At 42.8% G+C, this 89,387-nt stretch carries 97 protein-coding genes, 1 riboswitch and 3 other annotated features; of the genes, 30 read left to right on the top strand and 67 right to left on the bottom strand.

The window, feature by feature from the left end:
• Nucleotides 1-80: 80 nt before the first annotated feature.
• A complete protein-coding gene (locus CN378_RS00005; RefSeq protein WP_098349889.1) occupies nucleotides 81-431 on the bottom strand; it encodes a DUF1033 family protein in 351 nt (116 codons plus the stop codon).
• Between the two features lie 168 nt (nucleotides 432-599).
• Between CN378_RS00005 and CN378_RS00010 the strand changes: the two genes are divergently transcribed.
• The 3 genes from CN378_RS00010 (at nucleotide 600) to yidC (ending at nucleotide 2,349) form a co-directional block, all read left to right on the top strand.
• Nucleotides 600-1,055 (top strand): cupredoxin domain-containing protein, encoded by a 456-nt coding sequence (locus tag CN378_RS00010; RefSeq protein WP_098349890.1) that lies wholly within the window; start codon nucleotides 600-602, stop codon nucleotides 1,053-1,055.
• A gap of 218 nt (nucleotides 1,056-1,273) precedes the next feature.
• A complete protein-coding gene (locus tag CN378_RS00015) occupies nucleotides 1,274-1,555 on the top strand; it encodes a hypothetical protein (RefSeq protein WP_098349891.1) in 282 nt (93 codons plus the stop codon).
• A 32-nt stretch (nucleotides 1,556-1,587) separates the two neighbouring features.
• Nucleotides 1,588-2,349, top strand: a complete 762-nt coding sequence (gene yidC / locus CN378_RS00020; RefSeq protein WP_098349892.1) for a membrane protein insertase YidC — start codon at nucleotides 1,588-1,590, stop codon at nucleotides 2,347-2,349.
• Between the two features lie 46 nt (nucleotides 2,350-2,395).
• On the opposite strand, the gene CN378_RS00025 is transcribed toward yidC, so the two are convergent.
• Nucleotides 2,396-3,568 (bottom strand): D-alanyl-D-alanine carboxypeptidase family protein, encoded by a 1,173-nt coding sequence (locus CN378_RS00025; RefSeq protein ID WP_098349893.1) that lies wholly within the window; start codon nucleotides 3,566-3,568, stop codon nucleotides 2,396-2,398.
• A gap of 261 nt (nucleotides 3,569-3,829) precedes the next feature.
• Here CN378_RS00025 and CN378_RS00030 point away from each other — a divergent pair, with 261 nt between their 5' ends.
• The 3 genes from CN378_RS00030 to CN378_RS00040 all read left to right on the top strand — a co-directional run bounded on the left by CN378_RS00030 (nucleotide 3,830) and on the right by CN378_RS00040 (nucleotide 7,203).
• Nucleotides 3,830-4,462 carry a 5-bromo-4-chloroindolyl phosphate hydrolysis family protein gene (locus CN378_RS00030; RefSeq protein WP_098349894.1) on the top strand — a complete coding sequence of 211 codons (633 nt, stop codon included), beginning with the start codon at nucleotides 3,830-3,832 and terminating at the stop codon, nucleotides 4,460-4,462.
• A gap of 17 nt (nucleotides 4,463-4,479) precedes the next feature.
• The gene (locus CN378_RS00035; protein ID WP_098349895.1) at nucleotides 4,480-5,619 is read left to right on the top strand and encodes a toxic anion resistance protein; all 1,140 of its coding nucleotides are present in this window, start codon (nucleotides 4,480-4,482) and stop codon (nucleotides 5,617-5,619) included.
• Nucleotides 5,620-5,895: 276 nt separating this feature from the next.
• Nucleotides 5,896-7,203 (top strand): aldehyde dehydrogenase, encoded by a 1,308-nt coding sequence (locus tag CN378_RS00040; protein WP_098349896.1) that lies wholly within the window; start codon nucleotides 5,896-5,898, stop codon nucleotides 7,201-7,203.
• 124 nt (nucleotides 7,204-7,327) lie between these two features.
• On the opposite strand, the gene CN378_RS00045 is transcribed toward CN378_RS00040, so the two are convergent.
• From CN378_RS00045 to CN378_RS00065, 5 genes are all read right to left on the bottom strand, one after another.
• Nucleotides 7,328-8,905 carry a cation:proton antiporter gene (locus CN378_RS00045; protein ID WP_098349897.1) on the bottom strand — a complete coding sequence of 526 codons (1,578 nt, stop codon included), beginning with the start codon at nucleotides 8,903-8,905 and terminating at the stop codon, nucleotides 7,328-7,330.
• Nucleotides 8,906-9,389: 484 nt separating this feature from the next.
• A complete protein-coding gene (locus CN378_RS00050; RefSeq protein WP_098349898.1) occupies nucleotides 9,390-11,309 on the bottom strand; it encodes a vWA domain-containing protein in 1,920 nt (639 codons plus the stop codon).
• A 10-nt stretch (nucleotides 11,310-11,319) separates the two neighbouring features.
• Nucleotides 11,320-12,201 carry an ATP-binding protein gene (locus CN378_RS00055; RefSeq protein ID WP_098349899.1) on the bottom strand — a complete coding sequence of 294 codons (882 nt, stop codon included), beginning with the start codon at nucleotides 12,199-12,201 and terminating at the stop codon, nucleotides 11,320-11,322.
• Between the two features lie 161 nt (nucleotides 12,202-12,362).
• Nucleotides 12,363-13,268 (bottom strand): GNAT family N-acetyltransferase, encoded by a 906-nt coding sequence (locus CN378_RS00060; RefSeq protein WP_179884739.1) that lies wholly within the window; start codon nucleotides 13,266-13,268, stop codon nucleotides 12,363-12,365.
• A 167-nt stretch (nucleotides 13,269-13,435) separates the two neighbouring features.
• Entirely contained in the window at nucleotides 13,436-13,639 is a 204-nt protein-coding gene (locus CN378_RS00065; RefSeq protein ID WP_098349901.1) for a DUF6501 family protein, read from the bottom strand.
• A gap of 234 nt (nucleotides 13,640-13,873) precedes the next feature.
• Between CN378_RS00065 and CN378_RS00070 the strand changes: the two genes are divergently transcribed.
• Complete coding sequence (locus tag CN378_RS00070) at nucleotides 13,874-14,203, top strand: hypothetical protein (protein WP_098349902.1); 330 nt, start codon at nucleotides 13,874-13,876, stop codon at nucleotides 14,201-14,203.
• A 31-nt stretch (nucleotides 14,204-14,234) separates the two neighbouring features.
• Here the strand turns inward: CN378_RS00070 and CN378_RS00075 are convergent, their stop codons facing one another.
• From CN378_RS00075 to CN378_RS00085, 3 genes are all read right to left on the bottom strand, one after another.
• The gene (locus tag CN378_RS00075; RefSeq protein WP_098349903.1) at nucleotides 14,235-14,861 is read right to left on the bottom strand and encodes a DedA family protein; all 627 of its coding nucleotides are present in this window, start codon (nucleotides 14,859-14,861) and stop codon (nucleotides 14,235-14,237) included.
• 118 nt (nucleotides 14,862-14,979) lie between these two features.
• Nucleotides 14,980-15,849, bottom strand: a complete 870-nt coding sequence (locus CN378_RS00080) for a gamma-glutamylcyclotransferase family protein (RefSeq protein ID WP_098349904.1) — start codon at nucleotides 15,847-15,849, stop codon at nucleotides 14,980-14,982.
• Nucleotides 15,850-16,040: 191 nt separating this feature from the next.
• Nucleotides 16,041-17,672 carry an AMP-binding protein gene (locus CN378_RS00085; protein WP_098349971.1) on the bottom strand — a complete coding sequence of 544 codons (1,632 nt, stop codon included), beginning with the start codon at nucleotides 17,670-17,672 and terminating at the stop codon, nucleotides 16,041-16,043.
• Between the two features lie 387 nt (nucleotides 17,673-18,059).
• On the opposite strand from CN378_RS00085, the gene sda reads away from it, so the two are divergent.
• Complete coding sequence (gene sda / locus CN378_RS00090; RefSeq protein ID WP_034758885.1) at nucleotides 18,060-18,194, top strand: sporulation histidine kinase inhibitor Sda; 135 nt, start codon at nucleotides 18,060-18,062, stop codon at nucleotides 18,192-18,194.
• A 75-nt stretch (nucleotides 18,195-18,269) separates the two neighbouring features.
• Here sda and CN378_RS22395 read toward each other — a convergent pair whose 3' ends face one another.
• The 3 genes from CN378_RS22395 to CN378_RS00100 all read right to left on the bottom strand — a co-directional run bounded on the left by CN378_RS22395 (nucleotide 18,270) and on the right by CN378_RS00100 (nucleotide 22,696).
• The gene (locus CN378_RS22395) at nucleotides 18,270-18,407 is read right to left on the bottom strand and encodes a hypothetical protein (RefSeq protein ID WP_179884740.1); all 138 of its coding nucleotides are present in this window, start codon (nucleotides 18,405-18,407) and stop codon (nucleotides 18,270-18,272) included.
• A 169-nt stretch (nucleotides 18,408-18,576) separates the two neighbouring features.
• Complete coding sequence (gene odhB / locus CN378_RS00095) at nucleotides 18,577-19,830, bottom strand: 2-oxoglutarate dehydrogenase complex dihydrolipoyllysine-residue succinyltransferase (RefSeq protein WP_098349905.1); 1,254 nt, start codon at nucleotides 19,828-19,830, stop codon at nucleotides 18,577-18,579.
• Between the two features lie 19 nt (nucleotides 19,831-19,849).
• Nucleotides 19,850-22,696, bottom strand: coding sequence for a 2-oxoglutarate dehydrogenase E1 component (locus tag CN378_RS00100; protein WP_098349906.1), 2,847 nt, complete (start codon nucleotides 22,694-22,696; stop codon nucleotides 19,850-19,852).
• A gap of 551 nt (nucleotides 22,697-23,247) precedes the next feature.
• Here CN378_RS00100 and CN378_RS00105 point away from each other — a divergent pair.
• Complete coding sequence (locus tag CN378_RS00105) at nucleotides 23,248-23,760, top strand: spore coat protein (RefSeq protein WP_098349907.1); 513 nt, start codon at nucleotides 23,248-23,250, stop codon at nucleotides 23,758-23,760.
• Nucleotides 23,761-23,773: 13 nt separating this feature from the next.
• Here CN378_RS00105 and CN378_RS00110 read toward each other — a convergent pair whose 3' ends face one another.
• Nucleotides 23,774-25,183, bottom strand: a complete 1,410-nt coding sequence (locus CN378_RS00110) for a HAMP domain-containing sensor histidine kinase (protein WP_098349908.1) — start codon at nucleotides 25,181-25,183, stop codon at nucleotides 23,774-23,776.
• Complete coding sequence (locus CN378_RS00115; protein ID WP_098349909.1) at nucleotides 25,180-25,860, bottom strand: response regulator transcription factor; 681 nt, start codon at nucleotides 25,858-25,860, stop codon at nucleotides 25,180-25,182. Before CN378_RS00115 ends, CN378_RS00110 begins: the two co-directional genes overlap by 4 nt.
• A 345-nt stretch (nucleotides 25,861-26,205) precedes the next feature.
• Between CN378_RS00115 and CN378_RS00120 the strand changes: the two genes are divergently transcribed.
• From CN378_RS00120 to CN378_RS00140, 5 genes are all read left to right on the top strand, one after another.
• A complete protein-coding gene (locus CN378_RS00120) occupies nucleotides 26,206-27,426 on the top strand; it encodes an MFS transporter (RefSeq protein WP_098349910.1) in 1,221 nt (406 codons plus the stop codon).
• A 139-nt stretch (nucleotides 27,427-27,565) separates the two neighbouring features.
• On the top strand, nucleotides 27,566-27,742 hold the full coding sequence (locus CN378_RS22400; RefSeq protein WP_179884741.1) for a hypothetical protein: 177 nt from the start codon (nucleotides 27,566-27,568) through the stop codon (nucleotides 27,740-27,742).
• A 408-nt stretch (nucleotides 27,743-28,150) separates the two neighbouring features.
• Nucleotides 28,151-28,876: a LamB/YcsF family protein gene (locus CN378_RS00130; protein WP_098349912.1), complete on the top strand. Its 726-nt coding sequence runs from the start codon at nucleotides 28,151-28,153 to the stop codon at nucleotides 28,874-28,876.
• A gap of 85 nt (nucleotides 28,877-28,961) precedes the next feature.
• A complete protein-coding gene (locus CN378_RS00135; RefSeq protein WP_142323556.1) occupies nucleotides 28,962-29,255 on the top strand; it encodes a hypothetical protein in 294 nt (97 codons plus the stop codon).
• A 249-nt stretch (nucleotides 29,256-29,504) separates the two neighbouring features.
• Entirely contained in the window at nucleotides 29,505-29,912 is a 408-nt protein-coding gene (locus CN378_RS00140) for a secondary thiamine-phosphate synthase enzyme YjbQ (protein ID WP_098349914.1), read from the top strand.
• Nucleotides 29,913-30,051: 139 nt separating this feature from the next.
• Here the strand turns inward: CN378_RS00140 and CN378_RS00145 are convergent, their stop codons facing one another.
• Together CN378_RS00145 and CN378_RS00150 are read right to left on the bottom strand one after the other, a co-directional pair.
• Nucleotides 30,052-30,441, bottom strand: coding sequence for a thiol-disulfide oxidoreductase DCC family protein (locus CN378_RS00145; RefSeq protein ID WP_257140948.1), 390 nt, complete (start codon nucleotides 30,439-30,441; stop codon nucleotides 30,052-30,054).
• Between the two features lie 105 nt (nucleotides 30,442-30,546).
• Nucleotides 30,547-31,125 (bottom strand): histidine phosphatase family protein, encoded by a 579-nt coding sequence (locus CN378_RS00150; RefSeq protein WP_098349916.1) that lies wholly within the window; start codon nucleotides 31,123-31,125, stop codon nucleotides 30,547-30,549.
• 175 nt (nucleotides 31,126-31,300) lie between these two features.
• On the opposite strand from CN378_RS00150, the gene CN378_RS00155 reads away from it, so the two are divergent.
• Complete coding sequence (locus CN378_RS00155) at nucleotides 31,301-32,155, top strand: STAS domain-containing protein (protein WP_179884742.1); 855 nt, start codon at nucleotides 31,301-31,303, stop codon at nucleotides 32,153-32,155.
• 38 nt (nucleotides 32,156-32,193) lie between these two features.
• Here the strand turns inward: CN378_RS00155 and CN378_RS00160 are convergent, their stop codons facing one another.
• Nucleotides 32,194-32,688 (bottom strand): hypothetical protein, encoded by a 495-nt coding sequence (locus CN378_RS00160; RefSeq protein ID WP_098349918.1) that lies wholly within the window; start codon nucleotides 32,686-32,688, stop codon nucleotides 32,194-32,196.
• Nucleotides 32,672-33,157 carry a hypothetical protein gene (locus CN378_RS00165; protein WP_098349919.1) on the bottom strand — a complete coding sequence of 162 codons (486 nt, stop codon included), beginning with the start codon at nucleotides 33,155-33,157 and terminating at the stop codon, nucleotides 32,672-32,674. Before CN378_RS00165 ends, CN378_RS00160 begins: the two co-directional genes overlap by 17 nt.
• 127 nt (nucleotides 33,158-33,284) lie before the next feature.
• Between CN378_RS00165 and CN378_RS00170 the strand changes: the two genes are divergently transcribed.
• Together CN378_RS00170 and CN378_RS00175 are read left to right on the top strand one after the other, a co-directional pair.
• Nucleotides 33,285-33,482, top strand: coding sequence for a hypothetical protein (locus CN378_RS00170; protein ID WP_098349920.1), 198 nt, complete (start codon nucleotides 33,285-33,287; stop codon nucleotides 33,480-33,482).
• 458 nt (nucleotides 33,483-33,940) lie between these two features.
• Nucleotides 33,941-34,132 carry a hypothetical protein gene (locus tag CN378_RS00175; RefSeq protein WP_098349921.1) on the top strand — a complete coding sequence of 64 codons (192 nt, stop codon included), beginning with the start codon at nucleotides 33,941-33,943 and terminating at the stop codon, nucleotides 34,130-34,132.
• A gap of 69 nt (nucleotides 34,133-34,201) precedes the next feature.
• Here CN378_RS00175 and CN378_RS00180 read toward each other — a convergent pair whose 3' ends face one another.
• From CN378_RS00180 to CN378_RS00190, 3 genes are all read right to left on the bottom strand, one after another.
• On the bottom strand, nucleotides 34,202-34,546 hold the full coding sequence (locus CN378_RS00180; RefSeq protein ID WP_098349922.1) for a VOC family protein: 345 nt from the start codon (nucleotides 34,544-34,546) through the stop codon (nucleotides 34,202-34,204).
• Nucleotides 34,547-34,569: 23 nt separating this feature from the next.
• Entirely contained in the window at nucleotides 34,570-34,935 is a 366-nt protein-coding gene (locus CN378_RS00185) for an aminoacyl-tRNA hydrolase (protein ID WP_098349923.1), read from the bottom strand.
• A gap of 66 nt (nucleotides 34,936-35,001) precedes the next feature.
• Nucleotides 35,002-35,331, bottom strand: a complete 330-nt coding sequence (locus CN378_RS00190) for a hypothetical protein (RefSeq protein ID WP_098349924.1) — start codon at nucleotides 35,329-35,331, stop codon at nucleotides 35,002-35,004.
• Nucleotides 35,332-35,496: 165 nt separating this feature from the next.
• Here CN378_RS00190 and CN378_RS00195 point away from each other — a divergent pair, with 165 nt between their 5' ends.
• The 3 genes from CN378_RS00195 to CN378_RS00205 are packed head-to-tail and all read left to right on the top strand — an operon-like array spanning nucleotide 35,497 to nucleotide 36,756.
• Nucleotides 35,497-36,093 (top strand): TetR/AcrR family transcriptional regulator, encoded by a 597-nt coding sequence (locus CN378_RS00195; protein WP_179884743.1) that lies wholly within the window; start codon nucleotides 35,497-35,499, stop codon nucleotides 36,091-36,093.
• A gap of 4 nt (nucleotides 36,094-36,097) precedes the next feature.
• Nucleotides 36,098-36,442, top strand: a complete 345-nt coding sequence (locus CN378_RS00200; RefSeq protein ID WP_098349926.1) for a DMT family transporter — start codon at nucleotides 36,098-36,100, stop codon at nucleotides 36,440-36,442.
• Complete coding sequence (locus CN378_RS00205) at nucleotides 36,439-36,756, top strand: DMT family transporter (protein WP_483295035.1); 318 nt, start codon at nucleotides 36,439-36,441, stop codon at nucleotides 36,754-36,756. The genes CN378_RS00200 and CN378_RS00205 overlap by 4 nt, the downstream gene beginning before the upstream one ends.
• A 43-nt stretch (nucleotides 36,757-36,799) precedes the next feature.
• Here the strand turns inward: CN378_RS00205 and CN378_RS00210 are convergent, their stop codons facing one another.
• The 3 genes from CN378_RS00210 to CN378_RS00220 are packed head-to-tail and all read right to left on the bottom strand — an operon-like array spanning nucleotide 36,800 to nucleotide 40,519.
• The gene (locus CN378_RS00210) at nucleotides 36,800-37,906 is read right to left on the bottom strand and encodes a Ger(x)C family spore germination protein (RefSeq protein ID WP_098349927.1); all 1,107 of its coding nucleotides are present in this window, start codon (nucleotides 37,904-37,906) and stop codon (nucleotides 36,800-36,802) included.
• On the bottom strand, nucleotides 37,903-39,012 hold the full coding sequence (locus CN378_RS00215; RefSeq protein ID WP_098349928.1) for a GerAB/ArcD/ProY family transporter: 1,110 nt from the start codon (nucleotides 39,010-39,012) through the stop codon (nucleotides 37,903-37,905). The genes CN378_RS00210 and CN378_RS00215 overlap by 4 nt, the downstream gene beginning before the upstream one ends.
• Nucleotides 38,996-40,519 carry a spore germination protein gene (locus tag CN378_RS00220; RefSeq protein ID WP_179884744.1) on the bottom strand — a complete coding sequence of 508 codons (1,524 nt, stop codon included), beginning with the start codon at nucleotides 40,517-40,519 and terminating at the stop codon, nucleotides 38,996-38,998. Before CN378_RS00220 ends, CN378_RS00215 begins: the two co-directional genes overlap by 17 nt.
• 235 nt (nucleotides 40,520-40,754) lie before the next feature.
• Between CN378_RS00220 and CN378_RS00225 the strand changes: the two genes are divergently transcribed.
• A complete protein-coding gene (locus tag CN378_RS00225; RefSeq protein WP_098349930.1) occupies nucleotides 40,755-41,846 on the top strand; it encodes an AI-2E family transporter in 1,092 nt (363 codons plus the stop codon).
• A 127-nt stretch (nucleotides 41,847-41,973) separates the two neighbouring features.
• Here CN378_RS00225 and CN378_RS00230 read toward each other — a convergent pair whose 3' ends face one another.
• The gene (locus CN378_RS00230; RefSeq protein ID WP_098349931.1) at nucleotides 41,974-42,678 is read right to left on the bottom strand and encodes a Type 1 glutamine amidotransferase-like domain-containing protein; all 705 of its coding nucleotides are present in this window, start codon (nucleotides 42,676-42,678) and stop codon (nucleotides 41,974-41,976) included.
• A 130-nt stretch (nucleotides 42,679-42,808) separates the two neighbouring features.
• Nucleotides 42,809-44,320, bottom strand: coding sequence for a glycine betaine uptake BCCT transporter (locus CN378_RS00235; protein WP_179884745.1), 1,512 nt, complete (start codon nucleotides 44,318-44,320; stop codon nucleotides 42,809-42,811).
• A 229-nt stretch (nucleotides 44,321-44,549) separates the two neighbouring features.
• Between CN378_RS00235 and CN378_RS22810 the strand changes: the two genes are divergently transcribed.
• Nucleotides 44,550-44,672 carry a hypothetical protein gene (locus CN378_RS22810; protein WP_257140949.1) on the top strand — a complete coding sequence of 41 codons (123 nt, stop codon included), beginning with the start codon at nucleotides 44,550-44,552 and terminating at the stop codon, nucleotides 44,670-44,672.
• Nucleotides 44,673-44,712: 40 nt separating this feature from the next.
• Here CN378_RS22810 and CN378_RS22405 read toward each other — a convergent pair whose 3' ends face one another.
• From CN378_RS22405 to mscL, 5 genes are all read right to left on the bottom strand, one after another.
• On the bottom strand, nucleotides 44,713-44,877 hold the full coding sequence (locus tag CN378_RS22405) for a hypothetical protein (RefSeq protein WP_179884746.1): 165 nt from the start codon (nucleotides 44,875-44,877) through the stop codon (nucleotides 44,713-44,715).
• A gap of 150 nt (nucleotides 44,878-45,027) precedes the next feature.
• Entirely contained in the window at nucleotides 45,028-46,548 is a 1,521-nt protein-coding gene (locus CN378_RS00245) for an MDR family MFS transporter (RefSeq protein ID WP_098349933.1), read from the bottom strand.
• A gap of 152 nt (nucleotides 46,549-46,700) precedes the next feature.
• Nucleotides 46,701-46,898 carry a cold-shock protein CspD gene (gene cspD, locus CN378_RS00250; protein ID WP_032088076.1) on the bottom strand — a complete coding sequence of 66 codons (198 nt, stop codon included), beginning with the start codon at nucleotides 46,896-46,898 and terminating at the stop codon, nucleotides 46,701-46,703.
• Nucleotides 46,899-47,083: 185 nt separating this feature from the next.
• Nucleotides 47,084-47,632 (bottom strand): DinB family protein, encoded by a 549-nt coding sequence (locus CN378_RS00255; RefSeq protein ID WP_098349974.1) that lies wholly within the window; start codon nucleotides 47,630-47,632, stop codon nucleotides 47,084-47,086.
• 104 nt (nucleotides 47,633-47,736) lie between these two features.
• Complete coding sequence (gene mscL / locus CN378_RS00260) at nucleotides 47,737-48,123, bottom strand: large conductance mechanosensitive channel protein MscL (protein ID WP_098349934.1); 387 nt, start codon at nucleotides 48,121-48,123, stop codon at nucleotides 47,737-47,739.
• Between the two features lie 255 nt (nucleotides 48,124-48,378).
• On the opposite strand from mscL, the gene CN378_RS00265 reads away from it, so the two are divergent.
• Together CN378_RS00265 and CN378_RS00270 are read left to right on the top strand one after the other, a co-directional pair.
• Nucleotides 48,379-48,963, top strand: a complete 585-nt coding sequence (locus CN378_RS00265) for a hypothetical protein (protein ID WP_098349935.1) — start codon at nucleotides 48,379-48,381, stop codon at nucleotides 48,961-48,963.
• Between the two features lie 16 nt (nucleotides 48,964-48,979).
• Complete coding sequence (locus CN378_RS00270) at nucleotides 48,980-49,231, top strand: DUF2164 domain-containing protein (protein ID WP_098349936.1); 252 nt, start codon at nucleotides 48,980-48,982, stop codon at nucleotides 49,229-49,231.
• A gap of 36 nt (nucleotides 49,232-49,267) precedes the next feature.
• On the opposite strand, the gene CN378_RS00275 is transcribed toward CN378_RS00270, so the two are convergent.
• Together CN378_RS00275 and CN378_RS00280 are read right to left on the bottom strand one after the other, a co-directional pair.
• Nucleotides 49,268-49,717 carry a hypothetical protein gene (locus CN378_RS00275; RefSeq protein ID WP_098349937.1) on the bottom strand — a complete coding sequence of 150 codons (450 nt, stop codon included), beginning with the start codon at nucleotides 49,715-49,717 and terminating at the stop codon, nucleotides 49,268-49,270.
• A gap of 992 nt (nucleotides 49,718-50,709) precedes the next feature.
• Nucleotides 50,710-51,324 (bottom strand): NUDIX hydrolase, encoded by a 615-nt coding sequence (locus tag CN378_RS00280; protein WP_098349938.1) that lies wholly within the window; start codon nucleotides 51,322-51,324, stop codon nucleotides 50,710-50,712.
• A gap of 193 nt (nucleotides 51,325-51,517) precedes the next feature.
• On the opposite strand from CN378_RS00280, the gene CN378_RS00285 reads away from it, so the two are divergent.
• Entirely contained in the window at nucleotides 51,518-52,132 is a 615-nt protein-coding gene (locus CN378_RS00285; RefSeq protein WP_098349939.1) for a PH domain-containing protein, read from the top strand.
• Between the two features lie 35 nt (nucleotides 52,133-52,167).
• Here CN378_RS00285 and CN378_RS00290 read toward each other — a convergent pair whose 3' ends face one another.
• Nucleotides 52,168-53,151 carry a cation diffusion facilitator family transporter gene (locus CN378_RS00290; protein ID WP_257140950.1) on the bottom strand — a complete coding sequence of 328 codons (984 nt, stop codon included), beginning with the start codon at nucleotides 53,149-53,151 and terminating at the stop codon, nucleotides 52,168-52,170.
• A gap of 158 nt (nucleotides 53,152-53,309) precedes the next feature.
• Between CN378_RS00290 and CN378_RS00295 the strand changes: the two genes are divergently transcribed.
• Both CN378_RS00295 and CN378_RS00300 read left to right on the top strand, forming a co-directional pair.
• A complete protein-coding gene (locus CN378_RS00295; protein WP_098349940.1) occupies nucleotides 53,310-54,371 on the top strand; it encodes a DUF3900 domain-containing protein in 1,062 nt (353 codons plus the stop codon).
• A gap of 157 nt (nucleotides 54,372-54,528) precedes the next feature.
• Nucleotides 54,529-55,356: a GNAT family N-acetyltransferase gene (locus tag CN378_RS00300; protein ID WP_098349941.1), complete on the top strand. Its 828-nt coding sequence runs from the start codon at nucleotides 54,529-54,531 to the stop codon at nucleotides 55,354-55,356.
• Between the two features lie 39 nt (nucleotides 55,357-55,395).
• Here CN378_RS00300 and CN378_RS00305 read toward each other — a convergent pair whose 3' ends face one another.
• Together CN378_RS00305 and metG are read right to left on the bottom strand one after the other, a co-directional pair.
• Complete coding sequence (locus CN378_RS00305; RefSeq protein ID WP_098349942.1) at nucleotides 55,396-55,884, bottom strand: metallophosphoesterase family protein; 489 nt, start codon at nucleotides 55,882-55,884, stop codon at nucleotides 55,396-55,398.
• Nucleotide 55,885: 1 nt separating this feature from the next.
• Entirely contained in the window at nucleotides 55,886-57,538 is a 1,653-nt protein-coding gene (gene metG / locus CN378_RS00310) for a methionine--tRNA ligase (RefSeq protein ID WP_098349943.1), read from the bottom strand.
• A gap of 59 nt (nucleotides 57,539-57,597) precedes the next feature.
• Nucleotides 57,598-57,859: a binding site (T-box leader), on the bottom strand.
• A 145-nt stretch (nucleotides 57,860-58,004) separates the two neighbouring features.
• Between metG and CN378_RS00315 the strand changes: the two genes are divergently transcribed.
• A complete protein-coding gene (locus CN378_RS00315) occupies nucleotides 58,005-58,592 on the top strand; it encodes a class I SAM-dependent methyltransferase (protein WP_257140953.1) in 588 nt (195 codons plus the stop codon).
• A 91-nt stretch (nucleotides 58,593-58,683) separates the two neighbouring features.
• On the opposite strand, the gene CN378_RS22410 is transcribed toward CN378_RS00315, so the two are convergent.
• From CN378_RS22410 to ku, 14 genes are all read right to left on the bottom strand, one after another.
• Nucleotides 58,684-58,839: a hypothetical protein gene (locus CN378_RS22410; protein WP_179884747.1), complete on the bottom strand. Its 156-nt coding sequence runs from the start codon at nucleotides 58,837-58,839 to the stop codon at nucleotides 58,684-58,686.
• 151 nt (nucleotides 58,840-58,990) lie between these two features.
• Nucleotides 58,991-59,782 carry a tryptophan synthase subunit alpha gene (gene trpA / locus CN378_RS00320; RefSeq protein WP_098349945.1) on the bottom strand — a complete coding sequence of 264 codons (792 nt, stop codon included), beginning with the start codon at nucleotides 59,780-59,782 and terminating at the stop codon, nucleotides 58,991-58,993.
• Nucleotides 59,775-60,977 (bottom strand): tryptophan synthase subunit beta, encoded by a 1,203-nt coding sequence (gene trpB / locus CN378_RS00325; RefSeq protein WP_098349946.1) that lies wholly within the window; start codon nucleotides 60,975-60,977, stop codon nucleotides 59,775-59,777. The genes trpA and trpB overlap by 8 nt, the downstream gene beginning before the upstream one ends.
• A gap of 29 nt (nucleotides 60,978-61,006) precedes the next feature.
• Complete coding sequence (locus tag CN378_RS22415; RefSeq protein ID WP_179884748.1) at nucleotides 61,007-61,612, bottom strand: phosphoribosylanthranilate isomerase; 606 nt, start codon at nucleotides 61,610-61,612, stop codon at nucleotides 61,007-61,009.
• Nucleotides 61,613-61,614: 2 nt separating this feature from the next.
• Nucleotides 61,615-62,397, bottom strand: a complete 783-nt coding sequence (gene trpC / locus CN378_RS22420; protein WP_179884749.1) for an indole-3-glycerol phosphate synthase TrpC — start codon at nucleotides 62,395-62,397, stop codon at nucleotides 61,615-61,617.
• Nucleotides 62,398-63,423 carry an anthranilate phosphoribosyltransferase gene (trpD, locus tag CN378_RS00335; protein ID WP_098349947.1) on the bottom strand — a complete coding sequence of 342 codons (1,026 nt, stop codon included), beginning with the start codon at nucleotides 63,421-63,423 and terminating at the stop codon, nucleotides 62,398-62,400.
• Nucleotides 63,395-64,006 carry an anthranilate synthase component II gene (locus CN378_RS00340; RefSeq protein WP_098349948.1) on the bottom strand — a complete coding sequence of 204 codons (612 nt, stop codon included), beginning with the start codon at nucleotides 64,004-64,006 and terminating at the stop codon, nucleotides 63,395-63,397. Before CN378_RS00340 ends, trpD begins: the two co-directional genes overlap by 29 nt.
• Complete coding sequence (trpE, locus tag CN378_RS00345; RefSeq protein ID WP_257140951.1) at nucleotides 64,003-65,400, bottom strand: anthranilate synthase component I; 1,398 nt, start codon at nucleotides 65,398-65,400, stop codon at nucleotides 64,003-64,005. Before trpE ends, CN378_RS00340 begins: the two co-directional genes overlap by 4 nt.
• 69 nt (nucleotides 65,401-65,469) lie before the next feature.
• Nucleotides 65,470-65,717: a binding site (T-box leader), on the bottom strand.
• A 46-nt stretch (nucleotides 65,718-65,763) separates the two neighbouring features.
• Nucleotides 65,764-66,010, bottom strand: a binding site (T-box leader).
• A 92-nt stretch (nucleotides 66,011-66,102) separates the two neighbouring features.
• A complete protein-coding gene (locus CN378_RS00350) occupies nucleotides 66,103-66,960 on the bottom strand; it encodes a GNAT family N-acetyltransferase (protein WP_098349949.1) in 858 nt (285 codons plus the stop codon).
• Between the two features lie 48 nt (nucleotides 66,961-67,008).
• Nucleotides 67,009-68,505: an FAD-dependent oxidoreductase gene (locus CN378_RS00355; RefSeq protein WP_098349950.1), complete on the bottom strand. Its 1,497-nt coding sequence runs from the start codon at nucleotides 68,503-68,505 to the stop codon at nucleotides 67,009-67,011.
• 74 nt (nucleotides 68,506-68,579) lie between these two features.
• On the bottom strand, nucleotides 68,580-70,022 hold the full coding sequence (panF, locus tag CN378_RS00360) for a sodium/pantothenate symporter (protein WP_098349951.1): 1,443 nt from the start codon (nucleotides 70,020-70,022) through the stop codon (nucleotides 68,580-68,582).
• Nucleotides 70,015-70,290 (bottom strand): YhdT family protein, encoded by a 276-nt coding sequence (locus CN378_RS00365; protein ID WP_098349952.1) that lies wholly within the window; start codon nucleotides 70,288-70,290, stop codon nucleotides 70,015-70,017. Before CN378_RS00365 ends, panF begins: the two co-directional genes overlap by 8 nt.
• Nucleotides 70,291-70,563: 273 nt before the next feature.
• A complete protein-coding gene (locus CN378_RS00370) occupies nucleotides 70,564-71,217 on the bottom strand; it encodes a phosphatase PAP2 family protein (protein ID WP_098349953.1) in 654 nt (217 codons plus the stop codon).
• A 45-nt stretch (nucleotides 71,218-71,262) separates the two neighbouring features.
• The gene (ku, locus tag CN378_RS00375; protein ID WP_098349954.1) at nucleotides 71,263-72,093 is read right to left on the bottom strand and encodes a non-homologous end joining protein Ku; all 831 of its coding nucleotides are present in this window, start codon (nucleotides 72,091-72,093) and stop codon (nucleotides 71,263-71,265) included.
• A gap of 140 nt (nucleotides 72,094-72,233) precedes the next feature.
• Between ku and CN378_RS00380 the strand changes: the two genes are divergently transcribed.
• On the top strand, nucleotides 72,234-74,096 hold the full coding sequence (locus CN378_RS00380; protein ID WP_098349955.1) for a DNA ligase D: 1,863 nt from the start codon (nucleotides 72,234-72,236) through the stop codon (nucleotides 74,094-74,096).
• Nucleotides 74,097-74,126: 30 nt separating this feature from the next.
• Here CN378_RS00380 and dapF read toward each other — a convergent pair whose 3' ends face one another.
• Entirely contained in the window at nucleotides 74,127-75,122 is a 996-nt protein-coding gene (gene dapF, locus CN378_RS00385; RefSeq protein ID WP_098349956.1) for a diaminopimelate epimerase, read from the bottom strand.
• Between the two features lie 118 nt (nucleotides 75,123-75,240).
• On the opposite strand from dapF, the gene CN378_RS00390 reads away from it, so the two are divergent.
• Entirely contained in the window at nucleotides 75,241-75,582 is a 342-nt protein-coding gene (locus CN378_RS00390) for a hypothetical protein (protein WP_098349957.1), read from the top strand.
• Nucleotides 75,583-75,586: 4 nt separating this feature from the next.
• Here CN378_RS00390 and CN378_RS00395 read toward each other — a convergent pair whose 3' ends face one another.
• The 15 genes from CN378_RS00395 to CN378_RS00470 form a co-directional block, all read right to left on the bottom strand.
• Nucleotides 75,587-76,834, bottom strand: coding sequence for an EAL and HDOD domain-containing protein (locus CN378_RS00395; RefSeq protein ID WP_098349958.1), 1,248 nt, complete (start codon nucleotides 76,832-76,834; stop codon nucleotides 75,587-75,589).
• A 268-nt stretch (nucleotides 76,835-77,102) separates the two neighbouring features.
• Nucleotides 77,103-78,392 carry an NCS2 family permease gene (locus CN378_RS00400; RefSeq protein ID WP_098349959.1) on the bottom strand — a complete coding sequence of 430 codons (1,290 nt, stop codon included), beginning with the start codon at nucleotides 78,390-78,392 and terminating at the stop codon, nucleotides 77,103-77,105.
• 451 nt (nucleotides 78,393-78,843) lie between these two features.
• Nucleotides 78,844-79,314, bottom strand: coding sequence for a 6,7-dimethyl-8-ribityllumazine synthase (gene ribH / locus CN378_RS00410; protein WP_034758721.1), 471 nt, complete (start codon nucleotides 79,312-79,314; stop codon nucleotides 78,844-78,846).
• Nucleotides 79,315-79,330: 16 nt separating this feature from the next.
• The gene (locus CN378_RS00415; protein WP_098349961.1) at nucleotides 79,331-80,524 is read right to left on the bottom strand and encodes a bifunctional 3,4-dihydroxy-2-butanone-4-phosphate synthase/GTP cyclohydrolase II; all 1,194 of its coding nucleotides are present in this window, start codon (nucleotides 80,522-80,524) and stop codon (nucleotides 79,331-79,333) included.
• Nucleotides 80,525-80,541: 17 nt separating this feature from the next.
• Complete coding sequence (gene ribE / locus CN378_RS00420; protein WP_098349962.1) at nucleotides 80,542-81,198, bottom strand: riboflavin synthase; 657 nt, start codon at nucleotides 81,196-81,198, stop codon at nucleotides 80,542-80,544.
• 13 nt (nucleotides 81,199-81,211) lie between these two features.
• A complete protein-coding gene (gene ribD / locus CN378_RS00425; RefSeq protein ID WP_098349977.1) occupies nucleotides 81,212-82,288 on the bottom strand; it encodes a bifunctional diaminohydroxyphosphoribosylaminopyrimidine deaminase/5-amino-6-(5-phosphoribosylamino)uracil reductase RibD in 1,077 nt (358 codons plus the stop codon).
• 190 nt (nucleotides 82,289-82,478) lie between these two features.
• Nucleotides 82,479-82,623: riboswitch (FMN riboswitch) on the bottom strand.
• 167 nt (nucleotides 82,624-82,790) lie between these two features.
• A complete protein-coding gene (locus CN378_RS00430; protein ID WP_098349963.1) occupies nucleotides 82,791-83,111 on the bottom strand; it encodes a four-helix bundle copper-binding protein in 321 nt (106 codons plus the stop codon).
• Nucleotides 83,112-83,161: 50 nt separating this feature from the next.
• Nucleotides 83,162-83,857: a hypothetical protein gene (locus CN378_RS00435; protein ID WP_098349964.1), complete on the bottom strand. Its 696-nt coding sequence runs from the start codon at nucleotides 83,855-83,857 to the stop codon at nucleotides 83,162-83,164.
• 135 nt (nucleotides 83,858-83,992) lie between these two features.
• Nucleotides 83,993-84,865 (bottom strand): patatin-like phospholipase family protein, encoded by an 873-nt coding sequence (locus CN378_RS00440; RefSeq protein ID WP_098349978.1) that lies wholly within the window; start codon nucleotides 84,863-84,865, stop codon nucleotides 83,993-83,995.
• Nucleotides 84,837-85,271, bottom strand: a complete 435-nt coding sequence (locus tag CN378_RS00445; protein WP_098349965.1) for an NUDIX domain-containing protein — start codon at nucleotides 85,269-85,271, stop codon at nucleotides 84,837-84,839. The genes CN378_RS00440 and CN378_RS00445 overlap by 29 nt, the downstream gene beginning before the upstream one ends.
• The gene (locus CN378_RS00450; RefSeq protein WP_179884750.1) at nucleotides 85,268-86,146 is read right to left on the bottom strand and encodes a GNAT family N-acetyltransferase; all 879 of its coding nucleotides are present in this window, start codon (nucleotides 86,144-86,146) and stop codon (nucleotides 85,268-85,270) included. Before CN378_RS00450 ends, CN378_RS00445 begins: the two co-directional genes overlap by 4 nt.
• Before the next feature lie 104 nt (nucleotides 86,147-86,250).
• Nucleotides 86,251-87,027, bottom strand: a complete 777-nt coding sequence (locus CN378_RS00455; protein WP_098349967.1) for an ABC transporter permease — start codon at nucleotides 87,025-87,027, stop codon at nucleotides 86,251-86,253.
• The gene (locus CN378_RS00460) at nucleotides 87,024-87,926 is read right to left on the bottom strand and encodes an ABC transporter ATP-binding protein (RefSeq protein WP_098349968.1); all 903 of its coding nucleotides are present in this window, start codon (nucleotides 87,924-87,926) and stop codon (nucleotides 87,024-87,026) included. The genes CN378_RS00455 and CN378_RS00460 overlap by 4 nt, the downstream gene beginning before the upstream one ends.
• Nucleotides 87,923-88,138 (bottom strand): PLD nuclease N-terminal domain-containing protein, encoded by a 216-nt coding sequence (locus CN378_RS00465; protein ID WP_098349969.1) that lies wholly within the window; start codon nucleotides 88,136-88,138, stop codon nucleotides 87,923-87,925. Before CN378_RS00465 ends, CN378_RS00460 begins: the two co-directional genes overlap by 4 nt.
• A gap of 121 nt (nucleotides 88,139-88,259) precedes the next feature.
• The gene (locus tag CN378_RS00470; protein ID WP_098349970.1) at nucleotides 88,260-89,258 is read right to left on the bottom strand and encodes a helix-turn-helix transcriptional regulator; all 999 of its coding nucleotides are present in this window, start codon (nucleotides 89,256-89,258) and stop codon (nucleotides 88,260-88,262) included.
• Nucleotides 89,259-89,387: the final 129 nt, after the last annotated feature.

The raw sequence follows: 89,387 nt of genomic DNA on the forward strand, positions 1-89,387 counted from the left end.
TCCGAACGAGTTAGATTTTTTATCAAATCACTCGTTCGGATTTTTCTTTAGCTGAAACCCTTTTGTCCCAGCCTCTTTGTTCATGTCTGCTCCATATAGTTAGTGATTTCAGTGATGACCGCCTCATCCTTCAATTCCATCGGCTGATCATTTTCAAATATGACCAACCCGTAGTAGACCTGCAGATCATCATCACATGCTTCACAGAAGTACACTTCCTCAGGATCCCAAAACGCCGCGGAATGAAATTTTTTACTCTTTGATTGTGGGAAGCTCCTCTTAAGTCTTCTCCATTCTGTGAGAAATGCATGAACTGCTTCATCCTTCTTGTCAAAAGTCCAATCCTTTACTATATCCTTCTCCCAGCCTTCAAAAAACCACCATGGCTCTGCATCACTTTTTGTCGTTATAACTCTCCAAGTGTTTTCCAATGCTTCACCCTCCTTGCATCCATGTCCAAATTGTACATAAAATACGGACGAAAGAAAAACATTTAAACTATCCTCCTATAAATTATTGACAAGTTCTCTTCCGAACAAGCATAGGTTTATAAAAAAGGTCCATGCTTTCTTGGTCAATCAAGTAAGGAGTGAAATGATATGAATTTCATTGTATTAAAGAAAGGTTCGATCATTGCCATTTTGGTGACGATCATGGTCATTACGGTCGGTACGATTTGGTCCTTATCCTCAAAAAACTCATACCCCACGGTGTCCCTGTCAGAGAAAAACGGTGAAAAACAGGTCATTCAGCTTGTTACAGGCGAGTTCAAGTCGGAAACGGCCGACGGTAAGGAAATTGAAGCATACCGGTGGGACCCGGGCACCATTGTAGTTGAAAAAGGCAAAGAGGTTGAACTCCGCATTTACGGAGTAAATGGAATGGAACACCCCTTTTACATCGAGGGGACAGATATTACGGGTACCGTAAAAAAAGGGAAAGAAACGGTAGTGAACGTAACCTTTTCAAAGGAAGGTACGTATAGACTTATTTGCGAAACGCATGAAACCATTGAAAATAATGGTCCGATGATTGCTTATATCGTCGTGGATTAGCTCTTTCTACTTTAAAACATAAGGTCTCTAAGGCGGTATGCTGCTGCATAGAGGCTTTTTTTCATGAAGCGAAATTTAATTCTCTTTTCTGAAACCATTTGTTCACAAAATCGTATAAACAATTACCATGGATTCTATTTCTATTTAGCAGTATACTTTATATGTATTATAGGATTCTTACTGGATGCAACTAGAATTTTTAAAAGGAGTCTTCTCCATTGACATTTATTATTGTACAAGACTTATTGGATTTTTATTTAAGTCCTTTGCATGTTAGTATCGTATTTTTATTTATATTGGCATTGATTTGGGATCGTTGCCCTTCCCCATTTCATCTTTACACCCAATATTATGATAAAAGACTTGAAGGAAATAATCTCATTCTCAAGCAGATTGCCGAAAATGAGGTCATGCCTGTCAGGGTCTGGTTTACCACTTGCATGAAATTTCAATTTTATCATACTGATAATGATGAAGAATCCTCTTCTGTATATGTTTAAAAGAGAAGCATAGCTACAGAGGAGGAAAAACATTGAAAAAAATTTCATTCATTTTCGTTTTACTATTATTCACACTGACTGGATGCCAAAGCGCCACCACTGAAGGAGCATTCTTTCATGATTATCTTGTGAATCCATTTTCATTTCTCATCCATGAAATAGGAACCTTCATGGGTGGTAACTTTGGAGTCGCCATTATCGTGATCACACTCCTGATTCGTTTGATTCTTTTACCTTTTATGCTTAAAACGTATAAAAACCAACAGAACATGAAAGGGAAAATGGCATTAATCAAGCCTGAAATGAATGCGATCCAAAAAAAGATCAAAGAAACGAAGGACAAAGAAAAACAGAAGCAACTTCAGCAGGAATTGATGATGCTTTATCAAAAGAACGGTGTAAATCCTCTCAACATGGGGTGTTTGCCGTTATTGATCCAGACACCGATCCTGATCGGATTGTATTATGCCATCCGGTCATCTTCAGAAATTGCCAGTCACTCTTTCTTATGGTTCAATTTAGGACAGCCTGACCATATCATGGCGATTATTGCAGGGGTCGTGTATTTAGCTCAATCACGTGTATCCCTGATGAACATTCCTGCAGAACAGCAGGCACAGATGAAAATCATGGGTCTTCTTTCACCCGTTATGATCTTTATCTTTTCACTGAACGCACCAGCTGCCCTTCCCCTTTACTGGGCTGTCGGAGGAGCGTTCCTCATCCTGCAAACCATGATCGGGAAAATGCTTTATCATCCACAACCTTCCATAGGAAAACAGGAAAGCCAATGAAAAAAGGGAGCCAACCGGCTCCCTTTTTTGTATATAAGCAATCGTATTATTTATTATAAGATTCCATCCGAAATATAGACATCCCTGCAATGAGGAGAAGTGCCATGTAAATAAAAAATGGATAAAACAGTAGTTTCTCCCTCCATTCCTTGCCGAAAAACATCCCCTTATGTTTACTCGAAGCGACTGCTTCTGAATGGGTTACGGGTGTTTCTTTTACCGGCGTCAAGTGAGTAGAGAGCATTTTTTGATGATCCCGGTCATACAGGGTCAACACACCATCAGGGTCAAGCTCCTGAGTCACCCCACCGCCTACAGGTTGTGTGAATGAAATGTCCCTTCTGAGATCATAGGAAGTACCGTCCAACTGAAAGACAGTCTCCTTTGGGATATAATTCCTTTCAAACCCATTCAACCCGTAATCAAGCAGTTTCTTCGTATCCGAATAGATGGCCCTTTTGGACTGTGCCTTCATTGTAACAACCACAATCGACAGCTGATCATTTTCCGCTGACGTCACAAGGGTGTGTCCCGATTCGTTTATAAATCCATTCTTACCGCCCGTCACTTCAGTGTAAGGGATTTCTCCCTTTACCATCTTGTGATGATTATAAAGTGTGGTATTCCAGCCTTCAGCCTTCCAGTCCACGGACTCTAAATCAAATAGCGTTTGAAACTGTTCATTCTTCAATGCATAACTCGTGATTTTGGCCATGTCGTAAGCGGTTGTATAGTGATTTTCCCCATATAGTCCATGGGGATTCTCAAAATGGGTATCCTCCACCCCCACTTCTTCTTTAAGGAAAACATTCAATTTATCGACAAACTGTTTCACAGAACCGTCCGTATGTTCAGCGATGGCAACGGCGGCATCATTCCCTGAGTTCACCATCAATCCTTGAAGGAGCTGCTCTAAAGTCAATGTTTCCCCGGCCGTTAAATAAACAGTGGAGCCTCCGGTATTACTTGCCTTCTTACTGATCTTCACCCGATCCGTGAGATTGGCATGCTCAATCGCGTAAATCGCGGTGGCAATTTTCGTAATACTTGCAGGGTTCATTCGTTTATTCCCATTTTTGGAGTACAGAATACTCCCTGTTTTGGAATCTATCATGATCGCGGAATTGCTGTATATATTTCTTGGTTTGTTTACATCTTGTGCTGATGAGATAGATGCAGAAGAGAAAAAGAAGATCAGCACAATGAATAGTTTTTTCATATATATCCACACACCTGTCTTGTCATTGAACTCACTAACCCATTCTACCAAAAATGGATTTCTTATAATCATCCAATTGAAAAATGTTAAGAAAATGAAAGAATGATGTCATTTCCTTACATATCCCCCCGATTTTTCTTTTTACTTTGAGACTATATTTCCATTATCATGTCATTTACACTAAAATAAGAGTATAGATTTGAAACCTTTTACACTGTTAATCGTATGTATGGTAAGCATCTTTATTAAGGGGTAGATGAAATGAACACATTTCTGCAATTTTTATTAAGGACGGTCATCTCTTTCAGTATAGGGACCAGCAGTTTTATCGCATACTTACTCCTATTGGACCTGGGATTCCCTCTTACACTCTTATCAGGGGTCGGTACCGGGATACTCTTTTTCATCATCGTGAAGCTGCTTCAAAAAAGATGGTGGCTGAATAAAAATGGACTTTCCGGACAGGAATTTCGATATATAAACAGAAATTTAAAAGAAGCAAAAGAAAAAGTAAAGCGTCTCCAAAGGCAGCAGTTAAAGGTAAGATCACTCGGAGCCTTCAAGCAAATCCTTGAAATCAACCGCTTGAGCAGAAGAATCTATCAGCTTGTAAGAAAAGAACCTAAGAGATTTTTTTCAGCAGAGTCCTTTTTTTTCTACCATTTAGACTCGGTTGTAGAAATCACCGAGAAGTACACTTTCCTTGCTTCCCAGCCCGGGAAGAATAAAGAGACGTTTCTGTCCCTCCAACAAACCCGTACGACCCTGGATGACTTGACCGGGTCATTGGAGAATGATTTACAAAAAGTGTTGGCAAACGACATGGATACCTTACAATTTGAACTGAATTTCGCGAATCAGCATTTATCGCAAAACAATAAAGATCTCAAATAAATGTCGGAGGTTTTATAATGGAGCAACGAAATGAACAATCAGAACTGGATTTATTGCTTTCAAACCCGTTTGGAGAGGAAACGCCTGCTGTCAACGAGCAAACAAAGTCCCCTCTGTTACTCGACCGTCTACCTAAAGAACAGCAGGAAAAAGCGAAACAACTAGCCGCTCAAATCGACTATAAAGATTATGAAGCCATTTTGAAATATGGAACAGCCGCCCAATCCCAGCTGTCAACTTTCTCCCACTCGATGTTGGATCACGTGCAAAAACGTGATATCGGACCGATTGGAGACGTATTAAGTGATTTAATGAAAAAGCTTGAGCAGATGAATCCCGATGAGCTGAATACGAAGCAAAAAGGCGTATTCAAAAAGCTGTTCCGTAAAGTGTCTTCCTCCCTGCAGGAGGTTCTTTCAAAATACCAGAAAATCGGTTCACAAATTGATCGGATTTCAGTGAGACTGGAGCATTCAAAAAAGACCCTTCTTGATGATAATCGACTATTGGAAACATTATATGATAAAAATAAAGACTACTTTCAAGCACTTAATATGTACATTGCGGCAGCTGAAATCAAACGTGAAGAAATTCAGCATAACCTTCTCCCTTCATTACGGAAAAAAGCGGAGGAAACCGATGACGAACTGACATATCAGGAAGTCAATGACACCATGCAGTTTCTTGATCGGTTGGATAAGCGCATACACGATTTGAAATTAAGCAGACAGATGACCATTCAGTCCGCCCCTCAAATACGCTTGATTCAAAATACGAATCAGGCATTGGCAGAGAAGATCCAAGCTTCTGTCCTGACAGCGATCCCCCTTTGGAAGAATCAAATCGCCATTGCCCTTACCCTTCTGAACCAACAGAAGGCCGTAGCAGCTCAAAAGCAGGTTTCACGTACGACCAATGAGCTGCTCTTAAAAAATTCCGAGATGCTTAAAACGAATAGCATCGAAACGGCAAGGGAAAACGAACGGGGAATCATAGATATCGACACCCTTAAGAAAACCCAGGAAAACCTCATTTCAACGATTGAAGAAACATTGGCCATCCAGGCAGAAGGCAGACAAAAACGACAGCAAGCCGAACAGGAAATGGTCACAATGGAAAACGACCTGAAACAAAAACTAATTGAAATTAGAAAATAAGAGAACCACAAAGGCCTTCCCTTCGAATCTTTGCGAAGGAAGGGCCTTTGCTTTTGTACCGGCATGTACACCTTCTCCCTCACTGATTTATGAGTCATATGTCTTGCATAACCGATTTGATTATACTATCATTTTTCACATGCAAACAATTGACACCTCAATAAATTGCGCGCAATTATATTGGGAATCATGAAATATATACCAAGAGTATATCCGCAACGAAGCGGGAAAAGCGTAAGGGGTACCCGCTATTTAGAAGAGGAGGAATGTTTAATTATGGAAAACTATCAAGAACTTATAAATAAGCAGCAATCATTTTTTCGGACTGGCAAAACAAAGGATACCAGCTTCCGTTTCGAAAACCTGACTAAATTAAAGGAACTTATTCAATCACATGAACAGGACATCATAAAAGCTGTTAAGGAGGATTTGAATAAACCGGAAATAGAAGCTAAGCGGGCAGAAATCGGCCTTGTCCTTGGTGAAATAGACTTCACCATGGAGAACCTTGCTGGATGGGCATCATCGAAGGAAGTTAGAACACCGGTTACACACGAAGGTGCAAAGAGCTTCATTCATCCAGAGCCATATGGCTCTGTACTTGTCATCGCCCCATGGAATTATCCATTCCAACTCGCCGTTGCTCCACTTGTGGGAGCGATCGCTGCCGGAAACACAGCTGTCCTGAAGCCATCCGAATTGACCCCGCACACTTCAAGACTGCTTGCAAAAATGATCAATGACCACTTCCCGGAAGAATATCTTCGAGTAGTCGAAGGAGAAGTCGAAACAAGCACAGCCCTGCTTAAACAAAATTTCGATTATATCTTCTTCACAGGCAGCACTGGTGTCGGGAAGATCGTAGCAGAAGCTGCAGCCAAGCATTTAACACCTGTCACACTTGAACTAGGTGGTAAAAGCCCAACGATTGTAAATTCGGACGCGGACATTGCTGAAGCGGCTAAGCGCATTGTAAGAGGTAAATTCGCAAATGCGGGTCAAACATGTGTCGCCCCGGATTATGTTCTCGTCCATCGTGAAGTAAAGGATGAGCTGTTGGCAAAAATGAAAGAAGCCATCAAAGCGAGTTACGGAGATAATATCGTTCACAACCCAGACTTTGGCCATATTGTTAGCGAAAGACACTTTGACCGCCTGATAAGCTTCCTGGACAATGGGCGAATCGTGACGGGGGGCGGGTCGGACCGCAGTCATCTCGTCATTGAACCGACGATTCTGGATTCGATTTCATGGGACGACCCCATCATGAAGGATGAAATATTCGGACCGATTCTTCCGGTCATCGAGTATGAAGACACATCTGAAGTGATTGATGAAATAGTGAAGCGGCCAAAGCCTTTGGCACTTTATCTGTTCTCTGAAAATGAAACTTTTCAGGATGATATATTGACAAACATCTCATTTGGAGGTGGCGCTATCAATGATACAATCAATCATATGACCTCTCACTATCTTCCATTCGGTGGTGTGGGCGATAGCGGCATGGGAGCGTATCACGGCAAAGCAAGCTTCGATACATTCTCTCATTTCAAGAGCATCCTGAAACGCTCGAATGTAAAATAACCATTTTGTCGATAACTTCAAAGCACCAAATAAGGGACCATGAACGAAAGAAGATTTTCTTTCGTTCATGGTCCTTTTATAACTGATGCCGGAAATGTGGAATATTTATCCATATTAAGCTATATTAACTATTTCTCTCATTATGAACGATGCTGTCCGTAATGCTGTCGTATTCCTTCTCCGCAATGGAGCTGCTGATGATTTCTTCCTTTTCAAGTTTGGCAATCGCCTCATACTCTGCATAAAGGGCATGTTTTTTCAACGTAGAGAGCTGATTTGCTTTCAATACAGGGTTTCTGACAAATAAGTCATCCAATTGTGCTTTGAGCATATCGATCCTTTTCTTATACGTATCAATGAGTTCATCTGATATAGGATCCGTGATATAAAGTTTTTGCTTCACGCGATGAATCTCTGAAATCGCTGTTTCATATCGATGGAGCTGACTAAGTAATTTCTCAAATTCCTCGTGACCTTCCTCTTTTGGCTTAATGCCCAAAACATTGATTAGCGGTTTGATGGTCAGTCCCTGGACGACCAGACTGAATAACACCACGCTGAATCCGAGTATCAACACATCTTCCCTGCCCGGGAAGTCACGAGGCAGACTAAGGACAAGGGCGATGGAAAGTGATCCTTTCAATCCCCCCCAATTGAGTATGTGTTTCCACATATGCGGGAAATTCCCGATAAGGGACAAGCTTGTATAGACGGCAATACTCCTAGCAACTAATACGACAAGTATGGCTGCGAATATGTACGGCCATTTATCCAGTAAATCGATCCTCGTTATTTCCAGGCCGACCATTAAGAAAACCAAGGAGTTCGCAAGTAAAGCGGCAACATCCCAGAAACTGCTGATATTCAACTTGGTCGTGGGGCTCATTCCAATCTTCCCGCCAAAATTCCCGAAGATGAGTGCTGCAATGACCACAGCGATGACCCCTGATGCATGAACACTTTCTGCCAGAAGGAAGGAACCATAAAATAAGATGACACTAAAGATGATTTCAAGGGGATAATCATCGTAATACTTCGTTAAAATCGAAAAGGCATAGCCCAGGGACCCACCTATGATCACACCCAAGGAGACCACCCTGATGAACTCCCAAATTCCGCTTCCAAGCCCGGCCCATCCCGCATCAATGTATGAAACAAGATAAAAGGCAGAAATATTGAACAATACCACGGCCAAGCCATCATTGAATAAGCTTTCTCCTTCGATAACAACGGCCAACCTTTTCTTTACCCCTACGCTCTTGAAAATGCTCAATACACTGACTGGATCTGTTGCACTCATTAGCGCTCCGAATACAAAAGCAGCCGGAATGGAGAAATCAAAGAAATAATACGCTGAAAATCCGACGATTAAAAATGAAATAAATGTTCCTCCGAAAGCCAGGGCGATGATCGGTTCCTTGTTAGCCCTCAGATGGGAAAAAGGCAGCTTCAGCGCCGCTTCCCCGAGGAGTGCCGGTAAAAAAAGCGTAATGATGACGAAATTAAAGACCTCTCCTTCTGTAATGAAATCTTTAAGCGGTTCCAATACAGGTATATTGAATAATCCGATCAGGGCTCCTACTATGACGAGAGCAATCGGATAGGGCTGCTTGAATTTCTTCGCAACCGCCGTGATCCCGGCTGCTATCATCACTAATATAAGACCCAATTCAAAAATATGGTGCATATCCAACTCATGCATAATCGTCATATCCTCCCTTGTACAATACAATCCTCTTCCCGATTGTTTCTATTACTAACCTTCCCTGTTGTCAAAAAATGACTCATCCCTCCGACACACTAAAACAAAATAATAAAGATGACAATGCTGTTTTCATTAAGCTCTTTTCTTAAAGTTTGTTGCTATCTTAGAGAAGAAAGTGCTGGTTGATTTCCGCTCCAGGATGCTCGCTCCGTTCGTCCGCGGAAAGCGAAGCAATTCCCCTCACCATCCCTGCACACACTGATTGACAAAGCCTAGGCACAACATATGTTAAAAGCAACAATCTTTGCGAAAAGAGCCTTCCATAAGAAAAATCACCCTTCTTAAGTATACAGATATTTCCTACGTGTTTAAAACCCGAATCGTCCCTATTTCAAATCTTGAATAGGAGAGCATGTTTTTTCGAGGAAGTAAAGTAGAAAAAGACGACTACAGCAACAGCGTAGTCGTCTTCTGAAATGAATCATATACTTTTGTACAACAGTTTTCGGAGTAAAGGGAATAACACTTCGGGGAGTTCTTCCACATTGGAAACAAGGATGCTGTAATTCCCATAGATGTTTTGAATGGTCTTTCTTTGGTTCTCATCGATTTCACCGTTGGATAAAAAGACGTTAATGACTTCGATCCCTTGTTTTCTTGCATCCAAAACGGCTTCATGAGTATCGACGATTCCATTCTGCTCATACTCCATAGCTGCAGGCTCTCCATCGGAAAAGACAAGGAGGAATTTTTGTTTTTCATTCCGCCTAAGAATTCTCTCCGTCATTAAACGGATGGCAAAACCATCCCGATTATCCTCTTCTGGTTGAAGCTGCATGATTTCTGAACCGCTGCCCGGCTTCAGGGATGACTGGAAATTCAATACGGGATTCATATAATTCGGCTGGCTGGTCTTGGTGGCACGATTGGTATCTTCCCAAAATCCGACTACTTCGTGTGGTACCCGGACGGATTTTAACGATTCATGAAATAGTGTAATACCGAGCTTCGTTTGATCCATTTTGTCATACATGGATCCTGAACAATCGACAAGTAGAGAAAACACGGCATCTATTTCGGAGGAAGGATTCTGCTTTTTATAAAATAGTCTCGGATTGTCATCCGTGATGAACCTCAATAACTTTTTGTTCAGTCTTCCAAAGTGCAAATCGCTTCGAGGCTGGATGCGTTTATGTTCCAATGTCTTCTCGATCATTTTCTGCAGTTTTTTCTGAAACGGGGCAACCAGCCCTTTATTGTGATGATAATCAAGTCTTTCTTCAGAGGTAGGGACACTTGGGGTTATAAAGTGAGGGACGGCAAAGCGATTGTCTTTTCCATACTCACTTTCGCCACCTCCCGGCTCATCCCTCTCCTGTTCCTGAGCTTTCATATTTTGGTACTGCTCCCTCTCTGTCTCTTTGGAGGATCCTTGTACCATCGCTAACGCCTGGTCCCCGTCATCCCCTTCACGGACCCCTTCACCCATCAGGTCGGACTGTGAACCTTGATCTACATCAAACTGCAGGAAGGATTCGCCCTTGTCACTTGTTTCCCTGTGCCAGGTACGGAATTCCTCATCGATCACTTCTTCGTCTCCGGTGCTTTCCTCTTCCAACACATCCTGATTCAAAAGAGGGTCTTTTCTTTTTAAATCGTCAAATGTTTCGTTGAACATTTCAGGAGAATCATACACGTCTTCAGGTAAATGGAAATATTCATTCAACATATCCTTTCGAACGATTTCATCCACCACTTCCACGATTTCCAAAGCGATTCCCGCTACATCCTTAGTCGAACGGGTTTCAAAGAAACGGGTGATCTGTCCATGAATAAATGGCATGGCTAAGTCAATATCCTCGTTGAGCTTAACCGGCTGTTCCAAAGGAGATTGAGCATGTAGCAGAAGGAAGATGGTATTGAACAGGGCATCAGTAAACACACTTTTCGTCAAATTCACTTTAAGCTGGGCTTCAAAGTGCTGACGATATAATTTCCTTCTTGTTTCAAAGGCTCTCTTTGTCCCTGGCCGTTTGGATTTACAAATTTCCTCCAGTCTTATTTCTTCCCCGATGACAAACAATTGCTTGGCAAATCGGGGAACTGAAGTGGATTTTACCTTTTCAATATAGTTGACCACTTCATCATTTTCTGTTTCATGAAGATTGCCAATCGTCCTCAGGTATATGTCACTTTTCAATCCAAGAACTTCTTCATCCCTTAATCGATGATCCCAAAAATGACTGACGTAGACAGTTTCCTCTTTATAATCCAAATACGAGAATGGACCATACTTCAAGTTCATATCCGCATTTTTAGAGAGGGTCTTGGTGAGATCCGCCATTTCCATCACTAAAAAAGAATCGATGCCTTCATCATTAAATTGTATAAATCGGTGCATTACAAATCCCTCATTCAAATAAGGTTTCTGCTATATTCATAATAGCTGCTTTTTCACGTTCATCTTCCAGTTTATCAACGATCCCCCTCTGTATAGCGCGCTTGGCGGGGAGGTACATTGCCAAGTCACAGGCATCGAGGAGAGCGCGTATGGAAGCCGCTTCTTCTGAAATTTGTCCATTCTTCACTTGGATCAATAGATCTGATGACAGGTTGACAAATTGGCTGATGAGCTTCGGATCAGTCAGCTTACTTTGACTTTCGATGACAGCCTTTAACGTTTTCCCTTCAATATAAGGGACATCTATGACAACAAAACGATTTTTCAGTGCCTCATTTAAAGGAACCGTTCCCACGTATCCTTCATTTATGGCCGCTACAACACCAAATGAAGGTGCAGCTTTCACGATTTCACCTGTAAATGGATTCGTTATACTTCTTCTGTAATCCAACACACCATTTAGAATCGGTAATGTTTCAGGCTTGGCCATATTAATTTCATCGATATAGAGAAGGTGACCATTTTTCATTGCTTGAATCACTGGCCCTTCGATAAATTCAATGGTATTCTTTCCATCCCTTTCACTGATCGTTTTGTACCCCAGTAGTGCTTCCGCGTCTAAATCAACCGAGCAGTTAATACTGTGCATCGGTTGGGAGAATATAGATGATAATGTATCGGAGAGCTTTGTTTTCCCTGACCCAGTCGGTCCTTTAAGAAGGAGATTTTTGCCTATGGAGAGAGAAATGATACTGTCCTCGATGATATAATCTTCACTGGCCGTATACCCGCCCTCCCCAATCAATGAATGATGCTCAGTAGAAGCGAATGCTTGCTTTCTTTCATTTATGATATGGGTGACCGATTCCGGTAATTTTCTTTCCGTATTCATGCTTTGACATCCTTTCCAATTCACATACTAGTCATTCTACATGTAATAGCGCTTACACTGCAAAGGGTCTGTCTATATTTTTTCCTGATTCTCAAGATCTATCAAATGAAGAGTCACCTTGTCATCAGAAAAAAACACCCTGATTGGGTGTTTTTCGAGCTTTATACTTTCAAATCATATCGGGTGAATCCCCTAAACACATACATACCCGCTTTTTGATAAACAATCGTGGCATCTGTGTAGCTGTCGCTGTCGACGGAAAGGGCTGCTGTTTTCATTCCACGCCCCTCAAGCTCCCAAAATGCATAGTAGAGTAAGAGGTGGGCCAGTCCATTACGGCGCAAATTTCTTTTGATCCCCAGATGAGTGACTTCGCCCATTTTGGTGTCATGATTGACAGAACAAAGGATAAATCCCACCAATTGGTCTCCATCCTTCAGAAGGTACCAGAGAGTCGGATCAAAGGAAGGGCGTAGAAACCGCTGCTTGAATTCTTCCAATTCTGTCGGATGGTAATCAAAATGGTCTGAAAATACTTCTTCGAATAGTTCATGAAGATCATGGGTTTCGGTTGCGGGATTGAAGCTCGAAATCGTATAAGGAGAAGGGGTGGCCGGAATCGTCAAGTTTTCAAGATCCTTTTTCATCTGAAACCAATAACGGGTTGGAATAAAGCCGCATTCTTCAAATGCCCTCTTCTCTACTTCAAGGTTTGCAGATAAGATAAGCGTTTTCGTTTCATTACCCGTTTTTTTTCCGGATTTAGCGGAAGACACTAATTCATTAACCATTTCCACAATATATCGATTCATTTGATCAGTAGGATTAGCCATAACCAAAGAGGGAAGACGATGATCCTTTTCTGTCAAAATGGAGATGGCTGCTAATTCGCCGTCATGCCATAGTCCCCGACGGTCACTTTCAGGGATCGACTTAAGCATCTCCTCTATTTCTTCTTCACTGGTTTGGATTTCTCCATACACATTTGATTCGTAGTCCATAAACAGTTCAATCAGTGATGATCGGTCCTTTAACGTAAGCACTCGTATACTAAAAGATTCTTGCATTTTCCCTCTCCCCATCCATTCCAACTTTTCAAACCCTCTTAAACCGTGCGATAAATAACTAAAACTAAAAGACAAAGAATTAAAACCATAGAAAGGACTCCTGAACGGATATTAAAAAAAGCTGATTCCTTCCCCCGTTTAGAGAAGAAATCAGCTGGGTGGATGGGTTAGACTTCTTCAAAGTATTCTTTGTAGAAGCCACCCATTTTGCCACTTTCATCAATGACGAAATAATATTCTTCGGATTCGTTTTTCACTTCGTATTCTTTTCCAACCGTCAGAACATTTGCCACTGTATATTTCTTTGCGTCCGTATGTACACACTTTACCTTTTTATTCGTATGATGCTCCGTCCAAGTTTTATGGATCACGCCAATATCCTCCTTTTAATTAGAACTATGCTACTAGTATATTCTTACATAACCATTAGTTCAACTACTATCTAATGTGGAAAGTCGGTGGAACTCAAACATTTCATTTTCTACATATCCTGTTGATGAAACCACAAAACACCGTTTTCTGTCGATATACTTAGAAATCTGTCACTTCCAGCACTATCTATGGTATATTATAGGAGATCATCAGTTTGGAGAGGTTCGATACCAATGAAAAAAGGATTAACCAAAATGGGAATAGTCTTTTCGGTTATTATGGTCTTTTATATGACTACACACCGGCCAAATGAAGAACAGTTTTACTCATGGCTCTTGAATGAACATCATATCGAATGTCATAAGTCGATTACCTGTACAAAGACATTGGATGGGAACTCTTACACGACCCTGATCGAAACCGGCTCAAATATTAAGAATGAATATTTGCTATTTAATACGATCGGCAAGATCTATGAAGATGAGGATGGCTCAAGGATAACCGTTAAAGCGATGGGTGTGTTCGGGAAGTATATTACGATCATGATAGAAGAACAAGGCTGATGGAAAAGGGGAAATGTCCATCAGTCTTTTATTATTTACGATACCGCACTTTTTTCCATTTTGGTGAAGGAGTGCCTTTTTTCATGGTGATAACGAGCCCATATAGAATCATTGCCATCAATAGTATAGCGAAGAAGATCCCTGCTTTCACGCTCACGTCCTCTAATATCCGCTGAAAACTCTTAGGGAAATATCGTCCGATCTGAAAGTAGATCGTTCCCCAGACGAAAGCGGAAGGAAGGGCAAAAAGGAGGAATTTCATAAGGGAGATCCCTTTTGAGGCACCTGCAATATATGGCATAAATAATCGAACCCCGGGAATAAAGTAGCTGAACGAGATCGCCAGAGGACCGTATTTATTTAGCCAAAGCTCCCCATTTTGAATCAATTTTTTGGATTTATCCCCATTTAACATTCTAGCCGTAACCCTTGTGCCAAAATACCTTCCATTCAAAAATGCAAGGATTCCGTAAGAGATCAATCCACTATACATAAAGAAAAAAGAGGTGTACGGGTTAAAGTGTCTCCATTCAGAAAGATACCCCGCTAAAGCTGCAGCAAGTTCGTTCGGTACGGGTAAACCCAAAAAAACTACCCAACTAAAAAGGAACATGGCTATATAGCCAAATTGATCTACCAATTGAAGTAAAACGTCCATCACACACCTCTTTTCACCTTGTGAATGTTGGGTCCTGAAACCTTGGTAAGAGTTAATAAAATACCCTGATCGCGTAAAGTGAAAACCACTCGGAATCCCGCGTCTAAAGCCTTTTCTTTTAACTAAGCAGGTTCTGTACCTGATCTTTCGTCATACCGATATCCAATAATTGTTTCTGCAGCTTTTCATGGTAGGACCTGCTTACATGTGGACGGCTGCCGCGAAGGATTTCCCTTGCATAATGATCGGGAGGGCACGTTTCATCATATTTCCCCTTCACAATAAACGTCAATACATCTTTATACGGCTTACCCCCTATGACAACGTCAATGAAAGCTGCCCTATACCACCCCGGGGTTACCCCCTCCCTCGTAAACAGGTATTCTACTGCCTCCTTGGGGATATCATATACGACACCCTCCATGGTCCCCCCATCTTCCATGATGTCACCGCGACCTCCATCATGTACCTGGAAAAGATACTTCATCGTGTAACCCTTTAATACACCTGCACCCAGGCATTTCTTGAAATGCTGATCTACACCGGCTTTTATAAAACGATCGTCATCCATGCAGGAGCCGTATGCAAAATAAAGGGTTCTTTCAGGATTACTCTTTAGATATTGATGCACTTTCCAATCTCCCGAAGGAATTTCTTCTTGTAATAAGGCTTCGTTTTCAGAATAATAAACAAACGCTTCTTGAACACCGGTATCCGTTGTCACTTGTTTGAGCTTCCGGATATAAAGGTTGTCTTCCCGACCCTCCAGAAAATCCTCGAGTTCATCAACTCTCGCTAAAATGTCAGGGTTAATCTTATATAATTCTCCATAGACTTTACCATTGCCTTCTTTAAGGGCGGGAAAACCTCTATTGGTTTCATATAGAACCCCATCTGCCCACGCTTGTTCCCGGACTAATGAAGCTTCCTTTAACAACGTGTGATTGCTTTCATGTCTTCTTAACGTGCCATAAACAAAAACGTACATGATGTAACCCCTTCCGATTGTTAACATAACATTATTACAGTTAATCTAGCACACTGTCTTTTTTTTATTTTATCAAATGATCTATGAAATTCCAGTTATTCTGCTCTTATTATACGAATATTCTTAAACAAAAAGGACATTCCTCTTTGTATGGGAATGTCCTTTTTCAGGAAGCGCTTTCAATTATTTAATTATTTTTCTATTGCTGTTTGCTTCGCCTGCTCTCGTAATCTGAACTTTTGGATTTTCCCCGATGCAGTCATTGGGTAGGAATCTGTAAATTCAATATACCTGGGAATCTTATGTCGGGAGATCTTACCGGTACAATACTCTCTGAATTCTTCAGAAGTCGCGGTTTGGCCTTCCTTCAAAATGATCCAGGCCATGACCTCTTCCCCGTACACCTCATCAGGAATACCAATGACCTGGACATCCAGAACCTTTGGATGGGAATAAAGGAATTCTTCAATTTCTCTCGGATAAATATTCTCACCGCCTCGAATGATCATATCTTTTAATCTTCCGGTAATCCTGCAATATCCGTGTTCATCCATTACCGCCAAATCACCGGTATGAAGCCAGCCTTCTTCATCAATGGCAAGCCTCGTAGCCTCTTCATTCTTATAGTACCCTTTCATGACATGATACCCACGGGTACACAATTCTCCCTGGACCCCATGCGGTACTTCCCGGTCCGACCCGGGTTCTACAATTTTCACTTCGACGTTTGGCAGTGATTTCCCTACCGTTTCGACCTTTAATTCAATCGGATCGTGAGTACGTGTCTGGGTGATCACAGGTGAAGACTCCGTCTGGCCATAGGCAATCGTAATTTCATCTGCTCCCATTTTGTCCATGACTCCTTTCATCACTTCAATGGGGCAATTACTTCCTGCCATGATACCGGTGCGAAGATGAGAAAGATCGTATTGATCGAAGTCCGGAAGATTCAATTCGGAAATGAACATGGTCGGTACCCCATGGAGGGCCGTGCACTTTTCATCCTGTACGGTCTTGAGGACCTCCCTTGGATCGAATTCCTGTAACGGAACCATTGTAGCTCCTACGGACACGCATGCAAGAACGCCTAACACACATCCGAAGCAATGAAAAAAAGGAACCGGGATACACAAACGGTCTTCTTGACCAAGTCTCATACACCCGGCAATATTATACCCGTTGTTGACGATATTCGAGTGTGTGAGCATGACACCCTTCGGAAAGCCCGTTGTCCCTGATGTATACTGCATATTGATGACGTCTAGGGGAGATAGGCTCGAAAGTCTTTTATCGAGCTCCTGTTCATCCATTTCTTTCCCTCTGTCCATAATATCCTGCCAGCCATATGTACCCGGATAGGAATTCTCCCCTAAAACAATGACATTCTTTAAGAAAGGAAGTTTTGAACTCTTTAAATTCCCTGGCTCGGAAGATTTCAATTCCGGGCAGATTTCATAGAGCATATCTATATAAGAAGCTCCTCTGAATCCTTCCATCAAAATAATCGTCTGACTGTCAGATTGCTTTAATAAATACTCTAATTCCGCCGTCCGGTAATTAGTGTTCACGGTTACCAGGACTGCCCCCATTTTCCCTGTCGCGAACTGGCTCACTAACCACTCAGGTGTGTTGGATGCCCATATGGCAATATGGTCCCCTTTATTGATACCCAGGTTCATAAGTCCCTTTGCCGCCTGTCTGCACAGTTGATTAAACCTGTGATAAGACCATCTTAACCCCCTGTCTGCATATACAACCGCTTCAACGTCAGGTTGAATCCTTGCTTTTTCTTCGAGAAGATCTCCTACTGTAGTGTGTAAAATCTCCGACAAATGAATATCCCCCTTTAACTGAACCATATTAAGCTAGGAACCTTTCATGCCTTTGCAACCGAAGAGGTAGAATTTCAGTCCCTTATTCGTGTATATTATCATAAAAATGGAAATATTCAAACTAGTTTACCCCTTTTGTTTAATGGGGTTCCACTTCCACTATTGGGGACCCCTGCAGCATGTGGCAGGATTGAAAATATCCAAACTATATTGTATAGACAATAATCGCCTATCTTAAACCAATTTCAACAAAATAACTAAAAATACAACTTTAGACGTAATTTATGAAAAAACTCTTTTCAAATGTGTGGTTTCTATGTAAAATAAATAGAAAATATAGAAAATTCTATATTTTATACATTTCCTGGGAGGTTGGTCATGAAAATCTTAAGTAATGAACAGTTGGTGGCAGCTTATCGTGATGCTGAGAAACAAGGGAATGATCAGGACTGGATTTCGCTTCTTAAGAAAGAAATTCGTAACCGTGGATTGAAACCTTTTAGGAAATCTTGACAAAAGTTAAAACAACTCATAATTCTGGCTTTTATCTCACCCCCCTGAGATAGCAATGTTTTGCGACAGACTCAATTAATTGAGTCTGTCTTTTTTCATTTCCTTGGATTCATGATAATCCTTGATCAGCTTGTATTGCACAGGATCAAGTAATCCCAACTTATGAAATATATAAGAATACTGAATCATCTTTTTAGAATGATATCCTCTCATTATTTCCACCCCCTTTTAAATGTCCGAAACTTTCCTGAAGGAAACTTTATTTGTCTTATCCATATTTTATGTATTTGGTGAAAAAACGTGAAAAAAAAGCTGATTCATCACCCGAAGCGGATGTATGAACCAGCCAAACATTCATCTATTATTATTCAATCAGGACTTCTTATCCTTCAAGGAGCAAATCTTCAGGGTTTTCAAGTAAATCTTTCACCATCGCGAGGAATCCAACTGCTTCTTTCCCGTCAATGATTCTATGATCATATGATAAAGCAATGTACATCATCGGTCGATTTTCCATCGTATCCTTATCGATGGCCACTGGACGGAGTTGAATCTTATGCATTCCCAGAATACCCACTTGTGGACCATTTAAGATTGGAGTAGATAGTAATGAACCGAATACCCCGCCGTTTGTGATAGTGAATGAACCACCCTGCAGATCCCCAAGAGATAATTTGTTGTTTCTGGCCTTAGTAGCCAGTTCCATGATCTCCCCTTCGATTTCCGCAAAGTTTTTCCGTTCACAATCGCGTACGACTGGTACAACCAATCCATCATCCGTAGAAACGGCTACACCGACATCATAAAATTTCTTTAATACGATTTCATCCCCATCAATCTCAGCGTTCACATATGGGAATTTCTTAAGTGCCGCTACAACCGCTTTTGTAAAGAAGCTCATGAAACCAAGTCTCACATCATGGTCATCGAAGAACTTATCCTTTTTACGTTTGCGTAACTCCATCACTTTACTCATATCGATTTCGTTAAATGTCGTTAACATGGCAGCTGTTTGCTGAACCTCGACCAAGCGTTTGGCAATCGTTTGGCGACGGCGGGACATTTTCTCACGTACCACTGGCTTTCCATCATCTTTCTTAGCAGGTGCCTTTTTCTCTTCGGCAGAAGGTTTGGCAGGAGCTGCAGCTGGTTTGTTGCTATAAGCTTCAATGTCCTGCTTACGCACCCGGCCCAGAGGATCTGTTGGAACATCCGAGAGGTCGATGCCTTTTTCACGCGCTAATTTACGTGCTGCAGGAGACGCGATCGGACGATTCTTTTTGTCCTCTTTGACTGGTGCTTCCTGCGTTTTGCTTTCTTCCTTCTCTTCTTGCTTAGATGCTTCTTCCTTTGGTTCAGAGGTAGCTTCTTTCTTTTCTTCTGAAGTGGCCGGTGCTTCTCCGCCTGCACCAACAATGGCGATCACTTGACCCACTTCTACCGTATCGCCCTCTTCTGCCTTCAGCTCCTGGATCGTACCCGCTTCTTCAGAAATGACTTCAACATTTACTTTATCTGTTTCAAGCTCTACGATATACTCGCCTTTTTCAACATAATCCCCCGGCTGTTTAAGCCATTGAGCAATCGTACCTTCTGTAATTGATTCTGCTAATTCTGGAACTTTAATTTCTGCCACTGTGATGTCCTCCTCTTTCTTATCGGGTTAACGCTTCGTTAATAATCCGTGATTGTTCTTTTTTGTGTACAGTTGGTTCACCTTCTGAAGGACTGGAGCGTCTGCGACGGCCGACATAGTGTACCTCCACACCCTCAGGCGCGATGTCACGGAGTCTTGATTCTGCAAATGTCCATGCCCCCATATTCTTAGGTTCTTCCTGGATCCAGACCAATTCCTTAAGGTTTGGATACCTTTTTAGGATGGCTGTGATATCGCCTTTAGGGAAAGGATAGATTTCTTCTACCCTAAGAATGTGCAACCAATCTTTATCATCGATATCCTGAAGCTTCTCTTCTAAATCGATTGCAATTTTACCGCTGCATAGAACAACCCTTTCAACTGCATCCTGGATCTCGCCAAGACCCTGTTGCTCAAGGACTGAATGAAATTCCCCATGGGCCAGTTCTTCAGCTGTAACCGCTGCAAACTGATTCCGTAATAAGCTTTTCGGCGTCATAATAACGAGCGGCCTGACTTCTTCTTTTTGCAGGATGGCTGCTTGACGTCTTAGGATATGGAAGTATTGACCCGCTGTAGAACAATTGGCGACGGTCCAGTTATATTCCCCGCCAAGCTGTAAGAATCGTTCCAGACGGGCGCTTGAGTGTTCAGGACCCTGTCCTTCATATCCATGCGGCAGAAGCATGACAAGACCTGTTTTTTGTCCCCATTTCGCCCGGCCGGCCGATATGAATTGATCGAACATCACTTGTGCCATATTCGAGAAATCTCCAAATTGCGCTTCCCACAGAACTAGGGTTTCAGGGGCAAATACATTATATCCATACTCATATCCGACAACCGCGGTCTCAGTAAGCGGACTGTTGTGAACGACAAATGATGCATGGCTATCCTTAAGATTGTGTAAAGGAATATACTCTTCCCCGGATTTCTCATCATGGAGTACCAGATGGCGCTGAGCAAATGTCCCACGTTCTGAATCCTGCCCCGTCAATCTGATAGGTGTGCCATCCTTTAAGATGGATGCAAACGCAAGCGTCTCCGCGTGAGCCCAATCAATTTTTCCCTTTCCTTCGAATACCTGGCTGCGTCTCTTCAGGATACGTTCCAATTTCTTGAACACATTGAAGCCTTCAGGCCATTGAAGTAATTCACTGTTTAAACCTTCTAGCTTATCGAAATCGACGCTGGTGTTGATTTCCGGCAGCCCGTTCGCCACATCCTCAGGCGGAGCAAGCACAGTATCGGGATCTTCGTCCTTCGCTGGTACCTTATCATAAGCTGCTTTTAATTCTTCCTCGATTTCATGATCCATCTTCTCGACGTCTGCTTCCGTTACAATCCCTTCGGAAACGAGTTTGTCCGCATACATCTTCTTCACATTGGGATGGTTCTGGATGACAGAATACATTAATGGATTTGTCACCATAGGTTCGTCCATTTCATTATGACCGAAACGACGGTAGCCGATTAAATCAATGACGAAGTCTTTTCCGAATGTTTTACGATATTCATAGGCAAGGACCGCTGCAGCAAGACACGCTTCGGGATCGTCCGCATTGACATGCACAATCGGTACCTCGAAGCCCTTGGCAGTGTCAGATGCATATTTCGTAGAACGTGAATCACGGCTTTCAGTCGTGAATCCGATCATATTATTGGCAATGAGGTGAATCGATCCACCTGTATTATAACCGCGAAGTTGGCTCATATTTAATGTTTCAGCCACGACACCTTGTCCCGGGAATGCAGCATCACCATGGATCATCACCGCATAGGAAGCTTCCGGTGACTGCTCCGGGTAACCCCTGTCTTCACGGACTTCTTGAGCCGCACGTGTATATCCGGCCACAATCGGGCTCACGACTTCCAAATGACTCGGGTTGTTGGCAAGCGTCACACGCGCACGTGCTGTCGGCGACTGCTGTGGAGCGATTTCACGATCAGCCCCAAGGTGATACTTGACGTCACCCGTCCATCCAAAGGTAATTCCGATCGACCCTTCGGAAGGAATTAAATCCTTGCTCGGTGCGTGTTGAAATTCTGCAAAAATCATTTCATATGGTTTTCCGATGACATGGGCCAATACGTTTAGACGCCCTCGGTGAGCCATACCTATATTTACGGTCTTAGCTCCGGATTCCACTGAATAACGAACCATCTCGTCAAGAAGAGGAACCATGGTATCCAATCCTTCAATCGAGAAGCGTTTTTGACCAACAAAGGTGCGGTGAACATACTTTTCAAATCCATCCACTTGTGCAAGACGCCTTAATAATGCGACTTTCTTGTCCTTTGAAAGTGGAGTGAAATAAGATTCAGATTCAATCTTTTCCCTTAGCCAGTTTTTCTCTTCCAGTTCATGTACATGAGCATATTCGAATGCTAATTTGTTCGTGTAAACCTGTCTCAGATGCTGAATCGCCTGCAGACCATCCTTAATGTGGGATGGTGCATTCGGGCATAGGAAATCGACAGGGATCTGCTTTAGATCCTCTTCAGTGAGATTAAATTCAGAAAGCTCTATTCTTCTTGTGTCTTTATTCCGGTCATTCAGGGGATTAATATCCGCAGCCAAGTGACCATATGTACGAATATTATCTGCTAATTTAACCGCTGCCACCATTTTACTCAGGGCAGTGGGCTGCTCGGGTAATGTAAACGATGAATCCCCGTGCTGGGCACTTGCGATGACCTTGACATCCTCAACGGTAGGTGGCCCCCATTGTTCGAATAACTCCTTCAATTCAGGATCTACTTCTGATGGATCCTCAAGGAATTGTTCGTAAACCTCCATTACATAACCCAGGTTTGGTCCGTAAAACGATTGCCACGGTTCTCCCTTTGCAGATTGCTTTTTCATTGTGAAAAACCTCCAACTATTTTGCCAGTTAGTATAATTTGGGTATCATGTATTCTTACAATCCAATCATTGTTTTTCATTATGCAAGAATAGTAATTTTTACTACATTAAAACGCTTACAAGGACATTTTATCACTGTGCAGTAGTAAGATAAAGTCTTTATGACAAATTTCTCAAAATTTTGTTTTCCGCCTTTTTGATATGGTCATTACTTATATTCCCATAATAAATTCCAGGAAAACCTCTGTGTATATCGACTATTCTGAAATAATTTTTTATTAAGCGCTTTCTCTTTCACCTTCTTGTATCCCCATGGCGCGGGTACTTTTTTCATAAACCATCTTACTACTGTTACCTGAAAAAACCAAATATTTTTTGTTATTTTCTGCGTTTTTTTATTTAGTAAGATGTTTATAAAGTAATAGATAAAGATTTTTCAGTTCAGTCCCCCCTCCTTCTCTTACTGAGAATGAACTCATCGCCCACCCATTGCATAGGATGTAACCAGAAGGAAACAACTGGCCAATTATGTTTAAAGTGAGGTGGTTCACATGTTCCCATGGAGTTTATTTCCTTTCAATAAAGGTATGAAAGATCAAATGAACCAAATGAACCCGAAAGAAATGGATTCCTATATTCAAGGAATGATGAAGAATATGTTCCCGGGCGGATGGGAAAGCATGATGAATCCGAATGATATGATGAATGGTGCACAATCCTTTATGAATCCGATGGGAAACCAGGGGCAGAAGGCCAAACGCGGGAAAGACCAGGAGACCCCTTCTTCCATTCCTACCAATGTCTTTGAAACCTTTGAAGATATCTATATCCGATTTCATGTTCCCAATGAGGAATGGATGAAACATTTAAAGATTTTTCACACCTCCAATCAGGCGATCATTGAGAACATCCCCGGCAGTGAAGAAAGGCAAGTCATCACCCTCCCTTGCCTGGTGAAGAAAAAAGGGGCAGTGGCTCAATACAAGGATGGAATATTAGAGCTGAAAATTCCTAAAAGCATTGATATGCAGTACACAGAAATAGACGTCTCAGAAAAATACTGAGACGTCTGTAAGGTTACTGGACATATTTAAGGGATAATCGGATGATGGTTCCATCAGGATGATTCCTCAAGGCCATGATGTCACCGTCGTAGTTGTGGATAAGCTTTGAAGCGATGGCCAACCCCAGTCCATATCCACCTTTCTCCCTGCTTCTGGCCTTGTCGACCCGATAAAAACGGTCGAATATCTTTGGAAGATCTTCTTCCGGTATACCGATACCTTCATCCTTGACCTCTATGATCACTTCATCTTTTCTGTCCATAAGCTTCACTTCAATGGTAGAGTGCTCATCAGAATACTTCACGGCATTATCCAGCAGGATGATCATGATCTGCTCCAGATGCCTGGGCATGATGGTGACCAGAGCTTCATGGTTTAATTCATCAAAGCATGAAAAGGTATGTTCCCGATGAAGGAATTTAAAATCCCTCATCACTTTATCGACTACTTTCTGAACATGTGCCCGAGCGTTTTCCAAATCGAAGTTTTCCCGGTCCGCCCTGGAAAGCTCCAGCAGCTCTCCTACCAGCCGCTTCACCCTCTCCAGTTCTTCTAATGATACTTGTAACGATTCTTCCAGGATGGTTGGGTCCTTTTTACCCCACCGGTTCAATAATGCAAGATGTCCTTCGAGTACTTGGATGGGTGTTCGCAATTCATGGGAAGCATCTTCTACGAATTGCTGTTGTTGCTGGAACGACTTTTCGATCTGACTCATCATTTTATTGAAAATCTGAGATAAATCACTGATTTCATCATGAGCCTTCACAATTTCAACTCTTTCGTGAAACCCTTTCCTTTCAATCGATCTCATCGTTTCAGAAAGTTTATTCAATGGCCGGACAAAGCTTTTCGCCATAAAATAACCAACGACGGCACTGATCAAAAGCGCCAGAATCCCCGTAATGGTCATCATCCAAAAAAGGTTTTTCATGATGTTTTCATACCGGTTCAAAGGCTGTATGATTTCTACAAATCCGTTAAATTGGTTTGACTTGATGGGTGAGCGTCCTATGAGCATTTTCTTCCCTTCAGATTCTATAAGTGCCACTGATTTATTTCTGACAGGTTGAAAAGGTACATAAAATGACGATTCATTCTCTCCCCTGATTTCCAATACTTGATTCCCTTGTTCATCCAGTATCCGTATGGTCTGGTCTTTCTCGGCTATTTGCTTCATCAAATCGCGGCTATCATAGATGTCCTGAAGTTCAATATTTTGCCCTCTCTGTTTAAAGAAAACGGAGATTTCATCCAGGACCCGGCCAAAATTGTTTTCTTCCTCATCCAGCATCCATTTATTAATGGCGTGATATTGAAAAAAACTAAACAAGAAAAAGGCAAGGAATATGGCTGAACCAGCGGCAAAGGCCCACTTCACTTTAAGGGAAGAAGGCTTCAAACGATTGATGAATATATTCATGTCCTCATCACATAACCAGTTCCGCGTACGGTTTGTATATAGCTCTCTTCGCCTGGCGAATCAATTTTATTCCTTAAGTACCTTACGTAAACATCCACCACGTTCGTTTCTACTTCCGTATCGTAGCCCCAAACCTTATTCAGGAGCACTTCCCGGGTCAGCACGATATTCTTGTTCTCCAAAAAGGCGAGTAAGAGGTCGTATTCCCTCTTAGTCACTTCAATCTCTTCTTCCAGCTTAAATACCTGCCTGGACTCCTTGTGCACGATGATATCACGGTAATGGAATGTGGTCTTCAGAGAACCGGCTTCCTCTTTTACGGCACGCCGGAACACAGCCCTTAGTCTTGCCAATAACTCTTCAATTGCGAAAGGCTTGACGATATAATCATCCGCCCCGCTGTCAAGACCGGAGACCCGGTCCATTACGCTGTCCCTCGCCGTAATCATAAGGATCGGTACCGCTTTGACCTGTCGTATTCTTCTGCACACTTCCAGCCCATTCAAGCCAGGCAACATAAGATCCAACAGGATGATGTCCCAATCCACTTCCAGGGCTTGTTCCAGACCATCCCTTCCGTCATAGGCAAGGCCGACCTCGTATCCTTCATATTTAAGTTCCAATTCGATGAATCGGGATAGATTTTTTTCATCTTCAATGACTAAGATTCTTTTCACATCATCACCTGCTCAAGCTTAATACCTCTTATTTTAATTTACTTTTATTAAAAATAAAATCATTGAGGGCATGAAATATTTCAATGCCTTGATACGTCATTAAAGTAATGGCAGTAAAACTGAAAAATAAAATAGGAATAATTCGAATCCACATGGTTCTAACCTCCCTTTTATCATTACCGTCATTTTCCTCCTTCATCATTAAAATAAAATGAGAAGAGGGTGAGTTTTCATTAAGAGATTTTCTAGTTTACATAAAATAATTACGGTTAAATGAAATTGTTGTATGAAAACACTTCTGTTGAGGAAAATTAGCTTTGTAGAAACAAGAATGAGGTGCACGAAATGGAAAGCAAGAAAAAGTTGGATTTATTAGCGTTATCATCTATTCCTTTAGTTATGACCCTTGGGAATTCCATGTTAATTCCTGTTCTCCCTCAATTGGAGAAAGAATTGGACATTTCAGGCTTTCAATCCAGCCTGATCATCACTGTCTATTCCATCATTGCGATTCTCTGCATCCCTGTTGCCGGGTTCCTGTCAGACCGCTTCGGCAGGAAAAAGATACTGATCCCAAGCTTGATCATCGCGGGAATCGGTGGCCTTATTTGCGGATTTGCTTCGATTTACGGATCGAATGCTTATTTATTTGTCATTGTCGGAAGGGTCGTTCAAGGAATTGGGGCTGCAGGAGCCTTCCCGGTCGTCATTCCCACTGTGGGCGACTTGTATGAGGATGATGATCAAATAACCAAGGGATTGGGATTGATTGAAACCTCCAATACGTTCGGGAAGGTGTTAAGCCCGATATTGGGAGCATTATTTGCGGCATGGATCTGGTTCATCCCCTTTTTCTCCATTCCCGTCTTTTCCATCCTATCGATTGTCCTGATTATGATCTTTGTGAAGGTCCCCAAAAAAAATGGAGAAGAAGCTAAACAGACCATCAAGGAGTTCTTCCATGAAGTGAAAGTGGTCCTTATAAAAGAAAAGAGATGGATTTTCGGTATTTTCATCATTGGAATCATTTCCATGTTTATTTTATTCGGATTCCTGTACTATTTATCGACCCGCTTGGAACAGGCGTTCAGCATCGTCGGAGTGATGAAAGGATTGTATCTTGCCATACCCCTTCTTTTTTTATGCCTGACCTCGTATATCACAGGAAAATTAATAGGAAAAAGCAAGGGTAAAATGAAGTGGGTCATTGTGTTGGGTTCCTTAATGAGCTCAGTTGCCTTCATCCCTTTATTGTTCACTGAAGGAAAATGGGTGGTAGTGAGCACATTCTCCATTGCAAGTATCGGGATGGGGGCAGCTCTGCCCTGTCTCGATGCCTTGATCACGGAAGGAATCGAAAAGGAACATCGAGGTACGATCACGTCCATATACAGCTCCATGAGGTTCACTGGTGTTGCACTCGGCCCTCCTATAGTGGCCTTGATTGAACCGATGACCACATTTATATTATTTATCATCTTGAGCATACTTTCCAGCCTTGTCGGAATGCTCTTCATTAAAATCCCGGCTTCCGGGCCACAATCACTTTCAGCCAAGAAAGCCTGATAAAACGGAGCCGCTCTGGTTCCGTTTTTTTACCACTCATACTTCATCCCTTATACTTATCACCTTTTATGTTTATTTCTCTTCATATTGTGGTAGATATATCCATAAATATGAATAGGAAGCTAAAAGGGGGATATGTATGACTTGGATCATTGTCTTTGTTTCATTCTTCATTTTGCTCATCTTTGCGGAAGAAATCGTTTATTATTATTTACGGACGAAAGTCATGGAGAATCCACCTAAGAGGGAAAGACATGGATGGAAAATAAAAGCTTGGGTTTATAAAATGAAGCTGAAACTCAATCATAGTGAATAAGTGAATACATACACACAACGGGCAGAGACTCATTCTCTGCCTTTTTTTATTAAGCAGGCAGAAAGATTCTCTCAAGAGCAAAAAAAAGAAGACAAAAGCTTCAGCAAGGCTTTTGTCTTCAAAGGAAAGAAATTAGAATGGGTCTTACATAATAAAGATTTAAACAGAAAAGAAAGCTACCCCACTTTCTTTTTTGTTTAGGGAGTGGTAAATCCTTATTCATAAGCAAGATTCATTGTAACGCGTGAAAAAGTGAAATCTATTAAAACAAGATTAAAATTTGATGAGAAAATATCCGTTTCTGCCAAAGAGTGTATCGGGATAAAATACTACTCTATCAATTTTATGATATTATGAAGGAGAATTCAGAATGTTACAATACATTCTCACGCATGAAAGGATGAAAACATGAAGATCGATCTGAATTGTGATTTAGGGGAAAGTTTCGGCGCATATACAATTGGAAAAGATGATGAAATGATGAACTATGTGACGTCCGTCAATATCGCTTGCGGGTTTCATGCAGGGGATCCCCTTGTCATGAAACAAACCGTTACAAATGCAATGAAGCACGGCTTGAAAATGGGTGCCCACCCGGGATTACCCGACATTCAGGGATTCGGAAGAAGAATGATGGATATTTCACCTGATGAAGCCTATGCTTTCATTCAATATCAAATCGGTGCCCTTTATGCTTTCGTAAAAGCCCAGGGCGGAAACCTGTCACATGTAAAGCCACATGGGGCCCTGTACAATATGGCTGCAAAGGATTATAAACTAGCTAAATCGATTGCTGAAGCCGTGTACGATCTCGATCCTACCCTGACTCTATTCGGTCTATCCCAAAGCCAACTCACAAAGGCCGGCGATGAAATCGGCTTACATGTCGCACACGAAGTATTTGCAGACCGGTCCTATCAATCCGATGGATCATTGACTCCGCGTTCCCTGCCGAATGCAGTGCTCCATGATGCGGACGAAGTGGAAAAGCAGGTTCTCCGAATGGTAGAAAAACAAGAAGTGATGTCAATCGAAGGCAAGATCGTACCCATCAAGGCAGACACAGTTTGTCTTCACGGAGATAATGAAGCGGCTCTATCCCTCGCTAAACGCTTATTTGAAAAGGTAAGGTAACAGGACAGGGCAAGCCCTGTTCCTATCGCTTTGCCATGTTTTTAGTTGAACTTGATATGTATTCGCGTGAGAGGGGGGTTGATACGTGAACAAGACCATACTGTTAAAGGGGTTAAGGTGGATGTTCCTCTTTCTTGTGGCATTCGTCATTGTCGTATACGTGTACAAACGGAGTCTGCTGTATTCAGGTATTGAATCTTCCATACAGTCATTTGCTCCTGATTCGACGATTGTCGGGATCATACAGACCCATACGAACAAAAACAGTGAAAAAATGTATAAGGCCCTTTATAAAACAACAGAGGGTAAGTGTTACAAGGCATCATTCGAACGCCATTCCTACAGTCTCATTGAAACGATGGAATCCCCCTGCCGGTAAAGGAGCATAGTGAATGTAAGTGGCAATATCCTTCCTGCATTCCATACTGCTAAAAACCCGGAAAACCGAAATCTCTATGAGCCTTGTCGGATTCATTCCCTCCTCCTTCACACCGTTCTCCCTTACGAATCGTGCATTCCGCAGAAGTGAAATGATTGATCATGCCTCTCCTCTTCATGAGGAAAGGTTTTAACCACGACTATAGGTGGAATGTAAACGAATAGGACTCACATGAAAAGAGGAGCGAATATGAGAAAAACATTGACCATCGATACAAAAAAACGTGATGAAATGATCGACATCACCCATTATGTACAGGACATCATTAACCGGTCAGGACTGAAAGAAGGTCTGGTGGTGGTACAGTCACTTCACACCACTGCAGGTATCACGGTAAATGAAAATGCCGACCCTGATGTGAAAACAGACTTCCTGCGCAGATTGGACGAAATCTACCCATGGCACCACACTTCGGATCTCCATGGTGAAGGGAATACAGCGGCACATATGAAAACCAGCACCGTCGGCCATGCTCAAACCATCATCGTGACAAACGGTGAACTAGTGCTTGGAACCTGGCAGGGAATATACCTTTGTGAATTCGATGGACCGCGTTCAAGGAGAAAAGTATCTGTTAAAACGATTCACGGTGAATAATCCTGCAAGGAGGAATCAATGCTCTTCCCCTGACATTTTTTCACGTGTATCATCCATGAACAGACCCTGGCAGTCAGCCTGTGGTCTGTTCATCATGGTCGGGCTTGAGATCTTGATATGTTTCCTCCTTAAAAAAACCCTATTCCAAGAATCGATCCCGAATATGCACCGAAGGCATCATGCACGATTCTTGTTTCCCAAACCATCTATATCGATTTTTGGCTACAATTCTATATAAACTGTCCCTTAAAGGCTTCGGAATGATGAGAAACAGACCGAATATCTTCCAAGGCCATACCAGTTTAGTGCATACCTTCAAAGCAGCCGTTGATTCAATGGATGCATGATGATCCCCGACCAATACGAAGCTGTCCGTATTTTCTGGTATGTTATGTTTCTTTAATAATTCCCGGCCTATCCCGCTCTGCAGCGAGGCAAACCGAAAAAACCCTTTCGGATCCCGCTCAATGATAAACCTGACGCTATTATTGCAAAGATTACATACCCCATCGAACAAAATGATGTTCAAAGTCATTCACACCTTTCGTAAACATTTACTCCATGCTATCACGATAAGACTATCCGATAGAGTGATGAAGAATAAGCATTCCCCTCTACCAGTGGCTGTACCCTGCTATCTATGTTCTGATAGATGCCCCACTTGATTATAGGAGCGGACGACCCATTTCTCCTTTTCAAAGTGAAGGTCTGTAAGGCAGCCGTTGAATAGTTTGACATGCCCGAGGTCTTCCCAGCCTTCATGAAATTCCCGAATAATCGCACTGATGACGGCACCATGAGCGACTACCAGTACCTTTTGATCAGGAAAACGTTCATGAATCTTCTGGAGGCCTTTGTGCACTCTCTCCACTAACTCTTCATAGGTTTCCATATTGGGAAATATAAAGTCGGGGTATTGCTTTACTCTTTCATCACGAAGCATCCCTTCTCCTTCGCCGAAATACCTCTCTTTGAAATGATCCATTTCAACCATGTCCAAGTGAAGTGAGTCATTGATGATTTCTGCGGTTTTCTTTGCTCTCGTCAACGAAGTGGTGATCAGAACGTCCCACCGGGAGGTTCTCAAAGCCTCCCTGCATTCTTCTGCTTGTTGCCTTCCTGTTTCATTTAACGGAATATCTGTTTGACCTTGTAACTTTCCGTACAGGTTCCAATCCGTTTGACCGTGACGGACGAAGCGTATATGGGTCATGTGCCTTCTCCCCCTACTTTGTCGATTCATTTAACAAACCCAACCGGGTTCATATGAGCGTACCATAAGATAAGTATAATTTTACTAGATTTTATGATATACTATATTACCATTAATAGAGATAATGTCGAAATTATTTAAATTAACATGCAGTATAAGGAGTTGGCTGAAGAAAATGAGAGATGAATTAGTCTATTTGGGTCAAGAAATTGTTTCCCATAAATCAGTGATTGCACAAGGTGTCTTACACTACCAGGAACAAAGATATTCTGATCAGCTCAGGATATCGGGAGTGAACATGGAACAAGTCACAGAATGGCGTATGCAATTAATCGAAATGCTTGGAGAATCTTTGTATGAAGACGAAGGAGAATCATTCCAAAAAATCAGGGAATGGACAGGGAAAGTAGGGAAAGTGGCTCTTGAGAAGGGACTTCCCCTCAATGAATCTCTAAAAACATTATCCGTATTCCGTACGGCCATTTGGGACATTTTCACTGAGCAATTGCATGATAACCAAATCTCAGCCACCCTTATGCTTCAAGTAAATAAAGGAATCAACCCCTTACTTGATGAGATTGCGTATTTGTTGAACGAAATATTCCGCACACAACAAAAGGATCAGCTTGCCCTTATCCATACGGCCATGGATGAGCTATCTGCACCGATTGTACCGGTTGCAGAGAAGATTGCGATTCTTCCCCTTATCGGGGACATCGATACACACCGAGCGAGCTCGGTGATGGAAACAGCCTTAAAGAAAAGCTCTGAGCTGCAATTAGACTATTTATTTATTGATATTTCCGGTGTGGCCATCATGGACACGATGGTTTCACATAATATTTATCAAATCGTCAATGCCCTCAAAATGATGGGTGTCCAATCCGTCTTAACCGGGATTCGACCTGAAGTGGCGCACACATTAGGCAATCTCGGAATCACATTCGAGGATCTGAAAACAAGCGCAAGCTTAAAGAAAGCACTTGAAGACATCGGCTTCACCCATTACGAAGTGGTCCTTCCCGTCTAATAAAAACCAGAACCCTATCCAATAGTGGTTCTGGTTTTTTACGTTCTGTAGTCTTTCTTGACTTTATGATGAAGGAGCAGCTGGATGCTCTGAACCGTCATATAGATAGGGATGGACCAATACATCTTGTATCCCTTATCAAAATGGAAGATCCCGATTTTCACTGTAAACCACTCCATCAAAAGAGAGAAAGCTGTCCAGATCAGGATATATGCAAGATTCATGACTCCGTCAATCCCCAGTTTCCGATAAATGTAAATGAAAAAATAACTATAAGGACCATACATGATATAGCTGATAAAATCAATCCCTTGATAGGCAGAGCTGTCGTTCACATCGTAATAATCCCAGGGGGGAATGCTGATGGTGTGATCATAGAACATGCCCACCGATATGCCATAGACAAAATAACATAACCCCTCAAGAAAGGAGAAAATTTTCGGAGTGACCCAGATCAACAATAGAAGAGCGATCAAACTAATGATGATGAACCATTCATTCCAATCAAATGACCTCTCATATATTCTGGCCATGCCTTCTTTCCCCCTTACTCTGTAAATAATATAACCCCTTCCCCATCCATATACAGAATGCCAGATAAATACCATTGACCATGACTGTATTCAATAAGCTCCATTCCGGATACGAAAGAGAATGAAAATGTACATGAAGGATATCCAAAACACTGATAAAAAATAATAGACTTAAGAAACATATCACTTTATCTTTTCTCTTCTCATAATTCAAATAACCGTTCACCATGATGACTCCCACCAATGGTAAAATACATTCCCTGTTAATAAGCAGACTGATGAATTGAGTGACGTCCTCAGAAGCCTTCATCCACTCCAATTTATTCGTCATGATCGTAATATAATTAGTGGAAATGATGGATAGCACCATAAATTGAATGGAGTTAGAAGTAAACGAAAGTTCCTTCTTCATGAAGAGGACAATATAAATCAATATGATCAAAATGGTAATAAAAAAAGGAAGTGACATAAAAAACTCCTATACTTTTTTCTTCATTCTTCCCTTAATGCTGCCATCACATAACACTGAAAGCACTTAGATGTTTGAAATACATGTCAACGGGAAAATAAGGAAGAAGAATCAAGGAGGGAAACTGATGAGACATGAATCTATGAACCCCAAAAATGCAAGGGATGAAATCAAAGAAATTTTTGTTGACGGCTTGCAACGGGACCTTTCACCTGAAGAGGAAACCCTGATTTCAGGCTGGACCCAAACATTTAATAAGAGTGAAAGAGCAACCATCATCAATATGTTAAAGGAATTATTAAACAAACATAAAAGACATGACTAACGTATGCAGGGTGACAGGGATTTCAATCGTTTGAAATGAGAAAAGGCAAGCCCGTGTAAGGGGCTTGCCTTTTCTCATTCTATATGGAATTCCTCTTATATATCACTTGTTAAATCCAGAAGTTTATCGATGTCTACGCGATAGATTGGGCGATTGATATCCTCTTGTCCAAGTTCTACGGTATCTTCCAGTACTTCATCAATGTTCATACTTATAAATACCTCCCAGGTTGTAAATATCAGAATGTCATGAACGAATATTTTTCATCCTCACTAAAGAATACGAGTACATTCTTTCATTTTTGGGGGTGCTTTTCAAATTTTTTTATGATTTAAATTGTATACAGTAATCAGAAAGTTGAATCAAATGATGCTGTATGTTATCGTTAAACAACAATTGATTCTACTTAAATAATAATAGATGGGTAGAATGGCTCTCTCCTTGAAGGAGGCATACCAATGAAAAGATTTTCCATGCTTCACGTACCTAAGGATTTCAGGCATAGAGGGCGACCAGCTGTTACCGTTCATGTGCTGCCTGTTCATAAGGAATACTTTGCAATAGGTAAATCATTAAAAGGAAACGGCAAAGCTGCAAACAACAATGAAAAACTAGCCGCATATTATGCGTATCTAGATACATTAAAATAAACGCTTATCTATATAAAAAGCTGATCAGAATTTAATCTGATCAGCTTTTTTGCGGGTTTTGGCCATCGTTTATAACGGAATGTATTGGCACACCTCAAAATCATTCCCATCCAAGTCACGAAATACAAAGTACGTTACATCCTCATCTTCTTCGATATGACCGACCTCTACATTTTTCTCCAGAAGCTTCAGCCTGGTTTCTTCCAGGGCATCAGAAAATAAAATAGGCTTTATGGATGAGGGACGGACCTTCCCTTCCTGAATCGTAATGGTAGATTCCCCTATCCCCACTTTATATACCATATATTTCCCTGAGTCAAAGACCCGTTCTAACTCCAATACCTCTTCATACCATTGTTTAGCTTTCTTCAAATTGCTCACTTGTATATGTATCGTATCCACTTTCGAAAACAATGTAATCCCCTCCTTCTGTCGATTTAATCTTTCAATAGACTCAAATGACCGACCATTTCCTTGGCTTCATATTTTTCCATAGGGGGAAGTGCCGCCACGGTCAATGATCCTTCTTTTATTTCAGTCAAGCCGCTGTCATGAATACTGAAATAACCTTTCTTCTCTAACTTCTCCAATTCTGTGGATTTTCCCTTCAAAACCACTTTCTTCATTCCCGTTTGCACCCATTCGATAAAGTCTGCCTGCCTGTCCTGAAAGGGGGAGTCATTCGACATCATCGAAAGCGTACTGAGAGTCGCAGCATGTGCCACTTGTGCGGCCGTTTTCCCTTTCGACATCGATAGATCTTTATTAACGATAAAATATTGAACGAGATCCTTTTTGGTCATTTGTATGATCATTCCTAACATAAATAGATTGAAGTACTTATGGTTCTATCCTACCATATGCAAGTATCACTTCCTTCTTAGTTTCACCGTATTCTTTTCGATTGAGACGATTTTGACTTTTTCCCCGATGGTGAAGTCCAGATATTCATCACAATCCACCTTATATGTACGACCATTATCAAACTTCATGGCGCATGATGGATCACCACTTTGGATTTCAAGCCTTTCCCCTGAGCTGATTCCCAATGGGTCGCTTCCATCACTCGCAGGGAAATATTTTTCCTCGATCTTCACCCAATCTTCTTGTGTCTTTACCACTATTTTCACGGTCATTAAACCAACCAGAACGAAAATCAACATGCCAAGGATTGCCGTCTTCACCCAAAAGGCTTTCATACAGATCCCCTTTCCCCTTGTTTAAAATCAACAAAGGATTATATGTGGGGGACAGATAAAACATTCGACTTTCTTTCTATTATCGCCCTCTTGCGTTTTGGCGAAATGGGGTTTACAATATAACTAACGACCGTTAGTTAGTTTGTGCACGGGGGAGGGTTATTCGTGAAACATGATAATAAGCAAGTGATTAAGAATGTAGCCTTAGGATTATTCGGACAAAAAGGATATGAAGATACTTCTTTAGCAGAGATCGCCAAGGAGGTCGGAATAAAAAAACCTTCTATCTATAATCATTTCCGCAGTAAAGAAGATCTTTTCGCCGAAGTGATAGAGGATCTGATTGTGTCTGAAGTGAAAGCATACAGAATGACAGAGGAAAAAATGAACCAAATGGAACCCCTCAAGAATATCAGGATCCTGTTCGATTTATTTTGTCAACGATTGATGACAACAAAAGAAGCTCTACTGTGGAAGAGGGTCACATTCTTTCCTCCAGAACCGTTTAAGGATCTCATCCAAGAACAATTTATCCATTTCGAAGAGGTTACCACCTCCATATTGGTGTCCGTATACAGGGCGGGGGCTGATCAAGGTCTGTTTCAATGTATCTCAGAGGATGAATTTGTGGCATCGTTTTTATGTTTGGTTGACGGTGTCTTCTTAGAGCATCACTATTACACGGAGGAAATATTTCAACAACGCATCGAATCAGCTTGGAAGGTTTATGCGCTGGCAATATCAAGTCGTAAAGGAGAGTAGCATCATGGGTTGGCTTTATGTAATGATCGGAGGAATCCTTGAGATTGGCTGGGCAACCGGATTATCTCTTTCAGAAGGCTTTACTAAACCGGTACCGAGTATCATTACGGCATTCCTCATATTAGTGAGTTTTTATTTTTTCTCTCAATCAATGAGACGATTGCCGATAGGAACAGCTTATGCCGTGTTTACAGGCATTGGTGCAGCAGGAACAGCAGTGGTTGGAATGGCCTTTTTAAATGAAGGGATAAGCTTATTGAAAATTGCCTTCATCTCTTTACTCATTTTCGGAGTCATCGGACTGAAAATGAGTGATAAAGAAGAAAAAGAGAATGGGGGTGTCCAATGATGGCGTGGATGTTTCTCATCTTTGCGGGATTTTCCGAAGTGATCATGGTTACGTTTATGAAGCTTTCTGAAGGCTACAAAAAACTCCTTCCTTCCATGATCAGTTTAGCAGCCGGTACAATGAGTTTTTATTTATTATCACTATCCCTGCTCGATATCCCCGTAAGCACAGGATACGGGATTTGGACCGGCATCGGCTCTGCAGGTGCTGTGGTCATAGGGATGTTCTTCTTTAAGGAAAAAAAGGATGTTTCTCGAATTTTCTTTATTTGTTGTATTGTCGTAAGCATCATCGGCTTAAAGATTGTTTCTTGATGAAGCAGTCTGGTCCAGTACTACTCAGGGGAGTACTGGACCATCAGTTGATGATTCCATGCCCTACTATGTCCACTTTAATGGTCGGTACAATGGTGATTTCCGGATACTCTTTATCCCAATTCACTTTTTCCCATGTTTTGGGATGGAATGCCATCAGCTCCCTGCCTATCCCAAATAAATCAGAGTTTGCCAGCTGGATTTTCTTGATCAATTCTTCTGCATCTTCAGTTAATTTCTTTGAAATTTCTTCATTGAGCTTTTTTAACTTTTTCTTATCCGTTAATTTGTCCTGGGGGAATTCTACAACGGAAACTTCCATCGCTACATCTATACCCACCTGTATATCTTCCGGTGAATCTGAAACGATTTTGAGTTTCGCCTTGGATTCAATTACATTGTACGTAATATAATTGTCCACGTTCAGACTTTTATCCTCGTCAATTTTGGATACAAATCGTGCCAGCTTGGCTTTTTGGTTATTCATGAGCAGGAATAATGAAGATTCTTTAAACGTCAAGGTACCAGATAATGAATTCTTATGGAATATACCTGTACCTTCTAATATGACTTCACCTTCTTTCATTTTTAAAAGGGGGAGACCGAAATCCTTCCCTTCATCGAACATGAGTGTACAGACCGTTTGTAAATTTTGTTTCGGCACACCTGTGGAAGATTCCGCACTCGTGAGTAATTCAATGATAAACTCTGATATCAGTACGTTTTTCTCACTCAATTTAGTCAGGATTTCTTCGCCATCCCCCTCCACCACTGCCAATTTAGCTGAAATCGAACTGTTTGGATCACGGTAAAAAATATCCAGAAACTTATAAATATCCTTTTTCGCCAAGTCCTCCCCTAATAAAAACACCCGGTCTTTCGAAGGCTCAAATACCCCGGAAATCTTTCGATCCATACTCATCCGCGTTTCACGGATGGTTTCCCCCTCCCCCTGGACCAACGTATTTGTGGGCGTTCCATTTTTGAAGTCACGAATGATCGCAGTGGCTCGAATGGTATCATCGTCCAGTAAATCAAACGAGGAAGAAAAGACAAGCCTTCCATTCCGAAGCAAACGCTGATCCCAACAACCTGATAAGAAAGGGAGGATCCCAAGAAGAATGATCATTTTCCTCCATTGCTTTTTCATGCGCTTCCCCCTCTTTCCATTTTCTTAAAAACATACGAAATACTTAATAACAATATAGGAATAACCAAAATATAAAGATATGAAAGATTGATCACCATTTTATTATAGATCTCCATCTCTCCCTCTTTATTGGGTATTAAAGCAATGACAAGCGCGATCACTCCAAATATCATCGTAAAAATGGATCGTTTACGTTTAAATCGTTGAAATGTATATATACTTCCCTCTGTTGATAAGAAGAGATAACTGGTCAGGGAGGTAATGACATTGACGACCCACAAGGACATAAATACTAAATCAATTCTTTCAACAATCTGTAAATAAAGGGATTTCACAAAATATAGAACCGGCTGAGGAACGATGACGATCTCCTCCGGACTGAAGGTGATAAAACTGACAATGGTGAGAAACGTGTAAGTCAGTGTCACGAAAAGGTTTGCAATGGATACTGAATACAAGACCGAACGTTCACCATTATGTTGAAAATAGGGAAAGAGAAAGAGCAGTAGTTCAAACCCCAGCATAGAGAAATAGGCTTCCTTTGCTCCCTTTAAAATTTGTACACCTCCAGATTGACCGATTGGCAGTAAATACCTCCATTCAATCGGATACGTCATCAGTACAACCATCGAAATAAGGATCAGGAAGAAAATCAGGCTTGAAACGACTACATATACATTGCTTATATCAGCAACCTTCTCCCTTCCCAGTAAGATTGCTGTTATGATCAAAAGAAACATGACGATCCATTTAGGTGTAAGGGGGAGCACCCATGTCTTTATAATGGCGGTCGCGTACATCAATATTAATGCCGTGACCAGAACTCCGTATAAAATATAAGCTATATTAATGATGGAGCCAACCACTTTCCCCATAAGATTTCTTGAATATTGAAAGAGGGATTTCTTTGGAAATCTCCTTCCCAGTAGCCATAAAACAACAATGATGATTTGAACGACAAAACCCGCCAACAGGACAGATATCCAGCCATCTGCCTTTGAGACCATAAATACGCTGAATGGAAGCCCCAGAACCCCTACGCCGATTTGCGTTTGGATGATGAAAAATACTAATTGAATGGAAGTGAGGTTAATCTGAATCTTCATTTTTTTTCCATCCTCGAGAATTCGACGTCTTCCATCTGTATAATGATTTCAAGTCCTTCGGCCGCTCTTTCATAAGCCATACAGGAAGTCGGATGAAAGTATCCTTCAACCCTTTGAAATCCAAAGGGGCTATCGGATATAAATAATAATGACCCAACGACTTAAGTTTACACATGTGAATAAAGAGCAGCATGAGTCCTATGACAATGCCAAGCACCCCGAATAATGCAGCGAATATCATTAGGGGGAACCCTAATATCCTCACCGAAGTACTCAGTTCATTTGATGGTATGACAAAGGAAGCAATAGCCGTGATCGCGACGACAATGACCATCGTATTAGAAACCAGATTGGCTTCTACAACTGCCGTCCCGATAACCAGACCTCCCACGACCCCGATGGTTTGCGCAATAGGATTCGGAAGCCGTATCGCTGCTTCACGCAGCAATTCCAATGTCAGCTGCATGATAGCCGCCTCAATCAAAGGTGGAAATGGAACATATTCCAGGGAGCTTTTAATCGAAAAAATGATCTCAACAGGGATGATTTCATAATTATAGGATATGACTGCAATATAAAAAGCCGGTAAACAAAGGGTTGCAATAAAACTGATCAGCCTGATAAATCGGATAAAGGATCCAATAAGAGAACGATTATTATAATCCTCCGTTGTTTGAAAGAAACTGAAAAAGTTGACAGGGCAAATCAGCACCGTCGGACTTCCTTCCATCACCAGTGCCACTCTCCCTTCCATCAGGTTGCCCGCTACCCGGTCAGGACGTTCCGTATTTAGAAACTGTGGAAATGGAGAAAAGGAATTATCTTCTAGAAATTCTTCAAAGTAACCGGGCGATTGTATCGAATCGGTGTCAATATAGCTGATTCGGTCCTGAATGGTATTCACTATTTCCGGATTTGTCAGATGGGATAAATAGACAAGAGAATACTTCGTTCTGGTCGTATTCCCTACGCTCGAGTATTTCACGGTTAATTTCGGACTGGAAATTCTCTCCCGGATCAGATGGATATTTTCCGAAATGTTTTCACTGAATCCTTGATGGGACCCCCTTATCACCTTTTCATTGACAGGCTCATACCGGTTAAGGAGAATCTTTGGCATACTTATGAAAGTCATCCATTCACTATCTTCCATTAAAATGACACAGTGCCCATCGACCAGCGCAGCAAGTGCCTCCTCTAACTGAGATGTTTCTTTCACACTATTACTGCTTACTGTATCTTTAATCGTTCCGGACTCTTTCTCCAGGAGTGGCTGTATAATATACGTCTGTAAACTCTTATTATCGATGACGGAATCCAAAAAGACGACAGTCATTTTTTTGTCATTGAATGTTAAATCCCGTATGTGCAGATCATCCGTATGAAAAAGACTTTCCTGGAAATAGGACACCTTTTCGTCTAACGTGATGGCTTCCACCACAGCTTCTTCTTTTTCTGAAAGGAGCTGCTTCGGTTTTCTTCTATTCTTTTTATTAAACGAACTCATTGTAGCACCTTCAGTCAGAATCTTTTTTACTATGCTCCCCAAAGATGGTGCCATTATGCATTTTCACTATTCGTGTTATGGTAACTCCACGGGTTCCTTTAAGACATTTAAGCTCTTCTGAAATGCTTCCCCTTATAAAAAATTTCAGCGTTTCCTAGAGATATTAGTAGGGGTTTCCTCCCTGTTTTTGATATACTTAATCAGATAAACTACTTGACAGGAAGAGGTGAATGGGTTGACCAAGAAAAAAATGTACTCGTGGAGCTTACAAATTCTTATTATTCTTACCATCATTTATGTTTCAACAAAAATTTCCTTTCTATTCGAACCGATCGTCGTATTTGCATCAACATTATTTTTCCCGATCATCATTTCAGGATTTCTATATTTTTTATTGAATCCTTTAGTCAATCTTCTGGAGAAGGCAAGATTGCCGAGAACCATTGCCATCATCGTACTCTATGCGGCCATTATTGGAGCTATGGTGTTGATTATAGGAAATATCGCTCCCATTATAACCCGCCAGGTGACGGCGCTATTTAATGCCTTGCCGGAATATGCACGTCAAACAAGGAATTTCATTGAGTATCTGTCTGAAACAGAGCAGTTTAAATGGATGATGAATCAGGATTATGTGTCACTGAAAGATATCGAAAATCAGCTGGTGGACTTCGCCAATACGTTACCTGATAATATCACCACTGCACTGAAGGGATTATTGAGTGTGCTGACGAGCATCACCATCCTGATTGTAACCGTACCTTTTTTACTTTTCTTTATGTTTAAGGATGGTCATAAATTTCCTAAGGCCATTTCTAAATTTTTGCCTCCATCATACCGCGAGGAAGGGATCGATACATTAAAGGATACAAGTGAAACACTCGCCGCATACATACAGGGACAATTGACCGTCGCTTCATTTGTAGGGACACTTACCTTTATCGGGTATTTAATCATCGGATTGCCTTATGCGTTGGTTATGGCCTTGATCGGGGCAGTCACGAACATCATCCCGTTTATAGGGCCGTTTATCGGTGCAGCACCTGCCATCATCGTCGCATTGTTTGATTCGCCGACAAAGGCCATATTGGTCGTAGTGGTTGTCACGATTGCACAGCAAATCGAAGGTAATCTTCTTTCCCCCCTCATTTTGGGAAAACGATTGGATACCCACCCTGCGACAATCATCATTTTATTGCTTGTTGCCGGTAACTTGGCAGGGATACTAGGAATGATCTTAGCAGTTCCAACCTACGCCGTGACGAAAACGATTGTGTTGAATTTAGTGAAGTTTATTAAATTGAGAAGATCTTCATTACAGGAGTAAACGATTGAGGACAACCGGGCAGGTGCCCGGTTGTTTTTTTATGGTGGAGCATAACTTTCATTGACTCTTTTTAAAACTAATCACATGGGAACCTGTTTGTTTTATTTCAAAATCAGAAGCCCGATTTTCACCTGGGGGCCCCCAGATAAATTGTCGGTAATCGAGTTTCTTGTATCCCATCCTCTTTCTTCTCGACCCGGTAGGCCGCTGCCTGTATTCTTGAACTCACCACTTTGGATAATTCTCCGTCAATAAAATGCAAAGCGGCTCCATCATCTGCTGCATAACCCGATTTCAACTTACCACTTTCAATAAATGAATGATAAAGGGGACGACGGTTTTCTTCCCCATCATAATGAGGGGAATGACTGCCTTCTATCAAACCCAATCCTTTAATGGTCTCTAATCCATCTCCGTATGAATCGGTCGTCCCTTCTTCGAACCAGCAAATCGAGCCTGCACTTAATCCTGCCAGTATGGTCCCTTTCTCCCCCGCCTTCCGTAAAATCGAGTCAATTCCCCACTCTCTCCATAAAGCAAGCATATTCTTCGTGTTGCCCCCTCCTACATAAATGATATCTTTCTCGAGGAGGAATGCTTCCATATCCCTTGTGCAAGGCTTGAATAAAGAAAGATGAGAAGGTTCACACGATAGGGATGTAAAAGCTTCATAAAAGCGTTCAATATAACTTTCAGCATCACCACTTGCTGTAGGCAGGAAACATACCTTTGGTTTTAATGCCTTTGCCTGCTCTAATATGTACTGATCCAATAACAGGTTCTCAGGTTCCATCGAGAACCCTCCACCACCCATTGCAATAATTTGATTCATGAAGTATCCCCACTCTCTATAAGGTATCTTTATTTTACCAAATGAATGCCGGTGGCGGTGATCAGACTGGAAATATTTACGCTATAAAAAATAACCCCCCTATCATCTGATAGAGGGTTTTGGACATTTATTATTTACTTGATCCTGATTCTGTATTTTTTTTATGTTTCAACCTGGTCTCCTTTTGAAAGGAAAGGATCAATCCATACGTCATCACGAGTAAGATGACGCCGAGGGGCAGTGCGGTAATGATGGTGGCGGCCTGCAATCCACTGATCCCGCCTGTCCCCATTAAAATCGCTGCAATGGCTGCCAAGACGATGCCCCAGCTGAATTTAACAAAGAATGGTGGATTCAGACTACCATTAGATGTTTGCATGCCCAACACGAAAGTGGCAGAGTCTGCTGATGTAACAAAGAAGGTAATGATCAGGAATAGGGAAATGACGGACAGGACCCCGCTTAAAGGCATCTGGTCATACACATAGAATAAAGCCGTCTCAAGACTTTGACCTGCAACATCTATTCCCTGGACAAGATCGTAATATAATCCTGTTCCCCCGAACACCCCAAACCACAGTGAACAAACGATGGTAGGAACAATGATGACCGCAATAATGAATTCACGGACGGTCCTCCCCTTGGACACCCTCGCAATGAACGTCCCGACGAACGGCGTCCATGAGATCCACCAGGCCCAGTAAAATATCGTCCAGTCCTTCACCCACTGATTATTTTCTACGTTAAAGGGAGAAAAACGCAACCCCATACTGGGCAGATTCTGTACATAGCTTCCAAACGTTGTCAAAAACAACTCAAGAACGAATTGTGAAGGTCCCACAATAAGGAAAATAATGAATAACAGTACTGCGAGAATCATATTGGCATTACTCAAATATTTAATTCCCTTGGATAACCCCGTCGAAGCGGACGTAATGTATAATACCGTTGCGATTCCCATGATCATCAGTTGAACGTTAAAATTAATAGGTACATCCATGAGATAATGGAGTCCGCTATTGATTTGCTGAGCACCAATACCTAAGGAAATGGCCACCCCGAAAATAGTTGCAAATACGGCAATAATGTCCACTACATACCCGATCGGTCCTTTCGCTCTATCACCAATGACCGGATAAAGCGTAGCGCTCATCAATCCAGGCATCCCCTTCCTGAACTTGTAATAGGCCAGTGCAAGTGCAACCACGGCATAAATGGCCCATGCATGGAAGCCCCAGTGAAGATAGGTATATCTTAACCCGATTTTGGCGGATTCAATGGTGCCCCCTTCCCCGAATGGCGGGGTCGCATAATGTGAAACAGGTTCAGAAACCCCGTAGAACAGGAGACCGATTCCCATACCTGCACTAAACAGCATGGCAAACCATGTTAATGTGGAATATTCCGGCCGATCCGTGTCTTTCCCTAACCTGATCTTTCCATACTTACTTAAAGCAAAGAAAATCGCGATGATAAAAAAGAATGTGGCCGAGAATTGATAAAACCAGCCAAACTTATCAAGGAGAACCCCTTGGGTATTTGTCATGACATCGATCAACCCTTGAGGAAAAATGACTCCCCATAGAACAAATATTACCCCGATGGAAATCGCGGTCCAAAACATTGGTGTAAAATTCTTCAAAAAAACTTCCCCCTCGAATCCAATTGTGTCGGTTTATGTACTTCCTGTTATGTATAAGTAAATAAAGGCATAAACATATTCTTACCCTCAAGATCCCGAACCTAAACTAGTAAGTAAATGGAAAACAGGCGGTCCTTAACTCAAAAAGAAACCTTTAGGTAATAAATTTTATACTTAGGGTATCTTTTTTTCATATCCGGGCAAATTAAAGTAGACGGAGGTGATAAAAATGACAAACAATAACAACAAAAAGCCGCAACAACAAAAAAATGAGGCGGAATTCGCTCAAGAGCAAAACGCTGCTGAAAGAGCTAAAAAAGCTGCTAAACAACAAAACCAACAAAACAAATAATCTGACATATGAATGCCACCAATACTTAAAAAGAGACCAGTCAATCGACTGGTCTCTTTCCATTGTTTTTATTAAAAGGTTTGTATGCAACCCAAACGGCAACTACAGCGGAAAATACGTTGATGGATGTCCCGATGATGGGAGACCCTTTGTAACCGGTGTCCTCGTACATATTGGTTAAAATCAGACCTGCTATTATGCTCAATAGGAGGCTGACCCCCAGGAATACACCTATAAAGATAAAAAATTTCCTAGCATTTTTCCACAAAACTTCAACACTCCAGTACAATGAATCATTCCTTCAACTGTATCAGATTCATGCAGAAATGACCAGATACGAAAGGTTCTCTACACTTTATTCCGTCCTACCTTCAGCACGTTGCTCACGGATAACTTCAAGCCTGCTTTTCCCCATGAGGTACACAAACAATACTGCTATTCCCAGGGGTATCAAGGCGTAGGCAAAAGTTGTCGTAATGGAGTCGGACATAGCGTTGGTAATCTTGGTTAGAACAAAATCAGGAATCTTCTCGCGCATTTCCGGTTCAAAGATACTTCTCGGATCACCTTGAAAGCTGCCCCCTGCCTCCTGCCCTTTGAAGGCACTTTCCAAATTAGAAGCAAAAAGTTTCGTTTGTAATGTTCCGTAAACCGTTATCCCAATGGTCATTCCAAGTGAACGGAAAAAGGCATTCGTCGAGTTAGCAGATCCTCTAAATCGCGGATCAAGCTTATGGATCGTTGCATTAGGCAATAATGAAAATGAAAAGCCCACTCCAAAACCACTTATGATCATGTAAAGGGTCAATAGCCATCTGCTCGTATCCGGACCCATCGTTGCCAGTAGGACCATCCCGGTAATAAAGGAAATGATGGAAACCCACATGATATTGCGATAGCTTGTTTTCGTCATCCGGATTCCTGCCACAGCACTTCCCGCTACTGAACCCAGCATCAGCGGTGTTAAAATCAGTCCGGCGTTTGTCGCCGATCCACCATACACAGCCTGAACAAAGATCGGGATCAAAATGGTCAAAATGATAAAGGCAGCCCCATACAGAAAAGCGAGTGCCTGTGCGGACGCAAATAATGGGCTTTTGAACATCCAAAAAGAAATGATCGGTTCAGATGCTTTACGTTCAATCAATAAGAAACTGACAAAAAATATAAAGAAGGATCCAAACAATCCAATAATCTGCCATGAGGCCCAAGGGAATTCCTTACCGCCAAATTCCAGGGCAAACATCAGGCTCACCACGGCTATCACTAATGTAATCGCCCCTCCCCAATCAATACGCTGATCTGAGCGCTGAGGAGATTCTTTATAGGCAGTAGTGATGAAAAAGAGAGAGAGGAGTCCGATAGGCACATTGACATAAAAGATCCAATGCCAACTGAAATTATCTGTTAGAAAAGCTCCGATCAACGGTCCAAAAACAGAAGCAGAACCAAACACCGCACCGAGAAGACCTGTCATTTTCCCACGTTTCTCAGGCGGGAATAAATCGAATACAATCGTAAATGCGATCGGAAGCAGTGCACCACCTCCGATTCCTTGAATGGCCCTGAATATACTCAGCTGAACAATGTCCTGAGCGATCCCGCAAAGTGCCGATCCAATCAAGAAGATCGATAGACCGAATATGTAAAATCGTTTTCTCCCATACATATCAGATAGCTTACCGAATATCGGCATACCGGCCATGACCGCTACCATGTAGGCGCTCGTCACCCAGACAAACTTATCGAGGCCGCCAAGATCTGAAACGATGGATCCAAGTGCCGTAGCAACGATGGTGTTATCCATGGCTGACATGAGGATCCCTAACAACAATCCGGCAAGTGCCAGTTTCATATTACTTTCTTTTGCAACCAACACAATCATCCTTCCGTAAACAATATGATAACGTCTATTTTATTATAGAACTTTCTCCCTGATTGTCCAGACCGCCAACCCTTCAACTTTTTAAAGGCAAAAAAAACAGGGTACGTCAGCTGACGTACCCTGTTTGGAAATATACGATTGGATTACTTTTGAACGTTAGCCGCTTGTGGTCCACGAGCGCCTTCAACGATTTCAAATGTAACGTCTTGACCTTCTTCTAATGATTTGTATCCTTCACCTTGGATAGCGGAGAAGTGAACAAAAACATCGTCTTGACCTTCAACTTCGATGAAACCGAAACCTTTTTCAGCGTTAAACCATTTAACTTTACCTTGTAACATAAAACATGTACCTCCTAGTGCAGTTGCACATAAAAATATTTATATTCCTGCTCTGATTAAGATTCAAGACGAATGTTCTTCAATCATGTCTATTAACCGAACAAAAATAACTATCTTTACTATAACAGATTCTTAAATAAAACTCAAGGAAGGAATGGGTCTAATTGTAAAATATGCAGTGCAACCTACTCTACTGTTGCCTCTTGATTTTCTTTCGAATATAACTTCTTGATCATCCGTATTTGACCCCTGTGATTGATTTCATCTTCAAAGACATGAAACCATTTAAAGAAGTTGTTACCCTTTTGCCCATACCACCACTCTGTTTCTTCATATAACCATGCTTCATCCAGATTCTTAAATTGTTCGATTGTTTTCTTCCTTGTGCGTTGAAGGTTCTCAAGATAGTACTCTACAGAGTTTTCCTTTATGTCTTCAGCCGCCTTCTTTCCTAAACTTAACGCGGGTTCCAATTTCATCGCATATGCTTCCACTTCATCATCCGTCAATTCTTCAAATGTCAGTGCCTGATAGATCCTCTCTACAGCATCAAAATGCGCGAGCAGCATCCCAATGGAATTCGCTTCATCATGACATCGATAATCCAGCATTTCCACCGTCAGCTTTTCCACTTCTTGAATAGTGATGAATCTGGCATAATCCATCATGGAAAGCAGTAAAGAAAAGTCCTTTTTCAAGCCATTTTTCTCTTTGATCAAAAACATAGAGTTCATTTCCATTATAAGTCCCCCTTGTGGTCTTCTTTTACTATATTGGATACAAAATGGAAATCCCCTTTATTTTTTGTCTATCTAGGGTTGGAAAGTTGAAATAAACTTCATTGTGTTTGATTTTGGGAGGATGACTTTAATAAATCACGAATTTCTCTAAGTAGTTCTTCTTTCTGATCTACCTTCGCATCTACCTTTACTTCTTCTTTCCTCTCCATCCTTTTATAGAAACGTACGATAATAAATATGACCCACGCTATCAGAAAGAAATCCACTACATTTTGAATAAAAACTCCATAGGTAATCACTGCGTCACCGATTGAAACCTTTAGATCCTTAAAGCTGATGCCTCCAAGCAAAATACCAAGCAGGGGCATGACAATATCGTCTACGAGTGACTTAACAATCTTCCCAAAGGCGGCACCAATGATCACGGCCACAGCAAGATCAATGACATTCCCCTTTACGGCGAACTTTTTAAATTCCTGCCACATGTTCATTCTCCTTTCAGCAAAGCTTTAGAGCTTCTATTCGATATGAGGATTAGTTTCCCACAATTATACAAATTTATATGGTTGATTGGCATTCTTTCTGCTACACTGATCTTTCACAAGTTCAAGGAGTAAAGGAGAGATTACAAGCTATACCTATTGTAGAAAATGAGCTTGTAAAAAAATAATTACATTTTAACACATTCATTCAATCCTCTTTCAATTGTTATTGGTACAATTTTTCCGAGGAGTGATAGTATGTTCTGGGTTTGGTTGGTCTTTGTATTTTACGCTATGTTTCTTGCGCCGGGAAAGGGTTTTGCAAGTGATCCCATCATCCAAGGCCTGCTCCAGGGGAAATTCAGTGAGGTGGAGCCTCTTGTTGTGACGGTCTTTATGTTTCTTGGGCTCTTTCCCTTGTTATTCGCTGCCCTATTACTACCGGTTGACCGGGACAACATGCCAGCTTGGCCTTTTATCCTTGGTGCATTTGCATTGGGGGCCTTCAGTCTTCTCCCCTATTTTTTCCTAAGGAAAGGGCATCATCGTCCCGTCTCTCGATCCCCAAGAGGGATTCATGCTTTGCTGTCATCAAAGGCTTTTAGCCTGCTTCTGATGATAATGGCACTTGCCTCGCTAACATACCTTGGACACGGTTTCTCACTCCATTCTTATTGGAGAGCGTTTCAAGATTCGAAGCTTGTCAGCGTCATGACTGTCGACTTCTTCATCTTACTTTGGCTTTCTTTTTATACGATGGATTCAATCTATAACATCAAGGATATGCGTTGGCTCTCGCTCGTACCCGTAATCGGACCTCTTATGTTACGATGGAAGAAATAAAACAGGAGGTTTTCCCATGAGGTTTACAAAGATACCAAAAGAACAGAAAGATGAAATGATTGGAAGGATTCAGAGCTTTTACTATGAACAAACAGGGGATGAAATCGGCGATCTGGGAGCTGAGAACTGGTTTGACTTCTTCATGAAAGAAATGGGTCCCTTCCTTTATAATAAGGGAGTGATGGATTCAAAGGAAGTGTTAATGGACAAAATTCTACTTCTTGAAGATGATCTGTATGCCTTAAAAAGACCTGTCAGCCCTAAATGACCGATTACATATAGAAGGAGCAGGGTGCCATGTACCCTACTCCTTTTTAACGTCATGAAGCACCTTGTCATCAATACGGCCATTGTCATTGACGATTTCAATGGTGACAGCTTCTTTATCTTTGTTTTTTATTTCACTTATGATTTTCTCTATGTCTCCACTCTTTTTTATATCGACTGTTTTTTCTACTTTAAACTCTTTTGAAGATTCTCCTTCTTTACGGCTCTTCAATTCTTCATCTGTATAAATCAGATCGGTTCCCAAAGCATTTTTGATCGTTTTACCCTGCAGGAAAAAACGGGCACGAAACGGTGTATCCGGTTCCAATGCTTCATCCGTCAATATTCCGTAAAAGGTAACTGTGTCAGCTTCCTCATTTAGAGTTACACTGCCCTTTACGACCATGTCAGCTGCATTCCGGTTGCACCCGCTTAAAAGGATGGTTAGAAATATACCTGCAATCATGATTGCTCTTGACCCTTTCACTAGTTGTCCCCCTTACTTGTATGTGCACTATTATCTTACCAAAAGATTAATAAAATGCGCCAGAAACATTTTGTTTCCCATACTAAATAAAAGGACCATTCTTTCTTATGCAAAGGATGAACGTATGATAATTAATGGGTTTTCCAGATAGGTGGGGATTGGAAGGATATGAATGAGGGTTTCCATCTAAATAGGATATGTTCCACTTTTGGGCAGCTCTCTAAAAGAAAAAGAATAGGCAGGTGGTTGGATCAACGGCCTCCATGTAATATCCATTCATTACATGGGGTGGGATTGCTTTTTTAGTCATTCTATCTTTACAGACCTATTTTTTCTGAATTGATCGTACCACCAATGGTAGCTGTCCACAAAACAAGTAAACGCTGTGTGACTAGACGGTTTCCAGGTTTAGGAACTACTTTTTGAGATGCTTATTGCATACCGCCTTCAGAATAAACAACTTCTCCTGCACGCTTAACATTCTCCAGCATTTAGCACGAATGATCATGATCTTTTCCCCTCTCCTCTATATCATCATTTTTCACTTACTTCTCTTTACCTCCTCCCAACAAATTACAAACCATTCAATTTGCTACAAATTGACAAACAAAAATACTTCCTCCGACAGATTGCCCTATCGAAAAAAGTATTAAATCGAAACATATGTCAATGCGTAAAGGTAAATGTAGAATTTCTTTTTCACTTTTTTTGTTTTGCCTTTTTCTTAACAAAAATAATTATTCTATCAAACATAATTTGTAAAAATTACAAGTAAGTGAATTTTGTATTAGTTGTCCTGCAATATGTGGACCGTTCCTTTTCGCTCCAGGCACAAGATTCCCCCGGGGAGGATGTCAAGCCTCCTCGGGCTGAGGAGGCTCAACTCACGCCCCGCGGAAAGCGAGCACCTGGAGTGGAAATCAACCAACACTTTCTCTTATTCAAGAACAAAATCATGAAAACCCTTATTTATTGCATTTAATAAAGGAAAATTATAGAAGTTTAACGAAGTGATGCAGGACACGGGCTGTGAGTCCCCAGATGACTTTGTCCTGGTAGTAGTAAAAATGTTCTTTCATATTTCTCGCCTGCCAGTCGTAGTTTTCGCCACCGGGAATTTGTTTGTAGGGAAAGCTCTCTTCCGGTTCCATTTTGAATTTAATATTATACAATTCCGGTTCTTTTTCACGCAGATAGGACAGGGGTGTTGTGAAAATCTCTTCCACCTCTGCTGAATTCGGCCGCAAATCTTCTAATGATACATTCAGCTTGCCTACATATGGATAAATGATTGTCCCAAATGGGGACACCATATAATCAAGTGGATAAATGTCCGAGATGGCATTCTCTCCAATGCCGAGTTCTTCAGACGTCTCCCTCAAGGCAGCTGCCCTTTCATCGGAGTCACTCCGGTCGATTCTGCCACCCGGAAAACATATTTCCCCCGGCTGTCTTCTCATATTTAATGATCGGACTTCAAATAGAACATGAATATCACCTTTCACTTCGATCAAAGGAAGTAGAATAGCATATTCAGAAAATGTTTCACTTCCCAACACTTTAGGCGTTCTGTCCTTAAAACGCATCAGCAGCTCGTTCACATCCATTCTAATCCCCCTAACGATAATCTATTCTATGATTTTCTTTATTATAGTATGAACGGAATATAAGACCAAACCATATGTATTCCACCGAAACATTACCACATATTACCACTGACTCTATGAAACTATGATATAATGATGATGCCTTCTGGATGAAGAGAAGGACCTTCAGTCAAAATAGAAAGGATTTGAAAGCATGTTTGGAAAAGTTGCTTCAGATGTATTAGGTTTAAGTGATATCGGCACGGTCATAAAGCCGATGGATTACGACAAGGCCGATTCAGATGATTACATTATGCATGAAGATGGAGAAAAGATTTATTTCCTGATCAAATCCAAGTCCGATGAATACTGCTTTACAAACAAAGCCCTCATTCACTTGGACGGGACCAGTGCAGCAAGCAAGAAACGGGTGCTCCGCCGCCTGGATTATTATAAATATCAACTCTCGAATGTCCTCCTTGAAACGGCAGGAACGGTCGATCTGGATGTTGAAATCAAGTTTAAGATCGGATCGGAAATCTATTCAATCGATGTTCATAAAAAACACTTAACAGAAGTTAAAGATCTATATAAATCCCTAATAAAAATCGGTGAGATCACGACTGACAATGGCATCTATTCTTCCTTCGCCAATGAGAGTCTTCAACTTGCTTCCTCAACATTGGGACAGGTAAAGACCGAAGATGCGAATATAGTCGGGCAGTTTAAAGAGGTTAATCAATATGCCTTCAATTGGCTGTCAGATAAAAAGAAAGAATTTACCCTGAAAGACTTTGGTTTCGTATTTGAAAAATTCATACAAAACTAATTTGTATCATCCGGCTGGGATTCAGCCGGATTTTTTCATGGAACATCGGGTACTTGTGTGCCTTTCCACTCCTGAACCCCATCATCTTCAATGATTCCCAACGTAACATCCGCTATATCAGGATCAGCTATTAACTTATCATGGATCGCAAACTTAATATCATCCGCTTCAGAGAGAGGTAACCCCTTCTTTAATTCAAGATACGATTCCACATGATAATAGCGGCCCTCCTGGGTGATCCTCAACTTAAAGATGTCGATGACAGCTTCATGTTCAAAAATAGCTGCGGCAATCCTGTCTTCCACTTCCTTTGGTGCTGCAACCCCAATCAGACCGACCATATTATCATAGCCGACCCTGAAGGCGACCCCCACCATCAGGAACCCAATCATAATCGTCACAATCCCGTCCAGGAGTTGGAACGGAGAGAAATACGAAACAAGCACCGCTATCAATGCAAGTATGGCACCCGATACAGCGACCAAGTCTTCATAGAAAACCAGTCTGGTTGGTGGTGCTGCCCGCTTTACGTACTTGAAGGCACCCGTTACAATCCCAGCTCCCCTGCTTTCCACGCGGGCTTCCTCACTGATTTCCTTCATCACTTTAAAAAGGATCGTTCCATCGATAATAATGTTCAAAAGCAATACGGAAACATTTATCCATATCCCTTTAACATCTGCAGGATGCTTGAGTAGATGAAACCCTTCCCTAATGGTTTCATAAGCCATGACCGAAACGACAATGACCGCAATCATACAGAAGAGATTGATCACGCGTCCGAAACCAGTAGGAAACTTTTCCGTCGGCCTTTTCTCTGAAAGTACACTTCCGATGAACACAAATCCTTGATTGACCGCATCGGCTAAGGAGTGCATGGCCGATGCAAACATGGCACCACTCCCACTGATGAAGAACGCCGCCCCCTTTGCGATCGCAAGGATCCCATTCCCCACCATAGCAAAGAACGAAGATTTGTTTCCTTTTTTCACTAAAGAGAAAAATGACTCTTTACTCACGAAGCTCACCGCCTTACGGTATTTTTAATCTTACAGGTAGTATCCCTCAACTCTGTACTTTCATAAGTCAATTGACGAACCTTTTGAGCTTTTCTATACTGTAACAATGAGTATGAAATCATAAGAATTCGAATCTATTCAGGTCAGGAGTACAAACCATGGACTTTACCATTCAGCATCTATCTTTTTATTTAATCCAGGTAGAAGGAAAAGGCGAAGAAGCCGATAAACGACATAAGCACTTCCAAACGTTAACAGGGGCTGAGTATGAAGAGAGCCCTCTCAAAAGCTTTTTGGACGGAGAGTTGACGAAAATTGTCAAGAGAAAGGTAGACAGGCATTCAAAGTCAGAATCCGCTCCCACTAAAATCGGCCGTTTTGTTGTAGAACCCGGTCATGAGCTGACTTCGAATCCAAACTATAATTTATTTCACCGCACCCGTTATGCCGAGAATATAGAGGGTTTTCGAGAAGCGTGTGATCAGATTGTCCAAATGTACATAGAGGCGAGCGCCATTCGCGGGGGGGCTTTCCTGGTGGCTACCGCAAAGCTGACCAAATTCTTTGACGATCCCTTTTTGTTCATCATGAAATGTGATTTTGAACCAAAGGTTGCTACCATCACAGATGAAGCGACCCTGATTCATAATGTCGAAATGGCGATTACGACGAAAAATATGAAATCCATCCAATATCCCTACATGCCTGAGGAAGGCATGATGGACTCTGCCGAAATCAAGATCCATCAAGCGTCACATGCGAGGTACTTTGAAGATTTCTTGAAATGGGTCGAGTATGAAAAGTCCATGCCCGAAATCGTGAAATCCCAAGTTTACGGGATGGTGAAGGAACATATCTCCGAAACGTACGCAGAAGAAAGTGACGAACGGGTCGAATTTGAAGAAGCCGTGGAAGAATGGGCGATCAGCCCTAAAAGGGAGCTTCAGGAAAGATTCACGACAGAGCAGGTTGTTGAAGCCACCTCACAAATCGTCGAGCAGTCCCCTGAAGTCGAGCTGAAAGTGAAGCTTGACCATGTTTCCGTGAAAGCCCTGCTTTCGGACTTTGGTGACAGCATTCATTTGGCGAAAGTGAACGGGCGTTACGTCCTCATGATCGAAAGTGAATCCGTCATGTTTGAAAAAGGTTTCTCCCCGCTGGAATTCTTAAAGCCTGACGAACTGCATGAAGTGATTCAGCGTATACAGGATAAGGAATAAGGTGGAGCCATGTTTAATCACATGGCTTTTTTTAAATGATTTTTCTGAGGAGTGAATACATTTAACATTAGATGTGGATTTCTCTTGTACAAATAAGCAATATAAAATAAAATTTAGTAAGAAAATTCTTTATCTTTCGAGAAAATGGGGATGACAGATGCTTACTTCGAAACAGCTTGAAGAAATGAAAGATCTTCAGAAAGTCTGCGAGACTTTTGAAGGTATCAACTTAAAATTAAACTGGGAAATGCTTAAAAAAAGACAGAACGATCAAGATGATTTCCTTCTCTACAAAGACAACAATCTGATTGGGTTCTTGGGTTTATACGGTTTTGGCGATTCGTACGAATTATGTGGAATGATCCACCCGGATTTCCGCCGTCAGCACCTATTTCAAGAACTATTCGAAATGGCTTTACGATCTTTGGAAAATCGACCTGTTCACAAGCTCTTACTCAATATTCCAGGGTCATCGGCTTCCGGGAAGGGATTTGTATCACAAACAAAAGCAGCGTATGAATTTACAGAATACGAAATGAAATGGAATAAGAAAAGCTTAGTCTTAGACACTGATACGGTCAGTCTAAGAACAGCGGGTGAGCATGATATAGAAACCATCATCGACCTTGATGAACAATGCTTCCATGTGGTCAGGAAAGATGCTGAATCCTACACAAAAAGATTATTCCATGAATCAAAGGACAGCCATCTCATGATCCTCTTTGAAGAGAAGCCGGTAGGGAAGATAAGGGTTCAAAGAACGGACCATAAGAGCTTCATTTATGGCTTTGCCATCTTCCCCTCTTTTCAAGGAAGGGGAATCGGTAGAAAGGCATTATCCCAAGTAGTGATGCAGGAATCTAAATGGACGGATGATATTTACCTGGATGTGGCAGCCACGAACAGCAAGGCGCTGAAACTTTACGAATCCAGTGGTTTTCAGACCTTCTATAGTCAGGATTACTATCATTATCCCACTCAATAAACAGGTATAGGACAGTGGCATTCCCAGCCACTGTCCTTATTAATGATAAAATGTATGTTCCACTTTCCATGTATCCTCAATCGTTAATATCCCATGAGAGAAATACGGCAGCTTCCGTTTATCCGTGGGAGATCCAGGGTTGAAAAGAAGGACTCCTTTCATAAACCGTGAAAAAGGGATGTGAGAATGACCAAAGATGATCACATCCACTTCATCTTCTTCAAAGGCTTCAAGGGCTCTCTTTTCGGTCGTCTTTCCTTTCCCGTCCCCATGCACCACACCAATCTTCAGGCCATTCTTCTGGACGATCCTCTTTTTGGGAAGAAGGGATTGAAGTTCAGCGCTATCGACATTACCGGCCACGGCAATCAGTTCCCCGTAACCCACAAATTCCTTATATACATCAAGGGTCTGAAAATCCCCGCCATGAATGATGAGGTCGCACTCCGTTAGATCTTGTTGAAGCCGATCAGGCAGTCCCCTCCCGTTTCTTGGCATATGGGTATCAGAAACAATGACAATCTTCATATCATTCTCCTTTTGTCTTCTCCTTTGATTTTGCATTCAATCTTTCCCGCTCTTCCTCAATCTTTTCCAGTTCTATGCGGTTAAACAACGGAGAAGTGTGGGAAATAGCCAGTTTCAAAGGCAGGGATACTTGATTCCACCCTGATTGCCGGCTCATACTTATTTGTTCCGCTAATTTAGACGCAGTGAAAGGTAAAAAGGGCTCAATGATCTTTTGCAGATTACCAATCACATATAAGAAATCTTCCAGTACCCTTTTGCCTTCCTCCCTATTTTCTTTTATTACTACCCAAGGTTTCAATTCATCAAAACGTTTATTGGTCCAGCGAATCAATTCAAATGTCTCTTCCAGCCCCTGGCGAATGCTTCCTTCTTCTATTAGCTGTCCCACACTTCTGAATGTTTCTTTCACTTTTCCCTCGACAGTGCTGTCGGCATTTTCTATCAAGATGCATGATCCAAACTCTTTTTCATAGAATTTTACCGTACGTTGAATCAGATTTCCAAAGGCGCCCAAAAGCTCACTGTTATGACTGTAAATGAACTCTCTCCATGAAAAGTCAGCATCCCTTTTTTCAGGAGCATTAATGGTTAGAAAATAGCGAATCGTATCAGGATGATAGTCAGCAAGAAGATCCTTCACCCAGACCGCCCAATTACCGCTCGTCGAGATTTTCCTTTTTTCCAAGGTTAAGTATTCATTCGACACAATGTAATCGGGTAAATTGGGTTCGTCAATGCCCATCAGTACCGCCGGCCATATGATGGTATGAAACGGAATATTATCCTTTCCATGTACATAATAGGATGTCGTCCCCTCCCTCCAATATTCGGTCCAGTCATATCCATGTTCTGATGCCCACTTCTTAGATGCACTCAAATATCCACTCACAGCTTCTATCCACACATAGATTTTCTTGTCCCGGTAGCCTTCTATCGGTACCTTCACACCATTTTCTAAATCTCTTGTGACGGGCCGGTCCTTTAATCCTTCTTTGAGATAGCGAGTGGTCAGCTGGATGGCATTCTCCCTCCACTCTCCACTATGTTCGTTCAATAATTGCTCAAGCCTCCCTTGCAATTTGGATAGAGCAAAGTACAAGTGTTTCGTTTTTTCAAGAATCGGTTCTTGGCCGCAGAGTTTACAGCTTTTATCCAATAAATCCGTCGGATCGAGTACAGTCGAGCAGTTATCACATTGATCTCCCCTTGCCTTCGAACCACAAACGGGACACGTTCCTTCCACGAAACGGTCAGGGAGGAATCGGCGATCATTCATGCAGTAAACCTGCTCTACTTCCTTTTCATAGAGCCACCCCCGTTCATAAAGGAGGGTAAAGATCCTTTGTACCTCTTCATGATGGTGATCATGATCGGTCCTTGTGTATTCATCATAATGGAACCCAAGTGCTTGAAAACATGCTAAAAATTCCTTATGATATCGATTGGCGACTTCCTCGACACTCGTTCCTTCCTGACTTGCACGGATCCCTATCGGTGTCCCGTTGCAATCACTTCCTGACACGTAAAGAACATTTTCACCCTTCATACGATAATAGCGGGCAATGATGTCCCCTGGCAATAACGCAGCGATATGCCCCAAATGCAGGGACCCATTGGCGTAAGGCCAAGCCCCCCCTATAAAAACAGTCATACGATCCTTCCTCCTCTTCAATATAAAAAAACCCCTCGTCCTACAGATATCGAAAGACATCCAAGGACGAGGGGTTAAGCTCGTGTTACCACCTTAGTTCATAGCTTGCTCACACAAGACTACCTCAACAAGTACGGAGCTAAAAGCTCTTATACCGTGGCAATGATAACGGACGCCCATCCCCGTTCCACCCTACACCAAGAAGGTTCGAATAGAATGCTCCGAGACCATTTTCCAAAATGGGTCTCCCTGCTTCTTTTCAGCTTCCGAAGCTCTCTGATAAGGGAACCCATCATGTACTCTTCTCATCAACGCACAAGTAGATTTGATTATATTATGCCACTTTTCCAAAAAAATGCAACATTCTTTTCAAGGTTTTCTTTACAGGGATTAGTGGAAAAGTGAAGGGACGAACATCTTTTTGAAAAACATATTAGCAGAATGGAGGTGAGCCCTGTTGTTTTCGATGCAAAAGCAATTCAAGCGTCCGAATGGAATCCTTGGCTGGTTTGTGGGGAAGGTAATGGAGTTTGATAATCGAAAAATAAACAACTGGTCGATTAAACAATTGTCCATAAAAAATGGTGAACGGATCCTTGAGGTAGGATATGGTCCGGGCTATTGTATCAAACGAATTTCAAATCGCTTTCCCGATACCCTTGTGGATGGGGTCGATATATCCGAAACGATGAAAGAAACCGCACAAAGTAAGAACCACAAAGCCATAGAAAAGGGCAAGGTTCGCCTGTTTGTGAAAGACATTACCAGATTTGAGTTAGACAATGTGCAGTACGATCGCATTTTCTCCGTCAATAATTATCCCCTGTGGAATGACCGAAAAAAATCACTCAGTCATCTATACAAGATGCTGAAAAAAGAAGGAACCCTGCTCATCACCGTCCAGCCCCGCGGGGATGAAGAAACCGATAGCAGGGCTAGGCGCTATGGTGATGAGATAGCTCAGTCTTTACAGGAAGCAGGGTTTAAAGACATCACGCTTTCTTATAAACATGTAAAACCGGCTCTGACCGTCTGCGTGAAGTGTGTGAAGTAAAAGTAAGCCCCCTATAGAGAGGATCCATCTCAACAGGGGGCTTCCATACATAATTAAACAGCCGGCCATATAAGGACCGACTGTACCTTTATTACTGTTCCGTGTTGCTTTCGTCTGTGCTGCTTTCTTCATCCATGTTCTCTTCCGTACCTGTGTCTTCTTCTGAGTCGCTGCTGCATCCGGCTGCAAATGTTACTACTGATAGAGCTGTCATTAACATTAATAACCACTTTTTCATACTTTTCATTTTAATAGCCTCCTGTTATGATGCTTTGTTCAACTACATCTCTATCATACTGATTTTCCAGGGGAAAAGAAGGCTATTTACCTTTATTTAACATACATTTAGAATCCGTTAATCTACTCCCGGAGAAATTTACAAAATAATCAGTCATCATTTACGAATGGAGGGCACCCGTCTTAGAAGCCCCTATCAGATCCTTGATCTCATCTAATGAATCTTTCTGGATCAGGTCGATGATTTTGCTTCCTACCACTACTCCATCACAGTATCTGCCCATATTACGAACGTGGTCCGGAGTGGAAATTCCAAACCCAGCTAGAACCGGGACAGGGCTGTTTTCCTTCAGTTTGTTCAAATGGGTGGCAATATTGTCTGCAAAACCATCACGCGTACCGGTGATCCCATTGATGGTTACGGCATAAAGGAACCCTTCCGTGACAGATGCTAATTCACGGATTCTTTCCAATGGACTTGTCAGCGTGGCGAGCTGGATCACGGCGATTTCATTTTCTTGAGCCGGGTCCCGGATAAGATCATGATGCTCGAGAGGAAGGTCCGGAATGATGACTCCGTCCACTCCGGCATCTTGACAATCACGGAAGAAGTGTTCCACCCCGTATTTGTAAACAGGATTGATATATGTCATAAACACCAAGGGGATCCCGATTTCTTCCCTTCTTTCTTTTAGCGAATCGAGCACCTTTTGGAGTGTCGTCCCATCCTGCAAAGCCCTCTTCCCGGCTTCTTGAATGGTCGGGCCGTCCGCAACGGGATCTGAAAACGGGACTCCCACTTCAATGGCCGTCGCCCCTCTTTCTTCAAGCATCTTCAAGTTAGAGATGAACACATCCATCCCACCGTCACCTGCCATCACATAAGGAATGAATAGCTTATGACCCTTATCAAGCTCGGTTTGCAGCGTGGTTTCCAGAAATTTTTTACCCATGTTGACTACCTCCCAATAACTCTTTTACTTGTTCAACATCCTTGTCTCCCCTGCCAGACAGACAAATAACAATTGACTCCTCCTTAGGCATTTTTCTGGCTAATTCAACTGCATAGGCAATGGCATGGGAGCTTTCGAGTGCCGGAATGATTCCTTCGGTCCTGGATAATTGCTTAAATGCATCCAGCGCTTCACTGTCAGTAACGGATGAATAGCGCACCCTGTCAATTTCCTTTAAGTAACTGTGCTCCGGTCCCACTCCGGGGTAGTCAAGCCCCGCAGAAATCGAATGAGCTTCCTGTATTTGACCGTCATCGTTTTGAAGCAGGTACATCATGCTTCCATGAAGGATACCGACGGAACCCTTCGTTAATGTCGCAGCATGCTTTTCTGTTTCAACACCGCTTCCCGCTGCTTCTACCCCGTAAAGCTCCACTTCCTTATCTTCAATGAACGGGTGAAACATTCCCATGGCATTGCTTCCCCCTCCAACACAAGCAACAATGGCATTCGGCAGCCTCTTTTCTTTCTCGAAAAATTGTTTCCTGGTTTCTTTTCCGATGACACTTTGGAAGTCACGGACCATTTTGGGAAATGGGTGTGGTCCCAAAACGGACCCCATTATATAGTGAGTATCCTCTACATTGGCAACCCAGTAACGAAGCGCTTCATTGACGGCGTCCTTCAATGTGGCACTGCCCTGGGTGACGCTGATTACCTTCGCTCCGAGCAACTCCATCCTGAATACGTTGAGCTTCTGCCTGCGGATATCTTCCGCACCCATGAAAATGACACAATCGAGATTTAGTAAAGCACATACGGTTGCGGTTGCGACCCCGTGCTGACCGGCTCCAGTTTCTGCTACGACTTTTCTTTTTCCCATTCTTTCAGCAAGCAGAGCCTGGCCGACCGTGTTGTTGATTTTATGCGCACCGGTGTGATTAAGATCTTCCCGTTTCAAATAGATTTTGGCTCCACCAATTTGTCTACTAAGATTCTCAGCAAAGTAGAGAGGATTTTCCCTTCCTACATAATCCTTTAAATAACTTTGCAGCTTCTCTTGAAAATGTTCATCCTTGACTGCTTCATCATAAGCGGACTCGAGTTCCTGAACGGCTTTCATCAACGACTCCGGAACGAATCTTCCTCCGAATTGTCCGAATAATCCTTTTTGATCGGGTTGTGCATATAACATCTTCATTCCTCCATTCACTCATTTTAAGACTAGACTGATTTCGCTTCCCTAATAAATGACTCTATCTTTAACCGGTCCTTCCTTCCATCCGTCTCCACCCCGCTCGATACATCCACCATATAGGGACGGACTTTCGTGATTGCTTCCCTTACATTATCAGGATTGAGTCCCCCTGCTAGGATCAGCTGTTGAGGGAAACTTCCCGCATCCACATAATCCCAATTAAATGTCGTTCCATTCCCCCCTCGATAAGGTCCCTTTCCACTATCCAACAAGATGATTCCACCAGGACATTGATCGATCCCGTATATATCTTCTTTTTCTTTTACCGAAATCACCTTGATGTATGGAAGATCGAGATCTTCCGCGAAAAACACTGATTCATCCCCATGAAGTTGCACATAATCGAGATTCACCGTTCTATAGATTTCTTTCAGCTTTTCTTTCGATTCATTCACAAACACTCCGATCTTCCATATATGAGCAGGGAGTGAAGCACTGATCCGGGCTGCTGATTCCACATCAATCCTTCTTTTGCTATCAGCGAAAACAAATCCTACTGCATCAGCCCCGGCTTCGATTGCCCAGCGAGCTTCCTCCTCCCGCCTGATGCCACATACCTTTACTTTCGTCATTTTTATCGCGCCTTTCTCACTTGCAGTGCTGAGAGGGCAGCCGCAGGTTCATCACTTCTCATTAACGTTTCACCAACAAGGACTCCCTGTGCCCCTGCATCTCTCACTTTCCGGCAATCGTTTTCATCTCTTATCCCACTTTCGCTGATGAGTACCACATCCATCCCCTTCACCATCCCGGCCAGTGATTCAGTAATGAGAAGATCCACTTCGAAGGTTTTCAGATTCCGATTGTTGACTCCAATGATGAATGCGCCTAGATCCAGCGCCTGCTTCATTTCTTCTTCATCATGGACCTCCACCAGAACCTCAAGGCCACGCTTCGCTGCATAATGATATAATTCTTTCAATCTGTTAAACGGCAAGGCAGCTACGATTAATAGGATGACATCCGCTCCCGCATCTTGAGCTCGGTCGATCTGGATTTCATCAATGATGAAGTCTTTACAAAGAATCGGAATCGATACAGCACTGCGGACATTTGCGAGATCCTCCATTCTTCCTTTAAAGAACGGTGTATCGGTCAGAACGGATATGGCGCACGCTCCTGCATCTTCGTAGGTCACAGCCTGTAAGACCGGATCCACCTCGGTGTGTATGTCTCCTTTGGATGGGGATGCCCGCTTTATTTCTGCTATCACTTGGAGCGCCGAAGCAGATTTTAACGATTCATATAGGGATGGGACCGGTATCCTTTTAGAATGATAGGATTTATAGCCTTCACGTTTTAGCTCAGTCACTTCTTCTTTCTTTTTTTCAAGTATGGTCTCCAGGATAGTGGACAATCAAATCACCTGCTTTCGTCGTTGTTGGCTATAGTGAACAAGGGAGGTCAGTGCACCCTTTGCCCGCCCGCTTTCAATACTTTCCCTGGCAAGCTTTACACCTTCGGAAAACGTCGACGCTTTACCATGTGCGAACAATGCGATCCCTGCGTTGAATAGGACCGTATCCATATAGGATCCTTCTTTTCCTTGTAAGACGTCCTGTAAGATGCGGGCGTTGTCCCTGGCATCTCCCCCTCTTATTTCTTGCAGGGAATAAGAAGGAAGGCCAACTTCCTCACCTGATAACGTAAAGGAGCTGATCTTTCCATTTTCCAACAGGACAAGATGGTTTTCACCTGCCAGAGAGGCTTCATCCATGTGGTCTGCACCATTTAGGACGATGGCCCGTTTTCTTCCCAATTCATGCAAAACCTTTGCCATTGTTTCTAATTTGTCTCTTCTATACACTCCGACCAGCTGGGTATCTAATTGAACCGGATTTGTTAGTGGACCAATGAGATTAAAGATGGTCGGGATTTTCAGTTCCTTTCGCACACTCATGATTTTTTTCAGACCTGAATGAATATGCGGGGCATATAGAAAAGCAATATTGGTTTCATTCAGCAAACTTTCGACTTCTTTTGCCTGGAAGTCTAGGGATACGCCAAGTTTCTCTAACACATCTGCACTTCCCGTTTTGCTTGAGATGCTCCTATTTCCGTGCTTTGCAACCTTGACCCCTGCACCAGCCAGGACGAATGCACTCGTGGTACTGATATTAAAGCTCTGGGAACCATCTCCGCCCGTTCCGCAGTTATCCAGCACCCCCGATAAATTACTTGTAATCGGCATCGCTTTCTCTCTCAGCACTTCTACGAGTGCCGTCATTTCATCGACGGTTTCCCCCTTCATTTTCAAAAGGGTCAGGAAACAGGCAATTTGACTCTCCGTTGTTTCGTCAAGGAGCAGTTCCTGAGCAGCTCTCCTCATCTCATCTCTCTCCAATGAATGACCGTTAGATAACGTTTGTAGATAGTTTTTCACGGTTATTCTCCTTTCTCATCTCTTCTAAAAAGTTTTGAATGATTTTTTTACCTGTTTTCGTCCCGATGGATTCCGGGTGAAATTGAACCCCGAACAGAGGATTCCTCCTATGCTTTATGGCCATGATCTCACCGTCATCCATCGAATGGGCGACCTCTTCTAAAGGCGGCGGCAAGGTCCCTTTCTTAATCACCAATGAGTGATATCTCATCACCTCTAATGGTTGAGGCAGATATTCGAATACTCCGCTGCCATTATGTTTTATAAGGGAGGTCTTACCATGCATCACCTTCCCTGCAATTTCAATGGTTGCCCCAAATGCGGCTCCGATTGCTTGATGTCCTAAGCACACACCGAGAATTGGCACGCTAGCGTGAAGATTCTGGATAATCGAGGTGCAAATACCCGCATTTTCCGGCTTTCCGGGTCCCGGTGAAAGAATGATCCCCGCAGGATTCAGTTTTCTGATCTCGTTCAATGTAATCTCGTCATTTCTCTTGACGACTACTCTTTCACCAAGCTCTTCTATATATTGATACAGGTTATACGTAAACGAATCGTAGTTATCAATGAGTAAAATCATCCTGTTACCTCCAACAATGATTTTGCTTTATTCAGAGTCTCTTCATACTCACTCAGAGGATCTGAATCAAAGACAATCCCTGCCCCTGCTTGAACATTCGCTACGCCATCTTTCAGGACCATCGTACGGATTGCCAGGGCAAAGTCCAGATTCCCGTTGATCCCTATATAGCCGACAGCACCTGAGTACACTCCCCGCTTCGTCGTTTCAAGCTCATTGATGATCTGCATCGCCCTGATTTTTGGTGCCCCGCTGACCGTGCCTGCAGGTAAACAGCTTGTCAGGGCTTCAAGTGGGGCCACAGCTTCCCGTAATTCCCCCTTTACCTCTGAAACGATATGCATGACATATTTATATCTTTCAATGGTCAAGTACTTTGATAAATAGATAGAGCCGATTTCACAAATCCTTCCCAGATCATTCCTTCCTAAATCTACGAGCATCCGATGTTCTGCAATCTCTTTTTCATCTGATAACAATTCGTTCTCAAGCTCCCGATCTTCATCAGCTGTTTCCCCTCTCCGCCTTGTTCCCGCTATCGGATTCGTTGTGATCTGATTTCCCTGGACCTTCAACATGCTTTCCGGCGACGCCCCCAAAATGACATAGTCTTCGAAGTCAATGAAGAACATATAGGGGGAAGGGTTGGATTTTCTCAAACTCCGATAAAAAGTGAATGGGTCGCCCGAGAACGATGCCCTGAGCCTTTGAGAAAGCACCACTTGAAAGATTTCTCCTTCTCTTATCGACTGCTTTGCCCTTTCCACCTTTTTCAAGAATTCATCTTTCGACGTGTGGGCATGAAAGGAAAGCTGATTCAGTTTTTTGGGGTGAGTGTCTAAATATACATTGGACAGCTCAGCTTCGACCCCTTTCACTTTTTCCTGCAGGTTTTCATCCCGACCTTCTGTCCACCCGTTCATGACAACGATGGTTACTTTATGTTCAAGATGATCGAAAACGATGACTTTCTCATAAAACATCAGGTGAATGTCCGGCATCTCCAATTCATCAGGGGGAGTGTCGCCGATTTTCTCGTATTGCCTGATGACGTCATATCCCAGGTATCCGATGCCTCCACCTGTAAACGGAAAGGGTACACCCTCCATGGGGTGATGGGGTATCAGGTCTTGAATCATCTCAATGGGATCCCCTGTCCGTACCTCTATTTGACCGGAAGAGGTTTGGATAAATTGCACATTATTTCCATACGCCTTACATTCCAAGAACGGATCGCTTCCCACAAAGGAATATCGACCGGATTGTTCGTGTTTCAGTGAACTCTCCAATAAGAATTTTTTCTTTCCCTTCAGTGATTGAAAGAGGGATATAGGAGTGTACATATCTCCATTCAATTCCTTCACCACATAATTCAATTCTCTCTGCATCTGCATTTCTATGCCTCCTATTCCCATTTTAAAAAATCCATAAAAAAAGTCCCCTATGAACAGAAAAATCCGTTCATAGAGGACGATGCTGACCGCGGTGCCACCTCTGATTGGGATACGTATCTGTACCCCCTCTTGATTCAAGTACGGGGCTTATCACCCGATACTCTATCCCTTTAACGGCGGAATCCCGTACGACCCTACTTTTATTCAGGTCATCTCTCATAAGTCCATTCCAGACAAGCTATCATGCTAAGGTCTCACCATCCTTAACTCCCTGTTATGCATCACTTGAATGTACTCCTCTTATTCAACGATTTATCGCTATTTGATTATAAAAAAAAGGCATCCCAAATCCATTTACACAATGTAAAGGACGAGATACCCGTGGTGCCACCTTTGTTGACTGCCTCCGCAGTCCACTCAATCGTATCGAAGCAGGATGCTTGAATACGCGTCTTTTATAACGATAAGACATTCGCCAAAGCCTACTCCCATCGGTTTCGGATTGGAGGCTCGGAAGTCCATTCCCTAAGGTCGATCACACTGGTTCACACCACCCACCAGCTCTCTTTTAGTGTCGATCAGAGGTACTCCTCTTCGTCAAAGCCATTCGCTCATTTAATTAATTGTTTATTATACTAATCTCTTTCTGGCACGATGTCAACCATTTCTATAAAAATAATATTCAGCATGGTGGTAAATGGTTCACACAATGGTGATCATCATTGAATCGCATACAGGCTCATAGCCGATTTCCATATAGATTTTGTTGGAGGTAGGATTGTCCAGATCCGTATACAGAGAACAAAAGGAATGATCCTTCAGTAAAAGGCGGCTCAGTTCTGCTACAACCGAAGATGCGTAACCTTTCTTCCTAAATTCAGATGGGGTATAAACGAAATTTACGGTAATGCCGTTTTCCGTTCTCCTTGCCGCCCTTGCCATGGAAACAGGCTTTCCGTCCACTTCCCAAAAGAACACATATGGTTCATTTTGAATCATATCCTTCGCCCTTTTAAGCGCTTCATCTCCAGCCATGGATATCACTTCGGTATCTGCTACAAATTCACTGATCCACTTTGCCAACAGTTCCTCCTGCCCTGAACGCACGGGAACCATTTTCCCTCTGCTTATCCTTATATCCTTCACCTTATTCAATTGGTATACACGCTGGTTCATACGGATGCTGAAGCTCTCTCCTGTCACGTGGCACCAGCCATGAGTCATTTGAAGTGCTGTTTCCTTTTCAGCTACAAAACCGGGAATCGTTACTTGATATTTCTCACAATAATCTTTGAGCTGCAAGGCTATACCCGCTATCTCTTCTTTACCCACTTTCAGCGTACACACAAGATAATGGGGAGGAGTCATGATGAATGAACCTGCCACCGCCCCCTCCTCATTTTCCACTAAAAGAAGGAGCGGATCTTTATATTTGTCACTCGTTTTCATTGTGTTCAGTAACCCCAAAGGCAGATTATTCGCTGCTTCATCCTCCATAAGAAGAGAATGAACCTTATCATGGAAGGCTGTTGGATCCTTATACTCTACCAGCTTATACATATTATCACCCCACCCGAACTTTCGACATACATGACCGGGATTCCTGCTTTATTTCGGAAGCTTTTTTCCTGTGATGGAGTGAAAGACGTGGTAACCGCTCACAGACACTCCGATTGTCCCTGCCCCGGGAAAGACCGAGTCCCCGCACATCCAGATGTTCTCCAGGGGTGTCCTATGGGAAAGACTGTTGAAGAGAGCATGATCGACCGTCTGGGGGAAACCGCCGACGATCCCCCCTGGCCGGCCCGTGAATCGTTCCCATGCGCCAGGGGCACCAGGATAAGTATCTGCAAGACCATCCCTTAAAAAGGGTATGATCGTTTCCAAAGCCTCCATCATTTTCTCTTGAAGAGTGACCTTGTAAGAATCGTATTTCTCTTTGGTATTCCAATTTTCCAATTTCGTGTGAGTGGAAACCGTCATCGTACGGAATCCTTCCGGGGCACGCTTCCGGTCATTTGGATGGGATAATGATAAGAAGAGATGATCCCCTTCTGTCATATTTCCCGCAGGGCTTGTGCAAATTTGCGAAAACAATGGCAGAGTGTCAGGCAGTGCCTCTTCTTTCAGTAACATATACAGAGACATGGTCCCCCACACAGCTTCCCTATCTTTTCCTTTCAGGTAAGCTTCAAGCTTAGGAGAATATTTGGAATGAAACAGAGTCCCCAGGGACTGGACCGGGACATTACAGACAACATGGTTTGCGTGATATTCATTCCCCCTGTGATCTAAAACGATCCATCTCTGATGTTCATCATCACGGTCGATGCTAACCACTTTTCTCCCTAATGTGGCTTTGGCCCCATATGAAACCGATGCCTGAACAAGGCTTTCGGCTATCCGATATAACCCGCCTTCAAGGTAGAAGGCTCCTTCATGATAAATATCCAGTGCCAGGCATCCCAGTAATAATGAACACTCATCGCTTTTCACCTGCATGCTGTCAATCAGCTGCCCATCAATGAAATGCTTGAAGGAGGAGTGGGAGTGAAGGTCGTGCTTTTCAAGCAGGTGAAGCATCGTTTTCTGAAATGCCGGAAGGAGGGTGAGCGACCCGGGATGCAGACTCATTGTGAGTTCCGTCCACTCTCTTACCGTTTTAAGGGGAAGAATGGGCAGTGATCCCATCAGTTTACGTATTTCCTTCGCCATCCTGTATACGTCGCGAAAAAAAGAGCCCAAACGACCTGATATTTCAGGGAATGCTTTCTTCAACTCATTTACATGCCTTCCCCGGTTCCGGTGAAAGGTCAGGGTTCTGTCCGGAAGGTGAACATCCATCACCCGATCGAGGAGCTGATTCGATGGCGATTCCATGCCCAGGTACCTGAAGATACGCTCGTGAATCCCTCCTTTTTCGAATCCCATGCCAAGGGTTGCCCCGACAGGATAAAGAGCCTTTCCGCGTTGGAACTTCCCGGCACAGCCTCCCCATTCCCTTGAAGCTTCAAGGACCTGTACCTGATGACCGGCACTTCCAAGAAGGGCGGCGGCAGTCAATCCCCCGATCCCTCCACCAACAACGACTACTGAATTCTTCATATTTCTTCACCCAATCCTGCTATTCTTACTCTAAAATGTACTCCTTTCCCCCTTAAAAGACAAAAACGGATGGGTTAAACCCATCCATCCGGCTGATGTTTCGATTGTGTGGCCAATGATACCAATACGTATACGAATAGTGATAGGAGGATCGGAAAGACCACTGTATGCATATCCAGAAAGTCCGGCGCAAAGCTGTGGAATAAAATATACGAGACAAGGCCGGAAATCATTGATGCCAACGCACCATGCCCATTCCCCCTTTTCCAGTAAAGCCCGAGTACGATCGGCCAAATAAAAACGGCTTCAAGGCCTCCGAAAGAAAATAAATTAAGCCATATGATCAATTCAGGCGGACTCAATGCCATAAGAAATACAAGTATCCCGGTTACACTCGTCACCCAAAGACTGATCTTCTTAATCTGTTTTTCCTTGGCATCCTTATTGATGAAGTTCATATAAACATCTTTCACGATTGCAGATGATACAATCAACAACAAAGAATCCACTGTCGACATGATGGCTGCCATTGGAGCTGCCAGTACAATTCCAGCAAGCCACGGGGGAAGCACCTCAAGCGCAAGGAGTGGCATGACTTTATCCGCTACTTCGATTCCCGGGACCACGACTCTTGCCAGAACACCGATGAGATGCATGCCAAGCATGATCGAGCCAACGACGATCGTACCGATTATCAAGGCCCTGTGCAGGGAACGGGAATTTTTATAGCTCATGGCCCGGACCGCTACTTGGGGAAGTCCTACGACCCCCACTCCGACCAAGATCCAAAACGATGAAATATACCTTGCGCTCAGCTCACCGTTCGGCCCATGAGGACTTATTAAATTGGGGTTTTCAGCCTGCAACTCCAGCATGATTTTTTCCATCCCCCCGCCGGCCATGATGGTGGCGATGAGCAGGATGATGGTACCTCCAAGCATGACAACGCCCTGTACTGCATCGGTGATCGCAACCGCGCGGAAACCTCCGATGACCACATAGACAAGAACGGATACGGCAAAAAGGAATAGAGCCGCTTCATAGCTTAGTCCTGTCAATGATTCAATGAGCCTGGCGCCCCCTACCCACTGGGCAATCATCGCAGAAAACAAGAACAAGATGATACTGACTGCAGACAGGATGGTAATCTTGTTGCTACCGTATCGTCCCTGTAAATAATCAATCAAGGTAACGGCTTTATATTTCCTGGACATGATGGCAAACTTTTTACCCAGTACAAGGAGAACAAAGTATCCTGTCACCACCTGGCTCATGGCAAGAAGCACCCATGATAACCCATATGTATATGCAGCACCCGGACCACCGATGAAGCTGCTGGCACTTCCGTATGTCGCAACCATCGTCATCGCCAGGATAAACCCTCCGAGCTGCCGGCTCCCGAGAAAATATTCCTGTACAAACGAGTCTGATCGGCTTACACTTCTAGCCGTATAAACCCCCACTAAGAAAATCAAAACCAAAAAGGCAAAGAGGGGAATCAATGCCATACTATTCATGATCATCCTCCTCAACATCAAAAGGAATATCAGTCAGAAAGTATCTCACAACAACGATCACTAAAAAGACCATAAGTAGAAATCCCAAGATGCAGCTGTAAAAGAACCATGCGGGCATCCCGAGAATCCAATCATAATCGGAAACCGGCTGCCCACCGAGTCCAAATGCAAAACCATACCACCATAAAAAATTTATAAGAACGAGGGCAACTCCAATTAATGCTTCGTGGTTGGCAATTCGAAAACGCTTATCCTCTTTATGATTCACTTCCCTTTATCCCTCCTTTAAATAAACATCCTTTAACAATTTACGACAGGAAGTTACGAAATGCAAGAAAAAGACAGGCGTGAAGCATATGCTTCACGCCTGTCTTCTTCATCTAATAAAAGGGGGTTGTCATGAACCATTCTCTCTATATGAAAGAGGGGGAACTCTTTTGTTTAATGAGAATGATTTTCAATATCATTGTAATCTCTTTAAAATGAAAAGTCAACAGAAAAGATTGCTTACCCACATGAATACCTGAGCGTATTTTAATTACTAATTCTCTTCTTCTTTCCAATGCTTGCGTTTGTAGAAATACATATAAATCGTGATGCAAAGGGTCAGCCATGCGCCGCCTGCTGTAAATCCACCCAGGATGTCACTTGGATAATGCACCCCGAGATATACCCTGCTAATTCCGATCAATAAAACAAGGATCCCAACCATGATCACGCTCCCCCACTTATACCGTTTATGATCCAATGCGCGGAACAAAATGAAGGCCAGTGAACCGTAGAATATGAATGAACTCATGGAATGGCCACTGGGGAAACTGTAGCCTCCCTGTTGGATCAATGCTTCAATATCCGGGCGATCACGTTTGAAGATCCATTTTAAAAGCCCGTTAAATCCGGCTCCTGTCAGGATGGTGATGGCTACGAATAAAGCAAGTGGGTACTTTTTCATAAATAAAAGGATGACGACGACGGTGATTGTGAATATGGTGATTCCCTTAATTCCCCCTAAAAAAGTAATGGAAGTCATGATCTCCGTCAACTTGGGTGAAATCGTCCCCCTGACGATATCGAATACCCCATCGTCAAATCGGGCGATTTCATTTTCTTTCCATTCTTCTACAATCGATACAAATCCCCAGGTGAATACACTCAAACACAACAGGGATACGGCGACAAAGACGCCTTGTTTCATGTGTTTCTCCTTCAAGACCTCTCCCTCTCTCCTTACACACGGCTTCTATTGTGCTTTTTTCTTTGAAGTCGCTTTCTTTTTAGTTGGTTTCTTTGCCTTTTTGGGCTTGGACGAATCAATCGATGCTTGTAGCGCCGCCATTAAATCCGTCACATTCTCTTTCGGTGCTTTTTCTTTGGATGTGACCATCTTTTCCCCTGTTTGCTTAGACTCGATCAATTGGCTTAATCGTTCACGATACTGATCCTTGTAATTCTCCGGCTGGAATTCGGTCGTCAGTTGATCGATGAGCATCGTAGCGGTCTTCAGTTCCTTTTCCGTGATTTCATCACCTTCAGGAACATTCGGGACATCTCCGGTTCCCCTCACCTCATCGGGATAATGAATGGTCTCCATGACAAGGGTCTCTTCATACACACGGACGATGGAAAGCTGTTCCTTCGATCGCATCGTGATTTTGGCGATCCCTACTTTCCCTGATTCCTTGAGGGCTTTTCGCAAGAGGGAATATGCTTTCTTCCCGCCTTCATTAGGGGAAACAAAATAAGTTCGATCAAAAAAAATCGGATCGATTTCCTCCATTTTGATGAAGTCAACGATTTCCACAGCCTTGTCATCGCTTGCTTCCTTCAAACCTTTTAGTTCCTCATCTTCAAGCACGACAAATTTCCCTTTTGTCACTTCATACCCTTTCACTATATCGGATTGCTCCAATTCTTTTTCGCAAGCAGGGCACACTTTTTCGTATTTAATGGGAGTATGACATTCTTTGTGAAGCGAACGAAGCTTGATATCCCGGTCTTCTGTTGCAGAATGTAGTTTTATGGGGATGTTCACCAGTCCAAAACTGATGGACCCCTTCCAAATGGTATGCATATCTTTCAATACCCTCCTTTACATAAACTAATCCCTTATCCATATCATTTAGTTCCCAAACTCTCTTCATCCCCTTAAACATTTGGAAATAATTCAGCTGCGAAGCGGACACACTACTACTAAAAATCAAGGTGATTCCTATGAAACCGATGCTCCCTGTACTACGACATGAACTTCCCTCAGATGAAGACTGGCTTTATGAAGTGAAATACGATGGATTTCGGGGAATGCTCACCGTTCAATCCAACGATCAAATAAGCCTGCAAAGCCGGAATGGGAAAGATCTGCTCCCCCACTTCCCTGAAATCAAGGAGTACATTCGCACGTTACTGAATGAATATGCCTTCCCCCTCCCTCTGATCCTTGACGGTGAGGTTGTGTTATTGCGCTCTTCATTCAGCACCGAGTTCCTAGAGCTGCAGGTGAGGGGTAGAATGCGCAATGAGCAGAAGATCCTCAAGGCTGCCTCCAGAAGACCCGTTACATTTCTTGCATTTGACTTGCTGCAATTCGGGAAGAAATCATATGTAGACGAACCTTACCTTACGAGAAAAGAGAAATTGAAGGAAGTGTTCTCCCTCCTTCAATTGCCGTTAAAGCCCGCTCCCTCTCACCCATCCAGCTTGCAGATGGTTCCTTCTTTCAAAGATCCAAAGAGGGTATGGGAGCTTGTAGAAAAAGAAGAAGGGGAAGGAGTTGTCGCCAAGAGAAGCGGAAGTAAATGGGAAGTCGGTAAACGAAGTACGAACTGGATCAAGAGCAAAAATTGGAAGCATTGTCAATGTTTTATCACTGCGATGGATGAAGCGAATGACTATTTTCACATCGCTGTATTTGATGGCGGACACATCATGCCGATTGGCTTATTTCACTTTGGTCTCTCTCCCGAGGAGAAAAAAACAGTGAAAGCAACGATCAAACAAAATAGTACAGAAAAGAAGAACTCTCTTTACTATATAAATCCGGCAATCACTGTAAAGATTTTGTATTTGAATTGGCATGAGGGAAAGCTTCGCGAACCGCATTTTAAACAATTCCTATTCTCAACCCCACCGGAAGCCTGCACCTTTGATCAATTTAAAATCGATGAGGCCTCTCTTCCCGCGAGTGTGGACATCACTCATCCGGAGAAGGAATTGTTTCAAGATGTTTCCATGACCAAGCTCGATTATATCCGATTCCTCCGAAAGATGTCTGTTGTGATCATACCTTTTTTGAAAGACCGGCCCTTAACCTGTATCCGGTTCCCACACGGGCTATTCGGTGAGTCCTTTTATCAAAAAAACACCCCTGATTATTCTCCTGAATTCGTAGAAACCTACAAAGGGGAAGATACCGAGTACACCCTCTGTAACAACCTGGAAACGTTGATATGGCTCGGTAATCAGCTGGCACTGGAATTCCATGTTCCCTTTCAGAAAGCAAAAGAGACATACGTCAATGAAGTGGTCTTTGACTTAGATCCCCCGGGCAGAGACCATTTCCGACTTGCCGTTAAAGCAGCGACGATTATGAAGGGGCTATTTGACCGATTGAACCTGCAGAGTTTTGTTAAGACGTCGGGTAATAAAGGTCTGCAGGTGTACATCCCCCTTCCTCCCGGCTACACATGGGAGGATACCGGGTTATTTACTGAATTCATCGCTCACTACCTTGTAACGAACTATCCTGAGGATTTCACGATCGAGCGCTTAAAGAAGAACCGGAAAGAGAGGCTTTACGTGGATTATATCCAACATGGAGAAGGTAAAACCATCATCGCTCCATATTCATTAAGGGGGAATGAAAAGGCTTTGGTCGCCACTCCCCTTTGGTGGTCTGAAGTGAATGATGATCTTCACCCTGAACTCTTTACCATCGACTCAGTCTTAAAAAGATTCCAGCAGATGGGATGCCCGTTCAGTGGTTTTGAACGGGCGAAAGATTTTCAGCCATTTGACAAAGTGATTGATTTTTTGAAAACCCGATCCAAAACGAAAAAAGAGGGTTCCCGGAAAATATGAGGGGACCCTCTTCAGTCTTTTCTTCAGTTATTAAGCACTCATGAACACTTTATTTTCGACGATTGATTTCGCATGGTTTTGTAACAATTCGTACGTACTTTCTTCCGTGAAGTCCTGTCGTGACACTTCGTGGTACTTCTCTGGATGTGAGAGGGACAATTCGATTCGCGATTGATAAAGATAAGTTGCATTACCAATCAGCTCCATATTATATTGCCCTTCACCCAGTTCGTTCACAACGACACGGACTTTCCCGCCGTTGTTGTAAACATCGATTTCCCTGCCAAATTCATTCTGCTGCAACAGGCATGTTACAAGACTTGAAGCCGACATGGCAGTCCCGCATGCATTGGTGAAGCCCACACCCCTTTCGAACGTCCGGACGTAGATGGCCCCCTTTTCCAATGGGTGTACGAAACTGACATTGACTCCATCGGGAAACAGATTATTCGGTCCATTCACTGTTTCAGCAATGGTCTTCTGCTCATTCGAGAGGATATGCTCTGTACCCACGACACTGATCAGATGAGGGTTCGGTACTGCCAAAGCAGAAAAAGTTATGCGGTCCGAAATTTCCGGGATGCTCTCGTTCAACAATGTTTCACGTTCCATGTTCATCGGGAGTTGATCCAATTCAAACAGGACAGGGGAAATTTCAACATTGTATGTCGGAATGTTTTCAAAAATCGGTTCCTGTGATGACACACGGAGATCCGCTTTCATCGTTTGAACCAGGATGGTCTCTTTGTCCAAAAGCTCACATACGTAACGTCCAACGCACCGCAGGCCGTTTCCACACATGGATGCCTCTGAACCATCGGCGTTGAAGACACGCATCCGGGCATCACAATGATCGCTTGATAATACAAATAGGATGCCGTCTGCCCCGAGACCCGATTTGCGGTCGCAAAGTGCGAGGGCAAGATTTTGTCTGGCTTCTTCTGTAAAATCATATCCATTCGTCATTTCATCAATTAGTAAAAAGTCATTTCCAGATCCATGACATTTAATTAGATTCAAGTCCAACGTGAATCCCTCCACGGTAAATTTACTAGTAAACTATTCATAATAGTCTTAGCTTGCCACAAACAAGCCATTTACGCAATCATCTTCCCCGTATTTATCGATATAAAGAGGTTCATAGTTGAATTATCTCTTTCATTTCGAGACAATGAAAGTGGTGATGATCATGAAGGAAGAATACCGTTTTCGTTTTCAAGTCCATAAGGTGGAAGAATCGGGCGATGAATACCAGTCCAGGGATGTGACGGTGTTTGCCCGGATTTACAACAACAAAAAAGACCTCATATGTGAAGGTCTCTTTCGAGTGAGGTTCAATGCCATCGGAATCTATCCGTTCCCTGCAGACGTTGCGGAGCTAATATCCTCAAAACATTTGCAACGCCTTCTTCTCATGGAATTGAAACGGTATATAAAACCCCAGAGAAAATATCTTACCCCGGGGGAATACAAACCTGTCTGGTAGATGCTCATGTCAACTCGGTCACTTCATGGCTCAGAAGCTCTTCTGTCCACTTGCAGAATTGATGGTAACTTTCCATCACTTCCTTTTTGTTTAACTTTAATTCTCTCATTTTCTCTTCGAGGTCTGACCAATCCGCCTTTTCAATGGAGATCACGAGTTCAAGTATATCCTTCAAATCGTTCCGGGAACCCGTCAGAGCACTGCAGATATCGTCATTCAAAGGCAAATCCTTCAGGATGCGGTCAATCGGCATGGAAAGGATGGTGTCCATCAAGGAAAACATTCCTGTCAGGAAATAACTTGATTTCAAAGAGGCGCGATGATGTTTTTCTGCCAGCAACTCACACATTTTAGCCCTCGTCAAACATAATGTAATCACTTCGTTTTCCAGTTGCCTTCTCTTCCCCACTTGCTCCCTGACAGCCAAAACATAGATCCATCTCTTGATTTCCAGAAGGCCTAAAAGAACGATGGCCTGGCGGATGGAATGAATCTTATGTTTGGGACGGTAAGCGGGGGAGTTGATTAATTTCAGCAATTTATACGAAAGGGAGAGGTCCTGTTCGATCAATTGACTGATCCTGTCAATGCTCGGTTCATTCATTTCAAGGCTTTGTATGATGGAATAATAGGAATGAAAGTACGTCGGGACATCATGGGTCGCAATGATTTTAGGCTTACTGAAGAAATAGCCCTGAAAGAAGTGATATCCCTTCTTGTTCGCTTCTTCATAATCGCCCTCTGTCTCCACTTTTTCTGCAAGAAGCCTGTACCCTAATAAATTGGATAGCACTTCTATACTTCCCCGCTCGCTTTCAGTTGTATTCATGAAATCGACCTTCACATAATCCGCAAGTTTCATCAATTCCCGGCAATATGGATTCGATTCAGTAAATACAAAATCGTCTAATGCGATCTTATAGCCCAAGTCTTTTAACTCCCGGCAGACCGTTAGCACTTCCTGCCCCGGAATCACGCTCTCGAGAATCTCCACGACAATCTCCCGGGGATTAAAGTATGTCGGAACTCTCAGCTTAAGAAGATTCTCTGTAAAATTAATAAAACAAGGCTTACCGGCTGAAAGGCTTTCAAGCCCGATATTCAAATAACTGTTTATGATGACGTCCGCGGTTGCCTGGTCCCCGTCGATATTAGGAAACATATTGATTTCATTGTTTCTGTAAAGAAGTTCATACGCCACCGCTTCTTGATTGCGATCAAAAATAGGCTGCCTGGCTACAAATACTTCCATCAAGATCACTCCTGCTTTATCCCTAATCAACATATATAATGATAGTCAAAAAGATTCATATTTTACTTAAATAATAACAAGAAATATGTGGAAAGTCCATGTAATTTGGCAGTAGTTGTAAAACATTACAGGGGAAGAAACGGTTTGTGCTTATGCTTAAGGAAGTGACTTTCTTTGTCAACATGAATATAAAAAAACCCAAGCAGATGGCCCATCAACACGATGTAAATCATGTTGATGCGCAACTCCACTCGAGTCCTTTAGAGCTTTAATGAATCGAATGAACAAAGAAGTTCATCAGAAACAATGCAGCAATGATATATAGAGGAATGGATACTTCCCGCGCCTTCCCGGTAGCCAATTTCAGAACCGGATACAAGATAAAGCCGATGGCGATCCCATCTGCGATACTGTACGTAAACGGAATCATCGCGATGATGAAAATGGCCGGAAACGCCTCTGTCAGATCACGGAGATCCATATGCCGTATATTTTGAATCATCAAGCCGCCGATGATGATGAGGATTGGGGCGATGGCATGATCCGGGATCCATTTTAAATACGGAATGAACAACACAGATCCAAGGAATAATACTCCCGTAGTCAAGCTCGTCAATCCAGTCCGGCCGCCTGCCGTCATGGCTGCAGCACTTTCAACCGTAGAGACTGTCGGACTCGTGCCGAAGAACCCTGATGTGAAGGCTGAGAAAGCATTTGCTTGAAAGGCTTTGGAGTACTTATGCGGTTGATCGATCATGTCCGTATGCCCATGGACGAGACCGATGTTTTCAAATACCAGCACCATCGTGACTGAAAAAACCGCAATCCAAAACGGGATCTCCATAATGGCACTAAAGGATATTTGACCGAAAACCTGGCTGTATTCACTCAAATGGAAAGAGCTTGATTGAATGGATGGCTCGATTCCTAAGATGAATCCAAGCACTGTCCCAAAGGCGATACTCCACAAAAATTGACCTTTTACATTGCGTATGAAAAGAAAAATCGTTACCAGGAATGTCAGAACCGTGGCCAACACCTTCAGCTCCCCAAAATCACCGATCATGATGATGGCACTATCCCCTCTTTGGATGAGACCCCCTTTTTCAAGACCGATAAACATTAGGAACATCCCTAATCCTACCGTGATGGCTTCTTTTAATGTTTTGGGAATGGCTTCCGATAATACTTTTGATAGCTTCGTAAATGCAATGATCATAAAGAGTATTCCTGAAATCACTACGACAGCTAAAGCTTCCTGCCACGATAAGCCCGATGACTTTACAAGGGTGAATGTAAACATCGCATTAATCCCCATGCCTGGAACCAGAAGGATTGGTGCATTCGCCCAAAAGGCCATCACCAAACACCCAACGAAGGAAGCAAGAATGGTGGCCATGACCGCTCCTTCAAATGGAATTCCAGCTTCAGAAAGAATTAAAGCATTCACAGCGATGATGTAGACAATCGTAAAATAACCGATCGCACCTGCCATCATCTCCTGCTTCATCGTGGTACCATGATCCTTTAACTGAAAAATACCTCCACGTGCTTTCATATTATAATCTTCCTATAAAACTGCCCTCTCCCTACCCGCTCCATCCCTTATAAAGGGGGAGCCACAAAATATAATTTTAGCAAAAGGTCTGACGTTTGCCAATATGTATTTTGATGGGTGTGTGGCGGGTTTAACGTTTGTTTCTTAGGGATCGGTTTGAAAAGTGGAAGAATCCAGCGGCTCTTGGAGGCGGGTGCCCCCCCTTTTTGTGGAAAATCCGGCCGGAATGTTTGGAAATCAAGCGGCTTTTGGGAGAAATCCGGACGTTTTCTGGAATAATCAATCCGAAATCACCAGGAATCCAGCCGCTTTGGTGAAAAATTCAGCCAAATTACAAATAACCCCATCTCACACCCTTCCCTTACAGGATGACTCCTAACTAAGAGCCCCTTTAAAGGTCTCTCCCTCCAAAAAAAAAGCCTCCCATAAAAGGAGACTTCTCAAAACCATTTTATTTATCGATTTCACGGATCAGGTTGGCCATTTCGATGGCTGAAACCGCTGCTTCCCATCCTTTGTTCCCGGCCTTTGTGCCGGCTCTTTCGATTGCCTGTTCGATTGTATCTGTTGTCAGTACTCCAAAGATGACGGGTACATCTTCCTGAAGGCTTAGATTGGCCACTCCTTTTGCAACCTCTCCGCTTACGTATTCAAAGTGAGCGGTTGCTCCGCGGATGACCGTTCCAAGTGTAACAACGGCATCATATTTCCCTGAACGGGCAAGTTTTTTGGCGATCATGGGAATTTCAAATGCACCCGGGACCCAAGTGACAGAAACATTTTCCTCTTCAACACCGTGGCGCTTTAATGCATCTTCCGCCCCACCCAGAAGTTTTGATGTAATGAACTCATTGAAACGTGAAACGACAATTGCGACCCTTAATCCTGATCCGACTAAATTACCTTCATAAATTGTTTTCATTGTATATTCCTCCTCATTAGAATTTAAGTAAATGTCCTAGCTTGGCCTGCTTTGTTTTCAAATACTTTTCGTTTTCGAATTTGGCCGGAAGTTGAATCGGCACCCGGTCCACGATTTCCAATCCATATCCATTTATTCCGGCAATCTTTCTTGGATTGTTGGTGAGCAGGCGAATACTCTTGATATTCAGGTCTCTAAGTATTTGTGCACCGATTCCATACTCCCGCAAATCTGCGCCAAAGCCCAATTTGTGATTGGCTTCGACCGTATCAAAGCCCTGTTCCTGGAGCTTATAAGCTTTCAATTTATTAATCAGGCCAATCCCGCGGCCTTCCTGCCTCATATAGAGAAGAACACCTTTTCCTTCTTCTTCTATTTGAGTCAGTGCCGTCGCAAGCTGGGGTCCGCAATCACAGCGATTGGATCCGAACACATCCCCTGTCAGGCATTCGGAATGTACCCGCACGAGCACGTCCTCATCCTCTGACCACTCCCCCTTTACAAGGGCTATATGCTCTTTCCCCGTAAGGTCTTCTGTGTACGCAACCGCTTTGAAGTTCCCGAATTCGGTTGGTAGTTCAATTTCCACTTCCCTGGTCACAAGCTTTTCTTTTTTGCGTCTGTATCTGATCAGGTCCTCGATGGAGATGATCTTAAGATCCCATCTATCAGCCAGTTTCATCAATTCAGGTACCCTTGCCATCGTACCGTCTTCATTCATGATTTCACAAATGACGCCTGATGGATGTGAACCTGACAGAACAGCCAAATCGATGGCAGCCTCGGTATGTCCTGCCCGTTTCAGTACCCCGCCTTTTTTGGCAACAAGGGGGAATACGTGACCAGGTCTTTTAAAATCCTCGGGCACAGAAACCGGGTTCAACAATTCCTGTATGGTGGTCGATCTTTCAAATGCACTAATCCCGGTGGTGGCGGATTTATGATCGACAGAAATGGTAAAGGCCGTTCCATGGGGATCTGTATTTGACATGGTCATGGGTGAAAGCTTAAGTTTTTGTGCAATTTCTTCTGTTATCGGGGCACAAATCAAGCCTCGTCCTTCTTTAGCCATAAAATTGATGACTTCAGGAGTCGCTTTGTCTGCCAGGGCAATAAAGTCCCCCTCATTCTCGCGGTTTTCATCGTCCACCACGATGACGACTTTACCTGCTTGTAAATCTTCAAGAGCTTCTTCAATCTTATGAAACATGGGCCAATCCCTCCCTATTAGTCAGCGAATCCATTTTGAGTTAAGAATTCATAGCTGATACTGCTCGAACTGCTCTTCGTTTGTTCCTTCGCTTCATAGAAGCGGTGAAAATACTTCGCCATTACGTCACATTCAATATTGACAGAGTCTCCCACTTTCTTTTCACCAAGAACCGTGTCCCCTCTCGTCTGAGGGATCAGTGAAATCGTAATGGTATTACTTTTCACACCAAACACAGTTAGAGAAGTTCCGTCTACTGCGACAGAGCCTTTCATGATAAACAAATGGCTCTGATTTTCCGGAATGGAAATATCCATATACCATGCATTTTCGACTTTCTCCACTCTCACGATCGTCCCTACTCCATCGACATGCCCGTTCACGAAATGCCCTCCGAAACGACCGTTTGCCGCCATTGCCCTCTCCAGGTTCACTCTAGAACCACGGGACAGATTTCTAAGTGTTGTGCCTTCGAATGTTTCAGGCATCACGTCGACCTGGAACTTCCTGCTTGTGAATGAAGTGACGGTTAAACACACCCCGTTCACACTGATGCTGTCCCCGATATGGACATCTTCGAGGATACGGTTTGCAGTAATCGTCAGTTCCATGGAAGAGGAAGATTTCTGCATATGTTCGATTGTTCCAATTTCTTCAATGATTCCAGTGAACATCCTTCTCCCCCTTTCACAAAAGTACACTTTTAGGTGATGCTACAATTTTGATATCCTTTCCTATACGTTCAAGGCTCGATATCTCCATTTCCATCCCCTCTGCAATGGATGGAAACCCTTCTCCTCCAAAACTTGTGAAAGCAGTGCTCCCGCCAACAAGCCTCGGAGACATATACATAATCAATTCCTGAAAGGCTTTTTCCTTTAAAAAGGTAGAATGAATGGCAGCTCCACCTTCCACATAAAGGGATCCGATATTCCTGGCTCCCAGTTCTTTTAATACTATGTGAATGTCTATCCTTTCTTCAGAAAGGGTGATGATTTCACAGCCTGATTCCAAATAAGGCTGCTTCTGCTTTTGATCGACAGAACTGCCTGTGAAGATGATCGTCCTCACTTCGGCATCTTGCACCACATGGGAGTGCAGAGGTGTTCGTAAAAAGGTATCTAATATGACTCGAATGGGGTTTTTTCCACCTTGGGGCAAACGGGTGGTAAGGTGTGGGTTATCTTGAATGACGGTGTTGACTCCTACTAATATCACGTCATGCCGGTGACGATCATAGTGGACATCTGTGCGTGAAGCTTCCGACGTTATCCATTTGCTGTCTCCTGAAGCAGTGGCTGTTTTTCCGTCCAATGTAACGGCAGTTTTAAGGGTTACATAAGGAGTGCCGTATTGAATGAAATGGAAAAAATGCTTGTTTAATTCGAGAGCTTCTTCTTCAAGCTCCCCGACCATTACTTCTATGCCTGCATCCTTCAATTGCTGAATCCCTCTTCCAGCCACAACGGGGTTTGGATCCCGGGTTGCAATATGGACTCTCTTGACTCCGCTTGAAATGAGCAGCCCGGAGCATGGAGGTGTTTTCCCGTGGTGGGAACAAGGCTCAAGGGTAACGTAAACATCGCTTCCTTCCGCTTTGTTTCCTGCCATCTTTATGGCATTCACTTCTGCATGGCCTTCTCCCGCTTTGAGGTGGGCACCCATCCCGACGATTTCTCCATTTTTGACCACGACAGCCCCTACCATAGGATTTGGTGAGGTCTGGCCTTGAGTGGACTCCGCCATTGTTAGCGCAAGCTTCATATAATGATTATCCTCCAATTGATGTACCTCCTTTCTTTTCCAGCATACTATTCAGAAATAAAGAAACCCCAAGTAACGTTTCTACTTGGGGGAAGTTGGCATGACTAAATAAAGTATTCACCTGACCTTTTTTGGACGTGCAATATCCATAACTAAATAAAGATAGACTGCACCCGTCAAGCAAATACTGCCGTTCCTTCTCCCATCCAGACTATCACTGTCGGCTTTGGAGTTTCACCAAATCCACCGTCTAACATTCGTCAGCCGGGTCACGGACTTAAGAGCATGCGCTCATCACCGCCGGTAGGGAATTTCACCCTGCCCCGAAGGAAACCTATTCGATTATCATTATTCTATCATAGTTTCATGACAGAAAGCATGTTAAAAGATCTGAAAATTTATTCATAGTACTCCAGCAAGAGTGGAAACACTTCTTTGTGACTGACTTCAAATCGAAAGATGCAAGAATGCCTTTACTTTAGTAGAAGCATTCTCCTCGAAATTATACCAGTAGCCTTCTGCATTCTTCCGCACAATCGAAACAGGCTTTTGCACAGTCCTTACAATGCCTTTGGTCATGAGAATTGCATTCTGTTCCACACGCGTCACAGATTTCTGCACAGAGGGTGAGAATTTGTTGAACGAACTTACTGCTCCGCTGGATGGCATTGATTGTATACGAACAAATATCTGCGCATTCCCGGTCAAGTTCTATACACCTCATCATTGGTTTTTCTTCCTTCAGTGATGCATGATAGCACACATTACATGCTTCCTTGCACCGATCTAAAGCTGTTAGACATGATTTGTAGTCAGCATTCATCTTAGTAGCACCTCCATCATTTTCCCTTTTAATATGCCCGAAAGGATTTACTACGATGTGAGAAAATAATCACTGTCTACATACCATAGGAAGATGAGGAGCCAATCCACATCCTCACTATACGTTTCATAAAATGATACGTAACTGTGGTGGGAGTCGAAGAGCCGTTGAACACTTTGGGGAAGATACCCTTTTTGTAAGGAGAGATAATTTTTCCCTTTAAAGTTCAAGATCCATCTCTTATTTCCTTTATAGAGGAGGATGGTGTCCCCTCCTTCACTCTGCCATTCGATAGCGGTTGCACTCTGATATTTCAAATGAAACATCATCCTCGTCTTTGGATGATCGATTTTTATGGTTCTGCTCCACTTTGAGAATGACAATGGCCCTTTGTGCTTTCTATGAAACAAGTATTGTTTCGGATTATTGATCATGGATGTACGTTGAACGAAATAGTGGGACCAGCCGTTTGTTTTCAGGTAATAGAAGCCTTGTTTTGTTTGGACACCTACAAGGGAATGTTCGGATACAGGCATTACTTCATAAAATAGCCGGTTTGCTTTCTTTAGTTCCTTCTTTATGCTAAAGCTGAGATAAAGATTTGAACATGCAGGGATGAAGATCAACAGGGGAAAATAATATAATTGCTGGGTCACGACAAGCATCCCTACACCAATGAGAAAGTACATGACACTTCTGAAAAGCAACGTATATTGTTCATTTTTGTATATTTGATAGAGGTTCATGAAATGCTCGTCCTTTCGAGGAATCTCTATCATATGTATGTGAAAAATACGGGAAAAGACCATCTGGAAAGGAAAACGCGAAGGATAAACAGAGTTCTCATGAACAAGAGAGTCTGCTTATCCCTCGCGCTTACTTTAAGAATGGACCAGCGTACCTGAACGGTTCCATTCGAGCAGCTGTTTCATCTTTGATTCTGCGTCATGATAGCCCTGCCAGTACAATTCGTCCAGTTTTTGGGGATTTTTTTCAATCCTGCTTACTTTCAGGGGATGCTGCGGCTGGATGACCAACACTTCCCCATTTTTTTCTTTTCTTTCAATTTCATTGATTGTTTGATTGTATCGAATATAACGATTCATCAATGTTTTGTGCAGCTCCGGGTATTGAGGATATTTTCTTCTAACAAGGAAAGAAAACCTTGAAGGCTTTTTATAATATCCCCTATTCCGCGTCAAAATGACGACATTTCTACTGAATCCGTCCCTCTCGGCTTTATCGATGGGTACCGGGTCGCTTATTCCCCCGTCAAGAAGGTGGCGGGATGCAAATTCAACGACCGGAGCTACAAATGGAAGAGAGCTTGATGCGCGAATAATGGTAAGAAGATCTTCTCCATAGTCACTTCTAGAGAAATAGGCGGGTTTCCCTGTATGACAATCCGTGGTCCCGACTACAAATTCCGCTCCGTTGGAATGAAAGGCTTTGTAATCGAAAGGGACCAGTTTATTGGGGATTTCATCAAAGACATAATCCATTCCAAATAATTCGCCCGTTTTCCAGTAATTACGCCATGATAAGTATTTAGGGTCCCGGATGAAGTCCACATTCACTTTCTTGTTGCGGCCATTTTGCTTGGATAAATAGGATGCAGCATTACATGCACCTGCAGAAACCCCTATGACGTAAGGGAATTCAATACCCTTTTCCAAGAAAAATTCCAGCGCCCCCGCCGTATAGATCCCCCTCATTCCGCCACCTTCAAGAACGAGGCCTGTCTCGTTGAGCATCATCTTCTTGACCACCTGCCTTTTCCTGTAATAGATAGTGTTTTACTTCTTGAGGATACAAATGAATACGGGGCAGTTCCTCTATAGGTATCCAGCAGGGAATATATTTTCCTTTATCCCTGCTGATATCGTATTCTTCACCATTACCTGAACCAAATAAACCACTATATTCTCCCACAGAATAATAGGAATGTGTACTATTTTGCTTGAAGGTCAACGTGATTTTCAACTCCCGGACGCTGATCCCCAGTTCTTCCCTGGCTTCCCGAATCGCCGTTTGAATTTCTGTTTCACCCTTCTCCATGCCTCCCCCGGGAATCACATAATACACGCATCCATCCCTTATTCTTTTAATGACCGCTATTTTCCCATCTTCAATTAGGATGATCCCCACACGGTTTCTCATTGGATTTTCTCCAAAGGTATCAATTTAGCGCTGCACGTCCGCTCATAAAATTCAATGGGTCCTGCTTCTTTTAAAACGGCATACATATATCCTTTCTCCTTCATGTTACGTAACGCAGCGTAAAGGAGCCGTTTGCCCACTCCTTGATGACGGGTGGTCGGCAGTACCCCCATCGGACCGAAAATCCCCTTTTTTTTCATGTATACGTCATAAGCTGCAAACCCGACCAAATTCCCTTTCTCTTCTGCTTTCAGAATCGGGATGGTATCAGACGATGATTCAAATGCACTCCTTAGTGTTTCAAACCAACTTTCCCCAAAATGTTTTTCAACCCAGCTAAGAAACCCCTCTTTCTCGATCCTTTGAACAATGCTTATTTCAACATTTGGATCTTCTTCACAGGACCAATCTTTATTCAACAAGTTTACGGTTAAATCCCTGGCAGTGGCTACAGATTGAATGATACTTTCCTTTGGGAAGGTCTCCATTCCCTGTTTCAACTGTGGGTGTTCTGAAAGAAGCGAGAAAAAGGCCTTTATTAGATGCCCTTCATTTAGGAAAGTTTGGTTGTACCGTTTCATAATATCCATTGAAGCAGACCAAATTTTATATGCATGAGAAGATAAGGGCATGGAAAAAGCTTCGATCCTGACACCGGAAGACGGTTCAGGGGAAAGGGTTTCTATCAATCTTTTGAATTCAACCTCACAGGGCTCAACGAGGTAATACATCTCCTTTAATGTTCCTTCCTTTACAAGGGATGCTCCTATAAATAAATGGATACTTTGGATGCTGGTGTGTCGATTATTTTCAGCCAAGCTATTTGCTTGTTGAATCAATTTGATCACTTTATTCGCATAGCGTGGGGCTTTCATTGAACATCCTCCTTCTTCTACCACCATTCGACATAAATCAATGAAATCCTTTTCCAATTACTCATGAGGTCCTTCCCTCATGAGTAAGATTTGACGTCATGACGTCAAATCAGTTCTTTTTTCCTGGAAAGGATCGGGGTGATAAGGAGGATGGTGAAACATAGAGCCGTGGTGAGGATGATTGCTCCTGTAAGGTTTTCCGTCCATCGGGCTTGGATGATCAAGTCGTTTATATAGTTAGCCAGCTGTCCCGGCGACCATTTTAACGTTTTGGTCATATATCCTGATAGGAAGGTGATCAACATGATCGATCCGATTGTATAAAAGGCAGCTAGCCCCGGCGTCCGTACTAAGCTACTGAAGAAAATGACCAGAGTCATGATAAAGGTCAGCCATAAACCGTAAACCAGGAATCCCTGCAGGAACGTATGGAAGTCGATGACATCAAATAATAAGTAGATGTAATACAACCCAGACAGCATCCCAAGGCTGTAGGATACCCAGACAAGCACCAGTGCGGCTGACCATTTGGAAAAAATATAGGATGTATAAGGAACAGGTTTCACAAGGACCATGACCGCGTTGCCGCTTTTCCTTTCCCCCGCAACCGTTCCCATGAATCCTAACACAATGACAAGTACCCCAAAGGTACTGAATTGGCTCATAATGGACAGTAACACTTCACCGGATGAGGGGGTAGGAATGGAGATGACAGTGCCTTCGGGTAGATCCCCGAATGATTGTAGTATCTCAGGCATGTAATAGGCCGTTAATGGTTCAGTCAATCCAAACAGAATGAATACGATCGGCATCCAGATTATTTTGTAGTTTCGTATCAGTTCAAGCATTTCTTTCTTGAATAATACCCACCCGATTCTCACTCTTTCACCACCTCCATGAAGACTTCTTCCAGACTTTGCTCACTGCTGTCAAACTTCGTCACGCCCCACCCATTTTCAGAAATCAGAGCAAAGATCCTGGCCCGATCCCGGTCCAGATCACTCACTTTAAAGGAGAGCTGATATCCGTTAGAAATCATGTCATGGATCCAGTCTTTCTCTGTTAAAAATGGAATGAATGTTTTGCTGTCTTCACTAAAATGCAAGGTCAACCTTGAACTTTGGTGCCTTGCCTTCACTTCCCGGAGCTCCCCCTGCTCAATCAGTCTTCCTTCATGCAAGAACAGCACCTCATCACATATTTGTTCTGCGTCATTCAAGATATGCGTCGAAAAGAGAATCGTTGTTTCCTTCTTTAACATCCTTAACAACTCCAGGACTTCCCTTCTGCCAAAAGGATCCAGGGCGGATACGGGTTCATCCAGGATGACCAGGCGAGGATTGTGGATGAGGGCCTGAGCGATTCCAAGCCTCTGCTTCATCCCGCCTGAATACTGACCTATCTTCCGACCCTTCCCATCTTGTAAGCCCACTAATGTGATCAGTTCATCCGCTCGCTGTTGTGAGTTTCCTCTTGTCATTCCTGAAATTTCACCAGAGAAGATCAGAAACTCCTTTCCCGTCATCCACTCAAAAAAAGAGGGATATTGAGGCAAGTATCCGATCATTCCACGGATATCTTTAGAAGGTTCACTTGTTGTGATCCTCCCCCCTGTTGGCTTTATTAGTCCGGCAAGCATCTTCAATGTCGTCGTCTTCCCGGCACCATTAGGACCGAGCAGGGCTGTAGAAGCACCCTGCTTCAGCTTGAAGGATATGTTTTTAACCGCATGCTTTTCCTTATATCGCTTCTCTAAAGAAGCTACTTCCAGAACGTTCATCCATTATTCCTCCTGCCAAAGATGAAGTAGATGACCGGCCCAAGAATATTAATGAACAGGATGATCAGTACCCATAGCCATTTTGGTCCATTCGTCGACTTAATACGGATCACATCGATCACGGCCACCACCATGAGTATGAATTGAATCACGATGACAGGAGCGATAAGTCCCCAATTGATTGATTGTAAAGCTTGTTGTAATTCGTTCATTTTTTCTTCCTCCTTTTGATTTCCATACATAAGACGGCGGAAGAAACAATTCGTTCATTTTATTCTAACTTTTTTTCAACTCCCCAAAAAAAGCACCGATCCCCGATAAGGGATACGGTGCTCACCATTCATCCTGATATAAAGAATGCAGTTTATTCACTTCCGATTTGACGGTCTCTACGAGTGAAGGAGGAGACATCACTTTCGCCTGACTTCCAAACGTGAAAATCCAGTTTACCAGACCGGTGCTCACCCGCGCTTTCGTTGATAAAATAAAATGATCTTCTCCGTCCCTTTGGATACTGACATTTTTTCCAAACTTATCGATCATCACGTTGATGAGGTGATTATGAAACTTGATCTTGATCCACTCTTCATCTCCAGCAAACATGTGAAAGGTCGATTGAACGTACTTAGATACATCAAAGGCTTCATAAGGAAACGTTTCAGCAAGGGTTTGGACATTCCGCAGTCGATCCACCCGGTAGTGGCGGATTTCGCCTGCTTCATAATAATAGGCAATAAGATAATAGAAATCATTCGCCCAGGCAAGAGCATATGGTTTTACCTTATAAAGCCTTCCTTCGTGACTAAGATTGAATTGTTTGTTGACATCGTATCTGCCATATTGGAATGTAATCACCTTACGTTCTGCGATGGCCTCATGAATATCATGGATGGTGCGGCGAATGAACGGGGTCTCACTTTTTATGGAAGAGTCGATTTGGATTTCATTATGTAACTTCTTCCCTTGCTGTTGACTTGCCAGCTGCTTTATTTTTCCTGTCACCTGCTTGGTTTCCTTCTTTGAGATGAATTTCGCAGACACCACCGCATCGATCAGCATACGAAGTTCATATAACTCAAACAACCGATACTGATGGCTATAATATTTAGGCAGTCCATCCTTTTCCTGATTGATCGTGACATCGAAACCTTGCCGGATGAGGTGATCCAAATCATCCTTCAGCGAATTTTTGTTCAGTTTCAGATCCGAACCGTACGTCTGCTTAAAACGAAGAATGATGTCATCCATGTTCAATTCGTGATCCTCGTCCGTTTCTTCTCTTAGAATACTCATCAGCTTAAGCAATCTTTCTTTATTATCAATCCTCGTCATCTGGATTTTTCACTCCTTTCAGAGATGATGGTTTTATAAAATTATAAAGTGAATGAATTTTTTGTCAACTCTCATTCCCATTTAGTCACCTTAAAAAAGAACCCATGAAGCTAGACTGACCTAGTCGTA

The sequence above is a fragment of the Bacillus sp. AFS015802 genome (assembly GCF_002561455.1).
GTDB lineage: Bacteria > Bacillota > Bacilli > Bacillales > Bacillaceae_B > Rossellomorea.

What these genes read in the sequence shown, in the direction of transcription:
- CN378_RS00010 (WP_098349890.1), top strand. Translation starts at nt 600, where the DNA reads ATGAATTTCATTGTATTAAAGAAAGGTTCGATCATTGCCATTTTGGTG.
- CN378_RS00025 (WP_098349893.1), bottom strand. Translation starts at nt 3,568, where the DNA reads ATGAAAAAACTATTCATTGTGCTGATCTTCTTTTTCTCTTCTGCATCT.
- CN378_RS00030 (WP_098349894.1), top strand. Translation starts at nt 3,830, where the DNA reads ATGAACACATTTCTGCAATTTTTATTAAGGACGGTCATCTCTTTCAGT.
- CN378_RS00035 (WP_098349895.1), top strand. Translation starts at nt 4,480, where the DNA reads ATGGAGCAACGAAATGAACAATCAGAACTGGATTTATTGCTTTCAAAC.
- CN378_RS00040 (WP_098349896.1), top strand. Translation starts at nt 5,896, where the DNA reads ATGGAAAACTATCAAGAACTTATAAATAAGCAGCAATCATTTTTTCGG.
- CN378_RS00045 (WP_098349897.1), bottom strand. Translation starts at nt 8,905, where the DNA reads ATGCATGAGTTGGATATGCACCATATTTTTGAATTGGGTCTTATATTA.
- CN378_RS00050 (WP_098349898.1), bottom strand. Translation starts at nt 11,309, where the DNA reads ATGCACCGATTTATACAATTTAATGATGAAGGCATCGATTCTTTTTTA.
- CN378_RS00055 (WP_098349899.1), bottom strand. Translation starts at nt 12,201, where the DNA reads ATGAATACGGAAAGAAAATTACCGGAATCGGTCACCCATATCATAAAT.
- CN378_RS00060 (WP_179884739.1), bottom strand. Translation starts at nt 13,268, where the DNA reads ATGCAAGAATCTTTTAGTATACGAGTGCTTACGTTAAAGGACCGATCA.
- CN378_RS00070 (WP_098349902.1), top strand. Translation starts at nt 13,874, where the DNA reads ATGAAAAAAGGATTAACCAAAATGGGAATAGTCTTTTCGGTTATTATG.
- CN378_RS00075 (WP_098349903.1), bottom strand. Translation starts at nt 14,861, where the DNA reads ATGGACGTTTTACTTCAATTGGTAGATCAATTTGGCTATATAGCCATG.
- CN378_RS00080 (WP_098349904.1), bottom strand. Translation starts at nt 15,849, where the DNA reads ATGTACGTTTTTGTTTATGGCACGTTAAGAAGACATGAAAGCAATCAC.
- sda (WP_034758885.1), top strand. Translation starts at nt 18,060, where the DNA reads ATGAAAATCTTAAGTAATGAACAGTTGGTGGCAGCTTATCGTGATGCT.
- CN378_RS22395 (WP_179884740.1), bottom strand. Translation starts at nt 18,407, where the DNA reads ATGAGAGGATATCATTCTAAAAAGATGATTCAGTATTCTTATATATTT.
- CN378_RS00100 (WP_098349906.1), bottom strand. Translation starts at nt 22,696, where the DNA reads ATGAAAAAGCAATCTGCAAAGGGAGAACCGTGGCAATCGTTTTACGGA.
- CN378_RS00105 (WP_098349907.1), top strand. Translation starts at nt 23,248, where the DNA reads ATGTTCCCATGGAGTTTATTTCCTTTCAATAAAGGTATGAAAGATCAA.
- CN378_RS00110 (WP_098349908.1), bottom strand. Translation starts at nt 25,183, where the DNA reads ATGAATATATTCATCAATCGTTTGAAGCCTTCTTCCCTTAAAGTGAAG.
- CN378_RS00120 (WP_098349910.1), top strand. Translation starts at nt 26,206, where the DNA reads ATGGAAAGCAAGAAAAAGTTGGATTTATTAGCGTTATCATCTATTCCT.
- CN378_RS22400 (WP_179884741.1), top strand. Translation starts at nt 27,566, where the DNA reads ATGACTTGGATCATTGTCTTTGTTTCATTCTTCATTTTGCTCATCTTT.
- CN378_RS00130 (WP_098349912.1), top strand. Translation starts at nt 28,151, where the DNA reads ATGAAGATCGATCTGAATTGTGATTTAGGGGAAAGTTTCGGCGCATAT.
- CN378_RS00140 (WP_098349914.1), top strand. Translation starts at nt 29,505, where the DNA reads ATGAGAAAAACATTGACCATCGATACAAAAAAACGTGATGAAATGATC.
- CN378_RS00150 (WP_098349916.1), bottom strand. Translation starts at nt 31,125, where the DNA reads ATGACCCATATACGCTTCGTCCGTCACGGTCAAACGGATTGGAACCTG.
- CN378_RS00155 (WP_179884742.1), top strand. Translation starts at nt 31,301, where the DNA reads ATGAGAGATGAATTAGTCTATTTGGGTCAAGAAATTGTTTCCCATAAA.
- CN378_RS00160 (WP_098349918.1), bottom strand. Translation starts at nt 32,688, where the DNA reads ATGGCCAGAATATATGAGAGGTCATTTGATTGGAATGAATGGTTCATC.
- CN378_RS00165 (WP_098349919.1), bottom strand. Translation starts at nt 33,157, where the DNA reads ATGTCACTTCCTTTTTTTATTACCATTTTGATCATATTGATTTATATT.
- CN378_RS00170 (WP_098349920.1), top strand. Translation starts at nt 33,285, where the DNA reads ATGAGACATGAATCTATGAACCCCAAAAATGCAAGGGATGAAATCAAA.
- CN378_RS00175 (WP_098349921.1), top strand. Translation starts at nt 33,941, where the DNA reads ATGAAAAGATTTTCCATGCTTCACGTACCTAAGGATTTCAGGCATAGA.
- CN378_RS00185 (WP_098349923.1), bottom strand. Translation starts at nt 34,935, where the DNA reads ATGACCAAAAAGGATCTCGTTCAATATTTTATCGTTAATAAAGATCTA.
- CN378_RS00190 (WP_098349924.1), bottom strand. Translation starts at nt 35,331, where the DNA reads ATGAAAGCCTTTTGGGTGAAGACGGCAATCCTTGGCATGTTGATTTTC.
- CN378_RS00200 (WP_098349926.1), top strand. Translation starts at nt 36,098, where the DNA reads ATGGGTTGGCTTTATGTAATGATCGGAGGAATCCTTGAGATTGGCTGG.
- CN378_RS00205 (WP_483295035.1), top strand. Translation starts at nt 36,439, where the DNA reads ATGATGGCGTGGATGTTTCTCATCTTTGCGGGATTTTCCGAAGTGATC.
- CN378_RS00210 (WP_098349927.1), bottom strand. Translation starts at nt 37,906, where the DNA reads ATGAAAAAGCAATGGAGGAAAATGATCATTCTTCTTGGGATCCTCCCT.
- CN378_RS00215 (WP_098349928.1), bottom strand. Translation starts at nt 39,012, where the DNA reads ATGAAGATTCAGATTAACCTCACTTCCATTCAATTAGTATTTTTCATC.
- CN378_RS00220 (WP_179884744.1), bottom strand. Translation starts at nt 40,519, where the DNA reads ATGAGTTCGTTTAATAAAAAGAATAGAAGAAAACCGAAGCAGCTCCTT.
- CN378_RS00230 (WP_098349931.1), bottom strand. Translation starts at nt 42,678, where the DNA reads ATGAATCAAATTATTGCAATGGGTGGTGGAGGGTTCTCGATGGAACCT.
- CN378_RS22810 (WP_257140949.1), top strand. Translation starts at nt 44,550, where the DNA reads ATGACAAACAATAACAACAAAAAGCCGCAACAACAAAAAAATGAGGCG.
- cspD (WP_032088076.1), bottom strand. Translation starts at nt 46,898, where the DNA reads ATGTTACAAGGTAAAGTTAAATGGTTTAACGCTGAAAAAGGTTTCGGT.
- CN378_RS00255 (WP_098349974.1), bottom strand. Translation starts at nt 47,632, where the DNA reads ATGAACTCTATGTTTTTGATCAAAGAGAAAAATGGCTTGAAAAAGGAC.
- mscL (WP_098349934.1), bottom strand. Translation starts at nt 48,123, where the DNA reads ATGTGGCAGGAATTTAAAAAGTTCGCCGTAAAGGGGAATGTCATTGAT.
- CN378_RS00265 (WP_098349935.1), top strand. Translation starts at nt 48,379, where the DNA reads ATGTTCTGGGTTTGGTTGGTCTTTGTATTTTACGCTATGTTTCTTGCG.
- CN378_RS00270 (WP_098349936.1), top strand. Translation starts at nt 48,980, where the DNA reads ATGAGGTTTACAAAGATACCAAAAGAACAGAAAGATGAAATGATTGGA.
- CN378_RS00280 (WP_098349938.1), bottom strand. Translation starts at nt 51,324, where the DNA reads ATGGATGTGAACGAGCTGCTGATGCGTTTTAAGGACAGAACGCCTAAA.
- CN378_RS00285 (WP_098349939.1), top strand. Translation starts at nt 51,518, where the DNA reads ATGTTTGGAAAAGTTGCTTCAGATGTATTAGGTTTAAGTGATATCGGC.
- CN378_RS00295 (WP_098349940.1), top strand. Translation starts at nt 53,310, where the DNA reads ATGGACTTTACCATTCAGCATCTATCTTTTTATTTAATCCAGGTAGAA.
- CN378_RS00300 (WP_098349941.1), top strand. Translation starts at nt 54,529, where the DNA reads ATGCTTACTTCGAAACAGCTTGAAGAAATGAAAGATCTTCAGAAAGTC.
- CN378_RS00305 (WP_098349942.1), bottom strand. Translation starts at nt 55,884, where the DNA reads ATGAAGATTGTCATTGTTTCTGATACCCATATGCCAAGAAACGGGAGG.
- metG (WP_098349943.1), bottom strand. Translation starts at nt 57,538, where the DNA reads ATGACTGTTTTTATAGGGGGGGCTTGGCCTTACGCCAATGGGTCCCTG.
- CN378_RS00315 (WP_257140953.1), top strand. Translation starts at nt 58,005, where the DNA reads ATGCAAAAGCAATTCAAGCGTCCGAATGGAATCCTTGGCTGGTTTGTG.
- CN378_RS22410 (WP_179884747.1), bottom strand. Translation starts at nt 58,839, where the DNA reads ATGAAAAGTATGAAAAAGTGGTTATTAATGTTAATGACAGCTCTATCA.
- trpA (WP_098349945.1), bottom strand. Translation starts at nt 59,782, where the DNA reads ATGGGTAAAAAATTTCTGGAAACCACGCTGCAAACCGAGCTTGATAAG.
- trpB (WP_098349946.1), bottom strand. Translation starts at nt 60,977, where the DNA reads ATGTTATATGCACAACCCGATCAAAAAGGATTATTCGGACAATTCGGA.
- CN378_RS22415 (WP_179884748.1), bottom strand. Translation starts at nt 61,612, where the DNA reads ATGACGAAAGTAAAGGTATGTGGCATCAGGCGGGAGGAGGAAGCTCGC.
- CN378_RS00340 (WP_098349948.1), bottom strand. Translation starts at nt 64,006, where the DNA reads ATGATTTTACTCATTGATAACTACGATTCGTTTACGTATAACCTGTAT.
- trpE (WP_257140951.1), bottom strand. Translation starts at nt 65,400, where the DNA reads ATGCAGATGCAGAGAGAATTGAATTATGTGGTGAAGGAATTGAATGGA.
- CN378_RS00350 (WP_098349949.1), bottom strand. Translation starts at nt 66,960, where the DNA reads ATGTATAAGCTGGTAGAGTATAAGGATCCAACAGCCTTCCATGATAAG.
- CN378_RS00355 (WP_098349950.1), bottom strand. Translation starts at nt 68,505, where the DNA reads ATGAAGAATTCAGTAGTCGTTGTTGGTGGAGGGATCGGGGGATTGACT.
- panF (WP_098349951.1), bottom strand. Translation starts at nt 70,022, where the DNA reads ATGAATAGTATGGCATTGATTCCCCTCTTTGCCTTTTTGGTTTTGATT.
- CN378_RS00370 (WP_098349953.1), bottom strand. Translation starts at nt 71,217, where the DNA reads ATGAAACAAGGCGTCTTTGTCGCCGTATCCCTGTTGTGTTTGAGTGTA.
- ku (WP_098349954.1), bottom strand. Translation starts at nt 72,093, where the DNA reads ATGCATACCATTTGGAAGGGGTCCATCAGTTTTGGACTGGTGAACATC.
- CN378_RS00380 (WP_098349955.1), top strand. Translation starts at nt 72,234, where the DNA reads ATGAAACCGATGCTCCCTGTACTACGACATGAACTTCCCTCAGATGAA.
- CN378_RS00395 (WP_098349958.1), bottom strand. Translation starts at nt 76,834, where the DNA reads ATGGAAGTATTTGTAGCCAGGCAGCCTATTTTTGATCGCAATCAAGAA.
- CN378_RS00400 (WP_098349959.1), bottom strand. Translation starts at nt 78,392, where the DNA reads ATGAAAGCACGTGGAGGTATTTTTCAGTTAAAGGATCATGGTACCACG.
- ribH (WP_034758721.1), bottom strand. Translation starts at nt 79,314, where the DNA reads ATGAAAACAATTTATGAAGGTAATTTAGTCGGATCAGGATTAAGGGTC.
- CN378_RS00415 (WP_098349961.1), bottom strand. Translation starts at nt 80,524, where the DNA reads ATGTTTCATAAGATTGAAGAAGCTCTTGAAGATTTACAAGCAGGTAAA.
- ribE (WP_098349962.1), bottom strand. Translation starts at nt 81,198, where the DNA reads ATGTTCACTGGAATCATTGAAGAAATTGGAACAATCGAACATATGCAG.
- ribD (WP_098349977.1), bottom strand. Translation starts at nt 82,288, where the DNA reads ATGAAGCTTGCGCTAACAATGGCGGAGTCCACTCAAGGCCAGACCTCA.
- CN378_RS00430 (WP_098349963.1), bottom strand. Translation starts at nt 83,111, where the DNA reads ATGAATGCTGACTACAAATCATGTCTAACAGCTTTAGATCGGTGCAAG.
- CN378_RS00435 (WP_098349964.1), bottom strand. Translation starts at nt 83,857, where the DNA reads ATGAACCTCTATCAAATATACAAAAATGAACAATATACGTTGCTTTTC.
- CN378_RS00440 (WP_098349978.1), bottom strand. Translation starts at nt 84,865, where the DNA reads ATGCTCAACGAGACAGGCCTCGTTCTTGAAGGTGGCGGAATGAGGGGG.
- CN378_RS00445 (WP_098349965.1), bottom strand. Translation starts at nt 85,271, where the DNA reads ATGAGAAACCGTGTGGGGATCATCCTAATTGAAGATGGGAAAATAGCG.
- CN378_RS00450 (WP_179884750.1), bottom strand. Translation starts at nt 86,146, where the DNA reads ATGAAAGCCCCACGCTATGCGAATAAAGTGATCAAATTGATTCAACAA.
- CN378_RS00460 (WP_098349968.1), bottom strand. Translation starts at nt 87,926, where the DNA reads ATGAACGTTCTGGAAGTAGCTTCTTTAGAGAAGCGATATAAGGAAAAG.
- CN378_RS00465 (WP_098349969.1), bottom strand. Translation starts at nt 88,138, where the DNA reads ATGAACGAATTACAACAAGCTTTACAATCAATCAATTGGGGACTTATC.
- CN378_RS00470 (WP_098349970.1), bottom strand. Translation starts at nt 89,258, where the DNA reads ATGACGAGGATTGATAATAAAGAAAGATTGCTTAAGCTGATGAGTATT.